Genomic DNA, 115,343 nt, shown 5'->3' on the forward strand with positions numbered 1-115,343 from the left:
TGCCCGTTCATTCTCCAACCCGGAAAAAGGGTGTAAAATAAAACCGGAGGGTAATTTTTCGATTTCCGTGTCCACGTGTACGATATCACCGCTACTTTCTAGCACTATTTCCACTCTGGAGCACTTGGGCTTTCTCCAAACAGCTAACTGGAAGCGACTTTCCAGTGCGGTAAGGCATAGATTTTCCAAATAATCGGATGTGGTAAAAGTATTCGTTGCTGCTACGGTACTCATATTATTTTTTTTCCAGCACGGCAAGCGTGATCCGGCTGATGCAGGAAAGTTTGCCTTCTGGCGTGGTTATTTTTATCTCCCAAACTTGCGTTTTCTGGCCGAGGTGAACCGGCCTGACGGTTCCAGTCACAATCCCTTCTTTAACGGGTTTTAAGTGGTTGGCGTTGATTTCCAATCCCACACAGTAGTGTGTTTCCGGATTGATTGCCAGCATTCCCGCGACACTGCCAAGGGTTTCCGCAAGGGCCACATTGGCTCCTCCATGTAACAAGCCCAAAGGTTGTTTGGTTTTGTCACTGACGGGCATCTTGGCTTCTAGGAAGTCCTCGCCTACTGCCGTAAACGTGATGCCCAGATGCTCCACCATGGTGTTTCGACCCATTTTATTCAAAAAATCGAGGTCTGGTTTTGAAGTAAATAGCATGTTTTGTCCGATAAAAGCTTTTTCTTTGAACCTGAATTCAAAAATAAGTAAATCTTGAGCAGTAAAAAAATTTATGTAGTCCGTCACGGACAGACCGATTACAACCTGAGAGGCGTGGTGCAGGGTAGTGGGATTGATGCGCCGTTAAACCACACCGGACGTAGGCAAGCCGCTGCGTTTTTTGAACAAAACAAGCATCTGCCGATTGACTTTATTTACTATTCCGGACTTATTCGGACCCGTCAGTCCATTGAGCCCTTTTTGAACAAGGGGATTCCCAGCATCTCTATGCCGGAACTAAACGAAATCAGTTGGGGTAAGTACGAAGGCATACCCATGGATGAAAGCGGCCACCACCATTATCAGGATATGTTACGCCGATGGGCAAGTGGACAACTCGATTATAAGATTGAAGGAGGAGAATCACCTCTGCAAGTGGCAGATCGCTTATCTAGGGCAATGGATCACATTACCGGAAATGGGGGAGAAAACCTGCTCCTCTGCATGCACGGGCGGGCGATACGGATTTTGATGTGTTTATTATTAGAAAAACCACTGAAGGAGATGGATCAATTCAAGCACCAAAATCTGTGCTGCTACGAATTGCACTATCATCGTGACCAAGGATACGAATTGATCGGATATACCGGATCACCGGCTTAGTATCAAAGGGATAGTTTGACTGAGGCAATCCGTTTCTTATTGTTCGTTTTAGCTTCGTCAGTGGATTTGGAGAGGAGCTGCGCGTACATGTGATCGGTCTGTTTTAAGTCAATGATTCGAAAAGCAACCTCTTCCAGTTTAACCATTCGGTCATTTCCTAGGATCACCAATGCCTTTCCAATATCGCATTCATCCCAATCTTCAAAGGGAACGGTGATGAGTAAGGCAGCGTCCGAATTGCCAGAATAGGATTTCGTCTCGAAGTTATCCAGAAAAGTCAGTTCAATTTTCGCACTGCTGGTACGGTGCAGGCGCAGTTCACTTTTATTAAAAATCACCAAAAAGGTTTTTTCCTTCTTGTCTTTTGCTTCGGACAAGAAGGCTATTCCCAAAAAAAATATGATTGCCAACGTTTTTCTCATGGGTCTAATATATGTAAATATACTAAATCCAACAAGAAATGTTTTCGTATTACGGCGAATATAAAAAAAGCCCGATTTAAATCGGGCTTGGTATATTGAATTCTTACGCTCTACTTCGCTTTTTCTTTGTTCCGGTATCCTCTTCTACCTCCTCTTCCACACCGGCAAAAATCCGTCCGCAATGCTCGCAAACAATCAGTTTCTTCTTCTCTCTGATTTCCGCTTGTCTCTGAGGAGGTACGACATTGAAACAACCTCCGCATGCGCCCCGCTTCACCAACACGACCGCTAACCCATTCTTGGCATTCTGCCGAATTTTTTGGTAGCTTTTAAATAATCGCTCGTCTACCTTTTTGGAAGCTTTTTCTCGATCCGTTTTTAGTTTGTTTTCTTCAGATTCACTCTCTGAGATAATCACATCCAATTCCCCTTTTTTCTGATCCAAGTCGTGCTTGCGATCTTTGAGAACCTCTTTGACTTCTTCAATGTCCTTTTCCTTTTCTTCTATCCGATACTGCGCTTCTCCTATTTTCTTTTTGGAAACCTGAATTTCCAGATCCTGCAGTTCCAATTCCTTGGTGATGGCGTCGTACTCCCTATTGTTTCGGACGTTCATTTGCTGCTCTTGGTACTTTTTGATCAGCTTCTCGGATTCTTTGATTGCGTCTTTGTGTTTTTTGACTTCCTCGCCCAGACTTGCAATATCCGATTCGAATTTTGACAGGCGAGTCTCGTAACCCGCAATTTCGTCCTCTAAATCTTGAACTTCTTCGGGAAGCGCACCTCTGACTTTAAAAATTGCGTCTAATCTGGAATCTATGTTTTGAAGGTTAAGAATGGCTTCTAGTTTCTGTGCAACGGTACTTTCCATCAATTATAGGTAGCTTATGGGATTTGTGACTGCATTCGACAAATAGAGTGCAATATTAGTAAATTTCTCTGACAATTTGTCTTTCAATAGTTCTTTTGTAAAAAATTCACTTTCATAGTGCCCTATGTCCGCGATAATTAATTGGTTATCAGCATCGAAAAATTCGTGGTACTTTACATCAGCCGTGATGAACAGGTCTGCACCTGTCCGTTTCGCCGCTTCCAGCAAGAAAATGCCCGCCCCACCGCATAGGGCTACACGACGGATTGGCCTACCCAGCAGCTTGGTGTGACGAATGACTGAAAGATTCATCACGTTTTTTAGAAAGGCCAAAAAAGCCGTTTCCTCGACCTCCGTCTCCAGCTCTCCCAATATGCCGGCCCCTACCTCCTGATTTTCATTTTCCAACGTATGAAGGTAATAAGCTACTTCCTCGTAAGGGTGCACTTGACGCAGTTTGGCCAAGATACGTCCCTTTAGGTGACTGGGGAAGAGTATTTCGACACGATCCTCGGATACCTCCTCCGAAAGCCCCGGTTTACCGACTGTTGGATTTGCCTTTTCTGTTGGCAAAAATGTTCCGACGCCGTTCACTCGAAAGCTACAGTTCTTGTACGCGCCGATTTCTCCCGCTCCGGCTTCAAACAGCCCCTTCAATACCTGCGCAGTGTGTGCAGCAGGAATAAAGGTGACCATCTTGGACAGAACACCAGATTTTGGAGATAGTATACGGGTATTTTTCAAACCGATTTTTTCGGCTATCTTGGAATTTACACCTCCCAAGATGTGATCCAGGTTGGTATGGATCGCATAAATTGCGATATCCTCTTTGATGGCTTTGATTATCGTTCGCTCCACGTAGTTTTTTCCCGTGAGACTTTTTAACCCCTTAAATACGATGGGATGATGTGCAATGATCAGGTTGCAGCCTTTTTCAATTGCCTCGGCGACTACCTCTTGCGTGGCATCTAATGTACAGAGAATGCCGGTCACCTCAGCATCCGGATTTCCTACGATCAATTGCGCATTATCATACGACTCTTGGTAGGCTGGGGGTGCCCAGGTTTCCAAGTAGGATATCACGTCCCTTATAAAATAAACCATATATTTGCCCTTGTTTATCAATCAAAGCTAGCAAAAATCTTCCAATGCGCTTTTACGATCCCCTTCTTTATCCCCTGGCTGCCCTGTATTCCCTGGCAACGGGATGGAGAAATCACCTTTTTGAAATAGGATCCAAGAAGAGTACATCCTTCACCGTACCGGTAATTGTGGTAGGTAATCTTTCGGTTGGAGGTACAGGAAAGACACCGGCGGTGGAATACTTGATCAGGAATTTGCAGGATCGATTTCAACTTGCAGTGATCAGCCGGGGCTATAAACGCAAAACCTCAGGGTTTCTGCTAGCTGACACCACAGTGAGTCCCGAGGATATAGGGGATGAACCGTTTCAGATATTTCGAAAATTCGGCAATAGGGTAGCTGTTGCGGTGGGGGAGTCTAGGGCTTTGGCTATCACGCATGTGTTAGCTGAACGTCCGGAAACGGAAATCATTCTTTTGGACGATGCGTTTCAGCATCGCTATGTAAAGCCCGATCTTTCGATCTTACTGACCACATTTCGCAAGCCTTTTTTTGAAGACCGCATTCTGCCCTTGGGTACGCTTCGGGAAAGTAGAAAAGGAGCAGGACGGGCTGACCTCGTGGTGGTAACGAAATGCCCCTCCACAATGACTGAGGACAAAAAAGAGGCTTACCGTAGCGAAATTAGTACCTACGCCCAACAGGGAGCACCGGTTATCTTTGCCGGTATTCGGTATGGAGCACCATTTCGGATCTCCGGAGGTCCCAGTACCATTGGAAGGGCCGTGATTGTCGTGACTGGAATTGCTTCGAACCAGGATTTTCTGGAGGAGGTGCGTAAAAATCACGAGGTATTGGAGGTACGGGATTACCCCGATCATCACCGATATCGTGCCTCGGATATCAAGGACATGGTAGCGCTGTACAGCAAACACATCGCCAAGCAGCCATGCCTGCTTACGACCGAGAAGGATGCGGTTAAATTTAACGTGCCTCAATTTCTTCCTTTTTGGACAGAAATCCCCATTTTTGCGTTACCTATGGAGATGGATTTGTCCGAGGCGGACCGACGGATGATAACGACAATGGTTTTGGATACGGTGAAAAAAAAGAACAACCCGGGTGAATAGCAAGCAGCTCTTATTTTTTCTGTGGATGTTGGCCTTTTGGGGGCTTTCGGCATATGCACAACAAATACCCCAAGGTCAGCAACAGGGGCAGCAAAGACCTCCCCAAGGTGGTGAAGATGGGGACTCTCCGAGAAGAGGACTATTGGACGACTCTACGAAGATGGTGTATGGACCCAAGACGTCGTTGTTTTACTACGAGAAATTCCTTCGATACAATCGGTTCGAGCAAGTGGAGATAGATACTTCCCTGACTGGATTTCACAACTACGAGCCTGTGGCCAATACCTGGTACAAATACCAGGATTTGGGAAATTTAGGCAGTGCAGCCAAACCGGTGTTTTATGAAGTGCCCCGGCAGATAGGCCGCAGCTCGGGGTTTCATGCCTACGATATCTACCATAATTCCGCCGACAGCATCCGGTATTTTAACACCAAATCCCCCTATACCCAGCTCAATGCGTTTTTTGGAGGGGGTAACAGAAATAAGCTTGATATTGCATTTACCAGAAACATCACGCCTAAGTGGAATGTAGGGATTAATTTTGGTACCATCCGTGCCCGTAAGATGCTGAACCCTACCCGGCGGGATGACAATATGGTAGTGAACGATTCCTACTCGTTCCACACGAATTATCGGTCAGACAATGACAAGTATTTCCTGCTTGGCGCTTTCACGCGCATGAAACATCGTGTCAATGAACAGGGAGGCATCATCCCACCGGAAATAGACAGTACTTCTCTGTACTTTACTTATGAGGACTCAAAGGTCTGGCTTCGGAATTCTCGGGCATCTGACTTAAGGCAGGAATACAAGATTTATCACCAATATGAAATTTTAAAGGGTTGGCAAGCCTATCATGTATTTGACAAAAAGAAGCAGGAAGTAACCTTCTTCTCCCGTCTGTCAAGCAGTGATTCTTTGTTTTTCAATTCCAATAGATTTCACTCTTCCGACACCACACTGTTGCATAGCAAACGGGACACCACCAACAACCACCATCATTTTTCGGAATGGAAGAATGAAATAGGGTTTAAGGGTGATTTTGGCCCGGTCTACTACAATGCGTACTTGAAATTGCGGACTGGCAGAATGGCGAGCCGCTTTTTCGAAAGCAATAATTCCTTTACGGAACTTTATCTGGGCGGTGCCCTGCGGGGTGAAATCAATGAGAAATGGTCTTTCGAAGCGGAAGGAGAGTACTTGGTGCCGGATGGGTACCGCATTCACGGGCTTTTTGTGTCCCCGTTCATTGATCTGAGCTATACCAAGGCCTTGTATCGACCGATGTTGGCCCAAGAGCGGTATAGGGGCAACCATTTTCGCTGGGACCATTCCTTCTCTAGTATAGGTGTGGACCAGGCGAAAGGGGTGATCAAGGTGGATCTTCCGAATTTTCGCCTACGACCTAATTTGACCATCAATCGGATCAACAACTACATTTATTACAATCAAGAGGCGCTTCCTACGCAAGCCACAGGAGAGGCCTTTATGGTCATGCCAGGAGTGAATTACCACCTCATCCTTTCGGGTAAATTTCATTGGCAGACCGAATTGGTATACACCGCCATTACCGGTGGTGCGGCAGATGCCTTCCGAATCCCGGATATCTTCGCCAATACCCGCTTCTTTTTTGATGGACCTTTGTTTGATGACAACATCTATGTACAGCTGGGCCTGGAGGGGAGGTACCGCAGTGATAACTTGGCAGATGCCTACATGCCCTCTACGCAGCAGTTTTACCTGCAGGATCAGTTCAATGTATACGCCTATCCTGTGGTGGATGTCTTTCTCAATTTTCGCATTAACCGTACGAGGGTCCTTTTTAGGTACAATCACCTGAATGCGGGCATGATGGAACAAAATGGGTATTTTGTGACCCCCTATTTCACCGGTTTGAAACAGAGCTTGGATTTAGGGATCACCTGGGCTTTCTTCGATTAATAGGATGGATTGGAAAGAGACTACCAAACAAAAAATGTTGCGCCTCCAATTGCCGACCGATCCGCGTTGGATAGATGTGGCAAAAATGAGCCTCGCGGATATACTCGTAGACCATGCGTATTGCGAACAAAAGGCGGCTTCTTCCTGTATTTCCCTCATTGTCAGGTTTCCTGAGCTGGAAAAGTTGGTTGAAGTGTTGACTCCCGTGGTAGCGGAGGAATGGGAACACTTTGACCGGGTAATGAAGCAATTAAAAAAGCGTGGCATACCCTTTGGTAAACCTAGAAAGGATGAATATGTGGCCAAGTTGCAGCAGTTTATTCGAAAGGGTGGCAGCCGGATGGAGCACCTGACTGAGCATCTGCTGATGAACGCCCTTATCGAAGCGAGGAGCTGTGAGCGGTTCAAGATTCTCTGGAAAAACCTCGAAGACGAAGAATTAAAGGCCTTTTACTATGAGCTGATGGTCTCAGAGGCAGGCCACTATGTAAACTTCATCGACTTGGCCAAAACCTACTACCCCAAGGAAAAGGTGGACAGACGCTGGAGTGAATGGCTTGCGTTTGAGAAGGAGGTACTGCAAGATCTGGAAATTAGGGGGGACCGCATGCATTGATATTTTACAGATTTTCGTATTATTAGGCTATTAAAATTCGAAATGAAGTGAGAAATGTTCTAAACTGAACGATAGATGAATTTGTTCGAAAACATTCAGGAGGCACTACGGTCGGTTCAAACCAACCTATTAAGAACCATTCTTACTGGTTTGATCATTGCGGTAGGCATCACTTCCTTGGTGGGGATGCTCACGGCCATTGATGCCATGAAAGCTCAGATAGAGGAAAGCCTTTCTGGATTTGGTTCCAACAACTTCAATTTGCGGTCTCGTGGCGTCTCAGGAGGTAGGGCAACCACCGCAGGCGTAGCAGAAAAAAATTACGCCCCCATCACCTACCGGGAAGCGGTCAATTTTCAGCAAAAATACAATGAAAGGGGAATATCCACTGTGACCACCTTTGTGGGAGGCTCGGTAGAGGTAAAGCGCAAATCCAAGAAAACCAACCCCAATAGCCGAATCACGGGTGGCGACGAACACTATTTTTTAATCAATGGTATCCAAGTAGAAAGAGGACGGAATTTTAGCAGCGTGGAGCAGCAGTACGGCAACAATGTATGCATCATCGGAACCGAGATCGTCAAGACGCTTTTTTCAGCGGAAGAAGATCCCATCAACGATTACATTTCTTTCTTTGGACGGAGGTATACAATCGTGGGCGTGATGGAAGAACAGGGAGGCGTAGGCGGCGATACAGGAGCCGATAGAGCGATCATTATTCCCTTGCTGAATGCAAAGAATCTGGATACACGGGGTACTTTTCGTTACACGATTACGGTCACCACCTCAGATCCGCTCAAGATGGAATATGAAATGGGTCAGGCTACCGGGATGATGCGAAGTGTGCGGGGCGATGGCGTAGGGATGGAGGAGTCATTTGAAGTAGTGAAATCGCAGACACTCGGTGAGCGATTAGAAGAGATTGCCGGTTTTTTGCGGATAGGAGGGTTTGGCATTGGTTTTATCACTTTATTGGGTGCAGCAATCGGTCTGATGAACATCATGCTGGTTTCCGTGACTGAGCGCACCCGGGAGATAGGGATTCGTAAGGCGCTGGGAGCAACGCCACTTCGAATACGTCAGCAATTTTTAATAGAAGCCATTGTCATATGTATACTGGGCGGTATTTTAGGGGTAATCTTAGGAATCTCGATAGGGAATGTAGTAGGTAACCTAGTAGGGCCAGGAGGCTTTATTATCCCTTGGCTTTGGATTATAGTAGCGTTCTGTATATGTGTCTTGGTAGGGTTGCTTTCCGGCTACATTCCAGCGTACAAGGCCAGTCGACTGGATCCTATAGAATCTTTAAGATACGAGTAAAAGAAATATCATGAATGACCATACGTACGATGCGATAGTATTGGGTTCAGGAATCAGCGGGGGCTGGGCTGCTAAGGAGTTATGTGAAAAAGGGCTTAAGACCCTCGTGCTAGAACGTGGTAGAAACGTGGTTCACAAGGAAGATTATCCAACCATGCATACCCATCCTTGGGAATTCCCGCTAAGGGGTGCTATGCCTTTGTCCGTTCGAGAGGAAAACCCGGTGGTGTCCCGTTGTTATGCATTTCGCGATGATGCAGATCATTTTTTTGTGAAGGACAAGGAACACCCCTATGTGCAGGACAAGCCCTTCGACTGGATTAGAGGCTATCAGGTGGGAGGGAAGTCCCTGCTTTGGGCGCGACAGGTTCAGCGATGGAGTAAATACGATTTTGAAGGGCCGGGGAGAGATGGGTTTGCAGTGGATTGGCCCATTCGATACGACGACCTGGCACCTTGGTACAGCTACGTGGAGCGGTTTGTTGGCGTCAGTGGAAATAAGGACGGATTAGACACACTCCCTGATGGCGAATTTTTGCCTGCTTGGGAGATGAATAAAATGGAAAGGGACATTCAGCAGCGAATATTGGCCGCATATCCCGATCGCAAATTTGTAATCGGTCGCTGTGCGCATCTCACCGAACCCGCCGAACACCATATCCGGTTGGGAAGAGGTCAGTGCATGGCACGAAGCCTGTGCCAAAGAGGGTGTCCTTTCGGGGCTTATTTTAGCTCCAATGCGGCCACCTTGCCTGCCGCTACATTAACCGGCAATTTGACGGTGCGCCCTCATTCAGTCGTGCACTCCCTGATTTATGACGATCAAAAAGAAAAAGTAACCGGAGTTCGGGTGATCGATTCCGAAACGCTTGAGGCTACGGAGTATTTTGCCGAGGTCATCTTTGTAAATGCCTCTGCGTTGAATTCGAACCTGATTTTGCTGAATTCGACTTCTGATCGCTTTCCAAATGGGCTTGGCAACGACAATGGGTTGTTGGGCAAATACATCGCTTTTCACAATTACCGGGGGAGCTTATCTGCCAGTTCAGACAGACATCTGGATTCCTATTATTACGGTAGAAGGCCCACTGCCGTGATGCTGCCAAATTTTAGAAATGTCAAAAAGCAGGAGATGGAATTTCTTCGCGGATATATGACTTTTTATTCTGCCAGCCGCAAGGGATGGGGTGGGGCAAGAAACGAGGCTTTTGGTCCGGGCTTCAAAGAGGCAAACTCGGAACTGGGAGATTGGTCCGTTTACATGATGATGCAGGGGGAAACCATTCCCAAAGAAGAAAGCCGCGTTTATCTGGATACAAACCAAGCGGACAAATGGGGCATGCCTCTTTTGCGGGTAGACGTGGGTTACGACGACAATGATGAAAAATCGTTGAAGGACTTTTTGGAGCAGGGGGCTGCCATGCTTGAAAAGGCGGGCTGCTATGGTATTACTACGCGCGATAGCAAGCAGGCGCCAGGATTGGATATCCACGAGATGGGTGGCGTACGCATGGGCAGGGATCCGAAAACCTCACTGCTGAACGGGTGGAACCAAATGCACCTCTGCAAAAACGTGTTTGTAACCGATGGAGCCTGCATGACGTCTACCGGTACCCAAAATCCATCCATTACCTACATGGCACTGACCGCTAGAGCGGTGGATTACGCCGTTTCCGAACTGAAGAAGGGCAATATAAAGTAGTTAAGTCGAAAATTCTATATAGCATTTGCTTGGACACAGCTTGGCTGAGAGTCATGTGTATGACGTTACTTTAAAGGTAACCAGTCTGTTTAGAGAAGGAAACAACATCCATCACAAGACAAGGACACCTTCGACCTCCTGTTTTTTGTAGGTCACTTACTTAAAATAAAATTCATAAAATACCGGATAGTCAGAGAAATTCACTTAATTTTGTAGCGTCATTACAAAGAAATAAATTCTGAAAACGCTAATAAAAGATATTACACAGATCCAAACCGGGCTCTTCGCCAAGCCTTCCGGTGATGGCGATTTGGTGTATTTGCAGTCCCGGTATTTTGACGAAAATGGGGACTTGCATGCTGTTTTGCACCCCGATCTGAAAGCGGAGGAGGTAGCTCAAAAGCACCTGCTGAAACACGGAGATGTGCTCTTTGCCGCCAAAGGAACCAAAAACTTTGCGGCTGTCTTTGAAAACCACAACGAACCGGCAGTAGCTTCCACTTCGTTTTTTGTTATAAGGCTTACCAACAACGATGTATTGCCTCAGTACTTGGCCTGGTTTCTGAATAACCACAGCACGCAGTCACTTTTAAAGGCAAAAGCCATAGGCACCTCCATCCCATCCATTTCAAAGCAAGTGCTGGAGCAGCTTGAAATACAAGTGCCGGACCTCAAAACCCAAAACACCATCCTGCAAATCACAAAGCTCCGAAACAGGGAAAAGTCCCTGAAGCACCAAATAGAATCACTGCGGGAAATCCAAATTCAACAACTCCTCATTAACGCATTTAGTAAATAATATGGCCAGAATTACCCAGAAAGACATAAACGATGCAGTTTGGAAAGCTTGCGACACCTTTAGAGGCAGCATTGACCCAAGCGTTTACAAAGACTATGTACTTACCATGCTGTTTTTGAAATACCTCAGCGATGTGCATGACGATAAAATGGAAGGCTACCTGAAAAAGTACAACGGTGATGTGGAACGTGCCAAACGTGCCATGCAGCACGAACGTTTTATTGTGCCGGAGCACAGCCATTTTAAATTTTTATATGATTCCAGAAATGAGAGCAACATTGGCGAACTCATCAATATTGCATTAACCGACTTGGAAGAAGCTAACCGGGAGAAACTGTACAGTGAAGACGGTGCAGGGATATTCCAAAACATTGACTTTAACAGCAGCAAAATGGGAGAGCCAAAAGATAAAAACCAACGCTTGAAAACGTTGCTGATTGACTTCAACTCAGACAAACTGGATTTGCGTCCTTCGCATTTGGGAGGCGCGGATATCATCGGAGGTGCGTACGAATTTCTAATCGCAAACTTTGCCAGCGATGCAGGCAAAAAGGCAGGGGAATTTTTTACACCCTCCGAGGTATCCACCCTTTTGGCCAAACTCACCAAAAGCAAACCCGGTTCCCGTATCTGTGACCCTACCTGTGGTTCAGGATCCTTGCTGATAAAAGCCGGAAACGAAGTAGGCTCCGACAATTTTTCTTTGTACGGGCAAGAAGCCAACGGCAGCACCTGGGCCTTGGCAGTCATGAATATGTTTTTGCATGGCTTTGATAATGCCACCATCCGCTGGGGGGATACCATCCGCAATCCCAAGCTGAAAGAAGGCGACACACTGATGAAGTTTGACACGGTCGTGGCTAACCCTCCTTTTTCCCTGGATAAATGGGGAAAGGTGGAGGATAAAGACGGGGAGAAAACCACCATCACTTGGGATCCGGAAACGGACCGATACAATCGCTTCTGGCGAGGAATTCCTCCCAAAAGCAAAGGAGACTGGGCCTTTATCTCCCACATGATCGAGACGACTTATGAGGGAAGGGGAAAAGTCGGCGTGGTCGTGCCTCACGGAGTGCTGTTTCGGGGAAGTTCAGAAGGGAAAATCCGTCAAAAAACCATCGAAGAAAATTTGCTCGAAGCCGTAATCGGGCTGCCTGCCAACCTCTTTTTTGGTACCGGTATTCCAGCTGCCATCCTGGTTTTCAACAAAGCCAGAACAGTAGGGCCGGACACCGAGCGAAGTCGAAGTGTCCTCTTTATCGATGCTTCCCAGCATTACGAAGCGGCCAAAAACCAAAACAAACTTCGTGAGTCTGATATCACCCACATCGTAGATACCTATCGGGACTTTCAGGCAGGGAAGTTTCAGCCGGGCGTAGTGCAGGATAAGTATAGCTATGTGGCCACCTTTGACGAGATCAAAGAAAATGACTTCAATCTCAATATCCCCCGCTATGTGGACACCTTCGAGGAAGAGCCTGAGGTGGATATTGCAGCCGTGCAGCAGGAGATCGATAAGCTAGAAATTGAATTAAAAGAGGTTCAGGCTGAAATGGATCGGTATCTCAAAGAACTCATGGGCTAAGTATGGAAAGCAGCAGCATCTTAATCTATCAGACCGAAGACGGGAAAACCAAAATAGAAACCCGGCTGGAAAATGAGACGGTATGGCTGACCCAAGCCCAGCTTTGTGAGCTTTTTCAAAAATCCAAATCCACGATTAGTGAGCATATCAAAAATATTTTCGAAGAAGGCGAATTGGATGAGATCTCAGTTGTTCGGAATTTCCGAACAACTGCCGCTGATGGCAAAGGCTACGAGACGAATTACTATAATCTTGACGTGATCATCTCAGTCGGCTATCGGGTGAAGAGCCTTCAGGGCACCAAATTCCGTCAATGGGCTACGGCAAGATTGAGAGAATACCTGATCAAAGGCTTTACCCTCAATGACGAACTTCTCAAACAGGCCGGAGGAGGGAATTATTTCGATGAACTTCTGGCCCGCATCCGCGACATACGGAGTAGCGAAAAAGTCTTCTGGAGAAAGGTCTTGGATATCTATGCCACCAGCATTGATTATGACCCAAAAAGTGAGCTTTCGGTGCTGTTTTTTCAGACTGTCCAAAACAAAATGCACTGGGCTGCTCATGGACATACTGCTGCCGAACTGATCTACAAACGGATCGATGCCTCCAAACCCAATCTGGGTCTGACCAATTTCAAAGGAGTAAAGCCCACCAAGCAGGAGCTGGAAATCGCGAAGAATTACCTCAATGCCGAAGAACTGAATATCCTCAATCGGATGGTAACGGCCTATTTGGAATTGGCAGAGCTGCAGGCACTCAATCGCAAGCCGATGTATATGAAAGACTGGATTGCCCGACTGGATGATTTCCTTCGCATGACCGGAAATGAAATCCTCGATCATGCAGGCAAAATCAGTCATCAACAGATGCTGGAAAAGGCTCAGCAGGAATATGAAAAATACAAAGCGCTCACTGCTTCTGATCTCAGTGAAGCAGAAAAGCACTTTGTAAATTACCTGGAGACGGAAACCCAAAAACTGCCCAAATCCAAGAAAGACTAAAACCTAACCAACGAACCTATAGATTGAAAACATGATTGCAAAGAATTAACTTGCCGAAAATCAGAAATATGTAGAAATACTTTTTTCTTGTCTCTTTGCAGAAAAGTCAATAAATCATTACCCCTTTCATTTTAACATACATCCACTACACCTACCACATTGACCACAAAAGCAATTGATAGAAAGTAAAGCGAAAAAATCAGGGTTAAAGGTGAATCAACAGAAAGTAAATAAGCCTGGAAGTATAGAAGCGTATTGACCTTTATATTAACACAATCGGCTCAAGAATAATGGAAAAACTTACCCGACATAGCATTCAGTGGTTTTACAACCTTTTGGCAAAGGGAGAATGCGAAATTCTTGACTTTAAAGAGGATTTGGAAGACAAAATTGCTTTTGGTAAGTCATTGAAAAATTTTGCCGCAAAATACGATGAACTTGCTAAAGATGTAGTGGCTTTTGCCAACAAAAAAGGAGGGTTTTTATTTGTTGGCATCGAAGACAAAACCAAAGAAATCAATCCCGAATTTGAATATATCGATACTAAAGTTTTTGAGCTCATTAGACAAATTCAAGATAGAACTGTTCCTTCTATCACTATCAAGCCTCATAAAATCAGCGTTGATGGTAAGGAAATTTTAGTGCTAGAAGTGCCATTTACTACACAACTTCACAGAACTTCGAAAAGTGAATACCTAATTCGCAGCAACGATGGGAATCGGCCTATTGAAACGTTTGAAATGGCCACTGTTCAAGCGGAAAAGGGATTGATTATATATGATCAAAAAATCTGGGATTTACCGTTAAACAGTAAAGAAAAAGACAAGCAGGGAAATCCAATTCCAGGTTGGCAAGATATAAATAGAAAAAGAGATTTATGGGCCCGTATTTTTCAGGAAAAATTTGATATTATGCAAAAGGTAAGTTGGGTGTTTTTTTTGCTGTTGTTTCAAAGTTTTTTGTCTTTTTCTCAAGAAGTCACTTTAGAAACAGACTATTTAAGGGTTACATTTGATGAAAAAGGTCAAATTACTACCTTGCAGGATAGGGCATCGGGTAAGGATTATTTGCAGCAGCATTCGCTCGATGGTGCAAGTTTGGTACGTATCCGGGTTGGAGGGGAGTATTGGTTGCCTGATGCGATGCATGTTTCTGGTAATCAAATTTCGCTAGATTATCCTATTGGAAAAACGGCTCTACAACTAGCTGTAAAGTCCAATCCCAAATACCTTTCCTTTGAATTGATTTCCGTAAGCTCCGATGTGGCTATTGATTTGATCGTTTGGGGACCTTTTCCTACTACGATCAGCGAGGTGATAGGCGAGTCGGTAGGTGTGGTGAGGGACAGTGATTTCGCTCTTGGCATTCAAGCGCTCAATGTCAAGACCCTTGGAGGGTTTCCAACGACCGAAGACGATATAGAGCCAGCTTACGATATTTTTGAAACGGGTAACCTGACCGATGTCGAAGCAGATTGGCGAAGGAAGAAGTTTTACCGCGGCCAAACCGCTAAACCGATTGACGGGGGCTCCATCCTACAAGCATATACCCGAAGCAGGCAGAATGACCGGATTATCGAAAATTGGGGCCACACCCACTACTTAGCCCCAGCTTTTTCGGATGGGGGCATTGTGGGGAGTAAAATTGCTGTTTTTGGGTGTCCACCTGCTAAGGCTCTGGAAATTATAGGGGAAATGGAACTGGCCGAAGGTCTGCCCCATCCTATGATTGGTGGAGAGTGGGCAAAAACCGCTAGGGAAGCGACAGCTTCCTACCTTATTATTGGATTTACAGAGGACGATTTGGATCAAGCCCTTGCTTTGACGAAAAAGGCCGGTCTGAAGTATCTGTATCATGGGCATCCATTTAAGTCTTGGGGCCATTTTCCGCTTATTGAAAAAGCTTTTCCCGATAATTGGGAGAGCATGAAGCGAAGTGTTGATCGGGCAAGACAGCAGGGTATTTCGTTGGGAGTACACACATTGAGTAATTTTATCCAAACAAACGATCCGTATGTGACTCCAATCCCCGACCAACGATTGGCTAAGGTTGGAGAAAGTAGTCTTGTCCGGGATTTAGCCGAAGATGCTGATGAAATATTTATTGAATCACCGCTGTTTTTCAACCAAATGAAAAACAACGCTCTTAAGTCGGTACAGATCGGCGATGAGATCATTCGCTACGATGAGGTCTCGGAAAACCAACCTTGGCACTTGAAGGGATGTATCCGGGGAGCTTTCGGTACGCGTGCTTCTGCCCACAAGGCGGGGACCAAGATCGGAAAATTGATGGATCATGGATATAAGGTTTTCCTTAGTGATGCAGCATTATCTGAGGAGATTGCAATCACACTGGCTAACCTATTTAATGAAACTGGTCTTTTACAGATTTCTTTTGATGGCTTGGAAGGGGTGTGGTCAACCGGTATGGGACAGTATGCCCGGTCTTTGTTTACTAAGACGTGGTATGATCACTTGAACGAAGATCTCAGAGGCAAAGTCATCAATGACGCAAGTAATCCAAGTCATTTCAATTGGCACATCAATACCCGTTATAATTGGGGAGAACCCTGGTATGCTGGGTTTAGGGAAAGCCAGACCCAGTATCGATTGATGAATCAGGATTTTTACCGACGAAATCTACTTCCTGCCATGTTGGGATGGTTTAGTATGAATTCGCAGACCAGCATAGAAGATACGGAGTGGCTTTTGGCAAGAGCGGCCGGATTTGATGCTGGATTTGCATTTAACTTAAATCTTAATCAGGTTGCCGAAAACAAGGCGAGTGATGCTATTTTTGATGCGATCAAAACTTGGGAGACTGCCCGTATGGCGGGAGCCTTCAGCCAAGATCAGAAAAAGCGCATGGAGGATATTAAAAATGAATTCCATTTGAAGCCCGTCGGTCCGAGTGAGTGGAGTCTTTATCAATACAAGATTGAAAGATACGTTCATGAACAGAAAATCAGGCAGCCAGGCGAGCCGGTCTATTCGGTATTTGAATTTGACAATCCCTACGATGAACAAGAGTTAATGTTTATCATCGATCTAAAACTTGGCGATGGAGATAGGAGCTCAAAAATTGAATCCATAAAAGTAGAAATTAACAACTATGCTGAGTTGGAAATCCCCGTCACCATGGATCGTGGGCAAGTGCTTAAGCTCGGACGAGCGGGACAGATCGAGCTTTACGAGAAAAATTGGGATCTTGTAAAAACCATTCCGATAGATCGAAAAATTCCTTTGTTGAAGCGGGGAAAAAACAGTATCTTGATCGATGCCGGATTTGTGACGGATGGCAAAGCTAGCTTGAGGGTGGAGATGAAGACGGAAAGCAAGCCAGAGAAAGTAGTAATAAGGGATAAATAGTGCTTCATTTCCTTGAAATTCTGTTGAGTAGACAAGTTCATCCAGCATCCTGATGGCGACTGGGTCTAGATTACAAAATATCCGCATTCGAAACCACTTTCGTCATTTTGCCATTAAGGCAGCTATATTGAAGAATCAACATTCAAACGAACAATAACTCATGAAAACCAATCGAAGAGATTTCTTAAAACTATCCGGAGTGGCAGGAACCGGATTGGCAGGCGCAGGCCTTGCCGGATTTACCCCCCGAAGCATTGGTGCAGAATCGTTTAATCCCCCAAAATGGGAACGCTTCAATATGTCCGGATATGCAGCGCCCAAGTTGGACGTGGTACGTGTAGGACTTATCGGTATTGGTAATCGAGGTTCCGGGGCTCTGCGCCGCTTGTCCCGCATAGAAGGTGTGGAAATTACAGCCCTATCTGACCTCTACCCTGACCGGGTACAAAAGGGAAATGAAACCGTGGGAGAGTGGGGGCATAAACCGCATCTTTATTCGGGTGGGCCTGAAGACTGGAAAAAGCTTTGTGATCGCCAAGACGTCGATTTGGTGTACATATGCACCCCTTGGGCCTTGCACGCCCCTCAGGCAATTTATGCGATGGAACACGGCAAACATGCGGTGACGGAGCTTCCCTCCGCACAAACCCTCGAGGACTGCTGGAAGCTGGTAGAAACCTCCGAAAAAACGAAGAAGCACTGCATGTTACTGGAGAACGTATGCTACGATTTCTTCGAAATGCTTACATTGAATATGGCTCGTCAGGGCTTTTTTGGAGAGATACTGCACGGTGAAGGTGCCTACATCCATGACTTGTTGATGGCTAATTTTAGTAAAACAGGGTATTCCAACATGTGGAGGTTGGAGGAAAATGCCAGTAAAAATGGTAACCTGTATCCCATGCATGGCCTTGGTTCCATCGCCCAGATTATGAATATCAATTATGGGGACAAAATGGATTTCTTGGTATCGGTCTCTACGGATGATTTTATGATGGGAAAGAAGGCGGAGGAACTGGCACAATCTGATGATTTTTGGAAACCTTACGTAGGCAGGCCCTACCGGGGAAACCTGAACACCAGTATCATCCGAACCAGCTTGGGTAAAACGATCATGCTACAGCACGATGTCACCTCTCCTCGCCCATATTCCCGTATTCATCTACTAAGCGGCACCAAGGGAGCCGCTATGAAGTACCCCGAGCCGGGACGAATAGCCACCGGCCACGAGGGATGGTTGTCACAGGAGGAATTTGCCGAACTGGAAGCGAAATATACGCCCGAGATTACCAAGCGAGTAGGAGAGATGGCAAAGCAGGTAGGTGGCCACGGAGGGATGGATACCCTCATGGATTGGCGCTTGATAGACTGTCTTCGAAATGGACTCCCACTGGACATGAACGTTTACGACGCCGCGACCTGGAGTTCGATCGTGCCACTTTCCGGCTGGTCTGTCGCTAATCGGTCTATGCCGGTAGAGGTTCCTGACTTTACGGCTGGACTTTGGAGCAGCAATAAGCCAATGATGGACATTAATCTGGTGAAGGGTGGAAATACCCTGCTGAAGATGCGTTAAGAATCACGGGGATTTTTGGCTGGGTAACCCATTTGGATTTGAATAGCTGGCTTGTCCGATTATTGCATAAGTTAGGCCTTTTCATCATCCAGTGGGTTAAACAGTCCCTCTATTCTAAGCTGAACACCCATTTTGGGCTCATTGATCTCAAGGTTGGAAATTCCCAGTCCCATGAGCCGCAAGGGCATTTTAAGTGGTTCTTGGTTGAGTAACTCCTCCGAAAACAACAGGATGTCGGGATTTTGGAGGTATCTTGGAAGGCTTTTACTTCTAGTTTGTTGAGTGAAATCCTTGTATTTTAATTTCAGGGTAAGTGTTCTCCCTCGAAGTTGATTCTTTCCCATCCGAGCGAGCAGCTCCTCGGCGAGTTTATACCGGGCGGCATGGAGTTGTTCGCCTAGAAAGAGGTCTTTTTCAAATGTGTTTTCAACACTGATTGATTTCCGATCCCTATTGGGATTGACAGGGCTGTGGTGGATTCCGCGTACAATTTCAAAATAATGAAGCCCTGATTTCCCAAATCGCCGGGTAAGGAAATCCAGAGAATATTGCTTCAAATCGGAACCTTGATGGATACCCAGCTTTTTCATTTTTTCGGCAGTGACCTTCCCGATACCGAAAAAGCGCTCAATGGGAAGCTTTTCAAGAAATGCAGTGGCTTGGTTGGGTGTGATCACGGCTTGCCCATTAGGTTTGTTCAGGTCAGAGGCTACCTTTGCCAGAAACTTGTTATAGGAAATGCCAGCTGAGGCATTCAGCCCTATTTCACTTTTGATCTTGGAGCGTATTTCCGTGGCTATTAGTGTAGCCGAAGGGTTTTTGGGCTTGTTTTCCGTTACATCGAGGAAGGCTTCGTCCAGGGATAGTGGCTCCACTAAATCCGTATATTCGTGGAAAATTTCCCTGATTTGGTACGATAGTTCTTTATACCGCTCAAAACGAGGTTTTACAAAAATCAATCCCGGGCAACGCAGTGCAGCGATCTTAGAGGGCATCGCAGATTTAACTCCGAATTTTCTTGCTTCGTAAGATGCTGCTGCCACTACACCTCGCTCCCGATTGCCACCAACCGCCACCGGCTTTCCCCGTAAATCGGGGTTATCCATTTGTTCTACTGATGCAAAAAACGCATCCATGTCAACATGAATAATTTTCCGGGTGGCTTCCACGTCTGAGGGGATAATTACAGTGGGAAGTTACATGCATCTTTTTAAATTAAAAAGCGGGGAAGCCCCGCTTATTTGTCTGTCTCTAATTGTTTTTCTCGCATATCGTTATCACAGGTCTATCAGGGAATCGCTTTTTCGATTAATGGCCTACTAGTGGGTTGTTCTAGTATGCAGCGACTGAATAGTGCCTGTGGAACTTTTTGGGTTCGACTGCTACTGCCTTCTTACCAGCTTCCCTGTGCTACCATGGCTTTTGCCACGCGTTCAAAACCGGCGATGTTGGCTGCATTGAGATAATCCTGTGCATCAAGCGAGTATTTTTTCATGGTGTCCTGGCAATTTTCATGAATGCCCTGCATGATTACCCGCAGTTCGGTTTCCATTCTGGATCTTGACCAATAACGACCGAGGCGGTTTTGTGTCATTTCCAGTCCTGAAATGGCTACTCCCCCCGCATTGGCCGCCTTGCCGGGGGCATAGATGATGTTGGAATGTTGCACAGCCTTGATGGCGGCGTCTGTAAGCGGCATATTGGCTCCTTCCGCAATCAGGATCGCACCGTTTTTACTCAGGTCTTGCACGTCTGACTCATCCAATTCGTTTTGAGTCGCACAGGGGAACGCACATTCTGCTGGAATCGACCAGAGACGCTTTTCAGTTCCCTCGTAGTATTTGGCAGACTTGTATTTTTCAGCGTAGCCTGCTATGCTCTCTCGCTTTTCATTTTTTAGTACTTTTAAAAACGCCAGTTTCTCTTCATCCACACCTTCTTCATCGTGTATAAAGCCTGTGGAGTCAGAAAATGCGACTACCTTGGCCTTATCGTGTATTAGTTTTTCGATGGCAAACTGAGATACGTTACCGGACCCGGATACCAGGCAGACTTTATTTGCCAGGTCTTTGTCAACTTCCGCCAGCATGTATTCAGCAAAGTGCACCAATCCGTACCCGGTAGCCTCTGGACGAAGAAAAGAGCCGCCCCAAAGGGGACCTTTGCCCGTAATGCTTCCCTGAAATTCGTTTTTAATTTTTTTGAAGGCTCCAAAAAGGTAGCCAATTTCCTTTTCTCCCACACCGATGTCCCCGGCAGGGATGTCGGTGAAATGGCCAATGTGACGGTATGCTTCCAACATCCAAGCCTGGCAGAAGCGCATGATCTCCCGGTCTGACTTATGCTTTGGATTAAAATCAGCGCCTCCCTTTCCGGCACCCAAAGGCAGCCCTGTTAGCGCATTCTTGAAGGTCTGCTCAAAAGCCAAAAATTTCAAAATACTCAAGTTTAGGCTAGGGTGGAAGCGCAGTCCTCCCTTATAGGGTCCCATCGCCCCATTCATCTGTACCCGATATCCTCGGTTTACCTGGATTTGATTGTTATCATCTGTCCAGCAAACCCGGAATGTGATGATACGCTCCGGTTCAGCCATTCTTTCAAATACTTTTTCCTCTAAGTATTTCGAGTTCTTTGACAGTACGGGTTCTATGCTGTCAAAGACCTCTAATACGGCTTGGTGAAACTCCGGTTCACCTGGATTTCTTTCCTTGATGGAGTTTAAAACATAGTCTATTTTCGACATCTATGCAGGGATTAATGGGTTTAATTAATAAATTGATGGGGTAAAGTATTCGTTAACTGGTTCTGGTTGAAAGGAGTTAAAGCCTCAGGTTTTCAATTAAGCCGGTAAATATAACCAAGATTGTAGTTATCGATTCAAAAATACATCAAAAATTGACTGTGATTTTAATAGGCATTCTTCGTATTCGCTCTCAGGGTTGGCATCTATGGTGACGGCACTTCCTACACCAAAATAGAACCTTCCGCTTGCGACGTCCATTAGTACACTTCTAATCACTACGTTCCAATCAAAATTCCCCAAATCATCGATGTATCCCATACTTCCTGAAAACCAACCACGTCTGAAATCTTCATAATAATCAATCAGTTCCATCGACTTGATTTTTGGAGCCCCCGTCATGCTTCCCATGGGGAAGGTTTTTTCGATGATATCCCTAAAGGTCGCAGTCTTCTTTAAGCTGCAACTTACGGTGGAAATCATTTGGGAAATTTTTTTAAATCGATACACGCCAAACAGCTCTTCTACTTGGACAGTGCCTATTTGGGCCACTCTTGACAAGTCATTTCTCATCAGATCTACAATCATGAGATTTTCAGCCTGCTCTTTCTCACTATGTCGGAGCCTTTCGGCCAGTTGGTCGTCTTCGTCTTGGGTATTTCCCCTTCTGATACTGCCTTTAATCGGTTGTGCGACTAGTACATTTCCGGTTTTTTTCAGAAAACGCTCGGGTGAAGCGCTTAAGACGTACTTGCCATCAACAGCACAGAGACCACTAAACGGCATAGGGGATAACTCATTTAGTCTGAGGTAAAGCTGTATTGGGTCTATACCGGAAAAATCGCCCTCGTAAGATATACAGTAGTTCATCTCGTAAATATCGCCTGCCCGTATATGCTCTTTGATTTTACGGAATTTTTCAAAATAGCGATCCTTGGATGTTAATGTCCGAATCACCGGGGAGGTTTTCCATAGGGGAGTTAACGGGAGTCGGAAATCGTTGATGTTGGCAACGATCGCCGCGGCCTCCGGATGATAGATGAGCGCTTCATTTTCCGTGAATTCTACCCTTAAAATAGCTCGGAAGAAGAATAAATCAGGACAGGAAAACGTAGCAGGATTTAGGCTTTCGAGCTTTTCGTACTGGTTTTTTTGATCATAGCTGATGATGCCTCCTATCCATTGCCCTTTCGTATGCGCTATCTGTTCGAAATCGATGGATTCGGAACCTGCTAGCAGCAGGTGCTTAAATCCCCCCTTCGGATAGGGGATACTGTTTGAGCAAAAATAGCTAAGGTAGGGGTAGTTACTTTGTGTCCAATAAAGAAGGCGCTTCACCCACATCATATCCCAAGGTACTCGGATGCCATCTTTTCCACTTTTCATGCAACGAATTTACGCAAAAGAATAAAAAAAGGGCTAACGATACCGCTAGCCCTTTCGCCATCATGTAATCAAATTAATTTGCCTTGATTTCAAAATCAACGCTTACGGTGTTATATATAAATTGGTCTTTAGCTTTGTCTACCGCATTGGCTTCGTCTCCGTAAGAAAGGCCCCAAGCTGTTCGGTCGATGTTGAATCCAGCTTTTGCAGTCACCGCTCCGTTACTTACAGAAACGCTCGCAGGAAATTTAATGTTTTTTGTGGTTCCTCTCATGGTTAGATTTCCACTAATCCAGTGAGTAGGGCTATCGGGAGCGATCTCAGAGGCGCTTTTTGGCGTGTTGTCTGTCTCAAATTCAGATTTATCCTCGATGCTACCTGCCGCGAAAGGTTCTACCGCCGTGATCTCAAACATGGCTTGCGGATGATTCGCTGCGTCGAAGAAGTCGTCTGATTGCAAATGGCCCCACAATTTGCCGTGATTTTCCGATCCTGCCTCCAAATCGTGAATTTCTAGTTTTGTAATATCAAAGGTGAAATTACCTGCGGTAACCGCATTGCCTTCGACTTTCAGGTCGCCAGAGACAATTGGGATGATTCCGTAGTGCTGACCGGCTGGTTTGTATCCCCTCCAGTTTACTGTACTGGCATTGGTATCCAACGCTAGGGTACTACCGCTTCCCTGAGCAACCTCTGCCGCTTCGCCGGTTTCAACGGTATCGGCACTCTTACCGCATGAAAGCGCTATGAAAGAAAGCGCAAAAAGATAGGTTGAAATTTTAAATAGTCTCATAACTGTTCTTGATAGTTTAATTTGGTCCAGAATTTGATGTATATACACGTAAACTATTATTTGGCGAAAAGGTTCACTTTATTTGAAAAAAAATTAGATTTGGCTTCTTGAACTCACACACACAGCATATTTAATCATAATCGGAATCATGGCACTCATCAAGAAAGTGAACGGAAAATCGCCCAATTGGGGCAATGATTGCTTTATCGCGGATAATGCAACTATTGTAGGGGATGTAAAAATGGGAGACCGTTGCACAGTTTGGTTCAACGCAATCATTCGTGGGGATGTCCATGAAATCCGAATCGGCAATCAGACAAATATTCAGGATGGCGCGGTGATCCATTGCACTTATCAGAAGGCGGGGACCTATATTGGTAATAATGTATCCATTGCGCACAAAGCAATCGTTCATGGTTGCACCGTGCATGATAATGTACTTATAGGTATGGGAGCTATCGTGATGGACCACGCAGTAATTCACGAAGGCTCGGTGATTGCGGCGGGTGCTGTAGTTCTAGGTGGTACGATCGTTGAAGCGAACAGTATTTATGCGGGAATTCCTGCTAAAAAGGTAAAAGAGACCGGTGAGTTTATGAAAGGCGAAATCGGGAGGATTGCCGGTAACTACCCCATGTATGCAGGTTGGTATGAAACTTGATCTTTGAGGCTAGATTCCTTCATTTGGCCGGAACCGGATATTTTCCGGATAAGGAAACGCATGGATAAGTTCTCCTTTTTTTAAGGTGTCTTGAATTTGTTTCCAGTAATCTGGATCGAACATGCGTTCGTGGAATTGAAAAAAATGGGCTCGCACATCTGCGCGTCCGATCATAAAGCGTTTGAAATCCTCCGGGAATACATCGTTGGCCGCAATATCGTACCATGGTTCTGCTGCATAGAGTTGTTCGTAGGACGTTGGTTTTGGCTTTTCCCGAAAATTCATGTCCTTGAGAAACTCGATCTCATCGTAATCGTAAAAGACGACCCGTTTTTGCCTAGTCACACCGAAATTTTTGGTCATCATATCGCCCGGAAAGATATTGGCTTGTGCTAACTGCAAGATTGAATTTCCATATTCCTCGACTACCTGCTTGGCTTCTTCCAAAGAACAGGATTCTAAGTAAAGGTTAAGCGGCTCCATTCGCCGTTCGGTGTAGCAGTGTTTGATGATTAGAGTTTTTCCATTTATTTCCAGAAGTGAATTAGCGGTGTTTTTCAGCTCCTTAAGTAGCTCAGGATGTATCCGATCCAATGGGAGGTGAAAGTTTTCAAACTCGTGGGTATCGGCCATTCTTCCCACTCGGTCATGCAAGGATACAAGCTTGTATTTTTCCTTTACCTGCAGCCGTGTCATGTTTTTGGGCGGATCAAAATGATCTTTGATTAGTTTGAAGACGATATTATAGGAAGGTAATGTGAATACCGTCATCACCATGCCCTTTATGCCAGGCGCAAGCACGAACTGGTCCCCGCTATTTGACAAGTGTTCCAAAAAATCACGGTAAAACTCCGTTTTTCCATGCTTGTTAAAGCCGATTGCATTGTATAGCTCATGAATTTTTTTATTCTTAATCACCGAGGTTAAAAAACTGATCACCTGGGCGGGCACCTTGATTTCTGCCATGAAATAGGAGCGGGTGTAGCTAAAAATGCCACTCATGATGTTGGGATTAAAAATAAGTGTATCCACAAAAACCCCTTTTTCGTTATGAACAAACGGAATCAGAAAAGGCATCCACTTTCCGCCAATGTACGTTCTCCCGATCAAATAGGCCGCTTTGTTCCGAAAGAAAACGTTTTTTAGAACTTGGATTTTGGTCTCCAGCGAAGGCGCGTACCGCGTGAGGATTACCTCTTTGACTCCGCTCACTAAGAATGCAATATCCTCTTCTTTATTGTAATAGGGCACGCCAAAGTCAAAATCTTCAAGCATCTTTCGGAAAATGATGGTAAGATCCCAGGTACCCGGGTACGTGTGAAAAAGCGACTCATCTGGCTCTAGAGGCTTTCGAATGCGCCCAGGCAGCACAAACATGAGGTCATTATCTATAGACAGGCGGGGAAAAATTTTCCGTATGACTGAGTTAAAAAAGGACTCGGCAAGCTCCTCGTCCGGTCTGCCTGCGATCGCCTCGCTGTAACGTGTTTTTAGATCCGACCATAATGCTTTATCTCCGCAGCGGTCACTCAGTATTTCTTGGCAGTTTTGGATGGTGAGCCGCAAGACGTCCTTATAGAGCCTCAGCCTTTTTTTGTGGTTTTGCTGGAGTTCATTCCAGTTGCGTTGACGGAAGTTTATAGGGGCTCTTTGTGAAAATTCATTGAATCGGTTAATATAAGACTCATATCCCTTCAGAATTTCGTCAATAATTGTGTCCATAAATGGATCTTCAGTAGCCTTCATGGTGTCGTTCAGCGTATCAATGAATAAAAAAGAACTTGAAGTACCATCCGTGTAGAAATTGGTTTTTCCTAAAAGTTGTTTTTTTGCAGAAATAGAATTTATGCTTAACTTTCAAGCAAGTTTATTCAAATTTTGAATAAAACCCAATAGGTTTAATAGGTTTGATAAGTGAAAAAGGTCTGGGCATTGTTCAGACCTTTTTTTATTTATCGTACTTTGGTAAAAAAAAATGACGTGCTATGCAACGTGGTAATCGATTTTCGGGATTAGGGACTGTTTTAGGATGTATGCTGATTGTCGCATGCGGTTGTGGACGCAGCGAATCTGAGAAGCAGGCAGACGTCCCAGAGGTAGATGAATTGGTCGAGCGCCAGCAACTGCTTGAAATCGGTGTAGGCATGTTGTCGGAGTGGATCACCCATTGGGGCAGTCAAGGGTTTGTAGGCGATGCGGCTAGTTTTACCAAGGTACAGACTATTGCACTCGACCACTTGGAGCGACCTGAAGTAAATCCATTGGCAGGTACCGAGAGTAATTTGGAATCATTTCAATTGTCCAACCCGGAGGGTTTTGGGGTGATTGATATTTACGACTATAAGGTGAGGATTGACGATGGGGGAGAAGTATTGTACGAACCGGATGCTGAAGTCACTTACTACAAGGCGAATGGAATGCGAGAGCGCCTCCTGTTTATTGGGCCTTCGGGCTTGTTTGAAGACGCTGTTTGGATCAACGGGCAGACACTATTGGTTGCAGGATATTTCGAAGGAGATCAGGGGTTTTCTCCCATGCTCTGGCTCGTTTCTATCGATAAGGGTTCCTACGAGGTATACGAAAGTTCCTTTGTTGCGCCCTCTTATGCGCGACATGCCTACTTAGAGGAAAAGTTCAAAGTCAAACGGGAATGATGGATTTGGATACAGTACTCACCAAATTGGCAGCGGCTATGAAGGGGCCCCTTCCCGGAAGAAAGGGGCAGATGCTGATGGCACCCTTGCCGATGGATGAGGAGCGATTTGAACAAGTCAGCGGTACCCATGTACGTCAGGGGGCGGTTCTTGTGTTGTTTTATCCGGACGAAGGCGGTTGTATGGTACCGTTTGTCAAGCGTCCCAACTATGTGGGAGTGCACAGTGGTCAGGTTTCGTTGCCGGGAGGCAAGCGGGATCCGGATGATGAGGATTTAGTGAATACCGCTTTAAGAGAGACTTATGAAGAAATTGGGGTGTCTTCTTCTGAAATAAAAATTTTCGGAAAGCTGTCATCGCTGTACATACCGCCCAGTAATTTCTCTGTTTTTCCATTTTTGGGATATACGGAACAAAAGCCGCAATTTAAGCCGGATCCCTACGAAGTTGATCGGCTAATCACTTGTAGTTTTGAATACTTGGCTAGTGCGAATATCCGAAAGAAAAAGCCGTTGCGATCAGGTTTGACTACGTTGACAGCGCCCTATTTTGATATAGACAATGAAGTAGTTTGGGGAGCAACGGCCATGATTTTAAGTGAGCTTCTTTATCTTTGGGATCACAACTAGGCGGTGGCGTGAACCGCAATCAGCAAGGTCAAAAGCATTTGGAAAAAGAACTAACGAAAATTGTACATGGAAGAACGGACACCCTTAGTAACAAATGATGCCGTGGTTTTGGCCCTCTTAGTGGCAATACTGGGATTTGTTTTTTATTTCTCCTCTAGTCAACATCCGTTTTTTAAAAGGTTTTTTCGTGTTGTTCCCACGGTTCTGCTGTGTTATTTTATTCCAGCACTTTTGAATACATTTGGAGTAATCTCCGGAGAGGCTTCAGGTTTATATTTTGTGGCTTCTCGGTATTTGCTTCCAGCATCCCTTGTATTATTGACGCTTAGTATAGACCTGAAAGCAATTCTAAAACTTGGGCCCAAAGCAGTGACCATGTTTTTTGCCGGCAGTATGGGTATTGTAGTTGGTGGACCATTGGCATTGTGGGTGGTGTCTTGGTTTGTTCCTGAGGTACTGGGTGCCGAAGGTGCGGAGGAGACCTGGCGAGGTTTGGCTACCATTGCCGGTAGTTGGATTGGTGGAAGTGCGAATCAGACGTCGATGTTGGAAGTATTTGGAGCAAGTCCGGTGTTATTTAGCCAAATGATTGCAGTTGATGTAATCGTAGCGAATGTGTGGATGGCAGTGTTGCTTTATGGAGCGGGTATCCCGGAAAAGATAGATCGGTTTTTTAAAGCAGACAATTCGGCGATCGTTGAGCTACAGCAGAAGGTAGAAAAATACCGTGAAGGAATCATGCGGGTGCCAACCTTATCCGATACCATGGCTATTTTAGGTTTAGGTTTTGGCGTTACTGGTTTGTCTCATTTTGTGGGAGATACGGTCGGCCCCTATGTGAGGCAAAACCATCCGTATTTAATTCAGTATTCATTGGATAATGCATTTTTCTGGATTGTGATCGTTGCGACCACAGGTGGGTTGTTACTTTCCTTTACCCGGGCGCGTAACCTCGAAGGTGCAGGGGCATCCCGGTTGGGAAGTGTGCTGCTGTATATCTTGGTAGCTACGATTGGTATGCAAATGGATCTTGCCGCGGTTTTGGAAAATCCGCTGTTTTTTGTCATCGGGATGCTATGGATGCTCTTTCATGTGGCTGTCATGTTATTGGTGGCCTATTGGATCAAGGCACCATTTTTCTTTGTGGCAGTGGGATCACAGGCAAATGTGGGAGGGGCTGCGTCTGCCCCCATCGTGGCGTCGGCATTCAATCCTTCATTGGCTCCGGTGGGGGTTCTTTTGGCTGTGTTAGGATATGCTATTGGAACCTATGGTGCCTATATTTGCGGTTTATTGTTACAGTTTGTTTCAAACCTTGGATGAGCTATGGGTAGGTACCGGAAATTTGTGTTTGTTTGTACTGGGTCGGACTGTAAAAAGGCCGGTTGTAAGACCCTGATGAAAGACCTAAAGCAGATCCTGAGCTTGGATCCACATAGAGGTAGCTTTAAGCTTGTTAAAACGAAGTGCATGGATTTTTGCAAATCGGGACCGGTGATGGTCTTCGAAAATGAAGTGTTTAAAAACGGCGAGATTGGAAAATTTAAGGGCAAAATCCAATAGTCGGACACGAAGGGAGGGGGCTTCTAACAATAATTTTTAGCGTAGTGGTATTTTTTAAATCCCTGATTTAAATAAAATTAACTTATTTTATTACTTTTATCTTTCAAACGAAACCATTGGGTTTGGCGACCAATGGTGTAAATTCAGCTATTTTTCAATATGGGGTTTAAATTTCAAAGTGAGGTGTTGGATAGAAGACTTGGTCATCAGGAGGTCTTTTTGATTTTTTCAGAGGATAAGATTCTTTTTGCAGACGGAGCACTTGGTTCAGCATGCGATTGGGAGTCTTATTTTGATCCGCAGGGGCAGCTACGCCAAAGGCTAGTCGATTTCTTTTCAGCCCTAGAAGGTCTTGAATTAGATTCAATCAATGAACAATTTGAAGATTGGTCATCCATGACATGGACGATAGAAGGGCGGCAGATCGATGGGCTGGGTAGGGTTTGTTTTGCACTGGGAAGCAGAGCGCACGGTGGGCTGCCTGATGCGTTGCCTCCTTTGAGAGTACCTGAATACTCGGATACCGACGAGGAGGTTGGAAGGGGAGTTTTTTTGGATCCGCTTTTGAGCAATCTTTCCACTCTGTTTCTACTACAGAATTCCCTAACTTATTCAGATGTATTTGCTGAAGGGCTTTCGGTAGTAGGTAGGTACCTGAACTCCGATTGCTGTGCGTTGTTTTTGGTTGACCGAGGTAAGAGGATTTTTGAGAGTGGGTATGAATGGCACAGAGACGGCGTAAAAGCACCCAATAAGCCATTTGACGGACTGTCCGTTGAAGAAAAGCGAAAAATTTTGGACCGGTTGATCGTAGAAGGTTATTTGGTTTTTTCCTCTATGGGGTACCATAATTCCACTGCGACAGAACGGCATCAACTGTTAGATGGCGGTATTCAATCCATGATTTTGGTTCCCGTTGTAGTACAGGATGAACTTTTGGGTATCCTCTTTATTTGTAGTTATTTGGACGGACACAACGCGATGGAGGGCTCGGACAATCTCAATTCGTTGGTCCGATTGGGAGAGGTATTTGGATATGCGATCATCAGTCAACGCGAAAAATCGACTAGGTTCCGTAATGAGAAACTGTTGCAGGAAACGGAGCTTTTGGCCAAGTCGGGATCCTGGCGATTTTTGAATTCGGAGAAGAAAATTTACCTGTCTAAGGGGCTTAGGAGACTATTCGGGCTAGATGAGGAGCATGATTCCATGGCGTTGGATGAATTTTTTCAGTTAGTAGGCCCGGAGGAGCGGAAGTTGGTCAGACAGGAATTGAAAAGGGTCCTTAAAACCAGTCAGGAGGTTTCCGGGGAGTTTCGTTATTTGCTTCCCAATCAGCAGGAGAGGATAATATCCTACCGTATACAAGTCAATCAGCTTACCCCACAAAAGCAGTTGGAGGTTTTTGGCATCTGCACAGACATCACTGAACGGAAGGCCTTGGAAGAGAATCTATTGTTGGAGTCTCAAATTCTAGCCCAAGTAAATGAGGCCATATTCGTAACCGATTTGTCTTACCAGGTGATCTACATGAACAAGGAGGCTCAGGCGCTTAGTGGGCTGGAAAGTGGATTCAAAGGTAGTATAGATCAACTGTTTCAGCCGACTAATGCACCTACTGAAACCCTGACATCTCTGGCGGAAAAGTACCTAAAGGATGGTGTCTCCCAGGATACCCTACGGTTAAAAGATAACAGGGGAAAGGTGTTTGACTGCCGGGCTAATTTTTCTATTATTCAGGGCAAATCAGGCGTACCGATTGGTTTTTCGTTTTTGGTGGATGATATTACAGAAGACCGCGAGCGTGAGGAGTTGGCAAAAAAGGCCAAATTAATCGTAGAGAAAAGCCCTGCGGTGCTGTTTACACTGGATCCGACCAAACACTTTCAGATCACCTACGTAACGGAGAATATCAATCAGTTTGGATACAAGGCCAAAGAGCTTATATTGGAGGGGGTGAGTTTTTTGGATTTGATACATCCCCAAGACGTTGCGGATTACCTTGCGTCATTCAAACAAAGTGAACAGCCTGCACGGGCGCGTGAGTACCGTATCAAAACCTCAAGAGGCAATTATTTGTGGGTGGAAGACAAGGTAAGTGAAATCAGGGTAGTTAACGGGGAAATCTGTCGGTACGAGGGACTTTTTCAGGATATTACAGAGAAGAAGAAAGATCGTGCAGAGATAGAGAAGGTCAAGAACCAATACAGGGTTTTGGCTTCAAATATTCCCTATACCAATGTGTTTCTTATAGATCCAGGCTATCGGTACATTGTGGCAGAAGGACCTAATTTTGAGTATTGGGGTCTGGAAAAGGCCTACTTTGAGGGGAAAACAATAAAGGAAGCGAATACCACTAATTTTGACGTGATTCTGCCGCTTTTTAAGAAGGCCAAAAAAGGCCGGCAAATGGCCACCATGGAGCTGAAATACATGAAGCGGGTTTATCAGCTGATCGCCATGCCGATTTTTGAGGGCAATGAACTGGAGTATTTTTTGGGTATTATCCGTGATATAACCCGTGAGCGGGCTATACAGCAAGCGCTGGAAAAAAGTGAGCAAAAATATCGAAATTTAGTCGAGGAATCTACCGAGCTCATCTTTTCGATAGATACCGAACTGTCGGTAAGCTACGTATCGCCAAATATTAGGCAGTTTTTGGGGTATGAGACCTTTGAATTCACAGGTGGTGGTTTCTTGGATTATTTGCATCCGGATGACCGGGTGGCCTTGGACCAATTCACTCAAAAAAATCCCCTTTCTTATTTTGAGCAAAGGCCCATATTTGACTGCCGAATGCGCCACAGAGATGGTTCTTACCGTATTTTTAGTGTTAGCGGAAAGCTTATTCAAGACGAAAAGGGAGAAGTGAAGTACTATTCCGGAATAGCTCGGGATAATACCAAACTAAAGGAAACCCAACGGGAGCTTTTGATAGCCAAAGAGCGGGCTGAGAAGGCCTTGGAAGCCAAATCTCAATTTTTGTCGGTAATGAGCCACGAAATTCGTACACCGATGAACGCGGTGATAGGGCTGTCGCATTTGTTGTTGGAAGAGGATCCACGAGAGGATCAACTGGAAAACCTCCGAACACTTCAGTTTTCTGCTGAAAACCTCCTCGGGTTGATCAACGACATATTGGATTTCAATAAGATAGATTCCGGAAAGGTCGAGTTGGAGTATGTATTGTTTGAGCCACAGCATCTCCTCAATCGAATCATCCGTTCTTATGCGTATCAGATCAGGGAAAAATCCTTGGAGCTGCTGCTTGATGTTTCGGACGAACTCCCCCGGCAAGTTATGGGAGATCCGGTGCGCCTTTCGCAGATTTTAAATAACCTGATTTCCAATGCGGTGAAGTTTACCAAGGCTGGTAAGGTCGAGATTAAAATGACTCTGGCGAGACAAACCGATAAAGAAGTAACGATCACTTTTCAGGTGATAGATACCGGGATTGGGATACCTTCCGATAAGTTGGATTACGTGTTTGAAGCCTTTACCCAGGCGAGTTCGGACACCACCCGTAGATTTGGAGGTACCGGATTGGGTCTTGCGATTGTTAAAAAGTTGGTACTTTTATTAGGGTCGGATATTAAGGTAGCATCTACTGAGGGAAAGGGTACTTCCTTTAGGTTTGACCTTACTTTCGATCTGGCCAAGAAGGATTATTCCAAAGGTAAGCAGGAAGTTCAGGTCCTCAAGGATTTGCAAAACATCAGTATTCTGGTGGCAGAAGATAATTTGGTGAATCAGGTTCTGCTTAGGAAATACCTGACCAAATGGGGCGTAGGAACAATCGAATTCGCCCCAAATGGTCGCGTAGCTCTGGAGCTTTTTGAAGGTGGGGACTTTGATATTTTGCTTATAGACCTACAGATGCCTGTTATGGATGGTTTGGAGATGGCAAAGGAAATCCGATCCAAGGAAAAAGGAAAAGGAAAGCGTGTGCCCTTGATAGCCCTTACCGCCTCCTCTTTTTCGGAAGTACAAGAACAATTGGGCCAGTCGGGATTGGACGACTATGTCGCCAAGCCTTTCAATCCCGCAGACCTGTATGCGAAGATTATCAAATACCTTTGACCCGATTATTTGACGTTTGAATGTAGCGATTACTGATCGATGTTGGTTTTCAGCTCTTGTACAATGATAGTCGGCTCGGTATAGGCTCTCGCTGCTTCGTTTTTTCTGACCTTTGTAGGGATCAATTTAGGTTGATGTCTTTGGTAAGCCATTTTGATGTAACCTGATTGGATTCATGGATTTGTTGGATTTTGCGTGTAATTTTGCCTCCCTATGGTTGCTATGCGTCTTATCTCCCTTATTTTCGGATGTTTTTTGTCATTTATTCATCTGCATGCGCAAGAAAGTAGCTCTCGTCGTTCATCGTTATTCATGACCTACGGTACTTCTGGGGCTAACGTCCGGGAGTTTAACGAAATGCTCGCCGAGAAGGGAATTTCTCCGCTTAGGAATGGATATCGCTCTTTCGGGATGGGCTATCACACCCGTGTCAATGATTTCATTTTTGGTGCCGAGATATACCAAAGTAATGGTCCGAAATCCAACTATGGGGATTTTGAGATAGATTATCGTACTTCTCGATTTTACTTTAATGTAGGGTACGCACTTACCGAGGAGGGCAGGGTGCAGTTTCTGCATTATATGTCCATGGGAGTGGGGTATATGAACTTTCAAATGCTTAAGGCCAATAGGCCGGATGAATTGGTGGCGATTCTGTCCGATCCTGCTCAAGGGTTTATCCTTCGCAAAAACAACATTCATAAAGGATCCGAGTATTTGGGTGGATTTCTTACAGAGATTGGGTTCCAATTAGGTTATGATTTGGATATCCCCGCTATGGCAGAAACCTTATCTGTGATAGCAAAATTCGGTTATTCTTTTAGCCCATTTGAGCGCGCATGGAGTCGAAACGGACTCGCTTTTGATAATATTCAAAGCGGGGCTTTTTTGAGGGTCGGTGCCGGTATATCCCTTCCAGATCGTAATATCTTTTACAACGATGCTACCATGAGCTTTCATTTCTTTTACGGATCCAATGGGGTAAGTAATTCTAGATTCAATGAAATTTTACAAAATAACAACTATGAACCACTCCCTGAGGTAGGAGGAAATATAGGCGTGAAAGTTATTGGCGAAAATGCGCGCACGATGTATGGGCTGGAGGTTTGGAATCTCTCTTCTTTTGGGACGGCTAATGAGGCCTATGCGCAAACGCTAAATGGCATTCGGTTTTACGCCAACTTGGGAAGACAGTTGTACAAGCGTAAAAACCTGGAGCTTGGAGTTTTGGGTGGGATGGGGTACGGCGGGGTCAGGTACACACTTGAAAGCAGGTTTAAGACTGATTTTCCAAGACTTTTTGAGGAACCCCTCCATGATGGAACAATCGTGGCGCATGGCTTAATGGCGAAACCAGAGGTGATCATTTCCTATGTTATGCCGCTTTCGTCACTTAAGCTTTTTGACTTGGTTTATTCCTTGCATGGGGGGTATGAATATCCGCTGGGTAGGTATAACCTGGGAGGTGTGCCTATGAGGGAATTTATGAAGGGGCCTTATATGCAGGTAAGTGTGGGTGTTCGTCCCTGAGGGCAGTGAATGTATATGAGCAAGAGAGTATTTTTGATTACCTTGTTTTTATTCGTCCCAGTTGGACTGCTTCAGTTCTGCGCTGTCTATCGTCCTGTTTTGCCAAAGGAAGGAGATTCGTTAGAGGCTACAAACACATTAGGTACCCTTGATACCCTCGCTACCTATTACCCAGGTGTGAAGGGGCTTACCGGGGAGCCCTTGAAGCAAGCATTGCATCGTGCGATTCGAAACCACAAAAGATTTTCTTATGGTGACCTATGGGAAATTTTGCCGGTTATCGATGGGGATCCGAATCAGGAAGGGAATATTGTCCTGTTGTACTCTCGACGGTCTCAGCCCGTCTCCTTTAGAGATAGGGGGACCAGGTTTGCTTATGAAGATGCGGGCTACACGTTGATCGATTCGTGGAATAGAGAGCACGTATGGCCTAAGTCGCACGGGTTTCCAAATCCATCGGATACCGCCTACACTGACCTTCACCACATACGCGCAACTGACCGGTCTGTAAATTCTGCAAAAAACACCCGTTCTTTTCACATGGGTGAGCAGGTGTATTTTGACAATGGAGGAACAGTGGAGACAAGGAACAAACAGGGTAAGGGCATTTGGAGCTGGGAACCCCCAGACGAAGTGAAGGGAGACATTGCTCGAATGCTATTCTACATGGCAGTTCGATACGAAGGTCCGGACTACGATTTGGAGTTGGTGGATTCTGTCCTGCCCCGACAAAACAAAAGGCCACTTTTCGGGAAGCTATCTACCTTACTGAGCTGGCATGCCACCGATCCGGTAGACGATACCGAACGGCAACGAAACGACCAAATTTTCACCCATTTCCAGGGAAATAGGAATCCGTTTATAGATCACCCGGATTGGGTATTTTCAATTTGGTCGTTAGACCATAATGGCAATGAGTAACTTGCAGGGGTATTGAAGCCATAGAATCTCCTTTTTGACGAAAACTTTTGGCGATCATTAGAATTTTTTAACGAAAATCCTGCTAATTTTGAGATTGCTTATCAAGAAAGACGGAGGGTAGGGCCCGAAGATGTCTTAGCAACCTGATGCAAACAAGGTGCTAATTCCCGTTCCGGATACTCCGGAAGCAGATGAGCCGTAGGATAATAAAAGTATCACTTTTCTTTCGGTTCTTTCTTGAGTAGGCAAAGGTTAAATGAACGCTTATTCGATGAAAAAAACCAACTTATTGCTTCGGCAAGCGGAGCGAAAAATCTTAATTCTGGATGGTGCCATGGGCACCATGATCCAACGGTATTCCCTTACGGAGGATGATTTCAGGATACCTTCCCTTTCCCATATAAAAAAGCCCTTAAAGGGTAACAACGATCTGCTTTCCATCACCAAGCCGGATATAATCAAAGCGATTCACCGATCCTATTTTGAAGCGGGTTCGGATATTGTTGAAACCAATACCTTTAGCAGTACCTCTATTGCTCAGGCAGACTATGGCTTGGAGGATTTGGCTTATGAGTTAAATGTTCAATCGGCCAAGATTGCGAAGGAAGTAGCTGACGAGTTTTCCGCCCTTACACCAGAACAACCTCGCTTTGTGGCTGGGGCGATAGGGCCTACCAATCGCACAGCGAGTTTGTCTCCGGATGTCAATGACCCTGGTTACCGTGCCGTTACATTTGACCAACTGGTGGCCGCCTATTCGGAGCAGGTAAGGGGCCTGCTGGATGGGGGGGTAGACATGCTGCTGGTAGAAACCGTGTTTGACACCTTGAATGCAAAGGCGGCTTTATATGCCATACAGGAAGTTTACGAGGAAAAATCAATACCACTTTCGCCATCGGATGGGGGGATCCCCATTATGGTATCGGGTACCATCACCGACGCCTCTGGTAGGACACTCTCTGGGCAAACAACCGAAGCGTTTTTGATTTCGATTTCCCATGTCCCGTTGTTTAGTGTCGGACTGAACTGCGCGCTGGGAGCCAAAGAATTAAGGCCTTATTTGAAAGTACTTGCTGAGGAGGCCCCTTTTTTGGTGAGCGTGTATCCAAATGCGGGATTACCCAACGAGTTTGGAGCCTATGACCAAGGACCGGAAGAGATGCGCGATCAAATAAGGGAATTTTTGGAGCAAAACTGGGTGAATATTTTGGGGGGATGCTGTGGTACCACCCCGGATCATATCAAGTTAATAGCAGAGACGGCCAAGGATTTCCCCCCTAGAAAACTTGTTTTTCAACAAATTGAAGCGTAAATCACATGACGAGCAAGCCGATAAACATCCACCAATTAAAATTGTCAGGCCTTGAACCCTTGGTGTTTACACCGGAGCTGAATTTTGTCAACATCGGTGAACGAACCAACGTGACAGGTTCCAAAAAATTCGCCCGGCTAATATTAGAGGGGGACTACGATAGGGCGCTGGAGGTAGCCTTAGATCAAGTGAGAGGTGGCGCACAGATTTTGGATGTGTGTATGGATGAGGCCATGTTGGACGGGGAAGCAGCGATGGTGAAATATTTAAACCTTATAGCTTCGGAGCCCGAAATCAGCCGTATCCCCATCATGGTGGACAGCTCTAAGTTTTCCATTATCGTTGCCGGATTAAAATGCCTGCAGGGCAAGGGCATCGTGAATTCCATTAGCTTAAAAAATGGAGAAGACGAATTTTTAGAGCAGGCCAAGACAGTTAAGAAATTCGGTGCCGCAGTGGTCGTGATGGCTTTTGATGAAAAGGGCCAGGCAGATACCTACGAACGGAGAATTGAGATATGTAAGCGCAGTTATGAATTGCTTACCCAGCGAGTTGGCTTTAATCCCCAGGATATCATATTCGATCCGAACATTTTTCCGGTAGCCACGGGAATGGATGAGCACAAAATGAACGCGATTGATTTTTTCCGTGCCACCAAGTGGATCAAGCAAAATCTTCCGGGTGCCAAGGTGAGTGGGGGAGTAAGTAACGTCAGCTTTTCCTTTCGTGGCAATAATCCGGTGAGAGAAGCGATGCATGCGGTGTTTCTCTATCATGCGATCCGACATGGCATGGATATGGGAATCGTCAACCCCACCATGCTGGAGGTGTATGATGACATTCAAAAGGACCTTTTGGAACACGTGGAAGACGTGATCTGGAATAGGAGGGAAGATGCCACCGAGCGTTTGCTGGATTTTGCAGAGACCGTAAAGGCAAGTGGTAAAAAGGCCAAGCAAGATGATTCATGGAGGCAAGAGCCCATCGCAAAGCGGATCGAGTATGCATTGGTGAAGGGAATTATAGACCATGTGATCGAAGACACAGAGGAGGCAAGGCTTCATTTGGGAGACCCGCTAAGGGTGATCGAAGGCCCCTTGATGGATGGGATGAATGTCGTAGGAGATTTATTCGGAGAAGGGAAGATGTTTTTGCCCCAAGTGGTTAAAAGCGCCCGTGTGATGAAAAAGGCAGTTGCCTACTTGGAACCATTTATGCCCAAGGCGGGCGAGGTTGGATACCGTGAAAATGGATCTTCATCTATTAAAAAAATACTCCTCGCCACGGTGAAGGGAGATGTCCATGATATTGGGAAAAATATTGTAGGGGTGGTTTTGGCGTGCAATAGCTACCACATCGTCGATTTAGGTGTGATGGTGGAGGCAGAAAGAATTTTGGATGAAGCGGTAGCTCAAGGGGTAGATATAATCGGGCTAAGTGGTCTGATTACGCCTTCGCTCGATGAAATGGTGCATGTAGCGTCTGAAATGGAACGCAGAGGTCTAAAGATACCGCTCTTGATTGGTGGGGCTACTACATCGAGAATACATACTGCTGTTAAGATTGATCCGGTGTACTCCGGTACGGTGGTTCACGTGACCGATGCATCCAAGTCAGTACCTATAGCCGGAGAAGCTATAAACGAAGGCACGAGGGATGCCTATCGGGTCCAAATCAAAGAAACCTATCGACAGCTGAGGATAGCGCACGAAGCCAAGCAGGAGCTAAAACAAATGGCTTCCTTTGAAGAAGCAAAATTAAACCCTACACAACTAGATTGGGATGGCTTCACTCCGGTAAGGCCCAGAAAATTGGGAGTCACAACGCTTGAGAACATACCCTTGCAAACCTTACGTGGCTACATTGACTGGACGCCCTTTTTCAGTACGTGGATGTTGTCCGGGAAGTATCCTAAAATATTGGATAATCCGGTAGTGGGCGCTGAGGCTCGGCGCCTATTTGATGAAGCAAACGCCATGTTGGACAGGATCGTGGCTGAAAAATGGCTTACAGCCAAAGCAGTGATCGGTCTCTTTCCGGTGGTCCGACAGGGTGAAGATGTCGTTGTTTCAGGTGAATTTTCGGGTGATTCACCCCGAAAATTTTCCTTTCTGCGACAGCAGGGTAAGAAGGGGAAAGGTGTGCCAAACAGAAGTTTGGTAGATTTTATCCACCCGACGGATACTGATTACCTGGGTTGCTTTGCGGTAACAGCCGGATTGGGTATAGAGGCCAAGTTGGAGGAATTTGCCATCGAAGGGGACGACTACAACGACATCATGTTAAAGGCTTTGGCCGATCGATTGGCTGAAGCCTGTGCAGAGTATGTACATTTCCTGGTTCGGAAGGAGTATTGGGGTTATTCGCCGGAGGAGACCCTTAGCAATGACGAGCTTATTCAAGAGGCATACAAGGGCATACGCCCTGCACCAGGCTACCCAGCCTGTCCGGAGCACTCTGAAAAGCGTACCTTGTTTGATTTGTTGGAAGCGGAGCAACGCATCGGGATTACGTTGACGGATAGCTACGCGATGTATCCTACTTCTTCGGTGAGCGGATTTTATTTTGGGCACCCCGAAAGCAAGTATTTTGGGCTAGGAAAGATAGGAGAGGATCAAGTAATCGATTATGCTGCCAGAAAGGGCGTCTCTAAGGAACAGGCCGAACGTTGGCTCTCTCCTAATTTGGGATATATGCCAAAGGTTACGGCCGAAGTCTGACTGCCCATCACCGTATCACAAAATCAATAATTAGCACCCAACTAGGAACGGCGGAAGTGCCGACAGGTTATGAAAATTACAGAATATATTGATCAGGCGAAGAAAACGCTCTTTTCTTTCGAAATTTTACCTCCGTTGAAAGGTCAGAGCCTGCACGATATGCTGGCTGGCATTGAACCTTTGATGGAGTTTAAGCCTCCCTTTGTAGATGTTACTTACCACCGAGAAGAATACATCTACAAACAGCATCCCGGAGGCTTGCTGCAGAAGGTAAGTACAAAGAAAAGGCCAGGTACCGTAGGGATATGCGCAGCATTGATGAACCGGTTTCACGTGGCACCTGTTCCCCACCTATTGTGTGGCGGGTTTTCAAAGGAAGAAACTGAAAATGCCCTTATCGACCTTGAATTTATCGGGGTTCAGAATGTGTTGGCTCTTAGAGGAGATGCCGATAAGTCGGAGGGAAAATTCATCGCTGAGGAAGATGGGCACCGATATGCGTATGAGTTGGTAAAGCAGATTTCTGACATGAACAACGGCATTTACCTGCATGATGAAACAGAAACAGGCTTCCATACGGATTTTTGCATTGGTGTGGCAGGTTATCCCGAAAAGCACTTTGAAGCACCCAGTTTAAATTATGACCTAAAGTACTTAAAGCAAAAAATTGATGCAGGGGCGGAGTACGTAGTTACCCAAATGTTTTTTGATAACCAAAAGTATTTCAATTATGTGGAAAGGGCCAGAGCTGCTGGAATTACTGTGCCAATCATTCCGGGGTTGAAGCCTATCACCACCCTTTCGCAGATCGTCAACCTGCCAAGGACTTTTTTCTTGGATTTACCGGATGCCCTGATGCATGAGCTGGATACCTGTAAAACCAATGCAGATGTGAAGGAAGTGGGGATTGCCTGGGCGATAGAGCAGAGCAGGGAATTGGTGAAAGCGGGTGTGCCTAGCCTTCATTACTACACGATGAGTAAGGCAGATGCTACTTATCGGATAGCCAAAGCGGTTTTTTGACCCGCCTATCGATTTGTATAAGTCTCTCAAATAGGTAGTTTTACCTCCCTTTTTGAGATACCCATTGGTATTTCTTTCCAGGGAGCGATTTTAACAGCCCTTGAAATTCCAAGCCAAGCAATATGGAAGCAAGGGTAGGAATGGGGATTTGGCATCGCCAGCTTAGTTGGTCTATGTCCAGTTCTTTTTCTTCGGAGAGAAGCTGCAGGATGCTGCGTTCCATGGGGTCAAAATCATCCAAATTCAGCACGATAGGTGTTTTGGCTGGTTCCTCTTGGCCTACACTCCAGGAGAATGTATCTGCAATATCCTTTGGACCCATATAGATGGCTGCTTTCATCGTTCGGATTAGGTTGTTACATCCTTCGCTATAGGTTGATTGTAGGTTCCCTGGTACTGCAAAAATTTCTTTGTTGTAGCTGAAGGCAATTTCGGCGGTGATGAGGGCTCCGCCTTTTTTGGCAGCTTCCACGATGATCAAGGCATCTGAAAGGCCTGCAATGATCCGGTTTCTTTGGGGGAAATTGCTTGCTTTAAGTGGGGAACCCACTTTGTATTCCGAAACGAGGCCACCCCTTTCCATCATTTGATTTGCGATTTGGACATGGTAAGCCGGGTAAATTTTGTTTACCGGCGTGCCTAGTACGCCAATAGTGGGGAGATTGTGCTGCAATGCCGCTCGGTGGGCTTCAATATCTATGCCATAGGCAAGCCCACTGATGATGGTAGGTTGATAGGGCGCTAAGTCCTCCACAATTTTGGCGGTAACGGCCTTGCCGTAGGCAGTGGCATTTCTGGTGCCCACAATGCCTACAGTACGAGCGGGATTGAGGTTTAATTGCCCGCGGGAAAATAGCAATATGGGGGAATCTGGAAATGATTTTAAACGCTGGGGAAAGGATTTGTCCAAATAGGTAGTCACTGAGATATCCATCTTCAGTGCTTCCTCCAACAAAGCGTGCGCTGCCCTGAGATAGGTGGTTTTGTCGGTTAACTGACCCAGCAATTTGGGGCCTACCCCAGGGATTTTGCCAGCTCTTCCTTTTGTCATATTAAAAAACTGCCTAGCAGATCCGCTGTAACTGACGATATTTTTATAAATCCCGGGGCCAAGTTGGGGGACAAGGCTCAGGGCCACAGCATGTAAGAGGTCTTCATCAATCGTCTTTTCCATTGAGATTTTCCCTGATTTCAATCAAAAAATGCTTAATCTGATTTAGCCTGTTTATCATTGCCGCTTTGTCGGGAATCTGGTGCAGGTCCCTTTTGATGATATCCTGTGCCCCCTGAAGCGTATATCCCTTTTCCTTCACAAGATGGTAGATCAACCGGATTTTTTCTATGTCGTCGGTCGTAAACCGGCGGTTTCCTTTCTTGTCCTTTTTTGGTCGAATGATGTCAAATTCTCCTTCCCAATAGCGTATCAGGGAAGTGGCTACCTTAAAATGCTCAGCAACCTCTCCGATCGAGTAGTATTTCTTCTCTATGTCACGTTCCCGGTACGGCAAATCTCGATTTTTTTACCAAAATTAATCAATATCAATAAAAAAACCTTTCGGAAAATCCGGAAACATTTCCTGATTTCCTGAAAGGTTTTTGCCCCATGTAGGTTCCAGTGAAGCTCTCCGTACTAGGATAGCGATTGGTTTTCCCTTGACGCCAATTCCAAGATTTTGTCAAACTCAGCTGGTTCCAAATCTTTGAAGAAGTAATTGACAGGGTTCATGTATTTGCCGTCTTTGATAACCTCGTAGTGGACATGTGGAGCCGTGGACGAACCCGTATTTCCCACAGTTCCAATTTGGTCTCCCCGTTTTACTCGCTGACCTACCTTTACACCGAAATCATTCATATGGGCATATCTGGTCACAAAGCCGAACCCATGGTCAATTTCAATGTGTTTACCGTAACCGCCGAATTCCGTACGCACCGTTTTTACGACCCCATCTCCTGTGACATATATTGGGGTCCCTTTGGGGGCGGAGAAATCAACACCAGTGTGCATTTTTCGCACTTTAAGAATGGGGTGGATACGCATGCCGTACCCTGAGGCTAATCTATTGAGCTCTTCGTTGTGGATGGGCTGAATGGCGGGGATTGATGCCCAGTATTCTTCTTTGTTTAGTGCTGTTTCGGAAAGTTCGTCGTAAGAACGGGACTGTACGAACATTTGTTTTTTGAGGCTCTCCAGTTTTTCCATCACCGAAATGATCATCTTTTCCTGGTTCAGTCCTTTGTCTTTGATTTCTTGGAAGCGGTCTGTACCTCCATATCCCGCCCTGCGCACTGAGTTTGGAATCGGTTCTGACTCAAAAATTACTCGGTAGAGGTTATCGTCCCGTTCCTGTAGGTCTTCCATCATGGCGGTGAGGCGGCCGATTTCCTGATCCATTAAATCGTAGTACAACTTTAATTCCTTATTTTCCCTTTTCAGTAACAGTTCTTTGGGACTATCAAAATAATGGCTAAAAACGATTAAAATGCCGACTGCCAACAAGGATGCCAACGATAAAAATCCAAGCGAATTTAAGGTGATATCCCATTTACTGCGTACATATCGTTCGTATTTACACGTCTTCGGATCGTAATAATATTTTATTCTACTCATGTAGTATATTCAATGGTAAAACTTCTAATTTTGTATTCCTTTTGAAAAAAAGGGGCGGAAAGCATCTCAGAAGGGCTGATTTGCCCGCTCTTAGATCCGCAAATATAGACAATTTCCTAACACGATTTCCAATATAGTCAAATAAGCAATTAGACCATGCACGCAAAACAAATAAGAAGCACTTTTATCGAATTTTTTGAATCCAAAGGGCATCAATTTGTTCGTTCTGCACCAATTGTTGTGAAAAACGATCCCACGCTGATGTTTACCAATGCAGGCATGAACCAGTTTAAGGATTATTTTCTTGGAAATGAGGTGCCAGCAGTTCCTCGGGTAGCTAACAGCCAAAAGTGCCTTAGGGTTTCGGGAAAGCACAATGATTTGGAAGAGGTGGGCGTGGATACCTACCACCACACCATGTTTGAGATGCTTGGAAATTGGTCATTCGGAGACTATTTTAAAAAGGAAGCTATCGAATGGGCATGGGAACTGCTTACTAAAGTGTATAAGCTGCCAGTAGATCGCCTGTATGTGACGGTATTTGGTGGTGATACGGGCGATGGTTTGGAGCAGGATCAGGAAGCTGTGGAATTATGGGCCGATTGGATCGATAGGGACAGAATATTATTTGGATCCAAGAAGGATAATTTTTGGGAGATGGGAGAAACAGGTCCATGTGGTCCCTGTTCAGAGATACACATTGACTTACGGACAGATAAGGAGCGTAGCAGTCTTGATGGAAAAGATTTGGTGAATCAAGACCATCCCCAAGTCATCGAGATTTGGAATTTGGTTTTTATTCAATTCAATCGCACCCAAGACGGCTCCTTAAAAGAGCTGCCCGCAAAGCACGTTGATACAGGTATGGGTTTGGAGCGGTTGGTTAGAGCCATTCAGTGGAAACACTCCAATTATGATTCGGATCTTTTTACCCCGTTCATTGCAAAGGTCGAAGAGCTTTCCGGGATAAGCTATGGCGATGAGGAAAGCGTGGATATCGCATTTCGGGTGATCGTGGATCATATTCGGGCAATAGCGTTTACCATTGCAGACGGTCAGCTTCCCTCCAATAACAAAGCCGGCTATGTGATCCGAAGAATCCTTCGTAGAGCGGTTCGGTATGGGTACACATTTTTGGGCTTTAAGCAGCCTTTTCTTCATAGACTAATGCCCACACTGGCCCATCATTTCGGAGAAGTTTTTCCGGAAGTATCCGATCAACTGGATTTTGTGTCTAAGGTTATCTTAGAAGAGGAGCAGTCTTTTCTGAGGACCTTGGAAAAAGGCCTGAAGATTTTGGATTTGATCAAATCGGAGCTCGCACAGTCGGGCAAGCACGTCATTCCAGGTGAACAGGCGTTTGAATTGTATGATACCTATGGATTTCCATTGGATCTCACCTCATTGATTGCACGTGAGGGAGGGTACTCAGTGGATGAGGCGGGATTTGCCCAGGCAATGGTACGTCAAAAGGACCGTTCCAGGGCGGCTGCCGAGCAGGAAACGAAAGATTGGATAATGGTTGCTACCGAAGAAGGTACGGAGTTTGTAGGATACGACCAACTAACCTCCCAAAGTAGGATCGTCAAATATCGGGAAATCGTAGAGAAAAAGGGTAAGAAGTTTCAACTCGTGTTGGATCGTACACCCTTTTATGCCGAGAGTGGTGGTCAGGTTGGAGACAGAGGAACCATTTACAGCGATACAGAAACCCTGCAGGTTTTGGACACCAAAAAGGAAAACGAGCTCATTGTTCATCTGGTCGATCGGATTCCCGCTGACCCAGAAGCCGTTTTTTGGTGCGAAGTAGACCAGCCAAGGCACCAACAGATTATGAAAAACCATTCTGCTACCCACTTGTTGCAGGCGGCATTGCGGGCGGTGTTGGGCGATCATGTACAGCAGAGGGGGTCATTGGTAAATGATGAAGTGTTGAGGTTTGATTTCTCTCATTTTGCCAAGATGACCGATGACGAAATTGAGCAGGTGGAAGCGATCGTCAATGAAAAAATACGAGATAACATCGGTTTGGAGGAACTTCGGAATATACCCATAGATAAGGCCAAAACGATGGGTGCCACGGCATTGTTTGGAGAGAAATACGGTGAGTTTGTTCGGGTGATTACCTTTGGACGTGATTTTTCGGTAGAGTTATGCGGCGGAACGCATGTTCGGGCTACCGGAAATATCGGGTATTTTAAAATAGTAACGGAAGGTTCCATATCCGCTGGAGTTAGAAGGATAGAGGCGGTGACAGGAAGCCAGGCAGAGGCCTATGTGAATACGCAGTTAAGGATACTTCGAGAGGTTCAGGAAATGATGAAATCGCCGCGAGATTTGGAGAAGAGTGTGGCGGGGCTTCTCAAGGAAAAGAGTGAGCTTCGCAAGGAACTCGAGGCGATGCAGCTGCAGGAAGCTTCTCGTTTAAAGGCTAACTTGATTGGCGATATTCAATCCGTAGAGGATATGGAGGTATTGGTGGCACAGGTTGTATTGCCCCATGCGGATGCTCTTAAAAAATTAGCTTTTGAGCTAAAGAACGAACGAGAGCGGTTTTTGGGTGTGTTTGCAGCGGATATATCCGGAAAACCGCAGATTGCCGTGGTGATTGCCGAGGAACTGGTGGATGAAAAGAAACTTGATGCTGGCAAGATCGTTAGAGAGTTGGCCAGGCATATCCAGGGAGGAGGCGGAGGACAGCCGTTTTTTGCGACGGCTGGTGGCAAAAACCTCGCCGGGCTCGCCCGGGTGGAGGAGCAGGCTAGGGAGATGTTTTCCTGACCGTTGATGTAATTAATGATTGTAAAGATTTGGTTTTGGGTCAAATCTCTACCATTTTTGATCCCCAAATCAGTGAATTGGCTATGATTGAAGAAAAAAGACAAAGAACCTTAGAACCTGAGGTTAAGCAAAAGTACGAATTGGTCATCGGGTTAGAAGTTCACGCTCAGCTGCTGACAAACAGTAAAATGTATACCGCTGATTCCACCATGTTTGGAAACATGCCCAATACCAATATATCAGTCATTACACTGGGCCATCCCGGAACATTGCCAAAAGTTAATAAGCGGGCTGTAGAGTTTGCCGTCAAAATGGGCCTTGCCTGTGATTCTCGGATTACCCGTAGAAATATTTTTGCGCGCAAGAACTATTTTTATCCCGACCTCCCAAAGGGATATCAAATTACGCAAGATAAAGATCCCATTTGTGTAGGTGGGAAGGTTCCCATTATCCTCGGCAGTGGGGAGCGGAAAACCGTTGCCCTCACCCGAATTCACTTGGAGGAGGATGCTGGTAAATCCATCCATTTGGCCGGTGAAGTAGATACCCTGGTAGACTTTAACCGGGCCGGAGTGCCTTTGATAGAGATTGTTTCTGAACCGGACATGCGATCTTCGGAAGAAGCATATCAGTTTTTGACAGAGATTAAAAAGCTTGTTAAATACCTGGATATTTGTGACGGCAATATGGAAGAGGGTTCGTTGCGCTGTGATGCCAACGTCTCTATTCGCCTGCACGGCACCACCGAGTTTGGTAAAAAGGTAGAAGTTAAAAATATGAACTCCTTCCGGAATGTGGCAAGGGCGATAGAGCATGAGTTTGAACGACAAATTATGCTGGCTGAGAGCGGAGAGGAAATTATATCGGAAACGAGAACGTTTGATGCTACGTCGGGTACAACGAGCGGGATGCGAACCAAGGAGGATTTAAATGATTACCGTTACTTTCCTGAGCCCGACCTGAGTCCGGTGGTGGTTTCAGAAGAGTGGCTAAATGCCATTCAGGTCAGTTTGCCTCCTTTGCCAAGAGAGCTTTTTGAAAAGTTCGTTACAGGCTACGGTTTACCCGAGTACGATGCCGGGGTATTGACGGATAGCAAAGAGATCGCCTTGTATTTTGAAGATTTATGTCAATTGACCAAAAATTACAAAGCAGCTTCAAATTGGATGATGGGTCCCATAAAGTCTTACCTTAATGAGCTCACCTTGCATATTGTGGATTTTCCGATTAGGCCGGCAGGTATTGCAGCCCTGATCGAACTTATTGACGAAGGAAAGGTTAGTTTTTCTGCGGCATCTCAAAAAATCTACCCAGAGCTGTTAAGGAACCCTAATAAAGCTCCCTTGGAAATTGCGACCGCACAAAACTTGATTCAACAAAGTGACGAGGGTTCACTGAAACCTATCGTTGCACAGGTTCTGGCAGAGAATGCGCAAAAGGTTGATGAATACCGTGCGGGAAAGAAAGGGTTGATGGGCATGTTTATGGGGCAGGTGATGAAGAAGAGCCAAGGCAAGGCAGACCCGAAGGTTGCGTCGAAGTTATTATCCGAAATGTTAGACTAAGTGAAAATGACAAATAAAATAGTTCAAAATTACGTGGTATTCTTGGTGCTTTTTTCCGTAGGTATGTTGTCCTGTGCGGAAAAGGAGCAAGCCTTTACCGGACAGGTTGAGGTTGCCGGCCAAATCAAAAATGCACCGGAGGGGGTGTTGGTACTTTCAGAATATACCCAAGAGGGCGCATCTGTACTGGATACGATTGCGTTGGATAAGAACGGTAAATTTACCTATCAAGTAAGTCTAGAGGGGCCTACCTTTTACGACCTGAATCTCTTTGACGAAAAGACGATCCGATTGGCCTTGTACCACGAAGATGTGGAGATTACCTACGATGCAGCTACGGAAGAATTGGAGATTGCCGGAGCGAAGGATACCCAGATGCTGCGTAAGATAGATGATCTGACGGGGGTTTACCAAGAGGAAATTAATGCGCTGAATGACGAGTACTACCAGGCGATGGGTGATAGGGATCAGCAAGCGATTCGAGGGATCCAAGAAAAGGCCATGGCACTGGAGTCAAACCATGCGCAACGCCTCAAAGAGGTGATCAACGGGATGGAAGGTAGCTTTGCGGCATTGGCCGGTCTGGGCATGCTAAATCCCAGGAACGACTTTGCCTATTTGGATAGTTTGGTGGATGTGTTGGCCCAGCGATATCCGGATATGAAGATGATCAGCTCGTGGAAGCAGGAGCTGGAAGAACTGAGGGCACTTTCCATTGGGCAACCTGCACCTGAAATTGAACTTCCAGACCCGGATGGGAATCTGGTTAAACTATCGGATCTGAAAGGGAAATATGTGTTGATAGATTTTTGGGCTGGGTGGTGTAAGCCATGTAGAGATGAAAACCCGAACGTAGTGAGACTTTATGAGAAGTACAAAGACAAAGGTTTTGAAGTGTTCGGCGTTTCCTTGGATAGAACCAAAGATATGTGGATAAAAGCCATCGAGGAAGACGGGTTAAAATGGACTCAGGTTTCGGATCTAAAATACTTCAATTCAGAGGCTGCGGCAACCTATCAGATTAACGCGATTCCCGCTACCTATATGGTAGATCCGGATGGAAACATCTTGGCAAAGGATTTGCGGGGCATTACACTCGAAAATAAATTGGCGGAGTTGTTCGATTAAATTGTTTTTCAACCGCTGGAAAAATGTTTTCCTGAATGTCAAAGAATCTTATATATTCGCACCTTGAAAGCAAGGAATCTCACGGACAATTCATCTAAAGGCAAATTTATGACGGCAGATTATCAATGAATCAAAATTGACTTGAAGCTTAAAACTTAATTATCTAATTACCCGATCACCCAATAAAGTACTTAAAGGTTTTATATAAATGTAGCCAGCACATAACCCTGGATAAGCACTTTAAATTTCCACACTATCTATTAAAGTTAAACATGAAAAGAACAAGTTTTAATTTCCCAATGAACCGGTTGTTAACCATGATGCTGATTGGATTATTGGCATTAGGAGCCTGTAAGAGTAAGAAAAAGGTAGTAGAAGCCGCCCCTGCGCCGGTACCCGTAGAGGAACCTGCTCCTGCACCGAAACCTGCACCGCCAGCCCCATCTGCTGAAGAAGTAGCAGCTGGTAAGCTTGAAGGCTATTTTAATGCTATTGTGAATGCATCAAATGTCAATAGTGCAAACAACACCATTCGTGAAGCACTGGGCATGTTTTCAAATCAGAATACACCGGTATTGATTGTCATTCACGAAGAATCGGGTATCAAAGATTATGATGAACCAACGACTATAGACAAGTACTTGAATTATTTAAAGGACACCAAGAAGAACTTGAACTTTATCAGCGATATCCGGTTAGACGGAAGCGGTAGAGTGACAGAATTAGAACTTAGAAGAAGGTAATTTACAAACGATAAGCTGCAAACAATCATGAAAAAACATATTCTATCCCTACTTATTCTGTTCATGGCATCCTCAATGGTTGTCGTGGCGCAAAACGACAATATCAGCCCTGCCAGAAAGCAAGCCATTGACTCCCTTGCATTGGAGAAGGTGAAAGACTTGAGCAAATACATCAGTATCATTGGAAGCAAGGAGACTCAGTTTTCTGAAGCAACGAGAGTGATGGATAGAGCAGAGGAGTTATTTGCGCCCGACGCTGAAATGGGTGTTTCTTCGATAAACCGAAGTGAAATCGCTTACTACAAAGTGCGTAGATACTTTGAGCGATTGATGGCACTTAATTACGATCGGGTGAATATCAGCTGGTATGACATTCATTATATTAGCGACCTCGAGCGGCAGCCTGACGGCCGGTATGTAGGTGTAATTACCATCTATCAGCGATTCGAAGGTACTTCCGTGGAAGCTGGATTAAATTACAGAGATACAACTAAAAAGGACATCACAATCTACGTGGAGAAAAAGCAAACACAGATCGCCGGTAGAACCATCGAGTTTTGGGATGTGATGCTTGGAGACGTGAGGGTGACTGAGACTTCCGCATGAAATTAAAAATTGTTCTGTTATTCTTATTTATTTCATCCTTTCAGCAAGTTCCGGGGCAAGTATTAAACAGCTCCGGAACACTGAAGGACGATGGTAGGTTCGCAGCATCTACCAAACAAGTCAATCAATTCTTTAGACGATTTAATGGAGAGGAAAGTAAAGAAGGCGATAGGCGGTATAATCCTGGAGATGAAAATTACCGAAATAGGGAGCTGAGAAGGTCGTTCATCAATATACTTTTCGACAACGAAACCTCCGATCTTCCCGTTGAATTAAAACGGGAGTTTCTAAATTATGTAGTCTCCGAGAGTTATCCTCAATACCTTAGCTTTCATGGAGGAGAATGGTTTGCAGAGGCAACAACCGTTTTTACCTATGGAGGCAGATCGCACGATGTGATATTGTTCTTGAAATTGCAACCGCAGGGACTAGGGTATGAATGGGTAATAGAAAATGTACTATTTGATCCATTTAAATCTGCCTTTAACAAGCCGCAAGGGGACGATAAGAAGTTCCTTCATCCTTTGAGTCACGAACTTGGGTTTATGAACCTGAGGAAGGCCATTCAGGATGATCCTAAGCCGGAATCCTATACCCCCAAGGAATTCAGGCCGGATTACTTAAGCCTTTTTATTTATGAAATTAAAAGAGGCGACTTGAAGTTCGTGACGGTAAAGGATGTTAAGTACCATTTCTTTCAAATTGACAAATGGTACTTCGAGCTTTCGCAATTTAACAGACCTGGATTTAATACCGGATGGCTGATATCAAATTTGGTGAAACTCTCCGAAGGGGACAAGGAACTAGTTTTGGAATACATTTATGACAATAACTAAAAACATCAAATATTTTTTTGTGGGGTGTTTGTTGCTGGGTTCGCTCAGTGTGCAGGCACAGGATATTCCCGGTTTTACCAAGCAGGAAATCAAAGACTTAGCGCAGGAGGTCGAAGAGCAAGTTAGGTTTCTTCAGTACCTCCTAAATACTGTGGGAAGTGAGGAAAGCCTTGCCCGAGACAAGGATGTGATCATTCGGGAGAGCTATAAGAAGATTTTCCGTGACGACAACGTGCAGGTGGAGGATGATCTTCTGCTAGATAGGAAGGTGATTACCAATAAAAATGTCACTGCCTATTTTAAGGATGTGGAATTTTTTTTCAAAGATGTATCCTTTCAGTTTAAGGTGAAGGAAATAAAGCCTAAACTCAACGATAAGGGAGAACTTTTCTTTGAAGTGGCTATGGACAGGACATTATCAGGTACAGGCATTAACGGCGAACCAATTGAAAATACTAAAAATAGGTTTGTAGAAGTTAATTTTGACCAGAAATCCAAGGAACTTAAAATCGCTAGCATGTACACTACAAGGCTAAGCCGCGATGAGGAGCTTACAGAATGGTGGAGTACGTTATCATATGAGTGGGGCAACTATTTCCGGGAGCGATTTGGCATTCTCGAAGAAGACTCCGTAACCGTAGATGACCTTTATCGGATAAGTGGGATTGATTCATTGGACCTTTCAGGGAATCCCCTCATCATAGACCTTAGCCCCATTGAGGCACTGAATGAGTTAAAATACATTGATATTAGCCACACCAACATTCGAGAGCTTGCCCCGATCAGCAATGTAACGTTTCTTTCTTACCTAGATATCTCCAATACGCCTACTGAAGAAATTCAGTTCATAAAGTATTCCGATCGGTTGACTCACCTGAACCTCTCACACACAGGGATTAAGGATATAGACGATTTGCTTAACTTGAAAAATCTTGTAGACCTTCGTCTTGCAAATACGAGTTTGTTAGGGTTTGGTGTATTGAATCAATTTGTCGCGCTCGAAAACCTCGATTTGGAGGCAAGTGGATTTAATAATATTGAAAATATTAATGGGCTAAAGCGGCTCAAATCCCTTAATTTGAAGGATAACTTTTTGATTAACTTCGGATTTCTTTCGGAGCTGACCGCATTGGAAGATATTAATCTGGAGGGGACCAATATTCTCGACCTGAGTCCGCTCGCAGAGCTAAAGGAGCTTTGGAAAATAAATATAAATGGGACAGAGGTGAGTTCCTTGGCCGCACTGAATGGGTCGGTGAATATTCGGAGAATTTACGCAGATAGGTCAACCATTTCGGAACAAAGTGCAGATGAATTTGCAAGGAGGAATCGAAGGATTCTTTTGATCCATAACGTGGAAAATCTCCAAACGTGGTGGGAAACGCTTCCTGAGGGTTGGAATAAGGCACTTAGCGATCTTTTTCCTAGTATGAATTTTCAAAATCCTTCCATTGAAGAACTTTCTGAGTTGGTTGGGATAGATTCCTTAAATCTTTCCGGTTCGGAAGTGACGAATCTTAGGCCGGCGTTAAAGTTTAAGAAAGCATTCTTTTTGTCCATAGATCAGACAAGGGTAGCCGATCTCACTCCTTTGGTAGAGATGAAGACATTGACCACCCTTAGTGCAAACCAAACCCCCGTGGCAGGCCTAGAACCACTCGGTGGACTAGCTGCATTGGAGCGTCTTTTCCTGAAGGGTACCAAGGTTACGAATATCGATCCGATAAAAGAACTGGTCAATTTGAGGTACGTGGATATTGACGCAACAGAGGTCGCTGCGTGGGATGCAGAGTCATTGGCAACTATTTTGCCCAATGCAACGATCGTGTACAGGACAGAAGAACTACATTCTTGGTGGGAATCACTCGATAATCATTGGCAGGATATTTTAAAAAGTCAATTTGAGATTTCTGAGACGCCTACTTCGGCCCAGTTGCATGCTATGACGGCCCAGGACGGTGTGCGGATAGAGGATTCCGAGGTGTTGAATCTAGAGCCTTTACTGGTCTTTTTTAATTTAATACACCTCTCAATTCACAATGCGCCCTTGCAGGATATAAGCGCGCTTACTCGGATGGAAAATTTAGGGTCACTGAGAATGTCCCAAGTTCCGGTCAAAGACTTGATACCGCTTTCAGGTTTACTCTTCTTGGAGGAGTTGGATCTGTCCAATACGGGTGTGGAGGACCTTCGTCCAATTGCAGGACTTAGTAGGCTGAAAAAGCTAGTGCTTTCTGGAACAAATATTTCCCGCTTGAGGGGATTGGAGACGTTGTACGATTTGCGGGAACTGGACATCGCTAGCACAAACGTCAAATCTATCAAGCCTATAATGCATCTTATTAATTTAGAAAGATTGGTTTGTTTTAATACGCGGCTGAATCAGCGGGCTATTGACAATCTGAAAGAAGCAAATCCTACTTGTGAAGTAAGGTATTATTGAGGGGTTGTTATTTTTAATTTTACTTAAAGCCAAGTAGGTATTAATTGCTTTATTTTTAGATTAACTTATTTTTTTTTGTTTTTAATTTGGGTCATCAATGATAATAAAAGTTTATATTATTTTTTATGGTTTCTCGGACTCATCGATTAGTTTTTGATGAGTTTAGCCGATTCGCTTAAATTTTCGGTAAAGCCGAAAAAAAACTCCTGTTTGAGCGCAATTTCTAAAATTATCTTCTTAGCTTTAACTCATAGAAACAGTTGCTAATCAGAATTTTCTTGGAAAGCGGTTGATAGGTACGTTCAGATTGAGTTTTAGAATGATAGATTTGTGTTTTGTTGGTGTCCTTTTTAGGATGATCTGACCGATTGTATAGGTCCAAGTTATTTTTCAGGTTTGCAAAGTCCCGTATCAGAGAAATAAAATGTATACTGTTATGAAAAAAAACCTTCATTACGTATTCCAGGGTTTGTTGATATTGTTGTTGGGAGGTGTGTCACTTGGAGTCTTTGTTCAATGTGCTCCTCAGGAGCTGGATTTAATTCCTCCGTTTCAGCAGATCACGGAAGATTTCGATGAGGTTAACGACCTTCCCGGTGTAGATGATCCAGAGCCTAATATCGAGGACCCTGATTACGAAGACGTTGGTCCTTCGGATGAAGTAGGAAATCTTTTAGAAGAGGTGATCCTTTTTTCGGAGGAGGGCAGAGTAATTTCAGAGCCGTCCAGAAAGGCACTTCGTGAGCTAAATGACGTCCTAAAGCAGGAAAATACCGGTTCTGATTTGCTTGTAAATTTAGACTTGGAATTTTTGATCAAGTTGATGAATCCGGAAAATGAAATCGACTCGGAATTGGAACAATTCCTCAATGAATTTTTTGCGAAGGCAAATGTGGATATCCCATTGCCGCTAATTCCAGAGTACGGTCAGGTAACTAGCGTGGAAGATATTGCTGCAAGGTTACAGACCGAAGGCTCGTTATTGGCCGGCTTGCGCCAGAATAATGGAGGTCAGGGAAATCAAGGCCAGGGGAATCGACCTTCTGATTTATATTCCTCTTGCGTAGTGGAGGCCAATGAAGCGTTTCAAACAAGATTGGCTGACCTTACCGCACAGTTGATAGAGCAGGAAGACGAAATTAATGGAAATTACCTGCGCAGAGCCTACGACGCCGAGGAGCGGCTTATTGAACGGAATATCTTGGTGCATGAACTACTCATGGAGCAATTGGTTGAGCATCAAACCACTATCACTTCGATAATGCAAGCAGCTACGAGAGCGGTGAACCACGGCGATCATGAGTTGAAGGAAGATTTACTCGCATTTGCTTTGGTTTATGCAATTTATATCAGAAATCAAATGGGTGCTTGGTACCTCGGTAGCTTGGCGTACAATTATGTTTTTTATGAGGCCGAGTTGGATAGCATCAAAAAGATCCGTGATAATGGCATCGCTGCCATCAAAGCGCATTATGAGGAAGCAATCGCCCATGCAGAGGCAGTACTAAATAACGCCATTCAAGTTTACTGCCACAATCAGGGTTCTGGGGCCTGATATTCATGAATTCCATTCTCAAACATTTGATAGGACTGCTCTTGGTTATTGGGAGCAGTCCTTTGTTTGCCCAGATAGAACTGAACAATGTCAGTGTTGGAACTGGTTTGTGGAATAGAACCTATGCTGGTGTAGATGAGCGTTCCTTTTTGATCGGGTATGAACAGGCGTCCACTTATGTGAATAGGAGCTTGATTCCGTTTATTTCGGCAGAATTGAATGTCTGGCAGGGATTTGCCATTGATGCACGGATCGGGTATTGGCGAAAGGTACTGGAATCCCACGGACTCCTCGAAGGTGATTTTCGGATTGCAGAGCAATTGGATCAACGTATTGTGCCGCTTTATGCTGGAGTGGTGTATAATTTTCCTGATATCATTCCTAAGTACCTCAAGGGATTTGCAGGGGGAGGAATTAGCCGCTACTTTATTGACAACCGGTTTTCTAGGAAGGTTGAAGATGGCCTGGGGGATATAGAGGCCGAACCGTTCCGTGGCAACAATTATGGTGTCAATGGGAAGGTTGGTATCGAATACCTTTTTCCTGAGTTTGTGAGTCTCGTATTTGAGGCTAGGTACCACCGCGGATTCTACCATCAAACGACGGTACTTTCAGGGGACTTGGTAAGTCCCGCTACGCAGCGTGTGGATTTGGCGGGCCTCGAATTGGGACTTGCGGTTCGGTACACCATCAGTTATTGATAGAACAGGATAGTAAAATGAGGTTTATTGTTCTTATAGCATGCTGTTTTTTGATCTCCAGGCAGGTGACTGGACAGGAGTCAGTTACTTTGAACCGGCTTAGGTCTGCGGGATTTGAACAGGTCTCGACGGCGATTATAGCCAAAGATCAACAGGTGTTTTTTTGGGAGCATAGAAATTTTAGAAGTCCCTACCACAGCTTGAAATGGGCCCGAAATCATTTAGAAGAGACCGATTCAGTTTTTTTTGTTCCATTGTATATGAATAGACCCATGGGCGTATACGATGCAAATACCTTTCAATATAGTCCTGTATCTGATGAGATTGCCAATCAGTATAAAAACCTGAATAGGCCTTTTGCCGGCTACCGCTGGAACTTTCGAATTAGCCCGGATTTTTCAGCTAGATTTGGCGATTTCGAAACCCCTTTCCGGTCTAGAACCAATGTAATTGTTGACACAAGGGTATTTATTTTACCAGGACTTAGTGTGCAGACGGGCATGCTGATACCCATTCAAAATAATCTGGGCCAATTTGGTGCCTATGTTCGCCTGTCTCCCAGTCACCTGAATTATTTTATCTCTCCATTTAGGCACCATTTTTTGAGTCTTACCGCTGGGACCTTTTTCCAGGATCGCTACGGGGTGGATGTGCAGTACCGGTACGACGATTTTAATAAGCGATGGAATATTGGCGTAGAAGCGTCGCTGACGGGTTATTATTTTATTCCAGGTCTAAGTCTCTACACGGAGTCATTGAATCAGCTCAGGATATTGGGAGACATCGAATACCGGGTGATGCCTTGGAATGTCACTACCAAACTCAGCATTGGTAGATTTTTGGGAAATGACGACGGTATTCGTTTTGATATAATCAAACAATACGGTCTGATTGATATCGGCTTTTTTGCAGCGGCTACTCGAAATGGAACCTCCGGTGGCTTTCAATTTGCCTTTCCATTGTTTCCCGGAAAACTACTTAGGGGAAAAGGGTGGGAAATAAGAACGACGGAAGAATTCCGTTGGGAGTATAATTATACCTATGAAGCTCCCATTGGTAGGAAATTTCGCCTTGGTATGCCGCGTTTGGCGGATGAACTGCGGCAGTACAACAGTGAATTTATCCAATCTTTAAAGCGTTAGTCCAACGCTTTCGTGTCCAATCTAGTTGTCTCCGTCCTGTTTTTAAGCGAGTACGATTACCATTCCGCTAATGCCTGATAAACTAAATGGACCGGAAATCCCATAACGGTATAAAAGGATCCCTCAATCTTTTCCACCGCTACGTATCCAATCCATTCTTGGATTCCATAGGCGCCAGCCTTGTCAAACGGTTTATATCGATGCACGTAATACCGGATTTCTTCCTCTTTGAGCTCTCTGAAGTACACCGTGGCCAGGTCTTCGATCAAAACTGTTCTGTTTTGGTCAAAGATTGACACGGCTGTGATTACCTGGTGCTTTTTCCCCGATAGAGAACGAAGCATTTCATGTGCCTCCTGCATCGTTTGAGGCTTATTTAGGATTAATCCAGCGGCTAGCACTACGGTGTCGGCAGTGATCAGTATCTCTCCCTCTCCGATAACAGAGGCATAAGCGGCAGCTTTTTTTGAGGCCAAATAAGCCGCTACTTGGGTTCCTTCCATATCTGGCGGAAATGACTCGTCAACGGGTAACGTTTTCACGGTAAATTCGATGCCGAGCCCTTTCAGCAGTTCACTTCTCCTTGGAGAGTTTGATGCCAAAATGATTTTTTTGTTCGAAAGGCTCAGCTTTCGAAGAGGTGAATCCGTCACTTCGTTTTGCGGGATTTCCATCTGGAATGGGGTTTGTTTTGAATCGGGCTATTAGGTGCGGTTGAAGGTGTATTTTCGGACAGCTCCTTCCAATACACTGCAAATGCGGCCATCAATTGCATTTCCTCTTCGCTAAATTTTGGTTGAAGCTCAGCCGGATCAAAGTGGGTTTCCACAAATTTGGTAGTAAACGCACCCGACCTAAACTCCGGATGGTCCATCACAAATTGGCAAAACGGAATGGTGGTCTTGATACCCGTGATCTTAAATTCAGTCAGTGCCTGTTGCATTTTAGCAATTGCCAACTCCCTCGTTTGGGCATGTACCGTTAGTTTGGCGATCATGGGGTCATAGTAAATGGGGATTTGCATCCCTTCCTCAAAGCCGTCATCGACGCGTATGCCCGGACCCTTTGGCGGTGCATAGGTGACCAACGTACCTGTGTCGGGGAGAAACTGGTTTTCAGGATCTTCGGCGTAGATGCGTGCTTCGATAGCGTGCCCGTTGATATGCAGTTCTTCTTGCGTAACGGAGAGAAGGTCTCCCTCGGCAATTTTGACCTGCTCTTTGACCAGGTCCAATCCGGTAATACATTCTGTAACGGGGTGCTCTACTTGCAGGCGTGTGTTCATCTCCAAAAAGTAGAAATCAAGGTTCTTGTCAACAAGAAACTCGACGGTGCCGGCTCCGTAATAATTGCAGGATTTGCCTACCAGAATCGCTGCATCACCCATTTTCGTTCGTATTTGCGGCGTCAGGATGGGGGAGGGAGCTTCTTCGATGACTTTTTGATGGCGCCGCTGAATAGAGCATTCCCGCTCAAAGAGGTATACCATATTGCCATGCTGATCACCTAGAAGTTGTATCTCGATATGCTTGGGTGATTCAATGTATTTTTCAATAAAGACAGCAGGGTCGCCAAAGGCAGATCTCGCTTCTGAGGTAGCCCTTGCCATTTGATCGTCAAATTCTTGCGCATTCCTTACAATGCGCATTCCCTTTCCTCCACCTCCCGCACTAGCCTTGATAAGAATAGGGTAACCGATATGGGCAGCGATTTCTTTGGCGTGTGCTACCTCTTCAATCGGTTTGTCCGTGCCCGGTACCAAGGGAATTCCATAGGCCGAAACGGCCTTCTTAGCTTGCAGCTTGCTCCCCATTATGGCAATCGATTCAGCAGATGGTCCCACAAAAGTGATTCCTGCGGCAGTTACTTTTTCAGCAAATTCCGCGTTTTCGGATAAAAAGCCATATCCGGGATGTATGGCATCCACTTGCAAGTCTTTGGCAACTTGAATAATCTTGTCCATGCATAAGTAGGATGCTGAGGCCTGGGCCGCTCCAATGCATACCGCTTGGTCTGCCGCCAACACATGAGGTGACTCTCTGTCAGCTTCACTAAAAACCGCCACTGTCTGAATACCCATCTCTTTCACAGACCGGATAATCCGTAGGCTAATTTCTCCGCGGTTTGCCACCAGTAGTTTTCGTATTTTCATAAAAGCGCTTCTAATATCCCCCCTAGGCCGCTTCTTGCGGTATTGTTGGTTGCGAAAAGGGGCGTGGCTAAACTAACCAAATTTCATCGGTAAACGGAAAGAATCCGCTAAAAGTAGCAGTTTTTTTGCGTCCAAGTGGATTTTGTGTTAGTTTTGAGGGTTAAAATTCAAGCCATTTTGAATTTTGGTTTTGTTATACAAAAACACTTATTGCATTGGATCTATTCGAAAAGTTACAGACCAACCTAGGCCCTTTGGGCAAGCATTCAGGTAGGTCAGAAGGGTATTTTATGTTTCCGAAATTGGAGGGCGAAATAGCCCCAAGGATGAGGTTTCAGGGAAAGGAAGTGCTTACCTGGAGCTTAAATAATTACCTTGGTCTGGCTAACCATCCGGATGTAAGGAAAGTAGATGCAGATGCTGCGGCCAAATGGGGTGCTGCCTATCCAATGGGTGCCCGAATGATGTCCGGACAGACTGATCTGCACGAGAAATTGGAAGATGAACTGGCCAAGTTTGTAGGCAAAGAGAAGGCCTATGTGCTTAACTACGGTTACCAAGGAATAATGAGCGTCATCGACTCGTTGGTAGATCGAAAGGATGTGATCGTATACGATGCAGAGTGCCACGCCTGTATTATCGATGCGTTGCGCATGCACATGGGTAAGCGGTTTGTGTATCCTCACAATGACATGGAAAACCTCGAAAAGCAACTAAAGCGCGCGGAGAGGCTTACGTCCGAAACCGGAGGAGGTATCCTGGTAATTACCGAGGGCGTCTTTGGTATGACCGGCAATATGGGGAATCTCAAAGATATCGTGGCGTTGAAGCAAAAATATTCCTTCCGAGTATTGGTGGACGATGCCCACGGCTTTGGTACCATGGGGGCCACCGGTGCAGGTGCTGGAGAGGCGCAGGGCGTTCAGGATGAAATTGACCTTTATTTTTCCACTTTTGCCAAATCCATGGCAGGCATTGGTGGCTTTATAGCCGGTGATGAACAAGTGATATTGTATCTAAAGTACAATATGAGGTCTCAGATCTTTGCCAAATCGCTTCCCATGATCTATGTAGAAGGGACTCTTAAGCGGTTGGAAATGCTGAGAACCATGCCGGAACTGAAAGAAAATCTTTGGAAGGTAGTGAATGCGCTGCAAAACGGACTTCGGGATAAAGGGTTTAGTATAGGGACCACCACGTCTCCTGTCACGCCTGTAGTTCTTAATGGTACCGTAGGGGAGGCTGCCACGCTTAGTAAGGACCTGCGGGAAAACTACAACATTTTCTGTTCCGTGGTTATTTATCCAGTGGTACCTAAAGGGATGATCATACTCCGATTAATCCCCACTGCGGTACATTCCTTGGAAGACGTAAAGGAAACCATTGCAGCTTTCGAGGCGATCAAGGAAAAGCTTGCCAGCGGCTATTATAATCAAACCGAATTAGCAACTTCATTTGGTGAATAACCAAAACATCCCATAAACCTTTATAAACTTTAATACTTTTGTCTATGAGCAGATTTAGTGAAATCAAGGACTTGGTAATGTCCTTGGAAGCCGATTTCGAGAAATTCTATGAAAAGAAGAACCAAGCAGCGGGTACTCGTGTAAGAAAAGGCATGCAGGATTTGAAAAACTTGGCCCAGGATATCCGCAAGGAAGTACAGGATATCAAGAACGCAGAGTGATAAAAAAGGACGGTCAGGTTTTCTTGACCGTCCTTTTTTTTGGAAAAGGGAAGGATTTGGCTGTTTTCCAATCCGATACGGGACTACGAGAATTAAGTTATTGTTGGATGATATAACCGTCTTCCATTTCGATGATGCGGTCGGTGCCCTTTGCGAATTCCGGATCATGGGTTACGATCAGCATGGTTTGATGAAATTCGGATGCAATCTCTTTAAAAATATTAAACACAATATCCGAGTTTTTTTTGTCTAGATTACCGGTGGGTTCATCTCCCATAATGATAAGGGGATCGTTCATTAATGCCCGGGCAATGGCCACCCGTTGTTTTTGCCCACCGGAAAGTTGGTTGGCCTTTTTCAATGCATGATCCTGCATGTCAAAGATGCGTAGTTTATCCATCGCAATTTGTTCCAGTTCCTCGCGGGGTTTTTGATCAAGTTTCAGTCCGGGAATCATCACGTTTTCTAACACGGAAAATTCATTCAGTAGGTAGTGAAACTGGAATACGAACCCTATCTTCTGATTACGTATGGCAGAAAGGTAATTGGCGGATTTTCCGGTGATCAGCTCTTCATCTATGCGGATTTCTCCTTCGTAGTCGGTATCCATGGTAGACATAATGTATAGCAACGTGGATTTTCCACACCCAGATTTCCCCATTACGGACACAAACTCCCCCCGAGTCACCCGAAAACTTACATCCTTCAATACCCGTGTTTTGTCGGGGCTATAAAAATACTTATTTACGCCATTGGCTTCCAATACAGGTTTTTCTTTCATAATACTTTAGGCATGGTAGATGGAAAAAGCCTGGTTTCCTTTCGACAGAAATAGGCGCTGATAAACCTCTCCGTATTCAACGGGCTTGTTCTTGCCGTCGATGCTTTATCATTTGCCGCGGATGATCTCCACGGGATCTACACCACTGGCCTTCCGTGCAGGGAAATATCCCGCAAAATAGGTGGTGATCAAACTGAAGATCCCCCCTATCACATAGTATCTTGGATTAAAGTCCACCGGGTAGGTTTTTACCGTAGGAAGGGCCTCTGTTTCGAAGGGGATTCGCTCTATCCCTAGGCCGGCCAAAAACCCAAATACCAGACCAATAGCCCCTCCAATTATACCAATCGTCAGTGCTATTGCGATAAAGATGCGGTTTACGTCGGTTCCGGAGAATCCAATAGCCTTTAAGATGGCAATGGTATCCATTTTTTCATAAATCATCATGTTCAATATATTGTAAATGCCGAAACCAGAAACTACCAGTAGGGTAATTCCAACCGCGTAGCTAATCAACGAACGCACTTGTGTCCCCGTTTCAAATTGGGCGTTTACTGTCTGAATGTCGTCTGCATCGATCCGAAAGATGTCCCGGTACTCCTCGGCCATAGAAGGAGCGAGGTTAAAGTCGTTTAATTTTACCTGAATATCCGTTATGAAAGAGTTTGTTTCTCCCAACATTTTTTGTACCGTACTAATGGAGGCGAAGCTTTGCACGTTATCCAAGTCGCCGAGACCGGATTGAAAATAACCCACTACCTTGAGTTGGACACGATTACCCTGTGAAGTGGTCGCCTGAATAACGTCTCCTATGGCGGCCATCATCTTATCAGCCAGACCTTTGCCTAAGATAATGCTGTTGGAAGTATTTTTGAGATCCAAGTAATTGCCTTCTGTCACATAGTCTTCGAAGGCAAATAAGCGGGTTTCAGCTTCCACATCAATCCCGTCGATCACGCCCGTTATGTCAATGGTTCCCACGTTAAAGAACACTTGCGCCGAAAGTTTCGGGGCCACCCCGAGCACCCTCGGATCTTCGTTTAGCGTACGAATGATCGCTTCGTTGTTGTATAAGTGCTGCCGGGAGGCTGTGGGCTTGATAGAGCGGATGATGTGATAGTAAGCGTCGAATCGCTCGTCAGACTCGATGGGCTGATTTGGACTTGGTTTTATGTCATTATAAAAACGGATGTGGGGCGTTCTGTTTAGAATCAGGCCATCCAATAATTTATTGAGTCCGTTCATAAAGCCCAGTAGCGCAACAAACATCGTAATACTGAATACCACTCCGGTCGCTGCAATGGCTGTTTGCTTAAACCTCGCAATCATCAAAGATCGCGCAATGTGGAAAATCAGATTTAGCTTCATATGCCGGGTTTTTTTACGGCGGTGTTTTTATCTATACCAGAAAGAATCTCCGCCTTCTGATAGTCTTTTAACCCAATCTGGATTTCCAACGTATCGCCATCCGTAGTCAATACGAATTTGTCCGAAAGAATAAATGACCTGGGAAGAACCAAGGCATTTTCTTTGGTCTGTATAAGTATATTCGCTTCCAATGTCAGGTTTGGGTACAGCGTGTGAGGTTCGTCAACGAAAACTCCCTCCACGGTAAAGCTTTTGCTGCGTTCATCCATTAGGGGATTGATCTTGGACACCACTGCTTCAAAGGTCTTTCCACGATAGCTATCCATCGTAACCAAGATTCGCTGTCCCCGTTTGACTTTGGCGATGTCAAATTCGTCTACCTGCATTTCCAGGATAAATTCCGTATCGCTGCCCAATACGGCCAATGGGGTTTGGGCATTCACCATTTCTCCCTTTTCTTTCAAAAGGGCGTAGACCAGGCCCTTTACTTCACTCTTGAGGACCAGTTCGCTCTCAAGGGCGGTAGAAATCGCCAGATTGGTAGCGGCACTTCTTTCGTTAAATTCCAGTTCCCTCTTCAGCTCGACATAGCGGAGTTGGAGCCCCTCATACGTGGCTTTGGAATTTTCAAAAGCCAATAACCGCTGTTCCAATTCAACGGCGGTACCGATTCCCTGACTGCTTAGCCGCTCTTGCCTTCTGTACAGAAGGGAGTCATTGTGGTACTTTGTTTGGGTATAATTGATGCTGATTTCCAAGTCCTTTAGCTTACTCTCGTTTGCTTTCCGGTCTGCAAACGCGCGGTTAAGCGCTGCGTTTTCCCGGCTTAACTTGGTCGATTGGTTGTATATGGAAAGAATTGGCGTGCCGACTTCTACCGTGTCACCTTCTGATACAAATAGTTCCTGAACAGTACCGGTAGCATTAACGTAAGCTTGGTATTGGTATCGGGCCTTAATCAATCCAGAAGCAAAAACGGATTCCGATAGGTTTTCTATTTGCGGATATGTCTGTTCTTCCGAAGACCCGCAGGAAAACAGGAAAAACCATACCAAGTGCCCATAATGCAAGCTGTTCAATTTCATGCTGACCAGTTTTATAGGGTGAATTTAGCGTTTAATGGACAGACTTTATAACAATTCATTGGAAATTGAGGGCATTTGAATTTAAAAGTTCCCAAACCGGTTTTGCAATTGAATTGGGTATTGGTAACGGGTTGTTTTTTTCCGTGTTCGTTGATCGATATTCGGTATTTGCTGACTTTTGTCCTGTTTTATTAGAAAGTTTGGAGTTAAATTGATGCCTATTAGCACACTCCCAAAATAACCTGATATGGCGACCTTCACGATACCATTTGACACGATCCGAAATACCGAGGTTTCCTCTGTGGGGGGCAAAAACGCTTCCTTGGGAGAAATGAGGCATGAATTGACTCCCTTGGGTATTCAAATCCCGGACGGATTTGCCACGACGGCGGAAGCCTTTAGGGACTTTTTGGCTCAAAATGACCTTTCCGAAAAGCTGACCAATCAGCTTCAAAAGCTGGATACCCGCCAATTGAGCAACTTGGCTGAAATAGGAAGCGCATGCCGCTCCCTGATTGCCTCAGGAAGCTTTCCGGAAAGGATGAAGCAGGATTTTATCTCGGCCTATCGTAGACTGTCCCAAGGTGAGCCCATTTCCGTTGCTGTCAGAAGTTCTGCTACCGCTGAGGACTTACCTACGGCCAGCTTTGCCGGGCAACACGACAGTTTCCTTAATATTCAAGGGGAAGAAAGCCTGATCGCCGCTATTCATCGCTGTTATGTCTCCCTCTTTAACGACCGTGCCATCAAATACCGGATCGACAACGGGTTTGATCACATGCAGGTGTACCTTTCGGTGGGCGTTCAGCGCATGGTTCGCTCCGACCTGGGCAGTGCGGGAGTCATTTTTTCCATCGATCCGGAGACCGGTTTTGAGAATGTGATCTACCTCACCTCAGCTTGGGGATTGGGTGAGAATGTGGTTCAGGGTGCCGTAAACCCTGACGAGTTTTATGCGTTCAAGCCATTCATTGGCAAAAAGGGCATCTCCAGCCTGATTTATAAAAAAATGGGTGAAAAGGCCCATAAGATGGTCTATTCGAGCGGTGGCGAAAAATCGGTGGTAAACATCAAGACCAGTCCGGCTGAGCAAAACAGCTTTTCCTTGAATCCGCAGGAAGTAGCGAAACTCGCAGCTTGGAGCCTTCGGATCGAGCAGCATTATGGACTTCCCATGGATATCGAATGGGCAAAGGACGGCTTGACCAGCGAATTGTTTATCGTGCAGGCTCGGCCGGAAACGGTTCACGGACAGAAAAAGGACATAACCATCAAGGAATATAAGCTGCATGAAAAGGTTCCGCCATTGACCAAGGGAAAGGCGGTGGGCACTGCAATCGCAAGCGGTCCGGTTTGTATTGTCAAGTCACTTGCGGATTCGGGTAAAGTGAAGGACGGTGACATCATCGTGGCCGATATCACCAATCCCGATTGGAACGCGATGTTGCGCAGGGCAATCAGCATTGTAACCAACAAGGGGGGAAGGACCAGCCATGCGTCGATCGTAGCCAGGGAACTGGGAATCCATGCAGTGGTCGGAACGGGCGATGCCACGGAAAAGCTAAAGGATGGGCAGATGGTTACCGTATCGTGCATAGAGGGAGATGAGGGAATGGTGTATGATGGGAAGCTGGATTGGTCGGAGAGGGAGGTGAATTTGGGAGTTATGGAGCCTACTGCCACCAAGCCAATGTTTATCCTGGCGGATCCGTTTAAAGCTTTTCGGCTATCTTTTTATCCCAACGAAGGAGTGGGCCTGCTCCGCATGGAGTTTATCATAACCAATACCATCCGTATTCATCCCATGGCCTTGGTAAACTATGCCATGCTTCCGGAGGGAAATGATAAGCGGGCAATCGCGGCGATTACCCAACACTACGGGGACAAGAAGCGCTATTTTGTGGAGACACTCTCGGAGCATTTGGCCATCGTGGCGGCTGCATTCTATCCCAAAGACGTCATTATCCGAATGAGTGATTTCAAGACCAACGAATACGCCCAACTGATCGGAGGAAAATCCTTCGAGCCGGAGGAAGAAAACCCCATGTTGGGTTTCCGGGGTGCCTCTCGGTATTATAATGAGCGGTACCGGGAAGGATTTGGGCTGGAATGTGAGGCGGTCCGGGTGCTGCGGGATGAGCTCGGTTTCACCAATGTGAAGGTCATGATCCCCTTCTGCCGCACGGTGGAGGAGGGCAGGAGAGTGCTGGAGGTGATGGCTGATTTTGGATTGGAGCGTGGGAAGAATGGGCTGGAGGTCTATGTCATGGCCGAGATACCCAGTAATGTGGTATTGGCGGAGGCCTTTTCGGAGATTTTTGATGGATTTTCCATAGGATCCAATGACCTCACCCAACTTACCTTGGGGATAGACCGGGACTCGGCCATTGTCGCCGATCTGTTTGACGAAAACAACGAGGCTGTCAAGCGCATGCTTGCATCGGTGATCCGTACGGCAAAGGAGAGGGGAAGAAAAATCGGACTGTGCGGGCAGGCACCCAGTGACCATCCCGCCTTTGCGCAGTTTTTGGTGGAGCAGGGAATAGACAGCATTTCCTTTAATCCAGATGCATTGCTTAAGGGGATAGAGAATATCCGACACGCCGAATCGTGAGGAAAACAAATTCGAAATGGGTAAAAAAACAGCGTTATCCTGTTTTGTTTATGCCATTTGCAATGACGCAGGGCAAACTTCTATCACCTGCTTTCCAAAAACCCATTCATATACCAAATGTGGGGAGCGGATATCAGTGAAACCAACACAAAAAACAGCAGGGTCAGCTCCTGTGTGGTATTGGTTGGATATAAGATAACAAGTATAATGCCCATTCCAATAATGCTAACCGCCGTAAAGGGTAGCATTCGTAGGAAAAATTGGCTTAACCGGTTGTCGCCTAGGGAAAATTTTAATGATTGATATTCCTCTGCCATACTCGGAAGTGCATGCCAAAATCCGAAATAAAGGATAAAGCCAACCAATAATGGAAGGTGGAATAACAGCGTTCCCAGGGTCAGCATCTCGGCCAAGTAAATGTGGTAATGGATCTGTTTGTTTTTACGTAGTAAAAAAGCTACAGCAACCACACTGGTGCCAAGTAACAGTAGTCCAACGTCATAAAACCTGCCAATAGCCACTATCGGCGATAATATGGTTTCCGTTTGCTCGAAATTTCCAAGCAAAATTGCGCCAAGATAAAACGCCCCTGTACCGAGATAGCAAAAGCCTTTCCCGATCAGCAACCTTTCACGTAGATAATGACTCTGGCCAAAGTGGTATGCGGACATGATCAGGAAAGCGAACAGGGCAAGCACGGGGATCATAGTCCAAATGAATAGATAGAGTATAATTATCCCGAGGTATTTTAATATAAACCTGGTCAGATCCCGTCGTTGGATATGGGGATTAGCCAATAGATGATCCAGGGCGCCATGTGGGATCCCGACCGTAAAAAGAACAAGGGCAAATAGAATCCATTCAAAGGTCTGATTGCCTTCAAAAAATACCAAATACAGGCCCGCAATGATGAAACCTACTACTTTGCCCCAAATATCAGTGTTTTTCATAGTCCAGAAGCGATTTAATGAAAATCGGGAATTTCAGTCGAGACAGGATCTTGATTTCTTCCAACAAGCTGCTTTCCTCGTTTAGGAATTTTAATACCTCAGGTCCGGAGTTGGTTTGGAAAAGATTCATGAATACACCGGGTAATTTTTTTGGCCATTTTCTGGCTATGTTGAGCAAAATGTTGTCATAGAAATTGTATTTGGGTTTTCTTTTCAGGGTTGTCATCGCCGACAGGTTTTCTTCCTCCAGGCAGGAAACGATCCGCTGGCAATGTTTTTGGATGTTGTAAAAGGTATAGCCTGTACTTGGCTTGCTCCACCCTGCCAACGTGCCCATGGGAATGATGTGTTCAAATCGGTAGGCTGACAGTTCCTGAGTGGTCATGGGGATACTTCCTTGCTCCCGAAAGATTACTTCATAGGCTTTCTGGCCAACGTCATTTCTGATAAAGCGATCAATCATCTCTTCCATCTGGCATTGGTCAAGTTCTTGGTCGCTAAATGTGGTGTATTCCACCAGTGCCTCGGTGGATGAAAACGGCAGAATATAAAAGAACTCCGTTTGGTTCTGAGTATTCTGCAAAAAGTCCATGAGGACTACGGTATTCGGGTCGAAGCAGGGTGCCGTGGTTTTGACCTTCCAACCTACGAATACCTGTTTTAAAATGGGTTTTGAAGTAGGATTCAGTGAAAAGTTTGGTATGGAGTTGAATACTTTTTTAGCGTGAAAAATACCGTAATTCGCTGTCTGAACATAGGCCCCTTCATCGGTTTCGGCGCACTCCACCACGCTGTCTTGAAGAAGTTCGATGTGGGGGAACTTTTTCAGAAGGCCACGGATTGCCAAGTAAAAATCGGAGGATTTGAGATGGAAATAGCGTAGATTCTCCAGGGGTTTTTCTATGCGTGTGTTTCCGTTGGAAAGTGCGATGGTCTGCCAACTAATGATAGGCTCGGTAGTCGGGTGGATCTTCAATGGCTTTTCAGCCCAGTAGCACCACGTTCTATCGTTGCCCTGCTTATCTGAATTATCGAGGATTAGGATTTTGCAATTTCTTAATTTACTATGCGCTAAATAGAATACCAAACTCATACCAGCACAACCAAAGCCGCTGATAATAAAGTCATAAGTAGCTTTTTGAGGGTTCATAGGTTTTTTGGGACAGGTTTGGTTTTAGTCAGGATGATCGGGTGAATCCTAGCCCGCCAAAGACGGACGGCCATACTATTTCATACACATAGTTGGCGTACTACCTTAACTTACGCCATGGCCTGTAGGCGTGTCTCCGTATGTGACTGCTGAAAATCAGCTATCACCAAATAAAAAAGGCCATCCCTGTCCTGTGGGACGGGATGGCCTTTTCAAATTAGGCAGCTACGACTTTTCGTGACTTCGCAGTCTCTGCGATAGCGACCGAGTAGATCACCAAGCCAAAGCCAATCTTGTTGATGGCATCTGCCAAATTGTAGAAGAGATCGATGCTGCTCACCTCGAATGCGCCGGAGAGCAAGTTTCCAGGAAGCACCATGTATCCGATAGGATAAATCGACCACCCCAGTGTAATGAAAATCTTCAACAGAAACATGGCTTGACCTAATGCGGGACTGTCGGAGGACTTTGCCAATTTGGCTACGTCGCCTGCAAATACTTCGTACACGATGTAGAGATACCCCAGCGTGGATAAAATGCCCCACAGGATGTTACTTTCTATTCCAGAAGTCTCCCCGATGTATCCTGTGATCAGCATGACCAAAGAAGCTAAAATTAGCTTGAACAGCGTTCCTCCCTTTGCGCCAAATGGTTTGGTCAATAAATAGAATTCTACGCACATCAGTGGTACGGTAAGTGTCCAGTCCACGTACCTGAAAGCGGTGGGACTTTGCCCGGTCTCCAAATAAAAATCACGCATGTAATAATAGTGGACAGCGGCAATTCCGGTGATTAGGCCGGATACCAATAGGGAAGTTTTCCACTTCCCGTCCACAGAACCTCTTTCTACAAAGAAAAAGACAGCGGAGGCAAACATGGCCATGTACCCTATAAAGAAGGTGATGGCAATCGGGTCGCTATTGATGATCTTGTCAAGACCTACCAAATCTGCGGTTAGAATGGTGTTCATAGATAATTGTTTTTTATGATGGATAAAGGAAAGAATAATGTATTGGTGATCACGTAGTAGTATAATAAATCAGGATATATTTTGTTTAACAAAAAATTAAAAATGATAAACAAATGTATATGTGCCGTAAGAAATCAACTGTAAGAAAGCAAAAAACGGTATCCGGAATTTTTATCTGGAAATGCCTGATTTTCTTTGGTTTCGACTTATTTTTAGGTCAAAAAGATGGATGATTAGCTCCGCGTTCTTTTGGAAGGGATGTTAGGGTGATCAATTAGGAGAGAAGATACATTTCATTTATCACTTGAAAATCATCAAGCTCTTTGAATTGGTAAAAAAAAACTCCTGCTCCTCTAACACACGTGGTTATTAGGAGAGCAGGAGTCTTTCGGTGGAGCTGGCGAGATTCGAACTCGCGTCCAGATAGGGAAACACCGTACCGTCTACATGCTTAGTCACCTGTTGGATTTTCGACTGTCGTTTGCTGGGTGACACACCGGACAACAGCTTAGCCACTGAGCTTATTCCCGTTTAGTAGCCTCACGGGCAGCAGCCCTGTCTGATCGACACCCCAACTCCGCCCGGACAGCGCAACGCACGGTGGGATGTGGCCGGGGAGATTCTCTCGAAACTCAACCCTTTAAGCGTATCTTAATCCCCGAAGGGAAAGATTAGGCAGCCATGGCGTAATTAGATTCGCCAATTATGGTTCGTATGAATGATTCAAGGCCGTACATACTCCAGCCTGCATGCGAGCCCGATCCTTACACCTACTGTCAAAACCGGTCAGCCCCATTAAGTAATCACAAGACAAAGATAACCTGAAATTAGTTCCCCCGCCCGATGTTTTGCATTTCTGCCCTAATTTTTCTCTTCCAATCTGCATTTTTCCAGCGTCTCCACAAATAGCTCTTTGGGCTGCGCACCGGAGATGGCGTACTGACGGTCAAACACAAAGAAGGGCACACCCCGCACACCTAAGCTTTGGCTTTCGCGTATATCGGCCTCGATTGCCTGGGTAAAGGCCTTCTCCTCTAGGCAGGCTGCGGCGGTTTCGCTGGAAATGCCCACTTCCTCCGCCAGCCGGATCAGCGTCGCGTGGTCGGCGATGTTGGCGCCTTCGGTGAAATAGGCACGAAACAGGCGTTCTTCCATCTCATTGCCCAGATGGTGCCTTTTGGCCAGTTGAATGATGCGATGGGCGTCCAATGCGTTGGCTACCTTGGTGTCCGCCATCCGGTAGTCCAACCCTTCGGCGGCGGCAATGCCGGCTACGTGTTCGGTCATTTGGATTACCTGCTCCATGGACCATCCTTTGGCCTCAGCAAGGTAATCCAAGCTATTTTTGGAGGGGTCCGTTTTCATGTCCGGGTTCAGCAAAAAGCTTTTCCAGGTTATTTCAGCTTCATCCTCCATCCCTAATTCCCGAAGGGCGCCCTCTAAGCGCCGCTTTCCTATGTAACAAAACGGACACATCACGTCCGACCAGATTTCTATTTGCATGTTTTTTGGAATCACCTTGAATCGATGACGAATTTATTTTTTGATATAAAAGATATCGCTTCGGAATACGGTATGTGCCCCCGTGAATTGCACACTTGGATCGTTTTCGGCGGTCACGATGATTTGCGTAGGTTTTTCGGATAGGGAACCGACGAAATTCGCTTTACCGGTATTCGCCAGCATGCCACGACGGTTTCTCAACTCGCCGATATTTACCACTCCCTGCCTCTCTGTATTTACCCACACGACATAACTTCGCTTGGGAGGGGAGAGGCGTTCTGGAAGTGCCAAGTTGGTGACGTCTAGTTTTACTTCGTAAGCTCCTTCCTTGGTTTTCTTTACGGCAGCTTTCGGCTCAGCCGCTGGGACCACAGATGAAACGGGAAAGTAGACCTTTGGACCGCAACTGCCAACCAGAAATCCAACAGAAAGTACAAAAACGAAGGAAAAGAGGTGTTTTTTAAAAAGGGGGAATTGATTCATGGGAGTGTTTTTTAGGTAAAAATAGGTGTCTTTTTTCTTAGACGATTTTAACGGACATACAGCCCACCTACGGTTTGAACATAGATTTGAATAAATTAGTTTTGGGAAGTTTGGTTTAGGGTGTAAATTGACAGATCAAACGCCCATCCGAAATGACCGAACAGACATGCGCGATTCTTCGATCTGTACCCTGCTATTTTTTATCATGATAGCCTGTAGCACCCCCGACTCTTATTGGACGGAGCGTCAGTTGACCGAAGCACCCCAAAATCACGAGTTGGACCACAACGAGAATTTTTCTCCCGACGATGCGTGGATAGTATACGATACACGGCCTAACCCGGCAGGAATACAGCAGAACACCAAAATAGAAAAGGTCAATATTCAGAACGGTGAGACGAAAATTTTGTATGAAGTATCCCAACCCAACTCCTTTGGTCCCGGGGTCGGGGCAGTGAGCTACCATCCCTATTTAAACCAGGTGGTTTTCATCCACGGTCCGGAAGCTGCCAATGAAGAAAGGCCCTATGCGGGCCACAGACGTACCGGAGTGATCGTTGATGAAAGCGAACCGGGCGTACCTCGTTGGATGGATTCGAGGGATATCGTTCCGCCTTTCACGTCGGGAGCCTTGCGAGGAGGGACTCACCGACATCAATGGAGTGCGGACGGCGAATGGATAGGATTTACCTACAATGACGCCCTGATGGTGGCGCTCGAAAATGAGACCGGCGAAAAGCGGGATCTTAGAACCGTAGGCGTATCCAAGCGAATGGGGCCGCAGGTGATTGTCCCGTCGGATTCGGTGGGAGAACAGGTTCAAGGCACCTGGTTTTCCGTTTTGCTTGTGCCTGTAGTGCCAAATCCACGGCCCGGTACAGATGAAATCAGCAAGGCCTACGAAGACTGGTGGGTGGGCCATTCGGGATATCGCAAGCCCGACGGGATGCTGCAGCGTGCGAGGGCCTTTATGGGGGATTTGATCACGCCAAAAGGTGAGCAGCTTACGGAAGTTTTTATCGTTGATGTGCCGGACAGCATTCACCTTGTGGGTGATCTGGGCCCTTTGGAGGGTACCGCCACGCAGATGCCCGCTCCTCCAAAAGGAGCAACGGTAAGAAGGCTTACGCGCACAGCCGACCGGAAATATCCGGGCATAGCGTCCGAACCCCGGCACTGGCTTAGTTCCTCGGCAGATGGCGATTGGATCAGTTACCTGGCTAAAGACGACGCTGGAGTGGTGCAGGTCTTTTTAGTATCTCCCATGGGAGGTGAACCCAAGCAAGCAACCTACCACCACGTTTCTGTGCAGAGCATGGTGCGCTGGCATCCACGGGAAAAGGTATTTACTTACGTATGTGACAACAGTCTTTTTTTGCTAAGCGTATCGTCTGAGGGCGATGTATCGGATCCGACCCGCCTCACGAAGCGATCCGCAGAACCGCCTTTTGCCCCTTGTTGGTCCAGGGACGGGCAGCGAATTGCCTTTAACCGATATGTGTTGTCAGCGAGGGGGGCCTTTATTCAGGTATTTTTGGCGGAGAAGCTGCGCTAGCATCTAGGCGGTAAAGGTCAGTTGCAGCTGGGGAAAATGCTCCTGCCGTAAGGAGTCCTCGCCCAATTTTTTATTTTATACCCGATTTATTGCGTAAAGTAGTCGATTTTGTGCAAGTATTTGTCGGAAATGTTCATGCGTTTCCTTTCGGTAAAGTAATAGCTTTATACGACAATCAATCTACCTAACCAGCCAAGAAATCGAACTTGCCTACTGGTAGGCAGGAATTTCCTTTGGCAACTGAAAGACAATTATGAACCCATGAAAAATTACCTAAAAAGCGTATTCATTCAGAAATTGTGGCACTTGGCGATGCTGACCATGATTTTATCCGTGCCCATCGGCATGGCCCATGCAGTTGATCGAGCAGCGGAAGACGTCGTGGTCCGTGGCGTTGTAAAGGATGTGGGGGGAGTTCCCCTTCCCGGTGTAATTGTAGTTGCCTTGGGGACCAATATCGGAACCGTGACGGATGGCGACGGATCGTTCGCAATTACGGTACCTGATAATGCCACACTTTCCTTTTCCTTTATCGGGTTTAAATCCCAGTCAGTGGTAGTCGGTAACCGGAGTGTCATTGACGTAGTCTTGGAAGAGGACCTTGCCAGCCTAGATGAGGTAGTTGTGGTCGGATACGGTACCCAAAAGAAGGCAAATCTGACCGGATCAGTGGCCACGCTTGCATCCGATGAAATCATCAAGCGCCCAGGTACCAACGTGGCCAACCTGCTGCAAGGAAAGGTGGCCGGCTTACAGGTGTCATCGCACTCCGGCAAGCCGGGATCCGAAAATAACACCCTACGGATTCGCGGGGTAGGTACATTCAGCGCGGCCGGCAGTGATCCGTTGGTATTGATCAATGGCATAGCGGGTGACATGACCAATTTAGATCCCAATGATATTGAGAACATCTCGGTGTTAAAGGATGCGGCTTCCAGTGCCATCTATGGTGCTAGGGCTGCAAATGGGGTAATCCTCATCACTACAAAGAAGGGACGATCCGGTGATTTGTACGTAGACATCCATAGCAACGTACAAGTGCAGCAGGCGACCCGCCTCCCCAACCTGCTAAGCAATTCCGCGGACTATATGATGTATTGGAATCAGGGCAGGGAGCGCTCCGGTCAGGTGCCTTATTTCACCCAACAAGAGATCGATGCCTTTCGCAACAATCCGAATGACCCGGTAAACTACCCAAACTTTGACTGGATAGACCATTCGTTTCGTACGGCCGTTACCCACAACCAATCCATCAACATAGGAGGGGGCAACGAAAAGACGACATTCAACGTTTCCTTGGGTTATTTTGATCAGCCGGGTATTACCAGCTTGTACGAGTTCAAAAAGCTAAACTCACGGGTAGTGATTGAGTCTACCTTAAAGGACTGGATCAAAATCGGAGGGGATATCCAATTCGTCCAAAAGGATATTCAGCGCAGCAATTGGGACAACGGCGATGTCGATTACCAGATTCTTGCGATTTACGGCGCCGGTCCCAATTATACGCCTACCATGACGTTGCCGAATGGAGGCACCGGTCACGTGGCCAGGTACAGCTCGGCGATTGGAGAATGGACCGTTAGAAATCCGGATGCCCAGGATGCAAGTGGTGTTCAAACAGATATTCAATACAACGTGCTGCCTCAATTTTATGCAGAGATCAAGCCGCATAAGAACCTGACATGGTTTTCAAAGGGAGCGATTTCATATGATACCCGGGCCTACAAAAACCATGAAATTCCTGTCGATAATTATTTTTTCAAAGACGGTACTTATGCGCACAACAATTCCACTTGGCAGCTGGGAGTCAGGGAAAACTGGAGTACGCAGATGCTGACGACTTTTTACTCCACGCTGAACTACCACAAGCTGTTTAATGAGGAACACGATTTGAATATTTTGGCAGGATACAACCAAGAGTATTTTCTGAGCCGTTCGCTGGGAGGATCCAAGGTGTTTTTCCCAACGGATGATTTGAAGGAACTGGATGCCGGTGCGCCGCTCAACCAAAGTACCAGTGGAAGCTCGGGAGAGTGGGCGATCCAATCGCTATTCTCCAGAGCCATGTACAATTTCCGGGGAAAATACCTGTTGGAGGCAAATCTGCGGTATGATGGTACGTCACGTATAGCCTCAGATACCCGATGGGGACTGTTTCCTTCGCTATCTGGTGGATGGCGTATTTCCCAAGAATCCTTTCTTCAGCAGAGCACCTGGCTGGATGACCTGAAGCTTCGGGCATCCTGGGGGCAGCTAGGAAACCAAAATGTGGGCCTTTATCCCTATCAGGAGGTATTGGCAACCACTTCGTATCCCTTTGCTACTGCCACGCCTGGCGCCATCATGAACCGCATGGTGGATCCTTCACTACGTTGGGAGACCACTACCATGACCGATATTGGTTTTGACCTGAGCATTAAAGAAGGGCGTCTGAATGTCACCTTCGACTGGTTCGACAAGGTCACGGACGATATCTTGTACAATATTCCCATTCCTGCGAGTGTAGGGCTTGGCTCTCCTACCGTTAACTTCGGTAAGATGAGAAATCGGGGCATTGACCTAGAGGTGGGATCCAGAGGAAGTGTTGGAGAGCTGAACTATAATTTCAGCTTGAATTTCTCTACCTATAAAAATGAAGTGTTGCGCATCTTAGCACCCATCTATGGAAATTATACCGTTCAAGAGGGGCTTCCGTTCAACTCACATTTTATGGTGGAGTGGACCGGTATATTTCAGAATGAGCAGGAGATTGCAGATGGCCCTTTGCATCCGTTCAATCCCAAGCCTGGAGACCTAAAGTTTAAGGATCAGAACGGCGATGGCGTGATTAATGCTGCAGACCGTGTGGTGATGCCGGGTGCTTACCCGGATTTCATCTATGGAAGTACCATCAACCTTTCGTGGAGAAATTTTGACCTGAACGCATTTTTTCAAGGCGTAGAGGGGCAGACTCAGAGCACACAGGGATTGGCTTGGGGATTGGTTCCCTATATCCAAGGCTCGCCTCCACCGGTGGATTTTATAAACAACATGTGGACGGGAGAAGGATCTACCAACAGTCATCCGGCCATGTATATTTCCGGATACGGACCGGTCACGGGCACACGTAACTCTTATTGGCTATTGGATGCCTCATACTTGCGACTCAAGAACCTTATGATCGGTTACAATGTGCCCAAGGTGCTGGCCAACAAAATAGGACTGCAAAATGCCAGATTCTACGTATCGGGCGATAATCTACTGACGTTCACCAATTGGCCCGGTTCCGATCCGGAGCGAGCAGCCACTAACTGGTTTCAAGCCTATCCACAGATTACTTCCTACACCCTTGGCTTAAAAGTACGCCTCTAGCCGGTCCTTTCTCTTCATTTTAAACGCAGAAAACATGGAATTTAATAATTATATCAAGGTATCCTGCAGGCTGATCGTGCTAATCTTTGCGTCAATGATTGGTCAGTCATGCGAGGAATTTCTAGAAAGAAATCCCACGACACAAATTTCAAGTCCCACCTTTTGGAAGAACCAAAAGGATGCGGATTTGGCACTTGCCGGTGTATATTCCCGTCTCAATGTAAATACGTTCAATTACGAGGGTGTGTATTCGCTCGATATCATGGCGGGCGATGCGAACGAGGGCGCACAGAGCTTAGGTGCAAGTTCTGTAGGATCCTTTGCACAGGGCAATATAGAAGCGGTTTCAGGGGGTCTGTTGGCCAATATTTACAACGAGTGCTACCGAGGCATTGGATCCTGTAATTTCTTCCTAGACAACATAGACCGGGTGGATATGCCCGAAAGTCTTCGAACAGTGTACAAGGCAGAGGTGCAGTTTCTCCGAGCGTTGTTTTACTTTAATTTAGTGGACTTTTACGGTGGCGTTCCCTTGTATACCAGGCCGGTAACCATAGAGGAAGCCTCTGTGCCGCAAAGCACCAAGGAGCAGGTAATTCAGCAAGTAATCACTGACCTGGACTTTGCCATAGCCAATCTGCCAAATACGGACTATAGCAGCAGCGGCCATGCAGTGAAGGGATCCGCATTGGCATTGAAGAGTCGGGTATTGTTGTTTATGTCAGACTGGGCGGGGGCCGCGGCAGCTGCCAAGCAAGTGATGGATGAAGGGAAGTTCAGCTTGTTTGACAATTTTAAGACGATGTTCCTAGCCGAGGGCCAAAACAACAACCCGGAGATTATGTTCTCCACAAGGTACCTGAACCCGGACAACTCCAGTCAACAGGACATCCGGTTGCTCTGGCATGGCATCTGGAATCCCCGGGCAGAATTGAGAGATGCATTCGAGTGTGTTGATGGGTTGTCAATCAGCGAATCGCCGCTTTATGATCCGACTGATTGGAAAAAAAATCGGGATCCCAGGCTGTTGGAAACGATCCGGGCATTCACTGATCCGGCGGTGAAGGCCTCCGGTGAAGAGGTGCCCTTCGCATGGAACGGCATTTCCCAGACAGGCCTTTCTCCGGTCAAAGGTGGCAATGTCGAGACGCTCCCGATCGATTATGCTACCCGCAGTGAGCAGGATTGGGTGTTGTTGCGGTATGCCGAAGTGCTGCTAAATTATGCGGAAGCCATAAACGAGGCGCAGGGCCCGAATCAAAGTGTCTACGATGCGGTTAATGAGGTTCGGGCAAGGCCTGGTGTAGAAATGCCCCCACTTCCTGCAGGTCTGACCCAAGAGCAAATGCGTGCCCGTATCCGCAATGAACGAAGGGTGGAATTTGCCTTTGAGGGTATGCGCTACCGGGATATCAAAAGATGGCGTACCGCAGAAGCATACATCAATACGTTGGTAGAACCAGGATCGGGTATTAAGCGGGTATTTGACCCATCGAAGCATTACCTTTTTCCATTTCCTCAATCAGAAATTGATATCAATCCGAACTTGGTGCAAAACCCAGGGTATTGATGCCTCAAAAAGAAAGGCTGTCTCAACCGAGACAGCCGTTTCTTTTGTGTTCCGTCAATTTGGTTGAGTTTACCAATGCATTTTTCGAAACTCAGACGGTGTCACATGGGTGTGCTTTTTAAAAACCCTCGTGAAGTAGGAAGTATTTTTGATGCCCGCTTGTTCCATGATCTCTGCCTGGGATAAGTCGGTCGTAAGGAGTAGCGCTCTTGCCTTTTCAATCCGCATGGCGATGATGTATTCATTTGGACACATGCCAAATACTGACTTGAAAGTTCGGGAAAAATGGTCGGTAGAAAGACAGGCCATTGCAGCCAGGTTTTCAACCGATATTTCCCTCTCCAGATTGGTTCGGATATATTGTATGATTGGCTGAAGTTTATACCGAAACAACTTGGTCGGCGAAACGGTATTCTCCACCTGAATAAAGTTTGATAACAGTTGCCCCATCAGGGAGGTGGTTTCCAAATGATGTTTCAGTGATTCATAACAAACAGGTTCCTCACACCAAGGTTTGCTTTGGTAAACCTCTGGGTCATGGTGCGGAATTTCCCGGTTGGGATTGATGTCTTTGAGCCGATTAAATATGCATTTCATAAAGTCGGATGCGTCAATTTCGGAATGGCATCCCATAATGTTAAATAGGTCTAGGCCATCCTTTAGGGTAAGGACAAAATGGACATAGATCATTTGAAGGCCTGGCTGAAAAAAGTAGGAGCAGGTAGTGAAGCTAGGGATCAGGTACATGCGGCTTTCACGGAGTTCTCGTGTGCCGTCACCTGTCAGCAGCTCTCCGTTGCCGTTTAGTACCAAATACATCCGGGAAAATGGACTGGTCACCTTCTGAAAGGATGCTGGTTTTTGAAAATGGTTTGTGCCTACATGCTTAAGCTTGAACTGCAAGGAACTACCAATCTTTTCGGAATACATAAACGATTCGGTTGGATGGTTGAAAGATTATTCTGTGTAATTGTTAACCTTAAAAATAAAGAATAATCTTTGTTTGACATATACCGATTATGTAATTAAAAGAATTAATTTAGCAATAGAAAGATGATCTAAAAGTATGGTGTTTGCTGCTCTAGTCTTTCAATTCATACCACTCAATATCCTTTAGGGGCACTCGTCGGAAATTAACGCCTTTATTTGCTTCCTCGGGGGCATAGTAGGTAGATAGGTAATCCAAGATAACCGCTTCTTGGCTTCCCAGCTCCCAAAGATTTTGGGTTTGCTGCATCCAGCGAATCATCTTTTCCCATCCTGCCCTATCTGCACGGTTTTGGATGATCAATTGAGCGGAATGGCAGGCAGTGCAGTGTGCGATCACTAAGCGCAACCCATCTCCCGCCAATAGCCCAGTGCCAACGTGCACACCGTCTACGACGCGGTCTTCAATCTGATCCAAGGGAATGGGAGCGTCGGCTGCTATATACTCCTCTTGGTTGGATACGGGTGACTGGATTAGAAAGTATCCGACCAAAACCATCAGTAAAATGGTAAATCCTATTAGGATAGATTGAAATTTCCGGTGCATTTGTCTTCTCATGGGTTAGGAAACTTTTACAGCGATGCGGTGACAGGCATTGTTGAGGTATCCTTTTGGGTTCCATCCCGGAGTCAGCATGGGTTGGGTTTTACCGGAATTGTCTGTTGCCCTAGCCCATACTTCGTAATATCCCTTTTTGGGAAAGCTTACGGTAGCATTGAAGTGCTGCCAGGCGAACCGGTTGGCCGCTTTCTCCAGTTGGCAAGGGTACCAAGTGGCACCGAAGTCAACGGAGTATTCTACTTTGGTAATGCTGTTCTCACCGGTCCATGCGTGGCCACGAATGCCAAGCGAATTCTTTTCTGGGATGATGGCGCCGGATTTCGGGTAGGTAAGCAGGGATTTTACCGGCATCTTTTCAATGATACACATGTTTTCGTTGGGCACATCGTCTCCCGGCTGCACAGGTTCACAAGGGATGGAGTAGGAGGGTGCTGCCATTTTTTCGCCATCGTGCACCCGGTCACGTACGGATAGGGCGGTTAGCCATTTGCCCGATACCGAAGCTGGAAAGCCTGAAGCGATAAGACGGAGTGGATGTCCATGCACCAACGGGATGTCCTTTCCATTCATCTGATAGGCAATGAGGGTCTCATTCTCCATGGCTTTTGCAATGGGGATACCACGAGAGATGACCTCTTTGTTGGTGTCCCGGCTCAAGTGCAGGTCTGCGGAGTGGTAGCCAACATATACCGCATTGGCATTTATCCCCACGTCCAAGAGTAGATCTTTGAGGCGAAAACCCGTCCATTCGGCACACGAAACGGCACCCACCTCCCATTGGTTGCCCTCTGCGGGGGGGTAGTATTCGGCACGACCATTTCCTCCACACTCAAGCACGAGTTGATACGTGTATTGGGCAAATTGACGTTTTAGTGCTGCCAGGCTATAGGTCTTTTCTTGATTTGCAGACTCACCTTTGACTGTCAGGGTCCAACTATCCAGGTCTATCTTTTCCGGTATCAGCCCGTTGTTTCTAATAAACATTTTGTCCGCGGGAGTGATGCGGTCATCCAGAAGATGGGCGGGTGATTCCACGTTCCAGGGCTGATTGTTCCGAACGATGAGATCTTTGTGCTTGCCGAATAGCGTCTGCGGGTCATTTACAATACCCAATGGGATGTAACCTGATGGAAGTGCATAGACAATATCAGCCCCAATCAGCGCGGCCATAGATCCTAGACTGGCCTTTTTGAGAAATGCCCGTCTATCTCGGGAGTTGGGTTGGTTCATTTTAGTGATCGTTATGTCAGCTATTAGGTTTTCAAATTAGGATTTTTTTCCATCTCTATCAACGACAAGTCAGCGGTTGGGTAAGGGTGCGCGGTTAAGCCCTGTTAACTTACCTGAAAATAGGCGTCCAATTCCCGTTCCATCTCGGATTTCTCCCGTAAATCTTTGAGGATTTTGCCCTTTTCCAGTAGGACGATGCGGTCACATATTTCGGTGACGTGGTTGAGATCATGGCTGGAGATCAGGAAGGTAATGTTTTGTGTTTCCTTTTCAGCTAAAATTAGCTTTTTGAGCCTAATCTGAGAGCTGGGATCGAGGTTTTGAAAGGGTTCATCCAGCATCACGGCTTCGGGGTTTCCCATCATTGCGGCCGCTATTCCAACTTTTTTCTGGTTACCTTTGGAGAGATCCCGGATGAATTTTTTCTTTTGCACCACTTCGCCGTTAAACAGATCTGCGAACTTTTCCATGTGATCCCTTAAGTCCTCCTTGGAAAGGCGGTAAATCTTTCGAAGCGCTTCAAAGTACTCGTCAGGGGTAAGGTAAGAGAGCAGCATATGCTCATCAAGAAAGGCTCCGATCTTGTATTTCCAATTTTCCGTTTGTGCGACTACTTCGCCGTCTATCGTGACCTCTCCTTCCGTGGCCCGCACGAGATCCAGGATGATTCTGAAAAAGGTGGTCTTTCCGGCCCCATTATTCCCTACCAGCCCAAAGCATTCGGATTTGGGGATGATTAGCGTCGGGATATCTAACACCGTAGCATCTTTGTAGGCCTTTTTCAGTGCATTTACTTGAATCATAGTTCCTGTCTAAATGATGATGAAATTTCGTAGCGGTTTTGCGATGCTTTTCGGATCGAGATTTGGGACAACTGGGGAAACGCCAAGATACCCATAATACCACAAACGCCGAGTGCCAAAAGACCCAGGTAATCCCCTCCGAAGTAGGCAACAGGCACAAATATCAGGTAGGGTGCCAATACCATGGGTACGATCATCAGAAATTGGGCGATACCTACCCCTTCGTAGTTGAACATGGCCCCCTTATTCAAATCCATCGGTTTGGGTTTCCAAAGTGCGAAGTAAACCACCAAGTGGATAGTGATCCCCAAGTTAAATAGAAAAGTGGCTAGGTGAATCCACAGAATATCCCACCCAAAATAGACATAAGGTACGGACAACAGAAAACAAATACAGGAAATGCCGACGAACAGTAAATACTTGCCTTTGATAAGTGACTCCAATCCATTGGGCTGATGTAAGAAAAAATCAAAAAACGCCGAGTTCCAGCTAAGAAAAAGCTGTCCGTACTGCAACATAAAGATACCGGTAATAAACATCCCCACAAAGATGAATAGGTAGGAAAAGCCCTCTTCTGACGTGTAGGCGGGGTTGATATAGAAGATCAATCCATATAAGAGGAAAAAGACACAAAGCGTTAGGTAGGTTCGGCTTTTTTTATGTCGGAGGATCAGTTTCCATTCTAAATCGGCCATTTCACCTGCGAGTCCAAATCTAGATAAGAAACCCAGCGAACCACTCTGAATCTGTAACGAGTCCGGTTCGGACAGGTCCTCGAGGTAGGCATTTTGTCGGTAATAGGCAAAGCAAAGGAAATAACTGCAAACCAGCACCACCCCTAGCAGTACTACGGGAACCGCATGTTCCAGTGCAAAGGTAAAGACCGGTTCAAAAAAGGATCCTAGGTCAAACCAACCCATGTAGGCCCCGGCAGATCCAAGTAACATAATGCCGGCCAATACAAATACGACCAAAAAGCTGTCTTCAAACCGCTGCTTAAACCAAAGCATCATCCAATGGATAGTCCAACTGGTAAACAGGACAGATCCCAGCCAAACGGTTGCTGCTAGGGAACCGTAAACAGGGAGAATTTCCATCACGGTAAATGGCCCAAACAGTAAGAGGGGGATCAGGGTTAAGGGCGAAATGAAAGACGATAGGAGTAGATAGTGGATGATCCTCGATCGGGGAATGGGCAAATGGAGGTACTGTTCCAGCGAAAAGACCGGTAACTGTTGGATAAAATAGCGGAAGATAATCTCAAATATGAAATAATAGACCAGGTAGCTGTTTAAAAACTCGGTGTTAGACGGAGGGGCAAAAAGGGATGCAATCAGGTATTTTAGCGCTACCCCTAACAGAATCAGATAGGCAACCAGCAAAATACCCAAAAGACCAATAAAAATTCCAATGGCGATACTTCTGGCGAAGGATGTGGATCGGATCCGCTTGCGGAATTCGAGTTGGATAAATAGGTTGGTCATGAAGTGGGTAAATTGACGATCTCACCTCCACAGGCGGAGGCTTGTTATTGAATGGCTCAAATTAATAAAAAAATTGGCCTTGTCGTAATTTTGACGGACTCAATCGTAGATTTTTAGGCCGATACCATTCCTGATCACAGAGAATAAGAGTAAAGAGAATGGAAAGCACTGATGTATAAAAAGCGCAAATGGCAGCATCTGACATAAATAAGGCAAGGTCTTTAGGCATAAAAACAAACTCACTTTTTTTCAATTACTAAAGACCGGGAAAAACGCTAATTCTGAGGATAGGTAAGTTCTTGTCACCACACACATTAAATACGTTACTTTTAGAGGTGCTTCATTTTTTTAGCAAATCATGGAAATAGGTCTGCTATGTCTACCTCAATCAATTGCAAAAAATGATTAAAAGGACCGGAGTGAGTGCGAGGGAGATTTTACCGAGGTACACTACCCAAATATAGTTGTTGGCCAATCTGGCCCGTTTGCATCGAAATTCCGGCCCTAAATGAAAACACACGTCTTACCGAAGCCTGAAAGAAGGAAATCGATGGATGGCTAGTGGCTTGGCTGGAATTCTCCGCATTGCCGTTTCCCTGGATAAGACATAGAATCAATGGGTGGAAAATGTCTATTGCCTGCCTCAAGGGGATATGCTGACCAGCCGTTTGTTTGGAGAGGGCAACATGGATTTGAACCTTTGGGAGGCACAGCGATTTTCCGATGTGCTTCAAACGTTTATCAAGCTTCCGGTAGAAATTACAAAGGGATAATCTGATCCCGTAGGCTAGTGGCCAAAGGCGGCCTTTTGGAAATGGTGAAGAAAAAGGTCGTTTCTTTTCCTTCTTGCGATTCAAGCCAAACCCGTCCGCCTAGCAGTTCTACCGTCTTTTTTACGATGGCCAGGCCAATGCCATTTCCGGCGTATTCGTCTTTATTATGGAGGCGCTGGAACAGGATAAAAATCTTGTCGAAGTATTCGGAGGAAATCCCAATTCCATTATCAGACACGCTGAAAAGCCATTCGGAGTCCAACTCTTTACCGGTAATTCGGATAATGGGTGGTGTTCCGGTGCGTTTATACTTTACAGAGTTTCCTATGAGGTTCTGGAAGATCTGCATTACAGGCGTTTCATAGGAGTAAATATTCGGCAGCTTGCCCAATTCAACGTGCCCGCCTAATTCCTGCAATTTCTTTTTAACGGGCTTTATCAAGTTTCCAATTAGCTCATTTAGGTCTAGATTTTCGATGGTTCCCAGTTCCCGGCCCACCCGTGAAAATTCCAATAGGTCAATGATGATTTGCTTCATCCGGGTGGCCCCATCAATCGCAAAATCAATGTATTGTTTTGCCTTTCCGTCGAATTTGTCGCCATATCGCTTGTTTAAAAGGCCCATAAATCCGGTTATCATCCGAAGAGGTTCCTGTAGGTCATGGGAAGCAATGTAGGCGAATTGTTCTAGTTCTTCATTGGACAGCGCCAAGTCATAGACGGTTTTTTCCAGGGCTTTGTTGATACGTTTAAGCTCCTGTTCCGCGAGTTTTTTTTCATGGATATCCTGTATACTTCCATAGATGCGTGTGCATTTACCGTCTTCAAAGACAGGGTTTCCAATGGATTGCACCCATTTTTCTTTTCCGGTTCCCGTCACCGCCAACGATTCGATGGTGTACTTTTTATTTTGTTCAATTGCCATCCTAAAAGCCTCCTGCACCTCTGTCAGGCTTTCATCCCGGTAAAAGGTCATGACATTCTCCAGGTTTGGCTTGAAGTCATACGGTACCTCAAAGATTTCGCAGGTGGTTGGAGTCCAGTGAATCGTGTTTTGGATGAAATTGATCTCCCATCCCCCCACTTTGGACATATTGGAGGCAGAATCAAGTAGCTCTTTTATTTTTTTGATTTCAGAAACATCCTTTACGGTGCCTACGACTCGGAGCGCCTCTCCGTGCTCTCCCCGAATTATCACACCAGAATCTTCAACCCATCGGTATTCTCCGCTCGCATCCCGAAGTCGGTAGCTATGGTTCCAAGTGGTAGAATAGGTTTTATGGACGATATTGCCGTAGGCTGTCAGGGTTTCTTCTTTGTCTTTTCCATGCATTAAACTTTGGTACCAAGCCGTAGTCAGGGGTTCGTCATCGTCCACTGAATGCCCGAATATGCGAGCGAAATTTTTACCCAAGAAAAGTTCACCTGTGGCCGGAGTTACTTCGTAGATTACCTCCGAACTGGCTTCTGCAAGTACCTCGTACCGTTCGTTGATTTCCTTGATTTGCTTTTCCATTTGACTCCGACTGGTGATATCAATCCCTGAGCATTGAATCTCGATCGGCTGACTATTGGAATCTAGTAGGCAAACAAAATCCCACAGGGTGGTAACGACTTTTCCCGGGATTTTCGTGGGCTTATCCATCTCAACCTGAAATGCGCGCCCAGGTTCCTTTAAGCACTTCTGTACTACCTCGAAAACGGCGGCATGGTGGTAGTCGCAGATTGATTTTAAACAGGTCTCGCCTAGAATTCCTTCCGGATGCATCCATCCAAAGGTGTCCAGAAATTTTTTATTGGCATAAGTGTACCTACCCTCAAGATCCGTTTTGATTACATAGTTGCTATGAGATTCAAAGAACAAACGGTACCGTGCTTCACTTTGCTCTAATTTCAGCTGAAATTCCCACTGTTTGGTTACGTCCCTGGAATTGGTCAGAATACCTTTAAAAGCCTCATCGTCCACGAAATTCGTGAGGATCGTTTCCAACCATCGCCAGTTTCCAGAGGCATCTAAAAACCGATAGGGTTTTAGTTCTACTCGCTTGGCCGTTTCAATCTGCAGAAAACTATCATAGACCCATGGAAGGTCTTCTGGATGAACAAAATCAAATGCATTTTTACCTAACAAAAAGTCGGGTTCATACCCCATGATGTTCAAAGCAGTTCTACCGATAAAGGTCAGGTTTCCTGAAAGGTCAAGTACGGTAATGATGTCTCCACCTTCCTCTACAATGGCCCTGAATTTCCGCTCACTGGCAGCCATTGCTTTTTCGGCCTTTCTTGTGGCCGTAATGTCCAATCCGATTCCTATGATGCAGTTTTTACCATCAAACGTGAATTGAGATCCTTTAAAAAGAAAAACAATGTGCTTCCCTGTTTTGGTAATCAACGTCGCTTCTACAGTTGCTTCTCCTTTTGAAAAGGCGGACTGAATCTCTTTATTGACTTTTTCCTTTTCTTCGGGGGCAAAAAAATCGAGGGGATTCATGCTTTTGTATTCCTCTGCCGAGTATTCCGAATATTGGGTCATGGCATTATTTACCAATAGATGATTTCCAAATTCGTCAAACAAAAAAAACGGAATAGGGAGTTTATCGATCACCTCTTGCAGTTGATTCGCTTTTTCGCTTAGCTCATTTTCCACGGTTTCCTGGTGACAAATGGCAACTATTTGAGCAGCTTGGTCCGCCAAAAGTCCTAGGGCATTTTCTTGGTCCTTTTTTAGGCCCCTCGGTAGATAATTCCAAATGGTCAATGCACCGAGGAGCGCACCGGAGTTGGAAAAGAGTGGGAATGCTGCAAAGAAATGGAGCGGCGAAGGTGCACCATTTAAGGTAAGTTCTTTGTAATGTCGATCCGTTGCAATGTCCTCTATGATGACCGGACCTTGACCAAAAGGAACAGTGCCAGAACAAATCGGACAGGTAAAAGGTGATGGAAGATCAACTCCTACGGAAAAAATGCGAACACCACCTTTAACTAATATAGACAAAATTGCAATCGGCGCCTCTCCGATAAAAGCGGCCAATTCGGCGTTCTTTTTAAGGTCAATACGTGTGGAGGGGGGAGATTTTTCAGATTGCATATAGGGGGATGGGATCAATAAACTAGGTACTGGTTACTTTGGCAATAGCTTGCTAAAATGCGGGGTTAATATCGCTACAGAATTCCGTCCTACCAAATATCCTGAAGCTTATTCGAAGGTTGGGTTTCTCAATCCATTTGCGTAACAGCAGCGCTAGCCTTTTAGGTAGGAACATTTATATTCGCACCTGTTACATTTGGGGTATTGGATGCGACTAAGAAACGAATCATGATCGATAAGAAAAAAAAGGTATCTGACCAAGAAATCCTGAGGGCTATTCGTAGCAAAGAAAGAATTGAAGATGCTGTTTCATTTCTTTATAGGGAGTATTACGGGTTTTTGGAAAACTGTATCCGGCGGAAATCCGGCACTGCAGATGATGCGGCTGATATTATTCAGGAGACGTTTCTGGCCTTTATCGATATCGTATCCCATGGAAGGTACCGGGAGGAGGCGAGTGTGAAATCCTTACTTTACAGTATTGCAAACAACCTTTGGATATCGGAAATCCGAAAGCGCATAAGTAGGGAACGCCGAAATGCCGCTTTTGATCAAGAGCAGGATGTGCAGCAAGAGGACATCAGTCATCATATGGAAGCATTTGAAAACAAAAAGCGGATCATCGACCTCTTTTCTTCGCTGGGGGAGGCTTGCAGGGACCTTTTGTTGAAATTTTATTATATGGAGATGTCCATAAGGGAAATTATGCAAACGGGGTCGTTCTCAAGCGAGCAGGTGTTGCGAAATAAAAAGCATTTATGTTTGAAACGGCTCACTGACAGGGTGACGGCCGATTCAAATCTTTCAAGAAATATCAAGCAGGCATTACAAGATGAATGAGGAACGAGATTTACATGATGAGGTAGTGGCCTATGTAGAGGGCACCATGGAAAAAGCCGAGAGGCTTCGTTTTGAAGAAAGGATGAAGAGCGATCCCGGTATTCAAGAACTGATTGGTTTGACAAGGGTTTCCACGGAGGCGGTTGAATTGGCCGGGTACCGAGAGATTATTCAAAAGGTGCACGCTACCTATGCTAAGGACCGGCCCGGCGGCCAACGAAAGGGGCGCCTTGGTTTCTTTAGCATTGGGAATCGGCCGATTTTATCGGGCATTGCGGCCTCTGTGCTGCTTGTATTGGTGGTCGGCGCCGGGGTGCTGTTTGATGCCAAGTGGCATTTGGCCGATAGAAAATATGACTTGTACCAAATTCCTGTCGACAGATCTACCGAGGTGTCCGGAGACGAATGGAAGCGCCTTTTTTCCAGTGAAAAGTGGGGTACACTTGCCGGGTTAACTGGAGAAGCATCCACGCCCCTAGAAATGTTCTTTGTGGCTTATGCGCATTATCGGCTGGAGCACTTTGAAGAGTCAGCGAGGATTTTCAAAGAGGTGGTTTCCCTGGGAACAAAAATAAGCAACCGCCCCTTTGTGGAGGAGTCGGAATATTTTTTGGCACTGAGCTTGTGGAAAGGTGGGGAATATCAGGAGGCGTCAGAGCAAATCAACCAAATTAGGCAGCAATCATCCCACAATTATTCCGGAAGATTCTCCCGTTGGGACATGACCCGACTTAGCCTGTTGGGATTTTTTTCAAAAAAAAATCAGCAGGTCGGTTACAAATCGATAGAGGACTCCGACTAAAAGTAACAAAACAAACATTTAAACAAACTTGACTATGAAATTTTCAATGAGCTATGTTGTGGGGGCCTTGGCGCTTCTTATGGGGTGTAATCCGGAAGAAAACCTGCCCGCATTGGGCGAAGGGGACGGTCGACTGGGATTGGCTTTTGCACTGAACACAAGCACGCAAGCCAATGCAAGGGTCATGCAGGACCGCATTCAGATAGAAAGAGGTTATATCCAAATTGAAGAGCTTGAGCTTGAATTGGATGGAAGGGATGAAAACGGTGATTTTGAGCGGGAGATGGAAATTGATTTTCCTCAGCCCAAAAAAATTGAATTTGACCGGTTTGATACTTCTGAGGACTTCTTTATCCAAATACCGGAAGGGGAGTACGATGAAATAGAACTCAGTCTTGACCTGATAGATTATCGAAGTGAGCCGTCGATTTATATGGAGGGAATAGCTTCCGATGGAGACGGCACCACCTATCAGTTGATCTTTGAGTACTATAACGACGAAATTGAGTTTGAACTGGAAATTGAAGCCGACGATGACCGGTATTTTAGGGTAGACCAGACCAATAACCCCTTGATATTATTTGAGTTAAATCCAGACAGTTGGTTTGGGGTGGTTTCAACTTCTGATATTCAAAATGCTGAAAAGCGGGATGGAATCATTTACCTAAACCCCCAAGAGAACAGGGCCTTGTTTCGCAGAGTAGCATCAAAGATCGAAGAAGCCGTAGATGTGGAAATAGAAATCAATTGATCGGTGGCTTAATTACCCCTGGGTTCACTCCGATTATCGGAGTGGGCCTTTTTTTGTTATAGAGGTACAGGAACGCGAATAATCCCGCAGCTAAGAGGGAAATAAAGAGGTAGGTCAGGCTAGTCTGATGGATTTTAGCCGGGCTGCCTACATACACAAAGGATGCCCAAAACCTTGGGTGCCGGTATTGCGCCATTTTTGGGTCTTGCAGTAGGGCCAATTTAGCGAGATTCAGTGCTTCTGAAAATTCCCGGCCACTTTTGGCATGCCGGTAAAAGGCCTCCGAAAGGTAAGCAGCTACTTCGTCTGATGTCTCCCATTGAGAAGTAATGATATTGGAGATGCCTGAATATGCAAAGGCACGTGTAAGGCCGATTATCCCTTCAGTCAAAGAAATGCCGCCGGAATGGGAATGGCACGAGCTAAGAAAGACAAGCTTACTGCCCGATAAATTGTACCGCATTATTTCATCTAAATATAGCTTGTAGTTTTCATTTTCAGGATAAAAAGCAATAAACGTTTGCGAGGGGTCCGCTTCATGGATTTCACCATGGGTGGCTAAATGAATGATGGGATACTTGGGTGACTCCAGCAAAAAGCGGTCTTTGGTAGCTTGTGAGGAAGCAATGGGTGTTTTGGATAATCCGCTGATTTCCTTACTTGAAAATGGAAGCGCCTCAAATCCCGTAACAACCCCGATGGTATCGGCCTGGGTAAACGGGGCCATTGCCAGGATTTTTCCAAAATCCGATTTTTCAAAGTCATTTTGTACAAGAAAACGTGCGGAATAGGCGATGCTGGTAGCGAATCGCTCCAAAAGGTAAGTGCCATCCTCCAAAGGAAGCGCATCGAAAGGAATGCGAGATAGGAAGCTGTGCGGTATGATAATGAGGCGTTTTTTTCGCAGTGCAAAGTCTTTCCCAAACAAGGTGTTAGATAGCCTTTTGGATTCTTCGGAGGGAACGAATTTGTCTCCAAGTTGCCAGGTATAGGCACTTTTTTCAAAACGATCCACCAGTTCGGGAAAGTGCTCCGGCAACGGCTGCGTTTGAAGCGTTAACCCAGCCTTGTCCAGTATGAATAAGTGTAGCTTATTGGCTGTCAGATAGAAAGATACCAAAGCGGTTTCGTTATCGAGGATGTTTTTTTGCAGGTGGGCTTGGTTTATCAAGCTACTGCTAAGCTTGAATTCAAGATAGTCAGGGTTTTTATTGAGTTCTTCAAAAAGCCTGGAGAGGAGTACTTGCTGGTTAAGCAGCTCGATTTGGAGATGTTCAAGCTCCTTCCCATCCGTCACCCGATTTATTTGCGAAAGTATCCGCGCAATCTGGGTATTTGCTTCCTTTTGCCTACCGAGTAGGTTTTGCAGCTTTAGGGAGCTGGTTCGGAAGGTGTTTTCAAGGCTTCCTAAGGTCAGGCTGATGGATTTACTGTCTTCTACATACGCAAAGGCAGTCTCTAAAAAACGCTTGTCAGACGTGCTTTGATACTTCTCCAGAAGCTGTTCAACGGCTTGCTGATAGGCCGGCATCACGGATTCTCCTAGAAAAATTCTCGCTTCATCGTTGTCATAGATGGATCCTAAGTACCGAACTCGATTAAAGATGGATTCGTAGGTTTGCATTGCGGCATTCCATGCCTGCTCATTGCCGGATTCGTCTGCCAGGTTTGCCAGTGCATTTGCTTTACCTACAAATGTCTCGAACATCGTAAGGGTGGCAAAGCTGAGACCCTTTTCGTCGGGATTTTCGAAGAGGTCTGCCTTAACGAAACCTGGATTAAAATGCTGTAAGGCAGTATGAAAGGCTGAAAGGGCTTCCCTCCAGTCGCCTTCCTGCGCGGCAATATCCCCCAAGAGTTGGAAGCTCTTGCCTAAGCGGAAATCGGCATCGGGTTGGGACGATTTTATTGAATCCCTAAAATCCAAATATCCTTTGATCAATTTTTTGGCACCGGCTAGGTCTCCCCTCATCGCTGCAATTTCAGCTTGTTGGTTAAGGTAACCAAGGCTTGTTTTGAATGCATCTTCAGTGATTTTTTCAAGAAAGTAGGCAGCTGAATCGGCCTGTCGTTTCTCCAGGTAAATATCGGTCAGGTGGAGATGAAGCTCGTCGTTACGGATATTTAACGGGATCAAGGATTGGAATATCGCTGCGGCACTGTCTAATTTGTTTAGTTTGGCCAGTGAGGAGCCAATATTGTTCATAAAGGAATGGTGGGCAAACACATAGGCCGGGTCTGAGTGGTCCATTTCCCGGCCAATGAGTTCATCAGCAAGCAGAAAATAATTAATCGCTTGTCGGAAGTTCCCTGTTTCAAAATACAACACGCCTAGGGCGTTGTACAACCTGGGAACTTCGGAAAAGCTATCCTTTTTCCGGTAGAGTTGCTCTGCCCCCTTCAAGAAGAAGGAAGCACTGTCCAGTTTGTTGGTACGATAGTAGGTTTCTCCTAAATACAGATTTATTTGAAAAAACAGGGAGTCTGTTTCTGCTGTTTGAAAAACCAGCGAATTTCGAAGTGTACGTATTGCCGAATCGTAGGCCCCTTTTTCAATACGCAACACGCCGAGGTTTTTGTGAATCTGAATTTGCATTGCCAAGCTTAGCCCATTCGAATCCTCCAATGCCTTGGTGTAGTGGTATATAGCTAGACTATCTGTGTAGTCAGAGGGAGAGTCCGCATTAAAATAAGCGTCTGCCAATGCCATATGATCGGTACGGGGGGACGTATTTTGTGTCAGGGCAGGAAAAAGAAAGGCTACGAGTAAACCAAGTGTCAGCAATCCCTTCATGCGGGAAAGATACTATTTTTCGGCAGGAATTTTTACCTAAACCGGGCTACAATTACCAAATAGGGTGGTCGAGGTCGCCGGTTGGAGATCGGTACACGGAATCTCCGCAAGGATTCGTCCATGGTCGGTAATCCCAGCAGCGAGCTTCTCTTGTCCTCAATTTCATCGATAAGTTCTTGAGGAACATCTGCCATAGTTTCATAATAAAACAGCCGGATACCCAACTGGTTAAGCGCTCCCATGCTTCCATCCGAAATACGGTAATATAGGGTGAAATCTTTGGTTGCGCCATTCGCTGGATTTATTCCAAATACCTCGTTTTCCAGTGTTTCCTGAAGGTCAATCGATCCGTTTCCCTGATCCACAGAAATACCCAAATCGGCCAGGTTTGTTCCATCCGGGCCATCTACGTCAAATTCACAATCGTCGTCATCATCATCATCGTCGTCGTCATCATCGTCGTCATCATCGCAGGGAATTATTGCCGCGGCGGTTCCATTATAAACCGCCATCGCAAAGCGCTGACCCTGATCAAGTACAAAAACCTCGTCCAGGTAGTTGATGCCGCTGATGGTTAATTGGGTTGAGCAGGAAGGGGCTCCGTTTGTGGGAGAAAATTCGACCCGGTAGGTAAGCCCTGTTTCACTGGCATTGATGTCTATAGCACCGGTGGTTGGATCTAATACCAATCCATCCGGGAAGGATGCAAAGCTGCCGGAAAGCTCTTCTGTAGGCAGTATCACATTGGACTCCTCGGAATTGATATAAAACAGGGTATCCCCGTATGTGAAAAAATCACAGTCGAACGAGGTGCCCTGACTGCCGTTGTTAAATGTATCCACGCCTTCCTCGTCTACAGAACTGCCCAAACTTCCATCGTCTTCTACACAGGAAATCCAACATAATAGAGGCAGTAAGAGGTAAACAGAGGATGATCGCGTCAGCTTGTACATGATTTGGTAATTAGAACCCGCAAAATAGGAAACTTTAGTGAGTCTTCAACAGGATGATGGACTATACACTTGGTTGTTAGTCGCTACAGTCCTAGGAAATGTAACCGATTCCCCTTAATTATTTTGTCAAAAATTATTCCAAACTGAAAAATGAGCCTTTATTTCGCTGAGTGAAACGAAGGTAAACATGAATGAGCTACTGACACAAATACGAAATTGTAGCTACTGTGCAGCAGTGCTGCCCTTTGGCCCAAGACCTATCGTGCATCTGAGTGACCGCAGCTGAATCCTAATCAGTGGACACGCACCGGGAACCAAGGTGCATGCTTCTGGCATTCCTTGGGACGACCAAAGTGGCAAGGAGCTCAGAAGGTGGCTGGATGTGGATGCGGCGCAATCCTTGGTTTGAAGAGGAAGTAGTTCCTCACCTGTGCAAGAAAGTCTTTGACCTGCTTTATTAACCTTATTACACGCGGCTAATTATGTCTATTAAATAGACAAAGTGATTTTTCTGAGAGGTCGTTTGGTTCCAAAGAACCGTTGGTGTATATGTCTGTGGTGATGGTTTCCATTTTTGGGATTATCCGGGGAATTACGGGTTTTATTTTCGATTTTTGCACCCGAAAACAAATCCAACGGGAATGAAATACAGAGGAGCAGTGTACACCTGGTTGATGACGGGTTGCGTGATGGTTCTGATGATGGTAGTGGTTGGCGGTATCACCCGTCTTACCCAATCGGGCCTTTCCATGGTACGGTGGGAGCCAATAGTGGGTACCTTGCCGCCTCTCACTGCGGAAAAATGGCAGCAGGAATTTGAGGCCTATCAGGCAACGCCTGAATTTGAAGTTTACAACAGTCATTTTTCGTTAGCTGATTTTAAAAAGATTTATTTCTGGGAATATGTACACCGTTTACTGGGGCGCATCGTTGGTTTGGTGTTTATTTTTCCTGCACTTTTTTTCTGGTTAAAGGGTGCATTTAACGCCCGGATGAAGCGGCAGGTAATTATCATCTTTTTTGGAGGCCTATTTCAAGGGGTATTGGGATGGTACATGGTGATGAGTGGCCTGGTAGACCAGCCTCATGTAAGTCATTTTAGGCTCGCAGCCCATTTGTCCACTGCGCTCACGCTTGCCGCCTATATTTTCTGGGTATCGTTGGAATGGAAGCCATTCAAGACCGTGGAAGCAGAAGGGGTTCGCCGTCTGGGGGTTGGATTGATGGTTATCTTAGGTATTCAAATTGTCTATGGAGCCTTTGTCGCGGGGTTGAAGGCCGGCAAGATGTATAATACGTTTCCTAAAATGGGGAAAAATTGGTTTCCGACTGAATTGGGTGCGGCGTTTGACATACATGGGGTATTGGCGGTGGTGGATAATGGCATACCCATCCAATTGATTCACCGGTATCTTGCCTACTTGGTTGTAATAGGGGTCGTGTGGATCTGGTGGAAAATACGTAGTGCTTATCCCAAGCTTCGTTTTGCCGGAAATTTGTTACTAGGGTTGGTCACCCTTCAATTTTTGCTCGGTGTATTTACGCTGGTTTATGCAGTGCCTGTTTCCCTTGGGGTGTTACATCAGTTGGGCGCTGCTTTGTTGCTGCTGGGGCTTGTTTATTTGATCAAAAAAACCTCTATGGCGAAAGCGGCAGGGTAGCTTTTAATAAGTTTCCTGTCTCCTTGAATCAGCTATTGGCGATGGCAGGGATGTGCTCAAATCCGATTTTTAGGCAGCAATCTATCGATTACGTTGAATGCCAAGGAATTTTCCTTGCCGATATTCGATAGGGGAAATGGCAGGAAATTCCGAGGCTGATGTGTTTTTCTGCTTGGATTTTAGGAATGTGCTGAATGGCGCCCTGGTTGGAAGCTGTGCCATTCGGATGTTTTTAGAAATAGGAACATAATGTATGGCGAAAATGACCTAATATTAAGCGAAAATATTGGTGGATTTTGTGGCTATGCAGATAATGCACTATCTTAAAGCGTTTCTTTCAGATTCCCCTTGATTATTGCGTATTCGATATGATAAAAAAGTTTATTAGTGCTTGCCTATTCCTTTGCTCTTTTGGGTTATCCTTTGGTCAGGCGCTGCCCACCGGCCATTCAGCTGACTTCCGTGTCAAAACGTGCCTTCACTCCATTGGCTACTCCGGCCTATGGCGGGGTCAGGCCGAATTATCAGTGGATGAGTTTTTGGTGAAGGCGAAGGAATTGGGCTATGATGGTGTTATGTTGATGGCCAAGGCACCGCACTTGTCGATTTTGGAATACGATAAAGAGGCCCGCCGGAAACTCAAAGCGAGGATTGAAGAGTTGGGTCTGACCTTGGTAGGACTTGCCGGCTATTCGGATTTTACCGCCGGCATAGACAAACCTGGTATTCCTCATCTGGAGATTCAGGCCGCTTATATTGGTCAACTGGCCGAACTGGCCAACGATCTTGGAACCAAAATGATCCGCGTTTTTACCGGTTACGAGCGCCCGGGTATACCTTACGACCGGCAGTATGCAATGGTTGTAGAGGGGTTGACCTTGGCAGGCAGGGAAGCCCAAAAGCACGGCGTAACCCTGGTGGTGCAAAACCACCACGATATCGCCATACACCACGATGCCATGTACTGGATGCTCCAGGAGATCAACCTGCCAAACGTGCTCTCAGGCTGGGATGCTTGGTCACCTACGCTAGAGGGACTATCCAAGGAAGAAATCAGAAACTCCGTGTTGAAGATGAAGCCGTTCTTGGCCAACACCATTTTGGCGGATTATGTGGCACTTCCCCGTTATCAATACGAACATGCCTTGACCAACTACCGGGAGGATAGACCGGTGATGCGTGCCACGGTGGTGGGAGAGGGGATCATCGATTACGACAATTTTATCGGTGCATTGAAGGAAATTGGGTATCAGGGCTACCTGGTATATGAGATGTGCGAGGTGTTGGAGGGTGGTGGTTCCATCGAAAACCTGGATGCCACCGCACGGAAGTTTTTGGAGTTTGTAAAGCGGTTTGAATAACTTGGCGTTAAGAAAGTGGTTTGGACGAGCGTTTTCCAGTTGGTGAGCGAAAGACAGGGTAAAGGAAGCATGGAGAGTTTTTTGGTAGAGATTGAAACCAAACGCCAGTAATGCAAGGTATGAGTCGGAGTGTATGGAAAGTCTTTTTGTTTTTAGCGACAGCGGTAATCGTGCTGGTTTGGATCTACCGCCGCGAATCATCCATCCTGTTTTCGGAAGAGGTGGAAGCCGCTCTTCCGGAGGAGATTGATTTTAATCTACATATCAAACCGATACTCTCTGACCGATGTTTTGCCTGCCATGGACCGGATGAAAATAAGCGGGAAGCGGGTATCCGATTGGATATGGAGGAATTTGCGTTTGCGGCGTTTGGCGAGCCCAAAAATCAGTATCCTATTGTCCCGGGCAATCCCCATAAAAGCGCTGTATACCAGCGGATGATCACTGCTGACCCAGAACTGCAAATGCCGCCTCCGGCGTCTAATTTGGTCCTATCGGAAACAGAAGTTGCGTTGATCACCCGCTGGATTGAGCAGGGGGCGGCCTACAAGCCCCATTGGTCTTTTATCCCGCCCAACAAGCCGGAACTTCCACCTGTAGACCGATCCGATTGGGCCTCGCATCCCATCGACCGGTTTTTGTATGCCAAGATGGTGCAGCAAGGACTGGAGCCTACCAAATTGGCATCCAAGGAAACGTTGATCCGGCGGGTGTCTTTTGACCTTACCGGTCTGCCTCCCTCTGTAGAGGAAGTAGATGATTTTTTGGCCGACACATCCCCGGATGCTTACGAAAAGCTGGTAGACCGCCTGCTACAGTCGCCTCATTACGGAGAACGCTTGGCTTCCGAGTGGCTGGATGTGGCTCGGTACGCCGATTCCCACGGGTACCAAGACGATGGAATGCGCAACATGTGGCCGTGGCGCGATTGGGTCATCCGCGCCTTTAATGATAACCTGCCCTACGATGAGTTTATCATCTGGCAGTTGGCCGGAGACTTGTTGCCGAATGCCACAAGCGATCAAATATTGGCTACCGGGTTTAACCGAAACCACCCACAAAGCCAAGAAGGTGGTGTGATACCCGAGGAATACCGCGTAGAGTACGTGGCGGATCGGACCAATACCCTGGGAAAGGCATTCCTTGGCCTGAGTACCGAATGTGCCCGCTGCCACGACCACAAGTACGACCCCATTTCCCAAAAGGAGTATTTTCAACTCTACGCCTTTTTTAACAGCATCAAAGAAACGGGGCAGGTGCCTTATGTAGGTGAACCTAGTCCGACGCTGATTCTCACCGATGAAGAAGTGGAGCAAAAACTAGCGTATATCCGCGAAAAGATCATCGCACAGGAACGGGAGTTGAATCCTTGTAGAGAGGAGTATAGAAGAGGTTTTGAAAAGTGGCTGACAGACATAGCACCAAGCCAATCCGACAATACCGATCTTCAGGGAAGGTTGGGGCACTATCCCTTGGATGCCCCTACGGAAAATCGATTCAAAAATGTGGCAGACCCCCGTAAACCTGCCAGTATGGTAGTGATCCAAACCGATAAGGATCTCCAGGTAGTTGAGGGGAAGGTCGGAAGGGCCATCAAGTTGGTAGGCGATAGCTATGTGGATTTGGGAAACCAAATCGCTTTCTTCGAGCGGAACGAACCGTTTACAATTAGCCTTTGGTATAAAGCGCTGAAAGATAGTTTGGAAGGTCCTATTTTTTCCAAAACTGGAGGGTTTGCCAATGGTTTTCGTGGTTACGAGCTACTGGCTGCGGGTGATGGCTCCCTAAAAGGGCTGATCACCCATACTTGGCCTGCCAACGGCATTGAAGTTCGTACACTTGATAAAATTCCGGTTGGCGAATGGGTGCATCTTGCCATGGTGTATGATGGATCAAGCAAAGCCGAGGGGCTGGAGATTTACCTAAATGGACGACTGGTACCTACGTCAATAGAAACCGATAACTTACACAGAAGCATCCTATCCTACGGCAAAGAGAAGCGCAGTATAGGTAGTCCGGGCAACCTACAAATCGGGAAGCGGGGGACCAATTTTGCAGAAACGTTGGATCAATCCCTGGTCGATGAATTCAGCGTATTTGATCGGAAGCTTTCGAAAATTGAAATAGAGACATTGCATTCCTTTCAAAGCCCACTTGCATCTTATTTGGCACAGGGAAATGAAGACCCACTTTTTGAGCATTACCTTTTAACAGAAAATAAGGCTTATCAAGCCCGACAAAAATCGCTTTCTAGGCTCCGGGGGGAAGAGAATGCTATCTTGAGTGCGTTGCCGGAAGTGATGGTGATGCAGGAGCGGCCGAAGCCCCGTCCCACGTATATATTGGCAAGAGGAACCTACGATGCCCCCACCGAAGAGGTGTTTCCCGGTACTCCCCACGCGGTGATGGATTTTCCGGATGACCTCCCCCCAAATCGACTGGGCCTTGCCCGATGGGTGGTGCACGATGCCAACCCGCTGACGGCGCGGGTGGCGGTAAATCGGTATTGGCAGTTAATCTTCGGAAAAGGGATTGTTTCCACCGTAGATGACTTTGGCAATCAAGGCGCTTTTCCTTCCCATCCGGAACTGCTGGATTGGTTGGTAGTTTACTTCCGGGAGTCGGGGTGGAACCTCAAGGCGCTGCTGAAACTGATGGTGACCTCGACCACCTATAAGCAGGCATCCAATAGGAACGAAGAGTTGGAGGAAAAGGATCCAGACAATATCTGGCTGGCCCGGGGACCTAGTTACCGCCTTCCCGTAGAGATGATTCGGGACAACGCACTCGCAGCCAGTGGGCTATTGGCTAGAGACATAGGAGGCAGAAGTGTCAAACCTTACCAGCCCAAAGGCCTTTGGAAGGAGCTGGCTACCGCCAATGTACGGGAATACGTGCAGGATACCGGACGTAATCTGTACCGGCGCGGGCTGTATACCATTTGGAAACGGAGCTCGCCGCCTCCATCCATGATCAGCTTTGACGCTTCGGACAAATATGCCTGTTCAGTGGAGCGGCAGAAAACGAACACACCGCTGCAAGCGTTGGTATTGATGAACGATCCACAATTCGTGGAAGCGGCTAGAGCACTTGCTGAACGTATGATTCAGTCAAGTGATACACCGGAACGACAAATTGACTTTGGTTTCAAGGCCATGACCAGCAGAAGCCCCGAATCGAAGGAGTTGGGTATTCTGCTCAATCTATATGAATCGGAGTTGGAGGAATTCAGGTCTGCCCCGGATTCTGCCCTTTCGCTTTTAAGTGTAGGAGATTCTGGGGTAAATCCGAACTTGCCTCCCGAGCAGTTAGCCGCGATGACCTTGGTAGCATCCACCTTGGTCAATTACGATGAGGCGGTATATAAACGCTGAAATTGCCGTTGAGGACTTACTCTAACAAACGTACCTGAGTCCCATCTGAAAAACACAAAATATTCGCACGTAAATGAGCCTACTTCATGATCTTTCTATGGACCGCCGTCGTTTTTTGACGAAGACCAGCTTGGGCTTGGGCGGGACGGCCTTGTACTCCTTGCTCAATCCTTCCCGGTTGATGGGCATGCTGCCTTCCGGTCCAAAGGAGGAGTCTGGCCTTGGCGGGCCACACCTTCTACCGAAAGCCAAGCGCGTCATCTACTTATTCCAAAGTGGAGGGCCTTCCCAGATGGAGCTTTTTGATTACAAGCCGCTGTTGAACGATCGGTTTGGACAGGAGTTGCCGGAGTCCATTCGAGCAGGGCAGAGGCTTACCGGCATGACCTCCAGTCAAAATTCTTTTCCGTTGGCGGGATCGGTGTTTGACTTTGCCCAATCCGGTCAAAGTGGGGCTTGGATCAGCGAGCTGATGCCGCATACGGCAAAGATTGTAGACGAGTTGTGCTTTATCAAATCCATGCACACGGAAGCCATTAACCACGATCCGGCAATCACGTTTTTTCAGTCCGGATCCCAGTTGGGTGGGAGGCCATCAATGGGTTCTTGGATCAGTTACGGACTCGGAAGCGACAATAAAAACCTGCCCGATTTCACCGTATTGCTTTCCAAAGGAAGAGAGGGAGATCAGCCTCTTTATGCCAAGCTCTGGGGAGCTGGATTTTTGCCCTCCCTGCATCAAGGAGTTCAGTTTCGTGCAGGTAAGGATCCGGTACTTTACCTGAACGATCCCGAGGGGCTAGGCCACGGCAGTCGCCGAAGAATGCTGGATGCCCTAAAAGAACTCCATGAGCTCAAGTACGAGCAAGTGCTGGACGATGAAATCAATTCCCGTATTGCGCAGTATGAGATGGCCTACCGCATGCAGGCATCCGTACCTGAGACCATGGATATTTCCAAGGAGCCTGATTATATCTACGACATGTATGGTTCAGACTCCCGAATTCCGGGGACTTTTGCGGCCAATTGCCTGCTGGCAAGAAGATTGGCTGAAAAGGATGTTCGATTCATCCAGCTCTACCATCAAGGCTGGGACCAGCATGGCAATCTGCCCCGAGATATACGTGTGATGGCAAAGAGCGTGGATCAGGCAAGTTCCGCCTTGGTGATGGATTTGAAACAAAGGGGGCTCCTCGAGGATACGCTTGTCATCTGGGGCGGGGAGTTTGGGCGCACCAATTATTCCCAGGGAAAACTAACCAAGGACAACTACGGAAGGGACCACCATCCGCGCTGTTTCACCATGTGGATGGCAGGAGGCGGCGTGAAGAAGGGGATCACCTACGGAGAAACCTGTGAGTTTGGGTACAATATCGTCAAAAACCCCGTGCATGTGCACGATTTTCAGGCTACCTTGCTGCACCTGCTCGGCGTAGACCACGAAAAGCTTGTGTTCAAGCATCAGGGCAGGCGATTTCGACTAACCGATGTAAGCGGTCAGGTGGTCAAAGATATCCTGGCCTAATCCAAAGCTCGGTGTTGCTGCCGAGGACTCACGCACGTTAATCAAGCTTTCTATGAACCAAAAAATCCTTGTAATTGGCAGTTCCAATACCGACATGGTGGTACAGGTGCCCAGGATTCCGGCGCCGGGAGAAACCGTCCTGGGCAGCCATTTTTTTATTGTTTCCGGGGGAAAAGGGGCAAACCAGGCCGTCGCCGCTGCCCGTACGGGCGCAGAGGTTACCTTTGTCGCCTGTGTAGCAGACGATGCCTTTGGAAAGCAGGCCATTGAAGGCTTTCGCAAGGACGGCATACATACAGATTATATAAAGGTGCAGGAGGGTAGCCATACCGGCGTGGCACTGATCAATGTGTCAGAGGAAGGGGAAAACAGTATTTCCGTTGCCTCCGGTGCAAACAGCCATTTATTGCCCGAAGATCTACGTGGTATTTCGGATGCGTTTAAGGAGGCTAAGATTGCGTTGGCCCAATTGGAAATACCCTTGGAAACCATTGAGTTTGCGGCGCAGATGGCGGAAGCCCGAGGGATACCCTTTATTTTGAATCCCGCACCTGCCACCGCGCTGCCGGATGGTTTGCTGGAAAAGGTCAGTATCCTTACCCCCAACGAAACCGAAGCGGCCTTACTGACCGGAAGAACGGAAGTAAAGGATGACCAGGTAGAGGCCATTGCCCATGAACTGCTGGATAAAGGGATCAAAACCGTCATCATTACCCTGGGCAGCAAAGGAGTTTACCTTTGCGACAGCAAAACCAGTGAGCGGATACCGGGTTATGCGGTCAAGGCAGTGGATACCACCGCTGCGGGAGATGTGTTCAACGGTGCCCTGGCAGCAGTCCTTGCGACAAATCACTCCATGCGGGAAGCCATAGATTTTGCCCAGCGGGCTGCTGCGATCTCGGTCACCCGACGCGGTGCACAGCCTTCGGCACCCTTTCTCCATGAGGTGATCAATTTCCTTGTGTAGCATCCGGTGCAAGTGGATGGTTTACGCGGTAGGGAAGTTTACGTAAAAAAAACGAACCGATTTAAGAGCTACAAGCATGTTAAGAATTTCCGTTTTGTTGGCCTGTTTTGTCCTTTCGGCTTGTTCCTCTTCCGATCATCCGGTGCTGTCCCCTGTGGAGCCGGTAAAGATCATTTTGGATACCGATATGGGATCGGATTGCGATGATGCGGGCGCTTTTGCGGTAGTGCACCGCTATGTCGACCTGGGCAAGGCCGAATTGGTGGGATGCATCTACAGTTCGGGCAAAGTACCTTACGGGGCGGGAATTGTGGAGGCCATCAATAGGTACTACGGACGTCCGGATATTCCGGTCGGCGCTGATCACGGTACCGAGGTGGGCGATCCGGTCGATAAGATGACGGCCGAGAAGTTGGCACGTGATACGGCAGCCTTCAAGAACCGGATCATTCACAATACCGATGCGGAGGAGCAAACCCGGCTGAACAGGCGACTCCTTGCCGGCAGCGAAGATGGCAGCATCACCTACGTGACCATCGGTCATACCAAAGGCCTGTATGAGTTGCTGGTTTCTGAGCCAGACGATGTTTCTCCGTTGACCGGCTTCGAGTTGGTGAGTCTAAAAATCAATCGTTGGATCGCCATGGGAGGAGTGAATGCCCATAATCCGGAGCAGGCACTCGTCCCGGATTGGAACCTCTATCGAAATGGATCGGCCAGCTATTCTGCCTATTTGATCGCACATTTCCCGAGGCCGGCTTATTTCTCCGACGGGGGCTCCCAGGTGATGACGGGAAAATCCCTAAGCCATACCCCTCCGGGAAATATTGTCCGCTCGGTGTACCGGGATTGGCTCTGGAACATGTCAAAACACACCTTGAACGATCAGCGCCCCAGTTGGGATCTGATCGCGGTTTATTTTGCGGTCGAGGGGCTGGGCGAGTTTCTGAAGGATTCCGGTAATGGGCAAATGGAGGTGGACCTCGAAAGAGGCGTTCGCTGGCTTGCGGACGATCAGGTGAAAGACCGGACATTGATACAGCAGCGGGAGGGCACCGATGAGCCGTTTGCGGACTACCTAAACGGGCTGTTAGGTGCAACGCCCCGTAAGTTCTAGTGGAATAGCTTAAAAGATGCGGGAGTGTGCTGAATTAGATGATCAACTGAAAAACAATTATAAACAGATGAAAACAATTTACCAACTACCCTTGATTTTTTTATTTATCGTCCAATGGAGCTTCGGCCAGGGGAATACAAAACCCAACGTGTTATTTATCATTTCCGATGACCTCACGAATACGGCGGTTTCTGCCTATGAGAATGCAGCGGGGCACACACCGAACATTGACCAATTGGCGGCGGAGGGCACCCTCTTTACCCGCGCCTATTGCCAGTTTCCCGTTTGCGGTCCCTCCAGGGCATCCATGCTTTCGGGGTACTATCCCCATGGGACAGGTACCTTTGGCTACGTGTCGGGAAGGGAGCAAATTGGCCCGGATCGGCAGATGTGGCCGCAGTTGTTTAAGGACAACGGATACTATACGGCGCGGGTAAGTAAGATTTACCACATGGGCGTGCCGGGAGACATAGAAAAGGGTACGGACGGCACCGATGACCCGGCCTCCTGGACCGAACGCTTTAATAGTCAGGGGCCGGAATGGCTGGCAGAGGGCGAAAGCGAATTGGTGCAGAACAATCCGTTTGGCCTCAAACCCAAGCAAGGCGGAAACGTGATGACCATCGTAAAGGCCGAAGGCGATGACTTGGTGCATTCGGATGGTAAAACGGCAGAGAAGGCCTCGGAGCTTATCCGAAAGCACAAGGATCAGCCCTTTTTTCTGGCCGTTGGTTTTGTCCGGCCCCATGTGCCTTTTGTGGCACCCAAAAGCTATTTTGACCCCTTTCCCTATCAGGAAGTGGTACTGCCTCCCAAGGTAATAAACGACTGGGACGATATTCCCGAGCGGGGAATCAACTACGTCACCACCAAGCACGCCAAGATGTCGGAGGAGCAGGAAAAAAAGGCAGTGGCAGCCTATTATGCGTCGGTTGCTTATATGGATGCGCAGGTTGGAAAAGTGCTGAAAACGCTCAAGGATGAGGGGCTTGAGGACAACACCATCGTGATCTTCACCTCCGATCATGGTTTCCACCTGGGTGAGCACGGGTTTTGGATGAAAGTGAGCTTGCGGGAAGAATCCGTCAGGGTCCCGCTGATCATTAGAGTTCCTGGGCAACAACCTCAGGTTTGCCACTCCTTGGTAGAACTATTGGATTTATATCCCACGGTGGCAGAACTTGCGGGTTTATCCACCTCGGGGCAGCTCCAAGGAAAAAGCCTGGTGAAAGTGCTCGAGGATCCGGAACAACAGGTTCGGGAGATGGCCTTTTCGGTCTCCGTAAGAGCCCAAGGCCATTCGTTTCTCCTCAGATCTGAAAAGTGGGCCTATATCCAATATGACGAGGATGCAGGCGGAGGGATGGAGCTTTTTGACATGCAGCACGATGCCAAGCAATACAACAATTTAGCCTATCTGCCAAAATACCAGCCGATTGTCGCTTCCTTTCAAAAGGCGCTAAGGGAAAAGCTCGAAAAAGTAAGGGACAATGATCTCAACTAAACATAACTTAGTTTAAGGGTAAAATTATTTTGCGATTGCTTCCTTCGTCACCTGAAATAACCCACCAACCAAAATCCTATCGAATGAAAAAATCCTGTTTGCTGAGTTTGTTACTGCTATTTTTAGTTCACCTGAATTTCGGTCAGAATAGCGCCAAACCCAATATTCTTCTGATTATTTCCGATGATCTCAATACGAAAATCGGTCCTTATATGGATGTGGACCATTATACACCAAACTTAGACCGCCTTGCTGCCGAGGGGGTGCGGTTTTCCCGGGCCTATAGTCAGTTTCCGTTATGCGGACCCTCTAGGGCATCGTTGATGAGTGGGCTGTATCCCGAATCCAATGGGATTATTTCCAATATTGACCAGCCTGGCAGCTACCGCAAAGAGACGGCCGCTTTGGCAAACCACCCCTCAATTGCGGGCTTTTTCAGGGAACGGGGGTACTTCACGGCCCGGGTATCCAAGATCTATCATATGGGAGTTCCCGGTGGCATAGAACGGGGTGAACCGGGAGGTGATGAGCCGGATTCTTGGGATTATGCGTATAATGTCATGGGACCAGAAACCATGAGTCATGGCAGCATGGAGTTGTTGTCTCCAAAAAACAACCATTACGGCTCTAATTTTGCGCAAATGGTTTTGGCAGATAGCTTGGCCGAGACACAGACCGATTATTTGGCAGCCAGTCAGGCTATTGCTATTTTGGAAAACCGGGCGGGACTGATTCCCGAAGGTGCCACTAACAAGCAGCGCATTAAGCGGGACGAGCCGTTCTTTTTGGCGGTGGGTTTTGTGCGTCTCCATGTCCCGTTTATCGCACCTAAAAGCAGCTTTGCCCGTCATCGCCCAGAGCAGGTAATACTGCCCTCGTATGTAGTCGGCGATAATGTGCCTGCACAGGCATTGACCAGGCAAAATGAAAAAATCTGGGGCATGGATGAACTTCAGCAGAAAAAAACGATCGCGGCCTACATGGCCAGTGTGAGGTTCATGGATCAACAGGTAGGGCGCTTGTTGGACGCCCTGGACCGATTGAATCTGAGAGAGGAAACCATTGTCGTATTCATTTCGGATCATGGGTACAACTTGGGAGAGCATGGGAGTTGGTCCAAAACGAGTCTATGGGAAGGGAGTGTAGCTGCTCCATTAATTATCTCTGTGCCTGGAAAGGATTTCGATGGGGCTTTCGGCAGTACCTATTCAGGTATCACCGAGCTCATTGATTTATATCCTACCTTAGTTGAGCTAGGTGGGTTTGCCGAACAGCAACCGGGGGTCATTCAAGGGCAAAGTCTCGCTGGAATCCTCCAAGGCAAGCGTCCCCAAATGCGGAAAGAATACGCTTATTCCATCACCGTTAGGGGAGGAGCAACTGTCCGAACAAGCGAATGGCGATACACCCGCTGGGGAGAAGAAGCGGAAGGAACCAACGAGGAATTGTATCACCATGTCACCGATCCGGAGGAGCATATCAACTTGGTAGATAATCCGGAAATGCAGCAGGACCTCACTTCGTTAAGGCGACTCTTTGAAGCAGTGCGTACGGATGCCCGAAGTGGACCGAAGCCCCTTCCCTAAGGCTCCTCATAAGGTAGGCATCTAGGTGGCTAGCGCTACTTGTTGCCGATTACTCCCTATCTTTGATATCGATAAGTTTATAAACTCCGATTCCTATGCCAGTCCGAATTTTGTTTAGTTGTTTATTCCTGTTTTACTTCACTGCCGCTTTTTCGCAAGATGTAAGTAGACCCAACATCATCCTGATCATGGCGGATGATATGGGGTATGAATGTTTGGGGAGCTATGGGAGTGCTTCGTACCAAACGCCTAATCTAGATCGATTGGCGGAAGAAGGCGTTCGATTTGAGCATTGTTATTCCCAGCCACTCTGCACCCCCTCCCGGGTGAAGATCATGACGGGCAAACACAACTTCCGAAATTACCAAGCTTTTGGTTTTTTGCCCCCGGAGGAAAGGACTTTTGGAAATTTACTCAAAGACGCAGGGTACAGTACCTGTGTGGCAGGTAAGTGGCAACTCAACGGCATCTCGGGCGGTAAGTTGCCAGGATGGGACGATACAAGCCGTCCCCATCATTTTGGATTTGATGAATACTGTCTATGGCAATTGCACAATACGCGTGCCGAGGGCGAAAGGTACGCAGACCCGCTTTTGGTTAAAAACGGTGAGGCGCTGCCAAGAGAAGCGAATGGGTACGGCCCGCAGATTATTTCTGAATTTATCTTGGATTTTATAGACCGGAAAAAGGACGGCCCCTTCTTCGTGTACTACCCCATGAACTTGGTGCACGATCCCTTTGTACCCACACCGGATAGCAAAGATTGGGCGGATCCGGACAAGCACTACCTGCAGGATACCAGTTATTTTAGAGATATGGTGGCTTACACCGACAAGATCATCGGCAAAATCATGGATAAACTGGAAGAAACCGGCGTAGCTGATAATACCCTAGTGATCTTTACCGGTGACAATGGTACCCACGTGAATATCTACTCAAAGATGAAAGACGGCCGTGTGATCAAGGGAGACAAGGGGAATATGACAGATGGCGGTACCCGAGTTCCACTGATTGCCTACTGGAAGGGCCACTCGATGAGTGGCTTAGTGAACCGTGATTTGGTGGATTTCAGTGATTTTTTGCCCACATTGGCAGAGGCAGCCGGTATCCCGCTGCCCTCCGGACAGCAGGTGGATGGACGAAGCTTTTTGCCTCAAGTGTTGGGTCGTCCTTCCAATCCCAAGCCCTATATTTACATGTACTATAGCCCCAAGTGGGGGCGTTTTGCCAATGGGGTGTTTGTTAGAAATCAACGGTACAAACTGTACGACGACGGTCGTTTCTTTGACGTAGCGTCAGATGTTCTGGAGCAGCATCCTCGGTACCTGGCGGATCTTACGGGAGAGCTGCTCGAAGTAGCCGTCGGTTTTCAGCGCATTATGGAGGAGATTCAATGAGTCCAGGGTCGTATGGGTCACTTCTGCCCAACATTTATTCTGAGACATTTTTGGATGACATATGGTTCTAGAGCTAGGTGGATTTCCTTTGGGCCGTTTTTGCTCGCGGTAAAATAGGGGGGATGTTAAAATAAAAACGTTTGTTTCCTGTTTTTAGGTTTCTGTGAAGGCTTTATTGGCAGCTACGCCGCCCCAGTCGACTATTGAAAGGAAGTTGGTTTTTGTCAACTACAAATTTGCGGGGACGTTTGGGTGTAGTGGTAAACTACACCCAAGATAGCATGGTACAGCCAAAGTGGCCTTTAGTGTGATCCTGTAGAATGATAAATCTCGCCAGTCTTACGTCTTGGATCTAACATCTCAAATCTACTAGGCAATGTTAATTTATTCCCTAATTGTACCATCCTCATCGATTTGCAATTCCAACCGTTCCCCGTCTTTTTCCATACGCACTGCAAAGACCAACTTGCCCGCTTCCTTTCGGGCATTTACCCTGGTGAGGGCATGGTCCGGATACCTTGCCATCAGAATGGACAGGAGGTTATCGGGTAGGGGATCTTCGTATGGGATTGTGTTTGTAAACCTTCGTTCGGGGATAGCTTCTGACTTCCGCTCTATGAACTGGTTTGTGCCATCTGCTTGCTTTTCCAAGTCAAAGGCGTCGTACAGCTCGCCGGTAGCCGTATACGATTCGAAACTTAACTTATCGCCGTTGATCCGGATGACCTGAAATAGCTGGGTGTTTTCAGCAGCACGGTCACGGTCGGCTTCGTAGTCGTCCCATCCATTTTGTTTGAGTTCGTACATTTTGCCACCACTTACTGAAACCACATAGACCGTCCCCGTCTTGTCTCGTGCATTGACTCCGTCCAAGACGTTTTCTCCCGGTGAAACACGCCCACGTGCGTAGCTGTGGTCGTGCCCTTGTAGCGCGAGATCTACTTGGTACTTGTCAAAAAGGGGTTTCCAAGCTTCGCGAAGGCGGGTGTTTTCCCTTCCCTCAGATGCCGAGAACAAGGGATGATGGTAGGTGACGATGGTCCATTTTTTGTTGTTTTCGGAAAGCACTTTTTCTAGCCAAGGGATTTGTTCTTCTTGTAGCACATTGCTGTTGAGTGAAATGATCCGAACATCTTGATAATCGGTATAGTAAACGGTTTCGGCGATTTCCTGAAGGTCTTGTGGTCCGTTTTCTGGTAGGGTAAATTGGGGGCGCCACTGCACGGAAAGCCGACGTTTGGCATTTGTTCCATCCCATTCGGGGATGGCGCGGTATTCGTGGTTTCCTGGTGTGGACATAGAGGGTACCATGCTATGGATGAACCCACCTGCGGTAAACCACTCATGCCATTCCTGATCCCGGTGTGCGTTATTCACCAAGTCTCCCGCGTGTATGATAAATTTAGCGTCAGGGGCCTTTCTGTAGCCTTCCCTGATCAGTCGTGCCCAAAGTTCGAGGATGTAATTCTGGGCATCACCGACATAGAGAAAGGCAAAGGGTTCATCTTTGTCGTCGGAAGCTGTGCTAAACTGGATCCACTCGCTCCAGGTAGTACCGTCGCCTACCCGATAGGCATAGGTAGTGCCAGGGAGGAGGTCGGTAAAAACGGCGGAATGGTAGTGTGCTTTTACCTTGGCCATTTCAATGGAGGAAGCATCCAATTGTTCCGTTTTAGCAGAAAGTGTTTTTCCATAACGCCAGAAGGTAGGTGCACCATCGGCGACGGCTATCTCTGCCAAGGCATTGTGCACGGTGGTATCGGTTCGCCACGTGACGCTAGCCTGTGTGGCAGCATCTGCGCCAAAGCTTAGGACAATTCGATCCGGGTAGTCCGTAGGTTTGCTCCATTCTTCCCGAAATCTTGGGGCCTTGTATACGCGGTACTCTTGTGCGATTGCCCACTGGCAGGCCACGATACAAAGGAAGGGTAGGAGCAGGTTTTTCATTTTTACAGGGATGACTGGTTCTATATATCGTTTAAGATACGGTAAGTTGGGCAAAATTTCAACGTATATTTATCGTAAAAATACGCAGCTTATATCAAGTGAATGTTAACATTGTGCTAAATGAAGGTTAATCACAGCCTAGGGATTCCAGCTTTTCCGCCTAATTAGGTGCCCTATTCTGTTGGAAGGGTCAAATTTTTGAGCTATTTTCACTGTTGAGGACGCGCAAAGAGGAGCTCGGCTTGAGTAATTTGCGATGTACTTTATTGACAAGTCCTTTAAGACTATTCGTAACCAACTAATAACTTGTGCTATGGGCATCCTTTTTTCGCTTCTTGGAAATGCTGGGGTTGTTGACAATAACAAGCTGACTGCAGCTTACTCGAAACTCCTCATTGAGGACGAGCAAATTGAAATTGGGTTTCAACTGATTCGGGATACGTTCATCTTTACTACGAAAAGACTGATTCTGATTGATAAACAAGGTGTTACCGGAAGAAAAACCGAGTATCTCTCTGTCACCTATAAAAGCATTTCCCGTTTCAGTGTGGAAACCGCCGGAACCTTTGACCTGGATGCTGAATTGAAAATTTGGGTGTCTAGCGAACAAAGCCCTAGCATTGCTAAGAAGTTCAACAAGTCTGTCAACGTGTATGAAGTGCAGCAGCTTCTGGCAAAGCATGTGCTGAAGTAATAGGTAAAAAACACCGCTAAACACCCGACCGACATATGCCACCTAAGTTTTTTTGTCTATTTCTAGATAGCCCTCTTAGGTGTGCGTTGCGCGTTGCAGGGCTAGGTGGGCAGCGGAACAAAATCGGATTCCCCTTCGATCTTGGGGAATTTTTGCGCCTGCCACCGTTCCTTGGCTCCTTCGATGACTTCCCGGTCGGAATGGATAAAATTCCAATAAATAAAGCGCTCCTCCGGAAAGGGGTCTCCACCAAACAGGTAAATGGTCGTGTTTGCACCGATCTCAAAGGAACACAGTTTGGCGTTCTCTGCAATCAAAATCTGCCTAGCACCAAAGGTGTTTCCCTCAGCTTTGATTTCTCCGTTTAATATATACAGACCGCTTTCACCAAACAACCCGTTGCCGATATCCAACATACGGGGCTCCGTAGACTTTATCTCAATCATGTACAGGGGACTATAGACCGGAACAGGAGACTTTTTGCCTAATGCCTCACCGGCGATCAATTTAAACTGAACACCTTTATCTTCCCATTGGGGGATTTCTTCGGCTGCCACGTGTACAAAGCTGGGTTCGATGTTCTCCGTGTGTTTTGGCAATGCCACCCAAATCTGAAGTCCATGCAGGTTTTTTTCAATTCCGCGAAGGTAGTCAGGGGTGCGTTCAGAGTGTACGACTCCCTTTCCGGCGGTCATCCAGTTTACTGCTCCGGGTTTGATTTCCACGTTTGAGCCCACGGAATCCCGGTGCATGATGCTGCCTTCAAATAAAAAAGTAAGGGTTGACAGCCCAATGTGTGGATGAGGCGGCACGTCAAAGTTTTCGGACGCTGAGAGGGTTACCGGTCCCATGTGATCTATAAACGCAAAAGGCCCGACCATGCGCTTTTTCCGAAAGGGAAGCAGCCTTCCTACCATAAAGCTACCTATAGACCTTTCCCTTTCCTCAATGATTAGTTGAATGTTTGACATAACCCAATATTTTCATGAATATACAATCTGTTTGGGTATCTGAACAGATTTTATGGTGTTTTAGTAAATCCATCCCTAAATAATCAAAGCATGTACAAAGTCATTCTCTGCTGCTTGGGACTTTCGATGCTTTCCTGCGCACATCCTGAGCTAAGTCTTCCGCCACCCAATATCCTTTGGATTACGCACGAGGACATGAGTCCAATTTACGGATGTTATGGGGACGGGTATGCACGAACACCGAATTTAGATGCCCTTTCCGCCAAAAGCATTCGTTTTACCAACGCCTTTGCGAATGCGCCCATTTGTGCGCCGGCCAGGTCTACGCTGATTACGGGGATGTATGCCACTTCGCTTGGAACACAGCACTTACGGTCTGAGATACCACTTCCAGAAGGATTTAAAATTCTTCCGCAGGTGTTGCAGGATGTCGGGTATTATACCTCTAATCAAGTAAAAACCGATTACAATTTTTCTCCTGAGGGGAGATGGGACGATAGTAGCCCAACGGCTCATTGGAGAAATCGGCCCGAGGGCAAGCCGTTTTTCAGCGTCGTTAATTTTATGATAACGCACGAAGGACCTACCAACGCACTACGGACCGCCGATACGGAAAGCTTAAACGAGTGGAGTGATCCGGAAAAGGCGGTATTGCCGCCCTACATACCTGACACCCCGCGGATGAGACAGATTTGGGCGCACATGTACGACCTCTTGGCGGTATTTGATCAAGGCGTGGGGCGACTTATGGCAGAACTGGAGGAGGATGGTTTACTGGACAATACCATTGTGTTTGTGTTTTCCGACCATGGCCATGGTGTACCAGGGCACAAGCGTTGGCTGAACAGAGCGGGATTGCAGGTCCCTTTTCTACTGCACATTCCAGATAAATACCGTCATTTGGCTCCCCATTTATCGGGAGAAGAAACCGATCAAATGGTTTCTTTTGTGGATTTCGCCCCCACCGTAATCGGGTTGGCCGGTGCGAAGGTGCCGGATCGGATGGAAGGGCGTGATTTTTTAGCCAGGAAGCCTTCCCGTGCTGCCTATAGTTTTGGCTACAGAGACCGGGCTGACGACTGCTATGAAGTTGCCAGGTCTGTTTTTGATGGGAGATACCTGTATGTCCGGCATTTTATGCCGCAGCTTCCGTATTATCAAAGGGCCATTATCTTTCAGAAGCAAGGTAGTTACGAAGAATTCAATCGCTTAAAGGACTTGGGTCGGTTACCGGTGTCGACCGCTAAAATGATGCAGCAAAAGCCATTGGAAGAACTATATGATCTTTGGGAGGATCCACACGAGCAACGGAACTTGATAGGAGACCATGGTTTCGCCGCACGAGTTGATAGCTTAAAGACCGAATTGATTGACTGGATGGTGCGTCATCGGGATACCGGAATTTTGACGGAAGGGATTATGATGGAGGGGGCACTTGCCCAAGGTGTGTCGGTATACGAGTTTGCCCGGCAAATTCCGGAAGCGGACTTTCGCCGGATGGTAGCGGCCGCATACAAAGTGGGGCAGGTGGGGGCTATCGATGAGTTGCTGCCTCTTTTACAGGATAATTTGGACGTGGTGCGCTTTTGGGCCCTCGTTGCGTTGGATGCCTCGGGCAATCACTCGGAAGCCGTGTGGCAGCGTCTCTCGGAACTTTTGGTCGACAGTTCAGCTTCCGTGGCGATCAAAGCCGCCGAAATTATGGTAAGGCAGCGCGGAGATCCTCAGGCATTGGGCGTTTTGGAGACCATGCTGAAAGGATCCTACGAACCTGTTGTTTTGCAGGCAGCCATCAGCGTGCGGCAATTGGAAGAAAAGGCTTTGCCGCTGCTATCGGTTATTCAGGAGGAGGTTTTTCCCAATTATGCAGGAGATGTTTGGGGCCGTTATCGAAGCTGGAGTTATCCGATGTTTATCGGGATGGCGCTGGATCAGGCCCAGCTAAACTGCGGCGTGGCCATTCCCCTGCAGCGTTAAATTTACCTTTTTGACTAAAAAATAGTGATGGATACTGTCGACAGCCTTCTTGAACGTATAGTGGACATCGTGGGAGCAGATAACGTGTTGTTGGGCGAAGAGTTGTCGAACCACTTTGCCCATATATGGCAGACACACATTCCTTTGCGGGCGACCGCAGTGGTATTGCCTACCTGTGTAGAGCAGGTGTCCCCTATATTGACGCTATGCAATCAGCACGAAATGTCCGTGGTGGTGCATGGAGGACGGACCAATATGGTCGGCAGCACCGAGACAGATGGGTCGGAGTTGGTGATTTCCATGGAAAGATTGAACCGGATTTTGGAAATTGACTCGGATAGCAAGACCGTAACGGTAGAGGCAGGTGTGATATTGGAAAACCTACATCGGGCTGTTCAGGAAGTTGGCTTGATGTTTCCGATCACTTACGGCGCAAAAGGCTCTGCCCAGGTTGGTGGCATGATCGCTACCAATGCGGGTGGATTGCGGGTTTTCCGCTATGGGATGACCAGGCAGTGGGTATTGGGACTGGAAGCGGTTCTGGCTGACGGTACCGTGATTTCGTCGATGAAAAAACTGGTCAAGGACAATTCCGGCCCGGATTTGAAGCAACTTTTTATCGGCTCAGAGGGCACATTGGGAGTAGTGACGAGCGCGGTGTTGCGCTTGTGTCGGCCTCCTGCCAATCAGCAAACAGCTTTTGTGGCATTGGAGGATTACCCTGCTGTGTTGCGGTTTTTGAAATTCATGGAGCAGGAACTGGGATCAGCTCTTACGGCCTTTGAAATCATATGGAAGGACACTTATCGGAATATGTGTGGTATGTTGAAGGGTGGGGGTATTCCACTTGCCTTTGATTATCCCCTGTATGTACTGCTGGAGACGTCTGGAGATGCATCTTCGTGTGGTGCGGGCAGACTAGAGGACTTATTGGAGAAATGCCTATTGCGTGGAGATGTGTTGGATGCGGTTGTTGCAGGTTCAGAAACACAGCAGGCCTTATTTTGGCGCATTCGTGAGGATGTAGACCATATTGTTTCCCAATGCACGCACGATCAACATTTCGATGTGAGCTTACCGGTGGCGGATATTGGAGCCTATGTGGATCGGGTTACCGCTGCGTTGGACAGGGTTTTGGAAGTGGACAAGTATTTTGTCTATGGGCATATGGCCGATGGGAATATGCATTTGGTGGTAAGTAAGACAGTTGGTTCGGAGGAGTTAAAGGAACGGGTAAACCATATCGTATACACGCCACTTCGCGAATATGGAGGGTCGATTTCGGCCGAGCACGGCATCGGATTGCATAAAAAGCCCTATCTAGGCTATTGCCGAAACCCGGAGGAAATGCAGCTTATGTGTACGCTAAAAAATGCGCTGGATCCGAAAGGTATTTTGAACCCAGGGAAAATACTATAAAGCTCCGAAGAGGCCTTCAGTGGGCTTCTTCGGAGCATAGGCCAGGTGTTAGACCTTGATGAATATCTTTTTGCGGTAGAGGATATACAAGAATAACCAAACCAGTAGTAACGCACCGAACGCTTCAAATACGCGGTGCCATTCCTCTGGTAGGGGGCTGTAGAGTCCATAGAACAACTTTCGGGAGGTATAGCCAAAGTTGATAAAGCTGTAGCCAAAATAGATGGTCAGGGAGTTTAATCCGATCACCTGGAAAAAGAAGGCCCACTTGCGTATCTTCCAAACATCGATCACGGTATAGAAAGCCATCAGAAATAGAAAGGCCATACCGGCAGTGAGCAATACGAAGGAGCTGCTCCAAAGGTGCTTGTTGATGGGGAAATGCAAGCCCCAAACCAATCCAACACCAATGCCAACGACGCCTGCAAGGCTGAGCCATTTGATTTTATTGACTTCTGAAGCGTTGTTGGCGAGGATTGCTCCGGCTAAACTACCCAGAATGGTCAGGCACATGGCCGGAAACTGGGTGAGCAGGCCGAGCTCGTCGTAGGTTCCCTGAAGTAACCTGCCGGGAAGGAATGTCCGGTCAAACCAACCCACCAGATTCCCCTCGAAACTTAGGTCACCGGCCCCGTAGCCCGGTACAGGGATCAGGAAAAGCGCCGCATAGTACGCCACTAGTATGCCAATGGCCCAGC

General features: G+C 46.5%; 90 protein-coding genes, 1 other RNA gene and 1 riboswitch (2 of these 92 cut by a window edge). Of the genes, 55 read left to right on the forward strand and 36 right to left on the reverse strand.

What is annotated here, in order from left to right; genetic code table 11:
- Both IAQ59_RS15110 and IAQ59_RS15115 read right to left on the reverse strand, forming a co-directional pair.
- Positions 1–234, reverse strand: partial view of a chorismate-binding protein gene (locus IAQ59_RS15110; RefSeq protein ID WP_209331669.1) — the beginning only. 984 nt of this gene lie to the left of the window's left edge; only the first 234 of its 1,218 coding nucleotides appear in the window; its start codon is at positions 232–234; the stop codon falls past the left edge of the window.
- A gap of 1 nt (position 235) precedes the next feature.
- Positions 236–658: a hotdog fold thioesterase gene (locus tag IAQ59_RS15115; RefSeq protein ID WP_209331670.1), complete on the reverse strand. Its 423-nt coding sequence runs from the start codon at positions 656–658 to the stop codon at positions 236–238.
- A 54-nt stretch (positions 659–712) separates the two neighbouring features.
- Between IAQ59_RS15115 and IAQ59_RS15120 the strand changes: the two genes are divergently transcribed.
- Positions 713–1,321, forward strand: coding sequence for a histidine phosphatase family protein (locus IAQ59_RS15120; RefSeq protein ID WP_209331671.1), 609 nt, complete (start codon positions 713–715; stop codon positions 1,319–1,321).
- A gap of 2 nt (positions 1,322–1,323) precedes the next feature.
- Here the strand turns inward: IAQ59_RS15120 and IAQ59_RS15125 are convergent, their stop codons facing one another.
- The 3 genes from IAQ59_RS15125 to IAQ59_RS15135 all read right to left on the reverse strand — a co-directional run bounded on the left by IAQ59_RS15125 (position 1,324) and on the right by IAQ59_RS15135 (position 3,718).
- Positions 1,324–1,743, reverse strand: a complete 420-nt coding sequence (locus tag IAQ59_RS15125) for a hypothetical protein (protein WP_209331672.1) — start codon at positions 1,741–1,743, stop codon at positions 1,324–1,326.
- A 103-nt stretch (positions 1,744–1,846) separates the two neighbouring features.
- Positions 1,847–2,614 carry a zinc ribbon domain-containing protein gene (locus IAQ59_RS15130; RefSeq protein WP_209331673.1) on the reverse strand — a complete coding sequence of 256 codons (768 nt, stop codon included), beginning with the start codon at positions 2,612–2,614 and terminating at the stop codon, positions 1,847–1,849.
- 3 nt (positions 2,615–2,617) lie between these two features.
- Positions 2,618–3,718, reverse strand: coding sequence for a Nif3-like dinuclear metal center hexameric protein (locus tag IAQ59_RS15135; protein ID WP_209331674.1), 1,101 nt, complete (start codon positions 3,716–3,718; stop codon positions 2,618–2,620).
- 44 nt (positions 3,719–3,762) lie between these two features.
- Between IAQ59_RS15135 and lpxK the strand changes: the two genes are divergently transcribed.
- From lpxK to IAQ59_RS15185, 10 genes are all read left to right on the forward strand, one after another.
- The gene (lpxK, locus tag IAQ59_RS15140; protein ID WP_209331675.1) at positions 3,763–4,827 is read left to right on the forward strand and encodes a tetraacyldisaccharide 4'-kinase; all 1,065 of its coding nucleotides are present in this window, start codon (positions 3,763–3,765) and stop codon (positions 4,825–4,827) included.
- 25 nt (positions 4,828–4,852) lie between these two features.
- Positions 4,853–6,769, forward strand: coding sequence for a putative porin (locus IAQ59_RS15145; protein ID WP_209331761.1), 1,917 nt, complete (start codon positions 4,853–4,855; stop codon positions 6,767–6,769).
- A 4-nt stretch (positions 6,770–6,773) separates the two neighbouring features.
- Positions 6,774–7,385, forward strand: coding sequence for a MiaE family protein (locus IAQ59_RS15150; protein ID WP_209331676.1), 612 nt, complete (start codon positions 6,774–6,776; stop codon positions 7,383–7,385).
- 75 nt (positions 7,386–7,460) lie between these two features.
- Positions 7,461–8,705, forward strand: coding sequence for an ABC transporter permease (locus IAQ59_RS15155; RefSeq protein WP_209331677.1), 1,245 nt, complete (start codon positions 7,461–7,463; stop codon positions 8,703–8,705).
- Between the two features lie 10 nt (positions 8,706–8,715).
- Positions 8,716–10,407, forward strand: coding sequence for a GMC oxidoreductase (locus IAQ59_RS15160; RefSeq protein ID WP_209331678.1), 1,692 nt, complete (start codon positions 8,716–8,718; stop codon positions 10,405–10,407).
- Positions 10,408–10,720: 313 nt separating this feature from the next.
- Positions 10,721–11,206: a restriction endonuclease subunit S gene (locus IAQ59_RS15165; RefSeq protein WP_342450716.1), complete on the forward strand. Its 486-nt coding sequence runs from the start codon at positions 10,721–10,723 to the stop codon at positions 11,204–11,206.
- Between the two features lies 1 nt (position 11,207).
- On the forward strand, positions 11,208–12,791 hold the full coding sequence (locus tag IAQ59_RS15170) for a type I restriction-modification system subunit M (RefSeq protein WP_209331680.1): 1,584 nt from the start codon (positions 11,208–11,210) through the stop codon (positions 12,789–12,791).
- 2 nt (positions 12,792–12,793) lie between these two features.
- Positions 12,794–13,795 (forward strand): virulence RhuM family protein, encoded by a 1,002-nt coding sequence (locus IAQ59_RS15175; RefSeq protein ID WP_209331681.1) that lies wholly within the window; start codon positions 12,794–12,796, stop codon positions 13,793–13,795.
- A 290-nt stretch (positions 13,796–14,085) separates the two neighbouring features.
- A complete protein-coding gene (locus tag IAQ59_RS15180; RefSeq protein WP_209331682.1) occupies positions 14,086–17,163 on the forward strand; it encodes an AlbA family DNA-binding domain-containing protein in 3,078 nt (1,025 codons plus the stop codon).
- A 160-nt stretch (positions 17,164–17,323) separates the two neighbouring features.
- The gene (locus IAQ59_RS15185; RefSeq protein WP_209331683.1) at positions 17,324–18,739 is read left to right on the forward strand and encodes a Gfo/Idh/MocA family oxidoreductase; all 1,416 of its coding nucleotides are present in this window, start codon (positions 17,324–17,326) and stop codon (positions 18,737–18,739) included.
- Positions 18,740–18,810: 71 nt separating this feature from the next.
- Here the strand turns inward: IAQ59_RS15185 and dinB are convergent, their stop codons facing one another.
- From dinB to IAQ59_RS15205, 4 genes are all read right to left on the reverse strand, one after another.
- Positions 18,811–19,908, reverse strand: coding sequence for a DNA polymerase IV (dinB, locus tag IAQ59_RS15190; RefSeq protein ID WP_209331684.1), 1,098 nt, complete (start codon positions 19,906–19,908; stop codon positions 18,811–18,813).
- 224 nt (positions 19,909–20,132) lie between these two features.
- Positions 20,133–21,482, reverse strand: a complete 1,350-nt coding sequence (gene gdhA, locus IAQ59_RS15195) for an NADP-specific glutamate dehydrogenase (protein ID WP_209331685.1) — start codon at positions 21,480–21,482, stop codon at positions 20,133–20,135.
- 126 nt (positions 21,483–21,608) lie between these two features.
- A complete protein-coding gene (locus tag IAQ59_RS15200) occupies positions 21,609–22,865 on the reverse strand; it encodes an anthranilate synthase component I family protein (RefSeq protein ID WP_209331686.1) in 1,257 nt (418 codons plus the stop codon).
- Positions 22,866–22,938: 73 nt separating this feature from the next.
- Entirely contained in the window at positions 22,939–23,658 is a 720-nt protein-coding gene (locus IAQ59_RS15205) for a YceI family protein (protein WP_209331687.1), read from the reverse strand.
- A 148-nt stretch (positions 23,659–23,806) separates the two neighbouring features.
- Here IAQ59_RS15205 and IAQ59_RS15210 point away from each other — a divergent pair, with 148 nt between their 5' ends.
- A complete protein-coding gene (locus tag IAQ59_RS15210; RefSeq protein ID WP_209331688.1) occupies positions 23,807–24,319 on the forward strand; it encodes a gamma carbonic anhydrase family protein in 513 nt (170 codons plus the stop codon).
- A 9-nt stretch (positions 24,320–24,328) separates the two neighbouring features.
- On the opposite strand, the gene aceK is transcribed toward IAQ59_RS15210, so the two are convergent.
- A complete protein-coding gene (aceK, locus tag IAQ59_RS15215) occupies positions 24,329–26,041 on the reverse strand; it encodes a bifunctional isocitrate dehydrogenase kinase/phosphatase (RefSeq protein WP_245189629.1) in 1,713 nt (570 codons plus the stop codon).
- 263 nt (positions 26,042–26,304) lie between these two features.
- On the opposite strand from aceK, the gene IAQ59_RS15220 reads away from it, so the two are divergent.
- The 5 genes from IAQ59_RS15220 (at position 26,305) to IAQ59_RS15240 (ending at position 33,245) form a co-directional block, all read left to right on the forward strand.
- Positions 26,305–26,973 carry a hypothetical protein gene (locus IAQ59_RS15220; protein ID WP_209331690.1) on the forward strand — a complete coding sequence of 223 codons (669 nt, stop codon included), beginning with the start codon at positions 26,305–26,307 and terminating at the stop codon, positions 26,971–26,973.
- A complete protein-coding gene (locus IAQ59_RS15225) occupies positions 26,970–27,602 on the forward strand; it encodes an NUDIX hydrolase (RefSeq protein ID WP_342450714.1) in 633 nt (210 codons plus the stop codon). Before IAQ59_RS15220 ends, IAQ59_RS15225 begins: the two co-directional genes overlap by 4 nt.
- A 66-nt stretch (positions 27,603–27,668) precedes the next feature.
- Positions 27,669–28,925 (forward strand): DUF819 family protein, encoded by a 1,257-nt coding sequence (locus IAQ59_RS15230; protein WP_209331691.1) that lies wholly within the window; start codon positions 27,669–27,671, stop codon positions 28,923–28,925.
- A gap of 3 nt (positions 28,926–28,928) precedes the next feature.
- Complete coding sequence (locus tag IAQ59_RS15235) at positions 28,929–29,165, forward strand: (2Fe-2S) ferredoxin domain-containing protein (RefSeq protein ID WP_209331692.1); 237 nt, start codon at positions 28,929–28,931, stop codon at positions 29,163–29,165.
- A 159-nt stretch (positions 29,166–29,324) separates the two neighbouring features.
- On the forward strand, positions 29,325–33,245 hold the full coding sequence (locus tag IAQ59_RS15240) for a PAS domain S-box protein (RefSeq protein ID WP_209331693.1): 3,921 nt from the start codon (positions 29,325–29,327) through the stop codon (positions 33,243–33,245).
- 29 nt (positions 33,246–33,274) lie between these two features.
- On the opposite strand, the gene IAQ59_RS22520 is transcribed toward IAQ59_RS15240, so the two are convergent.
- Positions 33,275–33,397, reverse strand: a complete 123-nt coding sequence (locus IAQ59_RS22520) for a hypothetical protein (protein ID WP_280867778.1) — start codon at positions 33,395–33,397, stop codon at positions 33,275–33,277.
- A 103-nt stretch (positions 33,398–33,500) separates the two neighbouring features.
- On the opposite strand from IAQ59_RS22520, the gene IAQ59_RS15245 reads away from it, so the two are divergent.
- The 5 genes from IAQ59_RS15245 (at position 33,501) to metF (ending at position 40,751) form a co-directional block, all read left to right on the forward strand.
- Positions 33,501–34,775, forward strand: a complete 1,275-nt coding sequence (locus IAQ59_RS15245; RefSeq protein ID WP_245189630.1) for a hypothetical protein — start codon at positions 33,501–33,503, stop codon at positions 34,773–34,775.
- Positions 34,776–34,790: 15 nt separating this feature from the next.
- Complete coding sequence (locus IAQ59_RS15250; protein ID WP_209331694.1) at positions 34,791–35,696, forward strand: endonuclease I family protein; 906 nt, start codon at positions 34,791–34,793, stop codon at positions 35,694–35,696.
- Positions 35,697–35,791: 95 nt separating this feature from the next.
- A riboswitch (SAM riboswitch) is annotated at positions 35,792–35,894 on the forward strand.
- A 73-nt stretch (positions 35,895–35,967) separates the two neighbouring features.
- Positions 35,968–37,008, forward strand: a complete 1,041-nt coding sequence (locus tag IAQ59_RS15255; protein ID WP_209331695.1) for a homocysteine S-methyltransferase family protein — start codon at positions 35,968–35,970, stop codon at positions 37,006–37,008.
- 5 nt (positions 37,009–37,013) lie between these two features.
- Complete coding sequence (metH, locus tag IAQ59_RS15260) at positions 37,014–39,728, forward strand: methionine synthase (protein ID WP_209331696.1); 2,715 nt, start codon at positions 37,014–37,016, stop codon at positions 39,726–39,728.
- A gap of 69 nt (positions 39,729–39,797) precedes the next feature.
- A complete protein-coding gene (gene metF / locus IAQ59_RS15265; protein WP_209331697.1) occupies positions 39,798–40,751 on the forward strand; it encodes a methylenetetrahydrofolate reductase [NAD(P)H] in 954 nt (317 codons plus the stop codon).
- Between the two features lie 40 nt (positions 40,752–40,791).
- Here metF and dprA read toward each other — a convergent pair whose 3' ends face one another.
- The 3 genes from dprA to IAQ59_RS15280 form a co-directional block, all read right to left on the reverse strand.
- Entirely contained in the window at positions 40,792–41,925 is a 1,134-nt protein-coding gene (gene dprA, locus IAQ59_RS15270; protein WP_209331698.1) for a DNA-processing protein DprA, read from the reverse strand.
- Entirely contained in the window at positions 41,909–42,259 is a 351-nt protein-coding gene (locus IAQ59_RS15275) for a MerR family transcriptional regulator (protein WP_209331699.1), read from the reverse strand. The genes dprA and IAQ59_RS15275 overlap by 17 nt, the downstream gene beginning before the upstream one ends.
- 122 nt (positions 42,260–42,381) lie before the next feature.
- Complete coding sequence (locus IAQ59_RS15280; RefSeq protein WP_209331700.1) at positions 42,382–43,359, reverse strand: M23 family metallopeptidase; 978 nt, start codon at positions 43,357–43,359, stop codon at positions 42,382–42,384.
- A gap of 156 nt (positions 43,360–43,515) precedes the next feature.
- On the opposite strand from IAQ59_RS15280, the gene alaS reads away from it, so the two are divergent.
- The 10 genes from alaS to IAQ59_RS15330 all read left to right on the forward strand — a co-directional run bounded on the left by alaS (position 43,516) and on the right by IAQ59_RS15330 (position 56,859).
- A complete protein-coding gene (alaS, locus tag IAQ59_RS15285) occupies positions 43,516–46,140 on the forward strand; it encodes an alanine--tRNA ligase (RefSeq protein ID WP_209331701.1) in 2,625 nt (874 codons plus the stop codon).
- Positions 46,141–46,223: 83 nt separating this feature from the next.
- The gene (gene gatB, locus IAQ59_RS15290; protein ID WP_209331702.1) at positions 46,224–47,705 is read left to right on the forward strand and encodes an Asp-tRNA(Asn)/Glu-tRNA(Gln) amidotransferase subunit GatB; all 1,482 of its coding nucleotides are present in this window, start codon (positions 46,224–46,226) and stop codon (positions 47,703–47,705) included.
- A 6-nt stretch (positions 47,706–47,711) separates the two neighbouring features.
- Positions 47,712–48,833: a TlpA disulfide reductase family protein gene (locus IAQ59_RS15295; protein WP_209331703.1), complete on the forward strand. Its 1,122-nt coding sequence runs from the start codon at positions 47,712–47,714 to the stop codon at positions 48,831–48,833.
- Between the two features lie 272 nt (positions 48,834–49,105).
- The gene (locus IAQ59_RS15300) at positions 49,106–49,576 is read left to right on the forward strand and encodes a nucleoid-structuring protein H-NS (protein WP_209331704.1); all 471 of its coding nucleotides are present in this window, start codon (positions 49,106–49,108) and stop codon (positions 49,574–49,576) included.
- 27 nt (positions 49,577–49,603) lie between these two features.
- Positions 49,604–50,182 (forward strand): hypothetical protein, encoded by a 579-nt coding sequence (locus tag IAQ59_RS15305; RefSeq protein WP_209331705.1) that lies wholly within the window; start codon positions 49,604–49,606, stop codon positions 50,180–50,182.
- Complete coding sequence (locus tag IAQ59_RS15310; protein ID WP_209331706.1) at positions 50,179–51,018, forward strand: hypothetical protein; 840 nt, start codon at positions 50,179–50,181, stop codon at positions 51,016–51,018. Before IAQ59_RS15305 ends, IAQ59_RS15310 begins: the two co-directional genes overlap by 4 nt.
- Positions 51,005–53,461, forward strand: coding sequence for a leucine-rich repeat domain-containing protein (locus IAQ59_RS15315; RefSeq protein ID WP_209331707.1), 2,457 nt, complete (start codon positions 51,005–51,007; stop codon positions 53,459–53,461). The genes IAQ59_RS15310 and IAQ59_RS15315 overlap by 14 nt, the downstream gene beginning before the upstream one ends.
- 436 nt (positions 53,462–53,897) lie before the next feature.
- Positions 53,898–55,016 (forward strand): hypothetical protein, encoded by a 1,119-nt coding sequence (locus tag IAQ59_RS15320; RefSeq protein WP_209331708.1) that lies wholly within the window; start codon positions 53,898–53,900, stop codon positions 55,014–55,016.
- 5 nt (positions 55,017–55,021) lie between these two features.
- Complete coding sequence (locus tag IAQ59_RS15325) at positions 55,022–55,717, forward strand: hypothetical protein (RefSeq protein ID WP_209331709.1); 696 nt, start codon at positions 55,022–55,024, stop codon at positions 55,715–55,717.
- Between the two features lie 17 nt (positions 55,718–55,734).
- Positions 55,735–56,859, forward strand: coding sequence for a YjbH domain-containing protein (locus IAQ59_RS15330; RefSeq protein ID WP_209331710.1), 1,125 nt, complete (start codon positions 55,735–55,737; stop codon positions 56,857–56,859).
- Between the two features lie 56 nt (positions 56,860–56,915).
- Here the strand turns inward: IAQ59_RS15330 and IAQ59_RS15335 are convergent, their stop codons facing one another.
- Complete coding sequence (locus IAQ59_RS15335) at positions 56,916–57,533, reverse strand: Maf family nucleotide pyrophosphatase (RefSeq protein WP_209331711.1); 618 nt, start codon at positions 57,531–57,533, stop codon at positions 56,916–56,918.
- A complete protein-coding gene (gene accC, locus IAQ59_RS15340; protein WP_209331712.1) occupies positions 57,509–59,011 on the reverse strand; it encodes an acetyl-CoA carboxylase biotin carboxylase subunit in 1,503 nt (500 codons plus the stop codon). The genes IAQ59_RS15335 and accC overlap by 25 nt, the downstream gene beginning before the upstream one ends.
- A gap of 215 nt (positions 59,012–59,226) precedes the next feature.
- Here accC and IAQ59_RS15345 point away from each other — a divergent pair, with 215 nt between their 5' ends.
- Positions 59,227–60,477: an aminotransferase class I/II-fold pyridoxal phosphate-dependent enzyme gene (locus IAQ59_RS15345; RefSeq protein ID WP_209331713.1), complete on the forward strand. Its 1,251-nt coding sequence runs from the start codon at positions 59,227–59,229 to the stop codon at positions 60,475–60,477.
- 44 nt (positions 60,478–60,521) lie between these two features.
- The gene (locus tag IAQ59_RS15350) at positions 60,522–60,698 is read left to right on the forward strand and encodes a histone H1 (RefSeq protein WP_209331714.1); all 177 of its coding nucleotides are present in this window, start codon (positions 60,522–60,524) and stop codon (positions 60,696–60,698) included.
- A 97-nt stretch (positions 60,699–60,795) separates the two neighbouring features.
- Here the strand turns inward: IAQ59_RS15350 and IAQ59_RS15355 are convergent, their stop codons facing one another.
- From IAQ59_RS15355 to IAQ59_RS15365, 3 genes are all read right to left on the reverse strand, one after another.
- Positions 60,796–61,479, reverse strand: coding sequence for an ABC transporter ATP-binding protein (locus tag IAQ59_RS15355; RefSeq protein WP_209331715.1), 684 nt, complete (start codon positions 61,477–61,479; stop codon positions 60,796–60,798).
- Between the two features lie 108 nt (positions 61,480–61,587).
- Complete coding sequence (locus tag IAQ59_RS15360) at positions 61,588–62,847, reverse strand: ABC transporter permease (protein ID WP_209331716.1); 1,260 nt, start codon at positions 62,845–62,847, stop codon at positions 61,588–61,590.
- Positions 62,844–63,932, reverse strand: a complete 1,089-nt coding sequence (locus IAQ59_RS15365; RefSeq protein ID WP_209331717.1) for an efflux RND transporter periplasmic adaptor subunit — start codon at positions 63,930–63,932, stop codon at positions 62,844–62,846. The genes IAQ59_RS15360 and IAQ59_RS15365 overlap by 4 nt, the downstream gene beginning before the upstream one ends.
- 247 nt (positions 63,933–64,179) lie before the next feature.
- Here IAQ59_RS15365 and ppsA point away from each other — a divergent pair, with 247 nt between their 5' ends.
- Positions 64,180–66,546, forward strand: a complete 2,367-nt coding sequence (gene ppsA / locus IAQ59_RS15370) for a phosphoenolpyruvate synthase (protein WP_209331718.1) — start codon at positions 64,180–64,182, stop codon at positions 66,544–66,546.
- 83 nt (positions 66,547–66,629) lie between these two features.
- Here the strand turns inward: ppsA and IAQ59_RS15375 are convergent, their stop codons facing one another.
- From IAQ59_RS15375 to IAQ59_RS15400, 6 genes are all read right to left on the reverse strand, one after another.
- Entirely contained in the window at positions 66,630–67,496 is an 867-nt protein-coding gene (locus tag IAQ59_RS15375) for a Brp/Blh family beta-carotene 15,15'-dioxygenase (RefSeq protein ID WP_209331719.1), read from the reverse strand.
- Positions 67,483–68,646, reverse strand: coding sequence for a lycopene cyclase family protein (locus IAQ59_RS15380; RefSeq protein ID WP_209331720.1), 1,164 nt, complete (start codon positions 68,644–68,646; stop codon positions 67,483–67,485). The genes IAQ59_RS15375 and IAQ59_RS15380 overlap by 14 nt, the downstream gene beginning before the upstream one ends.
- A 217-nt stretch (positions 68,647–68,863) precedes the next feature.
- The gene (locus tag IAQ59_RS15385; protein WP_209331721.1) at positions 68,864–69,616 is read right to left on the reverse strand and encodes a bacteriorhodopsin; all 753 of its coding nucleotides are present in this window, start codon (positions 69,614–69,616) and stop codon (positions 68,864–68,866) included.
- Positions 69,617–70,005: 389 nt separating this feature from the next.
- Positions 70,006–70,410: a transfer-messenger RNA gene (ssrA, locus tag IAQ59_RS15390) on the reverse strand.
- A gap of 67 nt (positions 70,411–70,477) precedes the next feature.
- Entirely contained in the window at positions 70,478–71,119 is a 642-nt protein-coding gene (locus tag IAQ59_RS15395) for a DsbA family oxidoreductase (RefSeq protein ID WP_209331722.1), read from the reverse strand.
- A 33-nt stretch (positions 71,120–71,152) separates the two neighbouring features.
- Positions 71,153–71,602, reverse strand: coding sequence for a hypothetical protein (locus tag IAQ59_RS15400; RefSeq protein ID WP_209331723.1), 450 nt, complete (start codon positions 71,600–71,602; stop codon positions 71,153–71,155).
- A gap of 166 nt (positions 71,603–71,768) precedes the next feature.
- On the opposite strand from IAQ59_RS15400, the gene IAQ59_RS15405 reads away from it, so the two are divergent.
- The 3 genes from IAQ59_RS15405 (at position 71,769) to IAQ59_RS15415 (ending at position 78,078) form a co-directional block, all read left to right on the forward strand.
- On the forward strand, positions 71,769–73,157 hold the full coding sequence (locus IAQ59_RS15405; RefSeq protein WP_245189631.1) for a DUF3748 domain-containing protein: 1,389 nt from the start codon (positions 71,769–71,771) through the stop codon (positions 73,155–73,157).
- 261 nt (positions 73,158–73,418) lie between these two features.
- Complete coding sequence (locus IAQ59_RS15410; protein ID WP_209331724.1) at positions 73,419–76,508, forward strand: SusC/RagA family TonB-linked outer membrane protein; 3,090 nt, start codon at positions 73,419–73,421, stop codon at positions 76,506–76,508.
- 34 nt (positions 76,509–76,542) lie between these two features.
- Entirely contained in the window at positions 76,543–78,078 is a 1,536-nt protein-coding gene (locus IAQ59_RS15415) for a RagB/SusD family nutrient uptake outer membrane protein (protein ID WP_209331725.1), read from the forward strand.
- Between the two features lie 69 nt (positions 78,079–78,147).
- Here the strand turns inward: IAQ59_RS15415 and IAQ59_RS15420 are convergent, their stop codons facing one another.
- The 5 genes from IAQ59_RS15420 to IAQ59_RS15440 all read right to left on the reverse strand — a co-directional run bounded on the left by IAQ59_RS15420 (position 78,148) and on the right by IAQ59_RS15440 (position 83,144).
- Entirely contained in the window at positions 78,148–79,008 is an 861-nt protein-coding gene (locus IAQ59_RS15420; RefSeq protein ID WP_209331726.1) for a helix-turn-helix domain-containing protein, read from the reverse strand.
- Positions 79,009–79,159: 151 nt separating this feature from the next.
- Positions 79,160–79,624: a hypothetical protein gene (locus tag IAQ59_RS15425; RefSeq protein WP_209331727.1), complete on the reverse strand. Its 465-nt coding sequence runs from the start codon at positions 79,622–79,624 to the stop codon at positions 79,160–79,162.
- A 3-nt stretch (positions 79,625–79,627) separates the two neighbouring features.
- The gene (locus IAQ59_RS15430) at positions 79,628–80,857 is read right to left on the reverse strand and encodes a sulfite oxidase (RefSeq protein ID WP_209331728.1); all 1,230 of its coding nucleotides are present in this window, start codon (positions 80,855–80,857) and stop codon (positions 79,628–79,630) included.
- A gap of 104 nt (positions 80,858–80,961) precedes the next feature.
- Positions 80,962–81,660 (reverse strand): ABC transporter ATP-binding protein, encoded by a 699-nt coding sequence (locus IAQ59_RS15435; protein WP_209331729.1) that lies wholly within the window; start codon positions 81,658–81,660, stop codon positions 80,962–80,964.
- Entirely contained in the window at positions 81,657–83,144 is a 1,488-nt protein-coding gene (locus tag IAQ59_RS15440; RefSeq protein WP_209331730.1) for a DUF5687 family protein, read from the reverse strand. Before IAQ59_RS15440 ends, IAQ59_RS15435 begins: the two co-directional genes overlap by 4 nt.
- Positions 83,145–83,764: 620 nt before the next feature.
- Between IAQ59_RS15440 and IAQ59_RS15445 the strand changes: the two genes are divergently transcribed.
- A complete protein-coding gene (locus tag IAQ59_RS15445; RefSeq protein ID WP_209331731.1) occupies positions 83,765–83,917 on the forward strand; it encodes a hypothetical protein in 153 nt (50 codons plus the stop codon).
- Here IAQ59_RS15445 and IAQ59_RS15450 read toward each other — a convergent pair.
- Positions 83,904–87,005, reverse strand: a complete 3,102-nt coding sequence (locus tag IAQ59_RS15450; RefSeq protein WP_209331732.1) for a PAS domain S-box protein — start codon at positions 87,003–87,005, stop codon at positions 83,904–83,906. The two genes, IAQ59_RS15445 and IAQ59_RS15450, sit on opposite strands and share 14 nt — an antisense overlap.
- 228 nt (positions 87,006–87,233) lie before the next feature.
- Between IAQ59_RS15450 and IAQ59_RS15455 the strand changes: the two genes are divergently transcribed.
- From IAQ59_RS15455 to IAQ59_RS15465, 3 genes are read left to right on the forward strand one after another with little or no spacing between them, the layout of a single operon-like run.
- Positions 87,234–87,845: an RNA polymerase sigma factor gene (locus IAQ59_RS15455; RefSeq protein ID WP_209331733.1), complete on the forward strand. Its 612-nt coding sequence runs from the start codon at positions 87,234–87,236 to the stop codon at positions 87,843–87,845.
- Positions 87,838–88,647 (forward strand): hypothetical protein, encoded by an 810-nt coding sequence (locus IAQ59_RS15460; protein ID WP_209331734.1) that lies wholly within the window; start codon positions 87,838–87,840, stop codon positions 88,645–88,647. The genes IAQ59_RS15455 and IAQ59_RS15460 overlap by 8 nt, the downstream gene beginning before the upstream one ends.
- 34 nt (positions 88,648–88,681) lie before the next feature.
- On the forward strand, positions 88,682–89,398 hold the full coding sequence (locus tag IAQ59_RS15465; protein WP_209331735.1) for a hypothetical protein: 717 nt from the start codon (positions 88,682–88,684) through the stop codon (positions 89,396–89,398).
- On the opposite strand, the gene IAQ59_RS15470 is transcribed toward IAQ59_RS15465, so the two are convergent.
- Both IAQ59_RS15470 and IAQ59_RS15475 read right to left on the reverse strand, forming a co-directional pair.
- The gene (locus IAQ59_RS15470; RefSeq protein ID WP_209331736.1) at positions 89,391–92,192 is read right to left on the reverse strand and encodes a CHAT domain-containing protein; all 2,802 of its coding nucleotides are present in this window, start codon (positions 92,190–92,192) and stop codon (positions 89,391–89,393) included. The two genes, IAQ59_RS15465 and IAQ59_RS15470, sit on opposite strands and share 8 nt — an antisense overlap.
- Before the next feature lie 32 nt (positions 92,193–92,224).
- The gene (locus IAQ59_RS15475; protein WP_209331737.1) at positions 92,225–93,145 is read right to left on the reverse strand and encodes a hypothetical protein; all 921 of its coding nucleotides are present in this window, start codon (positions 93,143–93,145) and stop codon (positions 92,225–92,227) included.
- Positions 93,146–93,464: 319 nt separating this feature from the next.
- On the opposite strand from IAQ59_RS15475, the gene IAQ59_RS22635 reads away from it, so the two are divergent.
- From IAQ59_RS22635 to IAQ59_RS15525, 10 genes are all read left to right on the forward strand, one after another.
- Positions 93,465–93,554, forward strand: a complete 90-nt coding sequence (locus IAQ59_RS22635) for a hypothetical protein (protein WP_342450715.1) — start codon at positions 93,465–93,467, stop codon at positions 93,552–93,554.
- Between the two features lie 232 nt (positions 93,555–93,786).
- Positions 93,787–94,806: a COX15/CtaA family protein gene (locus tag IAQ59_RS15485; protein ID WP_209331739.1), complete on the forward strand. Its 1,020-nt coding sequence runs from the start codon at positions 93,787–93,789 to the stop codon at positions 94,804–94,806.
- Positions 94,807–95,174: 368 nt separating this feature from the next.
- Positions 95,175–96,167 carry a sugar phosphate isomerase/epimerase family protein gene (locus IAQ59_RS15490; RefSeq protein ID WP_209331740.1) on the forward strand — a complete coding sequence of 331 codons (993 nt, stop codon included), beginning with the start codon at positions 95,175–95,177 and terminating at the stop codon, positions 96,165–96,167.
- Between the two features lie 110 nt (positions 96,168–96,277).
- Positions 96,278–99,541 carry a DUF1553 domain-containing protein gene (locus IAQ59_RS15495; protein WP_245189632.1) on the forward strand — a complete coding sequence of 1,088 codons (3,264 nt, stop codon included), beginning with the start codon at positions 96,278–96,280 and terminating at the stop codon, positions 99,539–99,541.
- Between the two features lie 73 nt (positions 99,542–99,614).
- Positions 99,615–101,066 carry a DUF1501 domain-containing protein gene (locus IAQ59_RS15500; protein WP_209331741.1) on the forward strand — a complete coding sequence of 484 codons (1,452 nt, stop codon included), beginning with the start codon at positions 99,615–99,617 and terminating at the stop codon, positions 101,064–101,066.
- Between the two features lie 52 nt (positions 101,067–101,118).
- Positions 101,119–102,033, forward strand: a complete 915-nt coding sequence (gene rbsK / locus IAQ59_RS15505; protein WP_209331742.1) for a ribokinase — start codon at positions 101,119–101,121, stop codon at positions 102,031–102,033.
- 76 nt (positions 102,034–102,109) lie between these two features.
- Positions 102,110–103,150, forward strand: coding sequence for a nucleoside hydrolase (locus tag IAQ59_RS15510; RefSeq protein ID WP_209331743.1), 1,041 nt, complete (start codon positions 102,110–102,112; stop codon positions 103,148–103,150).
- Between the two features lie 67 nt (positions 103,151–103,217).
- Complete coding sequence (locus tag IAQ59_RS15515; protein ID WP_209331744.1) at positions 103,218–104,654, forward strand: sulfatase; 1,437 nt, start codon at positions 103,218–103,220, stop codon at positions 104,652–104,654.
- 83 nt (positions 104,655–104,737) lie between these two features.
- On the forward strand, positions 104,738–106,240 hold the full coding sequence (locus tag IAQ59_RS15520; RefSeq protein WP_209331745.1) for a sulfatase: 1,503 nt from the start codon (positions 104,738–104,740) through the stop codon (positions 106,238–106,240).
- A gap of 95 nt (positions 106,241–106,335) precedes the next feature.
- Entirely contained in the window at positions 106,336–107,637 is a 1,302-nt protein-coding gene (locus IAQ59_RS15525; protein ID WP_209331746.1) for a sulfatase family protein, read from the forward strand.
- A 384-nt stretch (positions 107,638–108,021) separates the two neighbouring features.
- Here IAQ59_RS15525 and IAQ59_RS15530 read toward each other — a convergent pair whose 3' ends face one another.
- Positions 108,022–109,584, reverse strand: a complete 1,563-nt coding sequence (locus IAQ59_RS15530; RefSeq protein WP_209331747.1) for a purple acid phosphatase family protein — start codon at positions 109,582–109,584, stop codon at positions 108,022–108,024.
- A gap of 313 nt (positions 109,585–109,897) precedes the next feature.
- Here IAQ59_RS15530 and IAQ59_RS15535 point away from each other — a divergent pair, with 313 nt between their 5' ends.
- Positions 109,898–110,278, forward strand: a complete 381-nt coding sequence (locus IAQ59_RS15535) for a PH domain-containing protein (RefSeq protein ID WP_209331748.1) — start codon at positions 109,898–109,900, stop codon at positions 110,276–110,278.
- A gap of 101 nt (positions 110,279–110,379) precedes the next feature.
- Here the strand turns inward: IAQ59_RS15535 and IAQ59_RS15540 are convergent, their stop codons facing one another.
- On the reverse strand, positions 110,380–111,249 hold the full coding sequence (locus tag IAQ59_RS15540) for a pirin family protein (protein WP_209331749.1): 870 nt from the start codon (positions 111,247–111,249) through the stop codon (positions 110,380–110,382).
- Between the two features lie 90 nt (positions 111,250–111,339).
- Between IAQ59_RS15540 and IAQ59_RS15545 the strand changes: the two genes are divergently transcribed.
- On the forward strand, positions 111,340–113,226 hold the full coding sequence (locus IAQ59_RS15545; RefSeq protein WP_245189633.1) for a sulfatase-like hydrolase/transferase: 1,887 nt from the start codon (positions 111,340–111,342) through the stop codon (positions 113,224–113,226).
- A gap of 27 nt (positions 113,227–113,253) precedes the next feature.
- Positions 113,254–114,645, forward strand: a complete 1,392-nt coding sequence (locus IAQ59_RS15550) for an FAD-binding oxidoreductase (protein ID WP_209331750.1) — start codon at positions 113,254–113,256, stop codon at positions 114,643–114,645.
- 48 nt (positions 114,646–114,693) lie between these two features.
- Here IAQ59_RS15550 and IAQ59_RS15555 read toward each other — a convergent pair whose 3' ends face one another.
- Positions 114,694–115,343, reverse strand: partial view of an acyltransferase family protein gene (locus tag IAQ59_RS15555; protein ID WP_209331751.1) — the 3' portion only. It continues 520 nt past the right edge of the window; the window shows 650 of its 1,170 coding nt (coding positions 521–1,170); the start codon falls outside the window, past its right edge; it ends in the stop codon at positions 114,694–114,696.

It is taken from the genome of Lunatimonas salinarum (genome assembly GCF_017811155.1).
Taxonomy (GTDB): Bacteria; Bacteroidota; Bacteroidia; order Cytophagales; family Cyclobacteriaceae; genus Lunatimonas; species Lunatimonas salinarum.

Coding starts and splice junctions, on each gene's coding strand:
- IAQ59_RS15115 (WP_209331670.1), bottom strand. CDS start 658: ATGCTATTTACTTCAAAACCAGACCTCGATTTTTTGAATAAAATGGGT.
- IAQ59_RS15125 (WP_209331672.1), bottom strand. CDS start 1,743: ATGAGAAAAACGTTGGCAATCATATTTTTTTTGGGAATAGCCTTCTTG.
- IAQ59_RS15130 (WP_209331673.1), bottom strand. CDS start 2,614: ATGGAAAGTACCGTTGCACAGAAACTAGAAGCCATTCTTAACCTTCAA.
- IAQ59_RS15135 (WP_209331674.1), bottom strand. CDS start 3,718: ATGGTTTATTTTATAAGGGACGTGATATCCTACTTGGAAACCTGGGCA.
- lpxK (WP_209331675.1), top strand. CDS start 3,763: ATGCGCTTTTACGATCCCCTTCTTTATCCCCTGGCTGCCCTGTATTCC.
- IAQ59_RS15145 (WP_209331761.1), top strand. CDS start 4,853: ATGTTGGCCTTTTGGGGGCTTTCGGCATATGCACAACAAATACCCCAA.
- IAQ59_RS15150 (WP_209331676.1), top strand. CDS start 6,774: ATGGATTGGAAAGAGACTACCAAACAAAAAATGTTGCGCCTCCAATTG.
- IAQ59_RS15155 (WP_209331677.1), top strand. CDS start 7,461: ATGAATTTGTTCGAAAACATTCAGGAGGCACTACGGTCGGTTCAAACC.
- IAQ59_RS15160 (WP_209331678.1), top strand. CDS start 8,716: ATGAATGACCATACGTACGATGCGATAGTATTGGGTTCAGGAATCAGC.
- IAQ59_RS15170 (WP_209331680.1), top strand. CDS start 11,208: ATGGCCAGAATTACCCAGAAAGACATAAACGATGCAGTTTGGAAAGCT.
- IAQ59_RS15175 (WP_209331681.1), top strand. CDS start 12,794: ATGGAAAGCAGCAGCATCTTAATCTATCAGACCGAAGACGGGAAAACC.
- IAQ59_RS15180 (WP_209331682.1), top strand. CDS start 14,086: ATGGAAAAACTTACCCGACATAGCATTCAGTGGTTTTACAACCTTTTG.
- IAQ59_RS15185 (WP_209331683.1), top strand. CDS start 17,324: ATGAAAACCAATCGAAGAGATTTCTTAAAACTATCCGGAGTGGCAGGA.
- gdhA (WP_209331685.1), bottom strand. CDS start 21,482: ATGTCGAAAATAGACTATGTTTTAAACTCCATCAAGGAAAGAAATCCA.
- IAQ59_RS15200 (WP_209331686.1), bottom strand. CDS start 22,865: ATGAAAAGTGGAAAAGATGGCATCCGAGTACCTTGGGATATGATGTGG.
- IAQ59_RS15205 (WP_209331687.1), bottom strand. CDS start 23,658: ATGAGACTATTTAAAATTTCAACCTATCTTTTTGCGCTTTCTTTCATA.
- IAQ59_RS15210 (WP_209331688.1), top strand. CDS start 23,807: ATGGCACTCATCAAGAAAGTGAACGGAAAATCGCCCAATTGGGGCAAT.
- aceK (WP_245189629.1), bottom strand. CDS start 26,041: ATGGACACAATTATTGACGAAATTCTGAAGGGATATGAGTCTTATATT.
- IAQ59_RS15220 (WP_209331690.1), top strand. CDS start 26,305: ATGCAACGTGGTAATCGATTTTCGGGATTAGGGACTGTTTTAGGATGT.
- IAQ59_RS15225 (WP_342450714.1), top strand. CDS start 26,970: ATGATGGATTTGGATACAGTACTCACCAAATTGGCAGCGGCTATGAAG.
- IAQ59_RS15230 (WP_209331691.1), top strand. CDS start 27,669: ATGGAAGAACGGACACCCTTAGTAACAAATGATGCCGTGGTTTTGGCC.
- IAQ59_RS15235 (WP_209331692.1), top strand. CDS start 28,929: ATGGGTAGGTACCGGAAATTTGTGTTTGTTTGTACTGGGTCGGACTGT.
- IAQ59_RS15240 (WP_209331693.1), top strand. CDS start 29,325: ATGGGGTTTAAATTTCAAAGTGAGGTGTTGGATAGAAGACTTGGTCAT.
- IAQ59_RS22520 (WP_280867778.1), bottom strand. CDS start 33,397: ATGGCTTACCAAAGACATCAACCTAAATTGATCCCTACAAAGGTCAGA.
- IAQ59_RS15250 (WP_209331694.1), top strand. CDS start 34,791: ATGAGCAAGAGAGTATTTTTGATTACCTTGTTTTTATTCGTCCCAGTT.
- IAQ59_RS15255 (WP_209331695.1), top strand. CDS start 35,968: ATGAAAAAAACCAACTTATTGCTTCGGCAAGCGGAGCGAAAAATCTTA.
- metH (WP_209331696.1), top strand. CDS start 37,014: ATGACGAGCAAGCCGATAAACATCCACCAATTAAAATTGTCAGGCCTT.
- metF (WP_209331697.1), top strand. CDS start 39,798: ATGAAAATTACAGAATATATTGATCAGGCGAAGAAAACGCTCTTTTCT.
- dprA (WP_209331698.1), bottom strand. CDS start 41,925: ATGGAAAAGACGATTGATGAAGACCTCTTACATGCTGTGGCCCTGAGC.
- IAQ59_RS15280 (WP_209331700.1), bottom strand. CDS start 43,359: ATGAGTAGAATAAAATATTATTACGATCCGAAGACGTGTAAATACGAA.
- alaS (WP_209331701.1), top strand. CDS start 43,516: ATGCACGCAAAACAAATAAGAAGCACTTTTATCGAATTTTTTGAATCC.
- gatB (WP_209331702.1), top strand. CDS start 46,224: ATGATTGAAGAAAAAAGACAAAGAACCTTAGAACCTGAGGTTAAGCAA.
- IAQ59_RS15295 (WP_209331703.1), top strand. CDS start 47,712: ATGACAAATAAAATAGTTCAAAATTACGTGGTATTCTTGGTGCTTTTT.
- IAQ59_RS15300 (WP_209331704.1), top strand. CDS start 49,106: ATGAAAAGAACAAGTTTTAATTTCCCAATGAACCGGTTGTTAACCATG.
- IAQ59_RS15305 (WP_209331705.1), top strand. CDS start 49,604: ATGAAAAAACATATTCTATCCCTACTTATTCTGTTCATGGCATCCTCA.
- IAQ59_RS15310 (WP_209331706.1), top strand. CDS start 50,179: ATGAAATTAAAAATTGTTCTGTTATTCTTATTTATTTCATCCTTTCAG.
- IAQ59_RS15315 (WP_209331707.1), top strand. CDS start 51,005: ATGACAATAACTAAAAACATCAAATATTTTTTTGTGGGGTGTTTGTTG.
- IAQ59_RS15320 (WP_209331708.1), top strand. CDS start 53,898: ATGAAAAAAAACCTTCATTACGTATTCCAGGGTTTGTTGATATTGTTG.
- IAQ59_RS15325 (WP_209331709.1), top strand. CDS start 55,022: ATGAATTCCATTCTCAAACATTTGATAGGACTGCTCTTGGTTATTGGG.
- IAQ59_RS15330 (WP_209331710.1), top strand. CDS start 55,735: ATGAGGTTTATTGTTCTTATAGCATGCTGTTTTTTGATCTCCAGGCAG.
- IAQ59_RS15335 (WP_209331711.1), bottom strand. CDS start 57,533: ATGGAAATCCCGCAAAACGAAGTGACGGATTCACCTCTTCGAAAGCTG.
- accC (WP_209331712.1), bottom strand. CDS start 59,011: ATGAAAATACGAAAACTACTGGTGGCAAACCGCGGAGAAATTAGCCTA.
- IAQ59_RS15350 (WP_209331714.1), top strand. CDS start 60,522: ATGAGCAGATTTAGTGAAATCAAGGACTTGGTAATGTCCTTGGAAGCC.
- IAQ59_RS15355 (WP_209331715.1), bottom strand. CDS start 61,479: ATGAAAGAAAAACCTGTATTGGAAGCCAATGGCGTAAATAAGTATTTT.
- IAQ59_RS15360 (WP_209331716.1), bottom strand. CDS start 62,847: ATGAAGCTAAATCTGATTTTCCACATTGCGCGATCTTTGATGATTGCG.
- IAQ59_RS15365 (WP_209331717.1), bottom strand. CDS start 63,932: ATGAAATTGAACAGCTTGCATTATGGGCACTTGGTATGGTTTTTCCTG.
- ppsA (WP_209331718.1), top strand. CDS start 64,180: ATGGCGACCTTCACGATACCATTTGACACGATCCGAAATACCGAGGTT.
- IAQ59_RS15375 (WP_209331719.1), bottom strand. CDS start 67,496: ATGAAAAACACTGATATTTGGGGCAAAGTAGTAGGTTTCATCATTGCG.
- IAQ59_RS15380 (WP_209331720.1), bottom strand. CDS start 68,646: ATGAACCCTCAAAAAGCTACTTATGACTTTATTATCAGCGGCTTTGGT.
- IAQ59_RS15385 (WP_209331721.1), bottom strand. CDS start 69,616: ATGAACACCATTCTAACCGCAGATTTGGTAGGTCTTGACAAGATCATC.
- IAQ59_RS15395 (WP_209331722.1), bottom strand. CDS start 71,119: ATGCAAATAGAAATCTGGTCGGACGTGATGTGTCCGTTTTGTTACATA.
- IAQ59_RS15400 (WP_209331723.1), bottom strand. CDS start 71,602: ATGAATCAATTCCCCCTTTTTAAAAAACACCTCTTTTCCTTCGTTTTT.
- IAQ59_RS15405 (WP_245189631.1), top strand. CDS start 71,769: ATGCGCGATTCTTCGATCTGTACCCTGCTATTTTTTATCATGATAGCC.
- IAQ59_RS15410 (WP_209331724.1), top strand. CDS start 73,419: ATGAAAAATTACCTAAAAAGCGTATTCATTCAGAAATTGTGGCACTTG.
- IAQ59_RS15415 (WP_209331725.1), top strand. CDS start 76,543: ATGGAATTTAATAATTATATCAAGGTATCCTGCAGGCTGATCGTGCTA.
- IAQ59_RS15420 (WP_209331726.1), bottom strand. CDS start 79,008: ATGTATTCCGAAAAGATTGGTAGTTCCTTGCAGTTCAAGCTTAAGCAT.
- IAQ59_RS15425 (WP_209331727.1), bottom strand. CDS start 79,624: ATGAGAAGACAAATGCACCGGAAATTTCAATCTATCCTAATAGGATTT.
- IAQ59_RS15430 (WP_209331728.1), bottom strand. CDS start 80,857: ATGAACCAACCCAACTCCCGAGATAGACGGGCATTTCTCAAAAAGGCC.
- IAQ59_RS15435 (WP_209331729.1), bottom strand. CDS start 81,660: ATGATTCAAGTAAATGCACTGAAAAAGGCCTACAAAGATGCTACGGTG.
- IAQ59_RS15440 (WP_209331730.1), bottom strand. CDS start 83,144: ATGACCAACCTATTTATCCAACTCGAATTCCGCAAGCGGATCCGATCC.
- IAQ59_RS15450 (WP_209331732.1), bottom strand. CDS start 87,005: ATGCAATCTGAAAAATCTCCCCCCTCCACACGTATTGACCTTAAAAAG.
- IAQ59_RS15455 (WP_209331733.1), top strand. CDS start 87,234: ATGATCGATAAGAAAAAAAAGGTATCTGACCAAGAAATCCTGAGGGCT.
- IAQ59_RS15460 (WP_209331734.1), top strand. CDS start 87,838: ATGAATGAGGAACGAGATTTACATGATGAGGTAGTGGCCTATGTAGAG.
- IAQ59_RS15465 (WP_209331735.1), top strand. CDS start 88,682: ATGAAATTTTCAATGAGCTATGTTGTGGGGGCCTTGGCGCTTCTTATG.
- IAQ59_RS15470 (WP_209331736.1), bottom strand. CDS start 92,192: ATGAAGGGATTGCTGACACTTGGTTTACTCGTAGCCTTTCTTTTTCCT.
- IAQ59_RS15475 (WP_209331737.1), bottom strand. CDS start 93,145: ATGTACAAGCTGACGCGATCATCCTCTGTTTACCTCTTACTGCCTCTA.
- IAQ59_RS15485 (WP_209331739.1), top strand. CDS start 93,787: ATGAAATACAGAGGAGCAGTGTACACCTGGTTGATGACGGGTTGCGTG.
- IAQ59_RS15490 (WP_209331740.1), top strand. CDS start 95,175: ATGATAAAAAAGTTTATTAGTGCTTGCCTATTCCTTTGCTCTTTTGGG.
- IAQ59_RS15495 (WP_245189632.1), top strand. CDS start 96,278: ATGCAAGGTATGAGTCGGAGTGTATGGAAAGTCTTTTTGTTTTTAGCG.
- IAQ59_RS15500 (WP_209331741.1), top strand. CDS start 99,615: ATGAGCCTACTTCATGATCTTTCTATGGACCGCCGTCGTTTTTTGACG.
- rbsK (WP_209331742.1), top strand. CDS start 101,119: ATGAACCAAAAAATCCTTGTAATTGGCAGTTCCAATACCGACATGGTG.
- IAQ59_RS15510 (WP_209331743.1), top strand. CDS start 102,110: ATGTTAAGAATTTCCGTTTTGTTGGCCTGTTTTGTCCTTTCGGCTTGT.
- IAQ59_RS15515 (WP_209331744.1), top strand. CDS start 103,218: ATGAAAACAATTTACCAACTACCCTTGATTTTTTTATTTATCGTCCAA.
- IAQ59_RS15520 (WP_209331745.1), top strand. CDS start 104,738: ATGAAAAAATCCTGTTTGCTGAGTTTGTTACTGCTATTTTTAGTTCAC.
- IAQ59_RS15525 (WP_209331746.1), top strand. CDS start 106,336: ATGCCAGTCCGAATTTTGTTTAGTTGTTTATTCCTGTTTTACTTCACT.
- IAQ59_RS15530 (WP_209331747.1), bottom strand. CDS start 109,584: ATGAAAAACCTGCTCCTACCCTTCCTTTGTATCGTGGCCTGCCAGTGG.
- IAQ59_RS15535 (WP_209331748.1), top strand. CDS start 109,898: ATGGGCATCCTTTTTTCGCTTCTTGGAAATGCTGGGGTTGTTGACAAT.
- IAQ59_RS15540 (WP_209331749.1), bottom strand. CDS start 111,249: ATGTCAAACATTCAACTAATCATTGAGGAAAGGGAAAGGTCTATAGGT.
- IAQ59_RS15545 (WP_245189633.1), top strand. CDS start 111,340: ATGTACAAAGTCATTCTCTGCTGCTTGGGACTTTCGATGCTTTCCTGC.
- IAQ59_RS15550 (WP_209331750.1), top strand. CDS start 113,254: ATGGATACTGTCGACAGCCTTCTTGAACGTATAGTGGACATCGTGGGA.